Genomic DNA, 115,343 nt, shown 5'->3' on the forward strand with positions numbered 1-115,343 from the left:
AAGCCCGGGCGCGCATGGAGCATGACCAACGTGAATGGGGGGCCAATTCCTATCACTCGGCGATTTTGCGCAGCCCGGAAAACCAGCGCTGGGTGACGGCGATGGACATTGCCATTGGCCAGGCGCATTGCCTTGATGATCCGCGGATGCGTGAGGTGTTGGTGGCGATTGCGGATTGGAAGATGGGTGAAAAACGATTCGACCAAGTCGGACGACTGCCAGGATGGACACGACTTAGTACTGAGGCTCAGTTGTTAGTGAGGGCCAGTTATCTGTATTACGAAAAAGGTACTTTTCCGCCCTCCGACCTGGTCTCGCTGACATCGCCCTCCCTGCTTTCCGGCAGAGCTGAAAAAGGAGGTGCCTTGTGAGCGACTCTCAACACCGAACCCGGACTTTTCCGAAACTCAAACCCTACCTCTGGATTGCCGGCGTACTGCTGATCGTTTGGCTCGGCTTCGTCTGGATCGTCCAAATCAAGGCACAGGAGCTCAGCATGGAACTTCGTGACATGAACCAAGTAATGCGCTGGGGTATCGCCGCTATTGTGGGCCCGATGTTGCTCATCTTCAGCGTTCACTGGTGGGGCAAAGCCGTGGCCAGTGAAAAGGCGGGGCTTGCTGCTTACAAAGCCAACGTCATGGCAAAAATCGCCGAACAGCAGGCCATGCAAGCGCGGACCTACGCGTTGGAAATCCGGGGCGTGGGGCTTGGGATTCATCACGACCATCAATCTGAAATCTGGCAGGTCATCAAAAAGAAAAACGACAACTTTGCTTCAATTTACTCTCGTGACCCCAAGGATTACACGGACTCGCTGGACTTCAGAATGATCAGTAGAGATATCAAAATCCGCGTTGCCTTCAAACATTCGGCAGGCGAGTCAGTGGCGTACTGGCCAATCCCGGTGTTTTCCATCGCGCCGCCCAAGCAACCCTCAGATACTGGGGCTGCGAGCAATATCCTCAGCGGTCGCAATGCCGCGACACTGGGAGTCACGCTGTTTTTGTGGCAAGACGCAGAAAACACAACCCATGCCCAGGGCATGATCGAGCGATTGTTCCAGTTCTTCGATGACAACCCCGAAGTGCCCCAGGCCTTGATCGTGAGCGAGGATGGCGACGTCACGCGAGACGGATTGCGGGTTATAGGAACCCCAGGATTGCAGAACGGCCACGTCGTCCCCACCGTCTACGAAAGCATGGCCGGGCTGCTGGTTACCCGCTCGGATCGGGTGGATCGGTACATTCGTCGCTATGCCACCCATGAGGCTGAGGACAATCAGAACAAAAACACAGATTTGGGCAACCTCTGGGCTTTCTATTGGGACCGTGATCGAGCATTTACCGATTGGTACGAAACCGCAGCACGTGCCAATGCATTAGAGGCGCCCTATGCGCCTACCACCATGTCCACCGCCTACTGGCAATCCCAACTCCCCACCCTCTGGCAAACCATCAGCAGCCGCGGCCCCGGAGAGTTCGAACCTTCCCCATGGTTACCCATCCGCTGGGCCCAGCATCAGGTCAAAGAATTCGACGCCGCGCCGGTGCTGGGTTACCTGCACCGCCCGATCAAGGTCGCGATGCAGGACGAAAACGGCAAACGGCTCAAACCGGCATTGCAGGCCAAGGCGCTGCAAGCCGGCTGGTTGCAGGCGCTGGATACCCTGCCCGAAGGGCATAAGCCGGTGCGCGTGTTCTACGACACCACCGACAATCAAGAAGCTGAAATCGCCCTGACCCTTGCCTTGCACGGCTTGAATACCGACGGCCATGGCATCGAATTGGGAAGTGTCGACGAGGGATACAACATCGGACGGCGCCTGGGCAACACAGGGGTGAGTAGCGCGCTGGTGGAGATCAACCTGGCGACCATCGCCAGTTATCTGGACGGCGGAGCCAGTGCGGTGGTTTACGCCGGTGCAGATGGCAGCCTGACGGTACAAATGATCCGCCCTCCGAGCGAGGCCCGCAAAGAGAAAAACCGCCAGAACCGAGGTGCCGACCCTTTCAAATTCGGGTCGCCTAGCGGTGGAGTACCCAAACCATGAAGCACCCCATCTGCCTGAGTGACGCTACGAGTAGCGGCGGCGAAGTAGTCTCCTGCCAGCTCAAAGGCACGCATACCCTCAATGGAAAAACCCCGGCGGTGTTGGGCGACAAGGCTTACTGCCCGCTGCATCTGGGCGAGTTTGCCTTCGTCGAAGGGCATCCGCGCCGGCGTATGAATGGCATCCCGGTTGTATTGGAGGGCCATCTCCTGGCCTGTGGTTGTCATGGCGTGGCGAGCACTGCTCAAAATGTGCGGGCAGGGTAAAAATCAAACAAAAAAAAGCCCGCGGGAGGGCGGGCAAACCGTAGTTTCTTGAATGAGCGAGGCAAATGTACAGGGTGTGGCTTCGAGGTGGGGTGAAGAAAAGTTCATGTGGATGAACGCCCGGGCCAGAAACCTTGGCGCGCTCAAGGCAAATGATCCGCCGCAAAGTCAGCCTCCGAACGCGCACGCAAACCGGCGTATCCGGATGACTTGGGCGAAACGCATCCGTATTGGATAAAAATACGGTCGGACGCAATCAGGCTGTTGTCGTCCTTCGCAGGGTGCCAGCCAGGTTGTCGCTGGAAAGGCGTTTTAATTTCATCTTGGCGCTCTAGAGTGGCTACGCTGGGTTGCGTTCCGGTGAGCCGCTGGATCCTGTCCATGAGTCATTGAGGTGGGGCGACGCCAGGATGTACTTTAATGATCAAAATGGATCCATTTTAGGCGTCAATAAAGTGGCGAACTTTCACTACTACGTGCCGTATGGCGGCAAAGTAGACAACCTATTGACAGTATCGGTTTGTTCTCCCATTATCGGCCGCGTTTTGATGGCTTTGCGCCATAAAAATGTCGGTGGTGACTGGGCAGTTTCCCAAGGTTCGCAACCGCAATACGATGACAAATGCCCACACCGTCAGCGGCCTCTTTAACGAGTATCCGCTTGAATATTCAGGAAGAAATTTCATGTTCGTTGAGCGCGTACTGGTCACTGGCGGAGCCGGATTCATTGGATCGCACCTTGTGGAAGCGTTGCTGGCCAAGGGGTATAAAGTCCGCGTGCTGGATAACTTGTCCACCGGCAAAGTCAGTAATTTGCCCATGGACAACGCCAATCTGAACCTGGTTATCGGCGATGTCGCAGACAGTGCCGCCGTGGCCCAGGCCATGCGCGATTGCAACGCCGTCGTACATTTGGCGGCAGTGGCTTCGGTACAGGCATCGGTGGACGATCCGGTCGGTACGCATCAAGCCAATTTCGTCGGTACCCTCAACGTTTGCGAAAACATGCTGAAGGCCGGGATCAAGCGCGTCGTGTTCGCGTCCAGTGCGGCCATCTACGGCAATAATGGCGAAGGTTCGGCCATCGACGAAGACACGCCAAAATCGCCACTCACGCCCTATGCCAGCGACAAGTTGTCCAGTGAGCACTACCTGGATTTCTATCGTCGTGAACACGCCCTGGAGCCAGTCATCCTGCGCTTCTTCAACATCTTTGGCCCACGCCAGGATCCGTCCTCGCCGTACTCCGGGGTGATCAGCATTTTCACCGAGCGAGCGCTGAAGCAGCAGCCGGTGTCGATTTTCGGTGATGGCGAGCAGACCCGCGACTTCGTTTACGTCCTGGACCTGGTGAGCATTCTGCTGCAAGCCGTGGAAACCACCGAGCCGCGTCCCGGGGCGGTGAACGTCGGTCTGAGCCGTTCCACCAGCCTCAATGATTTGATCGCTGAACTGGGGGCCGCCACCGGCCATCCTCTGACGGTGAACAATCAGGCGCCACGTCAAGGCGACATACGCCATTCGCGCGCCAATAATGCCCGCCTGCTTGAGCGCTTCAAGCTTCCGGAACCGACGTCCATCGGCAACGGTCTAGCGCAACTCATCCGCAGTTTGTAACTCGGCCTGCTTTACTGTCCGACGCACAAGCAGTACTGATCAAGTCATTTCAAGAGTGAGTTATGGAAATCGTTTTTCGCAGGACGCGTGTCCGCTCGGTCGCCAAGCGACTGTTAGCCGCTCTGGCGCTGTGTGTGAGTGGCCCCACCGTGCAAGCCGCGGTATTGACGCCTCCCTCCAGCGTGGCTTTTTGGTATGCCGATGAGCCGCCGATCTCTGAACTGGCCCAGTTCGACTGGGCAGTTGTCGAGCCGGGGCACATGACGGCGAGCGATGTCAAAACGCTGCGCAAGCTGGGCAGTGAACCGTTTGCTTATGTGTCTGTGGGAGAGTTCGACGGCTCAAAGGCTGACATCGCCAAGGCCGGCCTGGACAAGGCTGTCTCTCCGGTGCGAAACGATTCGTGGAACAGCCAGGTCATGGACCTCACGGCACCGGCCTGGCGCGAACATTTGCTCGGGCGTGCCAAGCAGCTGCAAGCCCAGGGTTATGGTGGACTTTTTCTCGATACCCTCGACAGTTTCACTCTACTGCCAGAAGCATCCCGTGAAGCACAGCGTGCCGGCCTTGCGAGTTTTCTGCGGGAGCTGCACAAGCAGCAGCCAAAACTGAAGTTGTTTTTCAATCGTGGCTTTGAAGTGCTGCCGGAGCTCGACGGCGTGGCGGCAGCGGTAGCTTTCGAGTCGCTGTATGCCGGTTGGGATGCAGCGGCCAAGCGATATCGACCCGTGCCGGAGGCGGACCGCCAATGGCTGCTGGGCCAGCTGCAACCGTTGCGTGCCAAGGGCATTCCACTGGTGGCGATCGACTATTTGCCACCGGAACAACGTGAGGAGGCCCGCAAGCTGGCCAAGCGTTTGCGCGATGAAGGTTTCATTCCTTTTATCAGCACCCCGGACCTGAATTCGATGGGTATCAGCAACATCGAAGTGCAGCCGCGACGTGTAGCGTTGGTTTACGACCCACGCGAAGGTGACCTGGCTGATAATGCCGGTCATACCTATCTCGGGGGACTGCTCGAATACTTGGGGTATCGGGTCGACTACCTGCCTGCCAACAGCTCCATGCCGGAATATCGCTTCAGTGGCTTGTATGCCGGGGTGATTACGTGGATGACCAGCGGTTCGCCGCAAGATGCTGCGGCGTTCAACCGCTTCATTAGCGCGCGTCTGGACGAGCACGTGCCGGTGGTTTTTTTCTCCGGTCTGCCGATTGAAGACCGGGTTCTGCTCAAGCGCATGGGCCTGACCCGCGAAGCTCCGCCGGGTACCCAAACCCTGACCGTTACTCATCAAGACAAGGCGCTGATCGGCGCTTTTGAAGCACCGGTGCAGCCCCGATCCCGTGATCTGACGGCGGTTTCGGTATTGCCCAAGGGGCCGACACCGGCACTCTCGCTGAGCAATGCAGCAGGCGAAACGTTCAATCCGGTCGTCATTGGCGATTGGGGCGGTCTGGCGCTGGCGCCTTACCTTCTTGAGGTGAACAACGAGCGCAGTCGCTGGATTCTCGATCCCTTCGCCTTCCTCAAGGCAAGCCTGCGTCTGCCTGAGCAACCACGCCCGGACACCACCACGGAAAACGGCCGTCGAATCGCCACCGTACACATCGATGGCGACGGTTTTCCATCCCGCGCCGAAGTGCGTGGCACTCCGTACGCCGGTCGTCACACGCTGGACGACTACATCAAGCCCAACCCGTTCCTGACGTCGGTGTCGATCGTCGAGGGTGAGATTTCGCCGCGTGGCATGTTCCCGCACCTGGCGCGTGAACTGGAGCCCATCGCCCGCGAGATCTTCGCCAACCCGAAAGTCGAAGTGGCCACTCACACCTTCAGCCATCCGTTTTTCATGCAGCCGGACAAGGCCAGGAAGCGTGAGAATTTCAAACCGGAATATGGTTTGAACATGGCGATTCCGGGCTACGACAAAATTGATTTCCAGCGCGAGGTTGTCGGTTCGCGCGACTACATCAACCAGCAGCTCACCACCCCGGAAAAGCCGGTAAAAATGGTGTTCTGGCCAGGTGACGCCCTGCCTTCGGCATCGACGCTGAAGATTGCCTACGATGCCGGTCTGAAAAACGTCAACGGCGCCGAAACGATGATGACCAAGGCCGATCCGTCGCTGACCGGGTTGAACCCGTTACTGCGCCCTACCGAGGGCGGTTTGCAGTACTACGCGCCGATCATCAACGAGAACCTCTACACCAACCTGTGGCACGGCCCCTACTACGGCTTCCGCGAATTGATCGAGACCTTTGAACTGACTGACAGCCCAAAGCGTCTGCGGGGCCTGCACCTCTACTACCACTTCTATTCAAGCACCAAGCAAGCCTCGATCAAGGCCATGCACGAGATCTACGGCTACATGCGTGAGCAGAATCCGATGTCGCTGTGGATGAGCGACTACATCGATCGATTGCATGGCTTGTACCAGGCCAGCCTGGCGCGGACCGCCGATGGTAATTGGCAGATTCGCGGCATGGATGCATTGCGCACCGTGCGCCTGGACCCGCAAATGGGCTGGCCGGATTTGCTGCGATCGCAAGGCATTGCCGGTGTTCGAGATATACCGCAAGGCCGCTATGTGGCCCTGAGCAGCGACCGGGCACTGTTGGTCCTGCGTCCTGACCGGGACGGCCGCCCGGCGCTGGAGGATGCGAATTTGCCTCTGCTGAGCTGGCAGTACCTGGATGATAAACGCGTGAGTTTTTCGTTTGCCGGGCAGTTTGATCTGACCTTCTCGGTACGCTCGGCGAGTGCCTGCCGGGTCGAAGTGGATGGACAGCGTTTTGCAGGCAAGGGGTCTGCGGGCCTTTGGACTTTTCAATTACCAATGAAGCAGGTGAGTAATGGTCAGCTCCTCTGCAACTAAAAAAAGCCGCCTGCTCAACCCATGGGCATTGGCGGTGGTGGCGGTTGCCGTGGGAGGTCTGCTGTGGGCGACTTTCCAGCGTGAAGAAGTATTCCAGCCCGATGGCCGTGAACCGGATGCGGTCTCGGCCAACTATGCAGAGTTGCTGCTGGCGGCCCACCCGGACGACGATCATCTGCGTATGCAACTGATCGATCTGCTGATTCGTCTGGGGGAGTACGACAAGGCGCGGCGGCACCTGGAGGCCTGGCCGCATCCGAAGGCGGAGGTTCAGGCTTTTTATCGTTTGCAGCTTGACGCATTGGTGGCCGAGAGCAGCAACGATCTGATTGCTCAGCAAGCATTGGTTGAGCGGATGAAAACCTTCGATCACCGCAAGTTGCCGACGCCGCAGTTGCAAACCCTGGCCAAGCTGGCGCTGGAGTTGCAGGCCCCGGCGTTCGCCGCTGGCGTCTTCGAAGAAATTGCCAACCGTGAACCGAAGTTGCGTACCGAATCGTTGAGATCTGCCGCCCAGTGGTATATGGCAGGTGAGCAGCCTGGGCGTGCGGCTGATATCTATCAGCAGCTCAAAAGAGAAGCCCAGGTAGGCGCCGAGCGTCGCGAATTTGCAAAGCTGGCTTTTGACAGCCTGCTGTTGGCCGGTCGTGGTGATCAGGCCGCACAGGTGCTTGCCGATGAGCTACCGCAGCTGACCAATCCGCAAACCGATATTGCCTGGCTGGAACAGGGGGTTGATGTCGCGGTAGCGAACAAGCGTTTTGAGCTGGCACAGCAAGTGCTCAAGCAGTGGCAGATTTTGCAGCCGGATAACCCGCAAATCCCGTTGAAGGCTTTCCATGTGCGACTGGCCATCGGCGACCTGGCGGGTGCCTGGGAAACCGGTCAGCAATTGGTGATCGACCATCCGCAGGATCAGGCGTTGCTTGAGCAAATGGCGCTGCTGGGTGAATGGCGTGGAGAGAACGAGGCCGCGTTGACCTACTGGATCAGTCTGCTGAGGTTGCGCGAAGACCCGAAGCTGCGCGAGCACGCGTGGCGTCTGGGGAGTCAGCAGTTTGATTTCGATCGTTCGATCCCGTTGCTCGAAGAGATCATGGATCAGCGTGCGCTGACTGACATCGAACTCGATGCACTGAACTACGGTCATGAATCGCGGGGCACGCCGAAGGAGGCCGAAGCCTGGTTCCGCAAGTACTTGCGCAAGTACCCGTCGCATCGCCTGGCGTGGACGCGTTTGTTGCAGAACCTGGAAAACACCGGGCAGTTCGAGAGCAAGACCAAGGTTTATGAGCGCTATGCCAAACGCTTCAAGCTCAATACCACCGAGCAGGTCGACTGGGCCAACACTTACCTGAAATTGTTCGATAACAAATCCGCATGGAAGGTGGTTCAGGACGATGACCAGAGCATCGACGACGAGAATTACTGGCACGCCCGTGCGTCCCTGGCCTGGGAGCTGGAGCGCGATGAGGATTTACGGGTTTCGCTGGAAAAACTGCTTGCGATCAATGGCAAGTTGACCAGTGGCGACGAGAGCCAGCTGATCACCATGTATCGCACTCGCGATCCTCAACGCGCCTTGACGTTGACGATTGGCAGCTGGGAGCGCACCCGGGATCCGCAACGTCTGGTCGAGGCCTTGCAGCAAGCCCAGGAGTTGGACGACTGGTCGCGGGTGGCATCGCTGCTTAAGGATGCCGAGCAGTTTCCGGATGCCTTTGATCAAGCCCAGGTGCTGGCGATGCGGGGTGCACTGGCGGCCACGCAGGGGAATGCCGATGAGGCCGAGCGCCTGTATCAACTGGGCTTGTCGCGTTACCCCACTGACAACTTGTTCCGTGAGCGACTGGTGTGGTTCTACGTTGACCAGGCGAACACCGCGAAACTCAAGCCGCTGATGACCCAGTGGCGCGATCATGCACGCCAGGACCGACTGCTGTGGCTGCCGTTCGCCAGTGCCAGCCAGTTGCTGGGCCGGGACGCAGAAGCACTCGCCTGGTATCGCATGTACCTCAAAAGCAGTCCGCAGGACTGGCTGGTGCGGGCGGCCTATGCCGACGCATTGGAAAGCGCCGGTTATGAGGATGCAGCCCAGCGATTGCGCCTGAAGCTGCTGCGCAGCCCGGAAGGTGAGGACATAAGGCCCTCGTCTCAGCGTTACGCTGTATGGCTGCGCCTGATGACCAGCAGTTATTCGCCGAAAAAGGCGCAGCACGAGTTGTTGAGGTGGAAGGACGGTTCGCCGGCGATGTTGCAAATGTGGTTAGAACGTTTGCTGGCGCGCCTCGATACCACCAATTCGGAATCGCAAAAGGATGAATGACTGGCGTGGGCACGTAGCCACGGCTTGAAGGTCGAGCGCTACGAGCAGATTCAGGAAGCCCTGCGTAGCCGTAACAAGTCGCAAGTCGAAACCCTGCTGGCCCGTAGTGACTTGAACCCTGCGCAACGGGCTCAGGCGCTCAATCGCCTGGGTCGTCTGAACGAAGCCCTCGACACCAGCCTTTCGGCACTGGGTGACGAGCAGCCATTGGCCGTACGCGAACAGCTGCGTCGCCAGGCCGTGGAAATCCATGAGCGCACGCCGCAAGGCGCGCAGTTGTCGTGGCAAGAGCAGGATTTCGGCGGAATCGAGTTCAACGCGCCGCGTCTGCAAATCGCGCACAACCTGGGCGATAAGTGGTACGCCGATCTTGAGCTGGAACAGGGCGACTACAGCGGTGACGAAATCGAATCATCGAAAATCGGCGAAGAGCGTAACGCGGCCCTGACCCTGCAACATGCCGTGGATAACGGCAGCTACAAACTGTTTGCCGACACCAGCCAGCGCGACGATGACGACCGCAACGGCCTGGGCCTGTCCCGGACCTGGCAGTTGGGCGTGAGCGATGAACTGGAAACCGGTGTTGATTGGCATCGCAAGAACGAAGACAGCGGTTTGATGCGCGCCTTTGGTCAACAGGACCGCGTGTATCTGGGTGGGCGTCACAGCCTGACGGCCCGCGATCAGTTCAGCTGGGAAGTCGCACAGCGGTCGTTTTCCACCCGTGCCGGTGACGATCTGGGCGATGGTCACGCGCTGAAAATGGAGTACAACCACACGCTGGAATTCGCCGGTCCCAACTGGACCGTGCGCAGCGGTGTCGACTACCAGAAAAACCGGGTCAAGGACAAAAATCTGGATTATCTGTCCAGCAACTTTGGCGGGCCGGTCATCAGGGCCGCGCCTGAGCAGACGTTCGACCCGGATACCGGTGAGCCCGATCCGATCAATCCATTGGACATCGAGACCGTTACCGCTGACGACTTGCTGCAAAGCCGCTATGGCCAATTGTATTTCGGCAGTTCCTGGCGTCGCGGCTTGCCCGGCGCACTGGTGCGGACCAAGCCGCAGTACACCTGGCTGGTGGACCTGACGGCAGGTTGGCAATGGACCGATCAAACCTTTAACTACGGCATCAATACCGGGATCGGCGTTGAAGTGCTGGGTGATGACGAACTGGCCCTGACCTTCGGCTACCAATCCGCGCCACAAGGCGGGGACGGCAAGGCCGGCGGAACACTGGGCGTGAGCTACGGCGTGCGTTTCGGACGCTGATCATGGAATTTTCTACGGGAGAAAAACGTATGCAAGCAATTCGTAATCTGAGCCTGGCGCTGGCGGTCCTGTTCGTCGCCGGTTGTGCCAGCTTCACCGACGAAAGCAGCCCGAACCTGCCGCGCACTGCGCAGTGGGGCATCGTGCCGATGGTCAACTATTCGCAGACGCCGCAGGCCGGTGAACGCAGCGAGCAAATCCTGCTCAGCGTCCTCAGCAGCCACGGCCTGCAACCGCGGGTTTACCCGGCCAGCACCCAGGGTGAGCAAGCGTTGATGGACGACAGCGAGCGTCTGGCCGGTGCGCTCGATTGGGCGCGCGAGCAGAAACTCGATTACGTGGTCGCCGGCAGCGTTGAAGAGTGGCAGTACAAGAACGGCCTGGACGGCGAGCCGGCAGTGGGCATCAGCCTGCGCGTACTGGATGCAAGCAGCGGCCAGGTGCTCTGGAGCAAAAGTGGCGCGCGTGCCGGTTGGTCTCGTGAAAGCCTGGCGGGTACCGCGCAAAAGGTGCTCGACAATCTTGTTGGCGCCCTTAGCTTCGAGTGATTGCAATGAATTCTCCACACATGGATTACAGCCTGGCGCCTCGCGCCAGCGGCCTGGTGTCTTGGCTGGAAACGTTCCTGGTAACCGGCCTGACCATCGGCCTCGGTCTGTGGCTGACCCCACACGACCCGATGCAAATGCACGGCGGGTTCCCCTGGCCGATTCTGGCGCCGCTGCTGTTGGGTGTGCGTTACGGTTTTGTGCGCGGCCTGCTCAGCGCCGGTTTGTTGGTGCTGGCAGTCTTTGCCCTGCGCTACAGTGGCCACGCCGGTTATGAACAGCTTGAACCGTCGTGGATTGTCGGCGTGCTGGTCTGCGGGATGCTGGTGGGCGAGGTTCGCGATCTGTGGGAAAGACGCCTGGAGCGTCTGCAGATGGCCAACGATTATCGCCAGTATCGTCTCGATGAATTCACCCGCGCGCATCAGATTCTGCGGGTCTCCCACGACCGTCTGGAACAGCGTGTGGCGGGCAGCGACCAAAGCTTGCGCAGCTCCCTGCTGGGCCTGCGCGAAAGACTGCGAGTCATGCCGGAGCAGGGTGATGCACTGTTGGCCTTGGCTGACCCGATCGTCGCCGTGCTTGGACAATACGGCTCGCTGCGGGTGGCCGGGCTCTATCGGGTCGACGATCGCGGTGAGCGGGTGTTGCCTGCTCCGTTGGCAACCATCGGCGTCATGGGCTCGCTGGACACCGAAGACGGTCTGGTCAAGTTGTGCCTGGAGCGCGGTGAGCTGGTGAGCGTGCGTCAGGAGTTGATCGATGCCGGTGGCTCGGCGCAATTCTCGTCGTTGCAAGCGTGCATACCATTGATCGATGCCGAAGGGCGTCTGTTGGCGGTGCTGGCGGTGCGGCAGATGCCGTTCTTCGCCTTTCAGGATCGGACACTGAGCCTGCTGGCGCTGTTGGCCGGGCACATCGCCGACCTGCTGCTGCGTGACGTGCAAGTGCTGCAACTGGCGGATGCCGACGCGCAGCACTTCACGCTGCAACTCAAGCGCTCGCTGGTCGACGTTGAGCAGCATCAGTTGTCGGCCGGTTTGTTCGCCTTCGAGATGACCCGCTCCAACGAAGAGCTGACGCGCCTGCTGGAGCGCAGTCAGCGCGGTCTGGACTTGCACCTGCCGCTGCGCAACAACCGCGATCACCAGCTGCTGCTGGTGCTGCTGCCGTTGACCAGCCCGCAAGGCACCGAGGGCTATCTGTCGCGTATCAACCTGCTGGTGCATGAACACTTCGGCATTGAAAGTGACTTGGACAGCCTCGGAGTGCGGGTCATGCCTTACAACCTGGAGCCCGATGAACACAACGGGCTGCGTAACTTCCTGTTCAACGAGTGTGGCCTGAATGATCAGCAAGTGGCTGTTTAGCGGAGCCTTGTTGTTAGAGGCGGGCAGTTGGGCCAGCTTGTGGGCCGACGCCCCCGAGGTGCACCAATTGCTGGTGTTCAGCCTCACTCATGGCCTGGCTTGTGTGATGTTGTGTGGCGCAGTCTGGCTGCTGTTGCCGGCGCGCTACCGCTCGCCGTTGCCGTGGAGCCCGCTGTTTATTTTCAGCCTGGCATTTTTTGTGCCGGTGCTCGGTGCGGTGGGTGTGGTCGCGGCGATCTTCCCGGCGCTGTACCTGCCACGCAAACGCGACAAGCAAGCCTGGCAAGCGGTAGGCATTCCGAGCCTGCCGTATCGTGCGCAGACAAATCTGCATTCGCCGATCTTTGCCGACGGCGGTTTGCAGGATGTCTTGCGTCACGCACCGGACCCGGATCAGCGCCTGTCCGCTTTGCTGGCCACCAAGCGTATGCCCGGCAAGGAAGCGGTGCCGATTCTCAAGCTGGCGTTGGGTGACCCGAGCGACGATGTGCGGCTGCTGGCGTATTCGATGCTCGACAAGCAGGAAAGCGACATCAACCTGCGCATCCAGATTGCCCTCGGCCAACTGCACGGCGCCACGACCAAAGCCGCCGGCGTGCTGCACGGCACTCTGGCGCGCTGGTATTGGGAGCTGGCGTACCTGGGGCTGGCGCAAGGCAGCGTACTCGAGCACGTCCTCAATCAAGCCAGCGAGCATGCCGAACAAGGTCTGCAAGCGGGTGAGGGCGGTGAGCTGTTTCTGTTGGCCGGGCGTATCGCCCTGGAACGCGGCGACATCGAGCGCGCCGAAGTGCTGCTGACCCAAGCCCAGGAAAACGGCATGGGCGCGGCGCAGATCCTGCCGTTTCACGCCGAGCTGGCGTTCGAAGCCGGTCGTTACCATGAAATTCCAGGGTTGCTCGCAAGCCTTCCCGAGAAAACCCGCCAGCGACCACCCTTCGCTGATCTGGTGAGGAGCTGGACATGAGTCACAAGGAAGAGGCGCCGATCGCCGACATCTGCCTGCTGCTCGAAGGCACCTGGCCTTATGTGCGTGGCGGCGTGTCGAGCTGGATTCACCAGATGATCCTCGGCCTGCCGGAGCTGACGTTCTCGGTGATGTTCATCGGCGGGCAGCGTTCGGCCTATGCCGAGCGACGCTATCAAGTGCCGTCGAACGTGCTGCACATCGAAGAAGTGTTCCTCGAAGACGCAACCCACACGACCAACACCCGAGGCACACCGCGCGAGGCCGACCTGCAACAGCTGGACGACCTCTATCGCTTCCTGCATCACCCGGACGCGCCTGAACCGGCACTGGGTGAAAACCTGCTCGACAGCATCGCGCAAGGCCGCCTGACCCTCGACGACGTGCTGCGCAGCCGCGCCAGTTGGGAGGCGTTGAGCGAAGGCTATCGCCTGCATTGCGCCGACCCGTCGTTCATCAACTATTTCTGGACCCTGCGCTCAATGCAGTCGCCGTTGCTGATGCTCGCCGAGTCGTCGCGCCGGATGCCGCGGGCGCGGATGCTGCATTCGATTTCCACCGGTTACGCCGGGCTGTTGGGCTGTATTCTCAAGCAACGCTGGAACTGCAAGTACCTGCTCAGCGAGCACGGGATCTACACCAAGGAGCGCAAGATCGACCTGGCCCAGGCCAGCTGGATCGCCGAGAGTTCCGGTCAGGCGCTCAACCGCAGCCTCGATGCCGGCTCGGGTTACATCCGGACCTTGTGGGTGCGGTTTTTCGAGCGCATCGGCCAACTGACCTACAACAGCGCCGACAACATCATTTCGCTGTACGACGGCAACCGTCAGCGGCAAATCAAGGACGGTGCCGACCCGGTTCGCACCCAGGTCATTCCCAACGGTATCGACCTGCCGCAGTGGACCGCCGCCCTCGAATCCCGTGCCCCAGGCATCGCGCCGGTGGTGGGGTTGATCGGCCGCGTGGTGCCGATCAAGGACGTGAAGACCTTCCTGCGGGCCATGCGCGGCGTGATCAGCGCCATGCCCGAGGCTGAAGGCTGGATCGTCGGCCCGGAGGAGGAAGACCCGGAATACGTCAGTGAATGCCGCAGCCTGATGGCCAGCCTGGGGCTGGAGGGCAAGGTGCACTTCCTTGGCTTCCAGCGCATCCAGGACATCCTGCCCAAACTCGGGCTCATGGTCCTGACTTCGATCAGTGAGGCGCAACCGCTGGTGATCCTCGAAGCCTGGGCCGCCGGTACGCCGGTGGTCAGCAGTGACGTGGGCTCGTGCCGGGAAATGATCGAAGGCGGCAGCCCTGAAGACCGCGACCTCGGTCTGGCCGGTAAAGTCGTGGCCATTGCCGACCCGCAGGCCACCAGCGTGGCAATCCTCGAACTGCTGCGCAGTCCGCAACGCTGGCAAGCGGCTCAGGCCAGCGGCTTGTTGCGGGTCAACCGTTACTACACCGAAGCCTTGATGCTGCAGCGTTATCGCGACTTGTATCAAGCCGCCATGGAGAACAGTTAAATGGCCGGGATTGGCTTCGAACTCCGCAAGATCCTGTCGCGCGATTCCTACACCGCGACCTTGCATGCCTACGTCTACGCCGGGCTGATCAGCTCCGGGCCCTGGGTGCTGTCGATCATCAGCGTGATGCTGGTGGGTATCATCAGCCTGAGCCGTGTCGTGCCCAATACGCTGGTGGGGCAGTTCCTGGTGACGGTCACCTATCTGATGGCCAGCTCGCTCATCCTTACCGGCGGTTTGCAGCTGTTTTTCACGCGGTTCGTTTCCGACCGGTTGTTTGAAAACAAGCACGACCAGATCCTGCCCAACCTGGTGGGTGTGCTGTTGATAGTCACCATCGGTGCCGGCGTACTGGGTATCGTTGTGCTGAGCGTGTTGTTCGACCAGCCGCTGATGTACCGGCTGCTGGTGCTGTCGAACTTCGTGGTGCTGTGCAACCTGTGGATGGTGATCATCTTCCTCTCGGGGATGAAAGCTTATAACCGCATCCTGCTGGTGATGCTGGTGGGCTACTCGCTGATGGTCATCAGTGCTTATCTGCTGAGCTTCCTGGCAATAGCGGGCCTGCTGTTGGCGTTGTTGATCGGGCACAGTGCGCTGCTGTTCCTGTTTCTCTACGACATCCTGCGCGAATACCGTGCCGAGAAATTGGTGGCCTTCGATTTTCTTGACCGGCGCCACGTGTTTGTCAGTCTTTTGGTGACCGGGTTTTTCTATAACTTTGGCATCTGGATCGACAAGTTCCTGTTCTGGTTCAACCCCGGCACTTCGAACACCGTCATCGGCCCGCTGCGGGCCTCGATCCTGTACGACCTGCCGATCTTCCTCGCGTACCTGGCGATCATCCCCGGGATGGCGGTGTTCCTGGTGCGCATCGAGACCGATTTTGCCGAGTGGTATGACCGACTGTTCCGGGCCATTCGCGAAGGCGAGACCTTGCAGCACATCAGTTCGCTGAAGACCGAGATGACCTTGTCGATCCGTCAGGGCCTGCTGGAAATCTGCAAGGTACAGGGGCTGACCGTGGTCCTGTTGTTCCTGTTCGCCCCGCGCTTGCTGGACTGGCTGGGCATCTCCAGTTATTACCTGCCGCTGTTCTACATCGACCTGATCGGCGTGAGCATCCAGGTGGTGTTCATGGCGTTGCTCAACGTGTTCTTCTACCTCGACAAGCGTGCCGTGGTGCTGGAACTGTGCGTGATCTTCGCGGTGCTGAACGCCGGGTTGACGCTACTGAGCATGCACCTTGGGCCGAGCTTTTTTGGCTACGGTTTCACCCTGTCGTTGCTGGTGTGCGTGTTGCTCGGCCTGCATCGGCTGTCCACTGCACTGGAAGACCTTGAGTACGACACTTTCATGTTGTCGCGCTGAAGCGTTCTGGTTGTCAAAAAAGGCACTGTCGATGATCGGCAGTGCCTTTTTTGTGGGCCAGGATTCTGCCGTCGGCTACAGCAACGAAATGGACACCAAGGCCTATTCTTTAATCAATGCCAACCTTCAAGGAGCCAGCCATGAGCGATCTACTGAACAAAGTGCTAGACGCCCATGGCGGTCTGGAGCGCTGGAAACGCTTCAACACGGTCAAGGCCACCATCGTTTCGGGCGGTGAATTGTGGGGGATAAAGGGCGTGGTGCAGGACGCGATGCCCCGCGAGATGACTGTCAGTCTTCAGCAGCAACGCGCTTCGGTAACGCCGTTCGGCAACCCGGATTGGCGCACGGCATTCAGGGCTGACTACATCGCTATCGAAACCACGCAAGGCGAGATCGTGCGCGAAAGGCTGAACCCTCGCGAAGCCTTCGTCGGGCATGACCTGGACACACCCTGGGACCCATTGCACCGCGCTTACTTCAGCGGATACGCGATGTGGACCTATCTCACTACACCGTTTTTCATGGTCATGTCGGGTTTCAAAGTCACTGAAATTGCGCCTTGGCAAGAAGGCTCCGAAGCCTGGCGCGGTTTGCGCGTCGAGTTTGCGGATGACATTGCCAGCCACTGTCGCTTGCAGGATCTCTACTTCGGGGACAACGGTCTATTGCGCCGACATGACTACCACGTCGATATCGCCGGCGGGTTTGCCGCGGCGCAGTACGTGAGTGATTACGTCGAGGCCCAGGGCCTTCGTTTTCCGACGCGGCGCAGAGCTTATCTGCGGGATGAAAAACTACAGCCGCTGCGGGAGCGGCTCATGGTGTCGATCGATTTGAGCGACTTTCGCTTGAGTTGAATCTTTTCGGGTAAAGCTCAGGTTAGTCGGCGTCGTGACGGTCTTTCGTCGAGCGGATGAGGTTGTCGCGCAGTTTTACAATGGCCTGCTGCATTTGCACGAATTCGTCCGGATCAAGACCGGTTTGCGGGAAACCCTCTTCGGTCAATTCTTCGCGAAGCTTTCGTCCTTCTTTCGTCAGGCTGATCCGTACCTGGCGTTCATCTTCCGGGTCGCGTTGGCGCCGCAGATACCCCATCGCTTCCAGCTTCTTCAGGATCGGCGTGAGGGTGTTGGATTCAAGGAAGAGCTTTTCGCCGAGGCTGCCGACGGTCTGGTTGTCCTGCTCCCACAGCACGACGAGGGTGATGTACTGCGTATAAGTCAGGCCGAGCCTTTCGAGCATTGGCTTGTAAGCCTTGCCGAAGGCGAGGTTGGAGGAATAGACCGCAAAACACAGGAAGTCGGCAAGCTTCAGGTCGAGGGCGGATGTCTTGTCACTGGCTTTCATGCGCATTCTCTCTGGGCAAGGACGGATGAATTGCAAGTCCGGACTATACATCGCATACGATGGTGTCGGAAGGGCTCAGACCTCTGCGTCTCATTGTCCACCTGTGCTCGGCCGGTTCATCAGGTAGCCCCTGGCGAACCGACCATGGACTGCGTTACGCGGTCTGGATGTTGATGGCGACATCAATGTTGCCGCGTGTTGCCTTGGAGTACGGGCAGATGGCATCGGCGTTGTGTGCCAGTTCGGTGGCGATTGTGTGTGACAGGCCGGGCACGCGCAGGGTCAGTCGGGCCTGGAGGAAGTAGGCCGCGCCGGTCTGTCCCAGATCAACTTCGATGTCGACAGCGGTATCGGCCGGCAGCGTCACCTTCAACTGTTGTGCGGCCAGACCCACGGCGGCGATGTAGCAGGCTGACCACGCTCCGGCGAACAGTTGCTCGGCTTTCGGGTGCGGCTGCACGCCGGTGAAAAGGTGTGCCGGGGTGGCACTGCCGGGGGACGACAGCTCAATATCGAGGTTGCCGTTATGGCCGCGCGAGGTGGTACCGGCGCTGCTCAGGGTGGTGTGGGTTTTGCCGCTGGCCAATACTTTTTCGATCTTGCTCATGATGATTTCCTCAGGATTACTGATTGTGTGATTTGTGTGCGTTTTAATCGTATGCGACTTTAGTGCTGCGCCCAGGCATCAGGCCGTAATTACGTTCAGGGCTACGTCGATATTGCCGCGTGTCGCTTTGGAGTACGGGCAGATGGAATCGGCGATATGCGCCAGTTCGGTCGCGACGTCGTGTGCCAACCCCGGAACGCGCAGGGTCACGCGGGCCTGAAGGAAGTAGGCCGGCCCCGTCTGACCCAGGTCTACTTCGATGTCGACGGCCAGGTCTGCCGGCAGTGCGATGTTGCGCTCGGCGGCAACCAGGCCAACCGCTGCGGTGTAGCAGGCCGACCATGCCCCGGCGAACAATTGCTCGGCTTTCGGATGCGGTTGGGTGGCAGCAAACACGTGGGCCGGCTGGGCAGAACCGGGAGACGACAGCTCGATGTCGAGGGTGCCGTTATGGCCGCGCGAGGTGGTGCCGGCGTTGCTCAGGGTGGTGTGGGTTTTGCCGGTGGCCAGTACTTTTTCGATTTTGCTCATGGGATGATTCCTCAAGGTTGTTAGTTTGTGCGATCTAATCGTATGCGATATATGTGCCGTGAAAATGGGTTTAGCAATCGGTTGCTGCAGTGATCCAGTTGTTGCCGTTGTGACCTTGGGCAGCGCGAGCGGTGGTGGTGAACATGGTGTGGGTGCTTGCGGTGTTCATGGTTGAATCTCCAAACGGCAATGGGGTTTGTGTTTATAATCGCTTTCGATTAAATCGTATGCGATGTGTTTATATTCTGCGAAAGCCCCAACGATGTCAAAGATTATTTTTCGCCAGGACGATGAGCGGTAGGAATGGGCATCGCGTGCGTCATCCGAAAAGTTCAAGGGTACTGGTGACCCGTGCTCGCCAACTGCGCGGAGCAGAGACTGTTGAGGCGGAGGCGAAAGCTGGAGGGGGTTACTGAATCGCAGGCACAAAAAAAGACGTCCGTGGACGTCTTTAGATGATGAAGTGGTGGAGCCGGGGGGATTTGAACCCCCGTCCGCCAGTACTCCGCTGTCGGTACTACATGCGTAGCCGTGTCTATTGAGTTAACCCTCAGCGACCCGACGGGCAGGGTGCTTTGGGCGAGTTGTGTAAGTTTTAGCCGCTTCGTCCACAACGTACTGCACGGCGATTCTGTTCTATATGACAATCACTTCGGGTTTACAGACATCCCCTGGTGATTGCTGGGCCCGAAGGCACCAGAAGTGTTTTAGGCAGCCAGAGCTGCGTTATCAACACCGTAGTCTTTGTCATTGGCAACTATAAGAAGTTGCAACAGTGGATTTACGAGTTCTGTTACCAACTCGGCATGCACCTAAAGTTTCGCAACCGGCGTCGAATCCTAAACGGCCCCGAACTCATTGCTCGTGAATCACGATGAGCAACAAGCCTGCACAGTCTACGTCAAAGTGGCCCGGAAGGCCAACCTGAAGGTTGGCCTTGTCTGGGATCAGTTCCGGGTCGGGTTTCGAATCTGCATTTTGGTGATGATGCCCGAGGTGACTTCGACGCAATCCTTATCGTTCCCGGCTGCCTGAGAGGCTTTCGCTTTGGTCAGTGCAGCTTTTACGGTGTCCATTGTGCCTTCAGGAAGGGAGGGCGCACTGTCCACGAAATCGCTTATTTGTTGAATATTCCCGGCACACAGGTCTTTATCCGCCGCAAAAGCCGGCGACGCCAACAGTGCAGCAGAAATGAACAATCCAGCCATTGCAGAGTGCTTCATGGGTATCTCCTTGCGCTTGTGGGCTCGGTGCTGCCGGTGAAGGGGGCCGCTTGCCGAGGTGGTTATAAGCCCCTTTCATAGGGCCTAGTCAAATGACTATAGCCGCGCGCAGGAATTCGGTTTTTTTTACGAGGGGCGGCACCTAGGGGTATCGGCGAGCTTGCGTCACCCGGTCAACCAGATACACCAGCCCGTGATAATCGATCCCGCCGTGCTGACTCAGGCCTATCTCACAGGTGCGACTGGTGGAGATGCCTTCCTCGCAGTACTGCACGGCATCTTTCAAGGTGCGCAGGGAATGGGCGTTCAACTCAGGGGTGGTAAAGCCCTTGTCTCCGGCAAACCCGCAGCAGTGAATGCCTTCGGGAATCACCACGTTGTTGCTGCACTTGCGCGCCAGATCGATCAGCGCCTGGCTCTCGCCCAGGTGTTGCGTGCTGCAGGTGACATGCACGGCGATCGGCGCTTCCTGCGGCGTGAAGTCCAGTCGATCCATCAAATGTGTGCGGATGAAACGCACCGGGTCGTACAGGTCCAGACGCACATCGCCCAAGTCCTGAGTCAGGCGCAAGGTGCAGGGGCTGGTGTCGCAGTAAATCGGGTCGAGGCCGCCACGGCTGGCGTGGAGCAGGGCGCCGATCAGTTCCTGGCGTTTGTGTTCGGCCTGTTCGGCATAACCCTTGGAAGCAAACGGCTGGCCGCAGCAGAGGTTGTCCAGATGGTCCGGGAAGATCACTTGATACCCGGCTTTTTCCAGCAGGCCTCGGGTTTTGTCGTACAGCGACATTTGCTCCTTGTCGCCGGCTGCCGGCCCCATGGCCCGAGAAACACAAGCCGCCAGATACACCACGCGCGGGCGTTCATCGGTCACCGACGGGCTGAAGCGAATGGCTTTTTCCGGTTGCGGCATGGCGTTGGTCCACTGCGGGACCTGGCCTTTGGACAAGCGCGTCAGCGTTGCCGACCACTTCGTCAGTCGTGGGGCACCGAGCAACATCCGCGCACCGTTGGCCACGTGCAGGGTGAAACGTGCGCCTTGCAGTGCCGTGGCGAAATTGCCTTCAAGCCAGTTAGCGGTTTTCGTATGGGTAGCGTGCTGGCCGCGAAGTTTTTTCACCAGCTCGCCGGTGTTAATTCCTACAGGGCAACGTTGTGCACAGAGCCCGGTCGCGGCGCAGGTATCGATGCCCTGATATTCGTAAGCGGCCTCGAGTTCGCGGGTGTCGACCCCGGCGCGTTTCTTCGCCTGGATATCACGCCAGATCACGATGCGCTGGCGCGGGCTCAGGGTCAGGCCTTTTGACGGGCAAACCGGCTCGCAGAATCCGCATTCGATGCACTTATCCACAATCTCGTCGGCGGCCGGCAAGGGTTTCAAGTGCTTGAGGTGGATCTGCGGATCTTCGCTGAGCACCACGTCCGGGTTGAGAATGCCGCTGGGATCGAGCAGTCGCTTGAGCTGCCACATCAACTGATAGGCGTCGCTGCCCCATTCCAGCTCAACGAACGGCGCCATGTTGCGCCCGGTGCCGTGTTCAGCCTTCAGCGAACCGCCGAATTCCACTGCGACCAATTGCGCCACGTCATCCATGAACGCCTGGTAGCGTGCGACTTCTTCCGGGCTGTTGAAGCCCTGGGTGAAGACGAAGTGCAGATTACCTTCCAGCGCGTGTCCGAAAAGGATCGCCTCGTCGTAGTGATGTTTGTCGAACAACTCGATCAGGCGATTCACGCCGATGGCCAGCTGTTCCACCGGGAAGGTCACGTCTTCGATGATCACCGTGGTCCCGGTTTTGCGCACCGCACCGACGGCGGGGAAAGTGTCCTTGCGGATCGCCCAGAGACGGGCGTTTTCCAGCGGATCTTCGGTGAAGTCAACTTGCTTCTCCACCGGGTACGATGCCAGTGACGCCATGATCTGCGCCAGTTGTTCGTGCAGCAATGTGGACGACGCTGCGCGGGATTCGATCAGCAGGGCGCAGGCATTATTCGACAGATGCTGTACGAAAGCGGGCATGCCGGGTTTGCTCTGCACCGAGCGCAAACTGCGTCGGTCCAGCAGTTCGACTGCCGACACTGGCTGGCTTTTCAGCACGGTGACGGCGTTGCAGCAGGTTTCCACATCCGGGAACACGATCAGCGCCGAGGCCTTGTTCGGGTGATCGATCACTGTGTCGTAGGTCACCGCGCTGATGAATCCGAGCGTGCCTTCGGAACCCACCAACAAGTGGCTCAAGATATCCACAGGCTCGTCGTAATCCACCAGGGCGTTGAGTGACAGGCCGGTGGTATTTTTCAGACGGTATTTGTGGCGAATCCTGGCAGCCAGTTCGGCATTGGCGCGGGTCTCGCGACCCAACGTCGCCAAGCGTTCAAGCAACTCTGCATGGCTTTGCCGAAACGCCGCGACACTGGCGGCATCTTCCGTGTCGAGGCGGCTGCCATCGGCCAGCACCAGTCGAATGCCAGCCAGGGTGTGATAGGTATTTTGCGCCGTGCCGCAGCACATGCCGCTGGCATTGTTGGCGACGATGCCGCCGATTTTGCAGGCATTGATCGATGCCGGGTCCGGGCCGATCTTGCGCCCGAACGGCGCCAGCCAGGCATTGGCCTGGGCGCCGATCACGCCGGGTTGCAGGCGAATTTGCGTGCCTTGGCCACGGATTTCGCGACCGTTCCAGTTATCCCCAAGCACGATCAGCACAGAATCGCTGATCGCCTGGCCGGAGAGGCTGGTGCCGGCGGCGCGGAAGGTCACCGGCACTTGATCGCGCTGGGCCAGTTTCAGCAACGCCACCACTTCATCTTCGGATTCGACGCGGATTACCAGTTGCGGAATCAGCCGGTAGAAACTGGCGTCAGTGCCGAAGGCCAACGTCGACAGCGGATCGTCGAAACGCCGCTGCGGTGGAATCAGTTGCTGCGTATCACGCAGGAAAGCGGCCGGTAGACTCATTGGTCCTCCAGGATCAGTACCACCAGGTCTTTCGGACCGTGGGCGCCGTAGGCCAGCACTTGTTCAATGTCAGCGGTTTTCGACGGGCCGGACACCAGCAAGGCGTTGGTCGGCATGCCTTGCGCCCATTCGAACTCCTGCTGCACCTGATAAAAGTTGTCGCGAATTTCACTGGCCTTGAGCAGGGCGAAATGCACCGGTGGCGCGAGGCTCATCATGCGCGGCTCTTCCCGCGTCGGCCAGATGATCAGGCTACCGGTTGCGGCGATTGCGCCGAGAGTCGTGGTCAGGCTCGCCGGGGTGTCGTTGAACAACTCGGCTTTCCATTCCTCGATCGGACGATCATAGGCCTTGAGCGTCGGCAGGTCGGGATTGTTCTCCCAATGCTGTGCGACACGCTGCCCGTGAGGTGTGGTCGGTGCGATCAACAGGCTCGGTAACCGGCGATCCGTTACCAACTGGCCGAGCAGTTCAGGCCAGCCGTCACCCGAGGTCAGATGGATTTCCGTGTGCACCGCTTCCATCAGTTTGCGCAGTTGCGGGATGCGTTGTTCCGGAGTGTAGGTGTAAGGCTGCGTCACCAGATCGACATCGAAGTTGTCAGCCACCGGCGTGGTGCCTGTCAGACTTTTACGCAGTTTGGCGAGGATGTTTTGCTTGGCGCTCATCAACGATCTCCCTGTTTGGCCAGATGCTCGCGAGCCATGTCATGCAATGAACGGGCAGCGGGTTTCGGGGCGCTGTGGTTTTGTGTCCACGGGCCAACCTTGCTCGGCGTGAGCGCGCGCAGGCGTGTCGCGGCCAGACCGAACAGTCGATACAGCGCCGGTGAGCTATTGAGTTTTGCCCAGGCATTCCAGATGAAGCGTTCCTTGCGCGAGTACTTGCTGCCTTGGCCGCGCATTACTTGATGGCTGCTGTCCGGCGCTTTGACGTTCTCTTCGCGCAAGCGGCGCAACAACGCGGGAATAGGAATTTTCACCGGGCACACTTCACCGCAGGCACCGCACAACGAAGAGGCGCTCGGATGATCCGGGACTTTCGCCAGGCCAACCATGTGCGGGGTGATGATTTTTCCGATAGGGCCGGGGTAGACCTCCCCATAGGCGTGGCCGCCAATTCGCGTGTAGACCGGGCAATGATTCATACAGGCGCCACAGCGAATGCAGTTCAGGGTCTGGCGCAGTTCGCTATCGGCGAAGGCCTGGCTGCGACCGTTGTCGAGCAGTACCAGATGCACTTCCTGCGGGCCGTCGAGTTCGTGTTCCTTGCGCGGGCCGGAAATCATGTTGACGTAGGTCGTGATCGGGATACCCAAGGCGGAACGGGTCAGCAGTGACAGCAGCGGCACCACGTCGCGCAGGTTTTCCACGACTTTTTCGATGCCGGTGACGGCGATGTGCACCGGTGGCACGGTGGTGGTCATGCGGCCGTTGCCTTCGTTTTCCACCAGCAGCAGGGTGCCGGTTTCGGCCACGGCGAAGTTGACACCGGAAACGCCGATGTCCGCTTCAAAGAATTTCTGCCGCAGGACTCTGCGACCGATCTGAATGAGTTGGTCAACGTCCTTGGTGTATTCCACTCCAAGTTTGTCGTGGAACAAGGACGCGACCTGACCGGCGTTCTTGTGGATCGCCGGCATAATTATGTGAGAAGGCTTCTCGTGGTCGAGCTGGACGATGTACTCGCCCATGTCCGATTCCAGGCATTCAATGCCTTGTTCAGCGAGGACATGATTCATCTCCATCTCTTCGCTGACCATCGATTTACCCTTGATCACTTGCCGCCCCTCGTGAGCGCGGATGATCGAGAGGACGATGCCATTGGCCTCGTCCACCGTTTCCGCCCAGTGCACTGTCACACCGTTGCGGGTCAGGTTCTGTTCAAGTTGCTCGAGCAATTCGGGCAACTTCGATAACGCTCGGGCGCGAACAGCGTTGCCCAGCGCGCGTAAATGTTCTCTTTCGTGGGCATCGCTGAAAGCCGCTGCCCGCTTGGTCATCAATGAATCCATCGCCTTGCGGAAGTTGCCGCGCAATTGCGCATCACCCAAGGCCTCGTGCGCCCGGGTGCGGAAATCTTCTTCCACGGCGACCGTAGGAATAATCTCGGCGGCGCTCATTGGGCACCTCCGGTTCGCTGCCAGAGGAAACTGGCCAGATGCTGACCGCGTAACGCTTCCTTCTGTTTTTCCAGCGAGCCGTTGATGTTCATCAGGCAACCGCAGTCGGCACTGAGCACCTTGTGCGCACCGGAGTCCTTCAACGATCGGGTCTTGTCAGCCACCATCGCGCCGGAAATGTCTGGCATACGGACGCTGAAAGTCCCACCGAAGCCACAGCATTCACTTTCATGGCTATGGTCGACTCGCTCCACATTGCTCAGCTGCGATAACAGCTCACGGCCGTGCAGGTGGGTGTTCATTTCACGGCGTGCCGAACATGACGTGTGCAACGCTACCTTTACCGGTTCGCCGCTGTCCTTGAGCTGCACCTTGCAGACAAACAACAGGAACTCGGTGAGTTCATAGGTTCTGGCAGCCAGTGCCTCAACCTGTTGCAACGTGTCCGGCTCGTCCTTGAACAAGTCGGCATAGTGCTCGCGCAACATGCCGGCGCAGGAACCTGACGGCACCACCACCGGATAATCCCCGGTGAATAACGCCAGTTGCGAGCGCGCCACGGTCCGGGCTTGCTCGGTATAACCCGAGGTGTACGCCGGTTGTCCGCAGCAGCTTTGCCCTTGCGGATACTCGACACGGATACCTTCGCGCTCCAGCAAATGGATCGCGTCCATTCCGGCTTCCGGGTAGAACAAGTCGACTACGCAGGTCCCGAACAGGTACACCCGTTGCGGTTTCTCGCTGGGGTATTGCCGAGGTTCAGGCAGTGGCGGGGCGACACGGGTCGCATTCGGCACAGCGTTGTAAAAAAGCTCGCTCATCAGGCGTGTCTCCGGGTGGGCCCGGTTATCCGTCCGCTGAGGCCGCTGAATATAGAGTGAGATTCTTTCAGCAGCCTTACAGACCGGGTTGTGAATAGCTGACGCCGGAATCGTGGTCCGGCGTCGGTTTTTTCCGTATCGGTTGTGGCGCTTAGTGCACCAGCATGCCGGTGAGCCAATAGGCCTGAGCCAATGTGATCAAGCCGACAATGGTTGCGAAGAACAGACTGTGCTTGAGCGTGAAGCGGAACAGGTCCGATTCCTTGCCCACCAGCCCCGTCGCGGCGCAGGCCACGGCGATCGACTGTGGCGAGATCATCTTGCCGGTCACGCCACCACTGGTGTTCGCCGCCACCAGCAAGGTGTCGTTGACGCCGATCTGGTGTGCGGTGGTTGCTTGCAGAGAACCGAACAGTGCGTTGGACGAGGTATCAGAGCCGGTCAGGAACACGCCCAGCCAACCGAGGAACGGCGAGAAGAACGGGAAAGCTGCACCGGTGCCGGCCAGCACCAGGGCCATGGTCGACGACATGCCCGAGTAGTTGGTGACGAATGCGAAAGCCAGCACCATGCCGATGGACAGGATCGGCCAGCGCAGTTCGTAGAAGGTCTCTTTCAAAGTGGTCAGACCAGTTTTGAGATTGATCTTCAGGACCAGCATCGAGATCAGCGCGGAGAAGAAAATCGCCGTGCCGGTCGCGGAAATCGGGTCGAGCTTGAACACGGCTGGAATGGCCGTCGGGTTCGCCACGATCGGCGCAACCTTGATCACCATCTGATCAAGATGCGGAATGGCGAAGTTGAACACGAAGTTGTACATCGAACCGCCGGCGGCAAACATCGCCTTGAACGGTTTCAGGGTCCAGATGGTGACCAGCACGGTCAGGATCAGGAACGGCGACCAGGCCTTGAAGATTTCTCCGAGGCTGTAAGGCGATGCCACGGTGATGCGCTTCTGACCGAAACCACCGGCATTGGCGGTGACCACGGATGCCGAGACGGCGCCGACGATATGCTGGCCGGCGGCGCGTCTTGGTTGCCAGACTTTCAGGAACAGGGTCAGAGAGACCAGGCTGGCCAGGGCCGAAGTGATGTCCGGCAGTTCCGGGCCGATGAAGTTCGAGGTGAAGTATTGGGTCACGGCGAAGCTCAACCCGGCAACCAGTGCAGCAGGCCAGGTTTCGCGGACGCCGCGCAGACCATCCATCATGAACACCAGCCAGAACGGCACGAACAGCGACAGCAGTGGCAGTTGGCGACCGGTCATGGCGCCGATCTTGAACGCGTCGATGCCGGTTACTTGCCCGGCGACGATGATCGGAATCCCCAGGGCGCCGAAGGCCACTGGCGCAGTGTTCGCGATCAGGCACAGGCCTGCGGCGTACAGCGGGTTGAACCCCAGACCGACCAGCAGGGCGGCGGTAATCGCCACCGGCGCGCCGAAACCGGCCGCACCTTCGAGGAAGGCACCGAAGCAGAAGCCGATCAGCAGCACTTGCAGGCGTTGGTCATCGGTAATCGACAGCACCGAGCTGCGGATCACTTCGAACTGGCCACTCTTGACCGTCAGTTTGTAAAGGAAAACAGCCGCCACGATGATCCACGCAATCGGCCACAGACCGTAGGCGAAACCGTAGCCCGCAGCGGCGAAAGCCATGTCGACCGGCATCTGGAAGGCAAAAATTGCCACCAGGATCGACAAGGCCAGCGTGATGCTACCGGCGACGTGTCCCTTGAGACGGAACACGGCCAGAGCCAGAAAGAAAAACACGATCGGAATAACGGCCGCGAGCGCGGATAAACCGAGGCTTCCGAGCGGGCTGTAGAGCTGTTGCCAGGTTTGCATATGGGGTGGCCCCTAATTGTTGTTGGTCAGGCACTGATCAGCGTTCTTGGATAATTGGTAATACCAATTTACAATCGCTGTTGGCTAGGGTAAAAGCCTTGAAGGTGGCGTGTCAATTTGCCGCCCTAAAACTTTTGTCGAATACGTGGCCCTCAAGAATTGGCCTTGTGTTTGATCAAGTGCTGTATGGCAGGTGCCGACGCGGCAGCAATGGGCCAGAATAGAGCGCCGGCGCGCCGTCGGATCGTGGAGAAAATGAGTTATGGGGTTTGATCAGATTCGTCAGCGCCGTTTGTCTGACGATATTGTCGAGCAGCTTGAGGGCATGATCCTCGAGGGCACGTTGAAGGCCGGAGAGCGCTTACCGGCCGAGCGTGCGCTGGCCGAGCAGTTCGGCGTCTCGCGCCCTTCGCTGCGTGAGGCCATTCAAAAACTGACGGCCAAGGGCTTGCTGGTCAGTCGCCAGGGCGGCGGCAATTACGTGGTGGAGTCGTTGGGCACGACGTTCAGTGATCCGCTGCTGCAATTGCTGGAGAGTAATCCCGAGGCTCAGCGCGATCTGCTGGAGTTCCGCCACACCCTGGAAGCGTCCTGTGCCTATTACGCGGCATTGCGCGCCACGGATGTCGACCGCGAGCGGCTGACTGCGGCGTTCAATGAGTTGCAGGATTGTTATTCGCGTCACGATGAAGTGAGTCGCGCCGAAGAGGGCGCGGCCGATGCGAAATTCCATCTGGCGATCGCCGAGGCCAGTCATAACGCAGTGTTGCTGCACACCATTCGCGGGCTGTTCGATTTGCTCAAGCGCAACGTGGTGACCAACATCGGCGGCATGTACAAGCAGCGCACCGAAACCCGAGACATGCTGATCACGCAGCATCGGGAGTTGTATCAGGCGATTATCGAGGGGCGGGCGGAACAGGCGCGAGAAGTCTCCAGTCGACACATTCTGTATGTGCAGGAGGTGCTGGAGGAGGTGCGCCAGGAAGTGCAGCGCGTGGCGCGGGCGGAGCGGCGCAAGGGAATGTAGTCGGGGGGCTGAGCGTTGGCAGTCCAATAGCAATCGCCAGCAAGCCGGCTCCTAAAGGTATCGTGGTCCGCCGATAATTTTATGGCGGGCTGGATTCTGTAGGAGCCGGCTTGCTGGCGATCTTGCTCTCAAGGAATGAAATTAATCTTCCTTGCCCTTGTTGCGCACCGCACGCTGCAGCTCGCGACCGGCATCGCGCTCGCGCTCGGTATCGCGCTTGTCGTATTCCTTCTTGCCCTTGCCCAGTGCGATCTCGCACTTGACCATGTGCTTGCTCCAATACCAGGACAGGCACACGCAGGCGTAACCCTTCTGCTGCACAGCGGCGGCGAGCTTTTCGAGCTCGCGTCGGTTGAGCAGCAATTTACGGGTGCGCACCGGATCAGCGATGACGTGAGTGCTGGCTGTCATCAGGGGCGTAATGTGACTGCCGAGCAGCCAGGCTTCGCCATCCTTGAGCAGCACATAACTGTCAACCAGCTGCAGCTTGCTTGCCCGCAGACTTTTTACTTCCCAGCCGGCCAGGACCAGACCAGCCTCGAACTTATGCTCGATGAAGTAATCGTGTCGCGCCTTTTTATTCTGCGCGATGGTCCCTGTTGGGTGTTTCTTCTGTTTAGCCATAGGGGCGGCATTATAGGGAGTTGCAAGCGAGTCGGCTACGGTGTTGCTACGTGCTTGAGCAGGTTGATTGAATCCCGGACAATGCGCGCTCTTTTTCGAACGCTTGGGCGTGATAACGATGTCGACAGACAAGGTTTCTGTCCACGGCAGTTGGGCTAGCCGCTGGGTCTTCATACTCGCCGCGACCGGTTCGGCCGTGGGCTTGGGTAGTATCTGGAAATTCCCCTACATGGTTGGCGTCTACGGCGGCGGCGCGTTTGTGCTGATGTTCCTGGCCTGTATCGCGCTGATCGGTGTACCGGTGATGCTCGCGGAAACCCTGATCGGTCGGCGCGCCCGGCAGAGCCCGGCCAATGCCTTGAAGGTGCTGGCGCTGGAGGCGGGGCATTCGGCCAAGTGGTCGTGGGGCGCATTCGCCGGGATGATCACGGCGTTGCTGATCCTCTCTTTCTATAGCGTTGTTGGCGGCTGGTCGCTGGATTACATCATCGACATGGGGCGTGGCGACTTCCAGGGCGCGACGCCCGATCAGGTGGGCGCTTACTTTGGTGCCGTGATCGCCGATCCATGGCGGCTGACGCTTTGGCACACCGTTTTCATGCTGCTGTCGGCCGTGGTGATTGCCAAGGGTGTGGTGGCCGGGCTTGAACGCAGCTTGCGGATCATGATGCCGCTATTGTTTGTGATGATCCTTGTGTTGCTGGGCTACAGCATGACCACCGGGCACTTCATGGAAGGCGTGCATTTCATGTTCGACTTCCACCCGGAAAAGGTCATGGACGGCTTGCTGCCAGCGATGGGGCATGCCTTCTTTTCCCTGAGTGTCGGCGTTGGTTCGATCATGATCTACGGCGCCTACATGCCGAAGAACTCGTCCATATCCGGCACTGTTGTTGGCGTGGCGCTGCTTGATACCTTCGTTTCACTGGTCGCCGGTCTGGCGCTCTTTCCGATTGTATTTGCCGGGGGGTTGAACCCGAGCGAAGGCCCTGGCCTGATGTTTGTCAGCCTGCCTTTTGCCTTCGGCAACGTAGCGTTTGGCCAGTTGATGGGCGTAGTGTTCTTCGTGTTGGTTGCGATTGCGGCCTGGAGTTCGGCCATCTCGCTGCTCGAACCCATGGTGGCTTACTTGGTCGAGCGCTCGAAAATCAGTCGGGCCTGGGTCACTTTCTGGCTGGCTTTCATCTGCTGGTTTGTCGGTCTGGGCACGGTGTTTTCCTTCAATATCTGGAAGGAAGCCAAGTTTTTCGTGAACGAAGGCGGGTTGTTCCACCTCTACCAATGGGGAGCGGCAGGCGGTCTCGACTTCTTCGGCGTGATCGATTTCTTCACCTCGCGGATCATGCTGCCACTCGGGGGACTGTGTTTCGTGGTGTTTGCAGGCTGGGTGATGGGTCGTGACGCGGTGCGTGAGGAGTTGTCGATCCGCAACCCGGCATTGTTCGCACTGTCCCTGTTCTTGATGCGCTATGTGGCGCCCATCGGCATTCTCGTAGTGTTTGCCGCCCAGCTCTGGAAGTAACGCTGACATGACGACACACATTTCACGTTCAGCCCTGCTGCCGTATCCGGCGCAAGCGCTTTATGACCTGGTCAACGACGTGGCGCGGTATCCGGAATTCCTGCCGTGGTGCTCAACGGCTGAAGTCCTGGAAAGTTCTCCCGAACACATGCGCGCCAGCGTCGGTGTGGCCAAGGGCGGCCTCAGTCAGCATTTCGTGACGCGCAATACCCTGGTGCCGGGTCAATCGATCGAGATGAACCTTGAAGAAGGGCCGTTCACTCAGCTGCACGGCGTCTGGGTCTTCAAGCCGTTGGGCGAGAAAGCCTGCAAGATCAGCCTGGACCTGTCGTTTGACTACGCAGGGCCGATTATTCGCGCCACCTTGGGGCCGTTGTTCAATCAGGCCGCCAATACGCTGGTGGATGCGTTCTGCCAGCGTGCCAAGCAAATGTATGGTTAAGGCGATGATCGAGGCTGAGGTGGTGTATGCCGCTGAAGATCGTCAAGTGCTCACGCCGGTCACGGTGCCGGCGGGGACGACGGTTCGTGCTGCATTGTTGAAGTCCGGGATCGGTGATGTGTTTGCCGAGCTGGATTTGGCTGAATGCCCGGTGGGCATCTTCGGCAAGGTGATTGGCGATCCCGACACCCGAGCGGTTCAGTCGGGAGATCGAATCGAGATTTACCGGCCGCTGCTGGCTGATCCCAAAGAAGTCCGGCGACTTCGGGCTGCCAAGGCGGCGGAGGCTAAAGCCCGGAATCAATGAGTGACAAAACAGCAGGCAACAAAAAACCCGGACATGCCGGGTTTTTTATTGCGTCGCAAATTATTGCGGCGAGGTGTCCAGTGGTTCTGGAGTCGGGACAGGAACGGTTTCTACGCCGTCGACGTCCTTTTGAATCTGATCCAGCAACGAACCTGGCTTGACCGGTTTTTCCGGTTTCGGCTTCTCGACGTTTTCTGCCGGTGCAGTGACGGTGGTGTCACTGTCCTTGCCGAGAATCGCTTCGTCGCGGCTCACGCCTGGCATGAAATCGCCAGAGAGGCTGACAAGCTGGTCATTTGGGTTGAAGATAACGCTAATGCGTTCCTGTTGGCGTTCACCGCCCCCTGGTTGCAGGCTGTACAGGTAATCCCAGCGATCGGCATGGAACGTGTCGGTCAGCAGAGGGTTACCCATGATAAACCGTACTTGCTTTCGGGTCATTCCCGGGCGTAACTGGTCTATCATGTCCTGCGTGACGACATTGCCCTGCTGGATGTCGATTTTGTAAACCCCGGGGAATGAACAACCGGCGAGTGCGAGCAGTCCCACAAAGGTGAAACTGGTTAGCAAGAGCTTGGTGTTTTGCATCGGTGGGCGACTTCCACTATCTTGGCTGGGACAACGTAAACGCCGATCATACCCGCATTAAGAGAAGCTGCGAAGCAGCATCGCGAGAAAGCTGACCATGGTTGAAAATAGCGAACTACGCAAAGCCGGCCTCAAAGTGACCCTGCCACGGGTCAAAATTCTGCAAATGCTCGATTCCGCCGAGCAACGCCACATGAGTGCTGAAGATGTTTATAAGGCGCTGATGGAGGCTGGCGAGGACGTCGGTCTGGCCACGGTTTACCGTGTACTGACTCAGTTCGAGGCAGCTGGCCTTGTGGTGCGGCACAACTTCGACGGAGGCCACGCGGTCTTCGAACTGGACGACGGTAAGCATCACGACCATATGGTCAACGTCGAAACCAGCGAAGTGATCGAATTCTTCGACGAAGAAATCGAGCGCCTGCAGAAAGCCATCGTCGACAAGTACGGTTTCGAGATGGTTGATCACAATCTGGTGCTGTACGTACGCAAGAAAAAGTAAGCATGTCGCGCGAACCGCGTTCGCGAAACGAACGAAGGCGACCTCAGGGTCGCCTTCGTGCTTTCTGTCTGCCTTAAATTTTTGCTGCTACCACCATTTTTTTCGCGTGAGCCAGGGACTCCTTGGTGAGATCGATGCCGCCCAGCATTCGGGCGACCTCTTCCACGCGATCGTTCTTGCTCAATTTGGAGACGGCCGTGCGAGTGGCGTCTTTGCCTCGTACCTTGTGGACAAAAAGATGCTGGTGCCCCTGTGCCGCGACTTGCGGCAAGTGGGTCACGGTCAGCACCTGTCCGCGCTCGCCGAGTCGACGCAGCAACTGGCCGACAATTTCGGCCGTCGGGCCACCAATGCCCACGTCCACTTCGTCGAACACCAGGGTCGGCACGCGAGAGGTCTGTGCGGTGATGACCTGAATCGCCAGGCTGATCCGCGACAGCTCGCCGCCGGATGCCACTTTCGCCAGGGCCTTCAATGGCTGGCCCGGGTTTGCGCTGACCAGCAGTTCGACCTGTTCGAGGCCGTTCGGCAGCAGTTCATCGCTGCTATTAGGGCGAAGCTCAATGGTGAAGCGACCGCCGGGCATGCCCAGGCGCTGGATTTCCTGCTCCACGGCGCTGGCCAGGCTGCTTGATGCCTGGTGGCGCAAGTCACTCAGCTCCCGGGCCTTCTCCTGATAATGACGGGCATAGGACGCCAGCTCTTCGCTCAGTCGCTCGATGGATTCGTCGTTGGCATTCAGGGTTTCGATTTCATCCAGCAGGCGTTGCTGCATCTCCGCGACTTCGGTCGGCTGGATGCGATGTTTGCGCGCCATGGTGTAAATCGCGTCGAGACGCTCTTCCAGATACTGGAGGCGCGCGGGGTCGGCATCGAAATTGTCGAGAAAGCGGTTTAGCTCGCCCACGGCCTCCTCAACCTGGATCTGGGCACTGGTCAGCAGGCTGCTGGCTTCGCCGAGTGCGCCAATGGAGCTGTTCGCGCTCGACAGGCGGTTGAGGCTGGCGGTAAGAGCATTCAATACGTTGCCGGAGTCGCTTTCGCTGCATTGCTCGACCACTTGCCGGCAAATCCCCAACAAGGTTTCGGCATTGGTCAGGTTTTTGTGTTCCTGTTCCAGCTCTTCCAGTTCGTTGTCGCCCAGGCCGAGGTTTTCCAGCTCTTCCAGTTGATAGCTGAGCAGTTGATGGCGGGCGCGTTGTTCATCGCCGGAATTGGAAAGGCGTTCGAGCTCCTGGCGTGTCTGGCGCCAGCGCTGGGCGGCGAGCTGCACCTGGCGGGCGAGATCGGTTGCGCCGGCGTACTCGTCGAGCAGGCGGCGGTGGGTATCGGTCTTGAGCAGGGATTGGTGCTCGTGCTGGCTGTGGATATCGATCAGCAACTCGCCCAGCGCCTTGAGGTCGCCGAGCGGGCAGGGCGTGCCATTGATATAGCCGCGTGAACGTCCTTCGGCGGTGATCACCCGGCGCAGGATGCACGGGCCGTCGTTCTCGAGGTCGCGTTCGGCCAGCCAGGTGCTGGCTTCCGGAATGTCAGCCAGGTCGAAGGTTGCCAGGATGTCGGCCTTGTCTGCGCCGGGACGGACCACGCCACTGTCGGCGCGATCGCCCAGCGTCAGGCCCAGCGCGTCGAGCATGATCGACTTGCCGGCGCCGGTTTCACCCGTGATCACGCTCATTCCGCGATCGAGTTCGAGATCGAGATGTTCAACGATGGCGTAGTTATGTACGGACAGGTGCACCAGCATAAAGGCCGCTCCCAGGCTTTAGGTCTGGTTATTTATACAGTGTTTTGTTTCTGGCTGACAATGCCCTCGCTTGGCTCGTTTCGCTTGATCCGACGAAATCGTTAGCGCAGCAAGCAAAACCAATGCAGAGCTTTTTGTAGGGTTAATCACATTGCCCCCCTTGAAGCCCGATTTTGCGGCCCCATATAGCTGGCAGAAGCGCGAGTCGAGCTCGCGGACGATATTGAAAGGAGAATTCTATGGCTGACGAACAGACAGTGGATACGCAAAATCAAGACGCCGATCAGGCTCCTCAAGCTTCGGGTGATGACCTGGCGGCCCGTGTACAAGTGCTCGAAGAGCAGCTGGCAGGCGCGCAGGATCAAGCTTTGCGTGTAGCCGCCGATCTGCAGAACGTCCGCCGTCGCGCCGAGCAGGATGTAGAAAAGGCTCACAAATTCGCGTTGGAAAAATTCGCCGGCGACCTGCTGCCGATCATCGACAGTCTCGAGCGTGGCCTTGAGTTGTCGAGCCCGGATGACGAAAGCATCCGTCCAATGCGCGAAGGCATCGAGCTGACCCTGAAAATGTTTCAGGACACCCTGAAGCGTTATCAGCTGGAAGCGATCGATCCGCATGGCGAACCGTTCAACGCCGTTCTTCATCAGGCGATGGCCATGCAGGAAAGTGCTGATCTCGAGCCGAACAGCGTGCTCAAGGTGTTCCAGAAGGGCTACCAGCTCAACGGTCGCCTGCTGCGCCCGGCGATGGTCGTGGTCAGCAAGGCCCCTGCGCCGGTTTCGCCTTCGATTGACGAACAGGCTTGAAATTAGCCGCAAGGCCCCCATTTAGAAGTCAAGCGTTTAAGTGCTACCGCAGTTAGCCACCACTGCTGCGGCAACCAAATCCAAAGTTTCGGGAGAGTGAACATGGGCAAAATTATCGGTATCGACCTGGGGACTACCAACTCCTGCGTCTCCGTACTTGAAAACGGCGTAGCCAAAGTTATTGAAAACGCCGAAGGCGCGCGTACCACGCCGTCGATCATCGCTTACGCCAACGATGGCGAAATCCTGGTCGGCCAGTCCGCCAAGCGTCAGGCTGTGACCAATCCGCATAACACCCTGTACGCGGTGAAGCGTCTGATCGGTCGTCGCTTCGAAGAAGAAGTTGTACAGAAAGACATCCAGATGGTGCCTTACAAGATCTCCAAGGCAGACAACGGCGACGCTTGGGTTGAAGTGAATGGCCAGAAAATGGCTCCACCACAAATCTCGGCTGAAATTCTGAAGAAAATGAAGAAGACCGCCGAAGACTACCTCGGCGAGCCAGTGACCGAAGCGGTGATCACCGTTCCGGCCTACTTCAACGACAGCCAGCGTCAAGCTACCAAAGACGCCGGCCGCATCGCGGGCCTGGACGTAAAACGTATCATCAACGAGCCAACCGCAGCCGCTCTGGCTTACGGTATGGACAAGGCCAAGGGCGATCACACCGTGATCGTTTATGACCTGGGTGGCGGTACTTTCGACGTTTCCGTGATCGAGATCGCTGAAGTCGATGGCGAGCACCAGTTTGAAGTGTTGGCTACCAACGGCGACACCTTCCTGGGTGGTGAAGACCTTGACATTCGTCTGATCGACTACCTCGTCGACGAATTCAAGAAAGAAAGCGGCATGAACCTCAAGGGTGATCCGCTGGCCATGCAGCGCCTGAAAGAAGCCGCTGAAAAAGCCAAGATCGAGCTGTCTTCCGCTCAGTCGACCGACGTCAACCTGCCGTACATCACTGCAGACGCCACCGGTCCTAAGCACCTGAACGTGAAGATCTCCCGTGCCAAGCTCGAAGCGCTGGTTGAAGACCTGGTTCAACGTACCATCGAGCCTTGCCGCATTGCGCTGAAAGACTCCGGTATCGACGTTGGCGCGATCAACGACGTGATCCTGGTCGGCGGTCAGACCCGTATGCCACTGGTTCAGAAGCTGGTCACCGAGTTCTTCGGTAAAGAAGCTCGTAAAGACGTGAACCCGGACGAAGCTGTTGCCATGGGTGCCGCGATTCAGGGCGCTGTTCTGGCTGGTGACGTTAAAGACGTTCTGCTGCTCGACGTCAGTCCGCTGACCCTGGGTATCGAAACCATGGGCGGCGTGATGACTGCGCTGATCGAGAAAAACACCACGATTCCTACCAAGAAATCGCAAGTGTTCTCGACTGCCGACGACAACCAGGGCGCCGTGACCATTCACGTGCTGCAAGGTGAGCGTAAGCAGGCTGCGCAGAACAAGTCCCTGGGCAAGTTCGACCTGGCCGAGATTCCACCAGCACCACGTGGCGTGCCACAAATCGAAGTGACCTTCGACATCGATGCCAACGGCATTCTGCACGTAGGCGCCAAGGACAAGGCCACTGGCAAGACTCAGTCGATCGTGATCAAGGCCAACTCCGGTCTGTCCGACGAAGAGATCGAGCGCATGGTGCGTGATGCCGAGGCTAACGCCGACGAAGATCGCAAGTTCGAAGAGCTGGCTGCTGCCCGTAACCAGGGTGATGCACTGGTTCACTCGACGCGCAAAATGGTCGCTGATGCAGGCGACAAAGTGAGCGCCGAAGAGAAGACTGCAATCGAAGCCGCTGTAGTAGCCCTGGAAGCCGCTGTTAAAGGCGACGACAAGGCTGCTATCGAAGCCAAGGTTGAAGAGCTGTCGAAGGTCTCCGCGCCAGTGGCTCAGAAAATGTACGCCGAGCAGGCTCAGCCAGCTGAAGGCGCGGCACCGCAAGGTGAGTCGGCCGAGAAGGCTGACGATGTCGTCGACGCCGAGTTCGAAGAAGTAAAAGACCACAAGTAAGTTGTTGGTCGCCCGGTTGACTGCCTTCAGGCGGTGACTGGTAGGATGTCGCCGCGCGGGAGCTTGCTCCCGCGTTGGCGTGTCTGGAACACGCGAATTTTTACAGCATGCGACCGCGTTCGCGTGCTGCTGGCATGGCCGGGAATGCTCCTGCTTTCCGAGCCTGAAGTGCCACATCGAAACAAAGACCAGGATCGTTGAATTGACGTGAGTTGGGTCCGGGCCTGTATTGGGGCTCAACGAGTTCGGCAGGGTTCAGGAGAGGTTTGCCGAACGTCCTCAAGGGTGCAAATGACTTATGGCAAAGCGTGACTATTACGAAGTATTGGGTGTTGAGCGAGGCTCAAGCGAAGCGGACCTGAAAAAGGCCTATCGTCGCCTGGCGATGAAGCACCACCCGGATCGTAATCCCGATGACAAAGCGTCGGAAGAGATGTTCAAGGAGGCCAACGAGGCCTACGAAGTGCTATCCGATTCCAGCAAGCGTGCGGCGTACGACCAGTACGGCCATGCCGGTGTCGACCCGAGCATGGGTGGTGGGGGCGCGGGTTTCGGTGGTCAGAACTTCTCCGACATTTTTGGCGATGTCTTCAGTGACTTTTTCGGTGGCGGTCGCGGCGGTTCCCGTGGCGGTGCTCAGCGCGGCAGCGATTTGCGCTACACCCTGGAGCTGGATCTGGAAGAAGCGGTGCGCGGCACGACCGTGAATATCCGCGTTCCGACGCTGGTCAACTGCAAGCCGTGCGATGGCTCGGGCGCGAAGAAAGGTTCTTCGCCGGTGACGTGCCCTACCTGTGGCGGTATTGGCCAGGTGCGTATGCAGCAAGGCTTCTTTTCGGTGCAGCAGACCTGCCCGCGCTGCCATGGCCAGGGCAAGATCATTTCCGATCCGTGCGATTCCTGCCACGGCGAAGGTCGTGTCGAAGAGTACAAGACTCTGTCCGTGAAAGTGCCGGCCGGTGTCGACACTGGTGACCGCATTCGCCTGTCCGGCGAAGGCGAGGCGGGCGCACAAGGTGGCCCTACTGGCGACCTGTACGTGGTGATCAATGTGCGCGAGCACTCGATCTTCCAGCGCGATGGCAAGCACCTGTTCTGCGAAGTGCCGATCAGCTTTGTCGATGCGGCGCTGGGCGGCGAGCTGGAGATTCCGACCCTTGATGGTCGGGTCAAACTGAAAATCCCTGAAGGGACTCAGACCGGCAAGCAGTTCCGTGTTCGTGGCAAAGGCGTGGCGCCAGTGCGTGGCGGCGGTGCCGGTGACTTGATGTGCCGTGTGGCGGTCGAGACGCCGGTCAACTTGAGTCGTCGTCAGCGCGAAATGCTCGAGGAATTCCGCAGTTCCCTGGCGGACGACAATAGCCATTCGCCGAAAACCACAGGCTGGTTCGAAGGCGTGAAGCGCTTCTTCGGCGATTTGTAAGGAGGCAGGCATGCGACGTATAGCAGTGATGGGCGCCGCCGGGCGCATGGGCAAGACCCTGATTGAAGCTGTTCAGCAAACGCTGGGTGCCGGTTTGACGGCGGCGGTGGATCGTCCTGACAGCACGCTGGTCGGCGCTGACGCCGGTGAGTTGGCTGCGATCGGTCGCATCGGCGTGCCGCTGTCGGGCGATCTGGATCGAGTGGTCGATGAGTTCGACGTCCTGATCGACTTCACGCACCCAACAGTGACCCTGAAGAACCTCGCCTTCTGCCGCAAGCACAGCAAGGCGATGATCATTGGCACCACCGGCTTCAGCGTTGAAGAGAAGCAATTGCTGGCAGAGGCGGGCAAGGATATCCCGATCGTCTTCGCCGCCAACTTCAGCGTGGGTGTGAATCTGTGCCTGAAGCTGCTCGACACGGCTGCTCGGGTGTTGGGCGATGATGTCGATATCGAGATCACCGAAGCCCACCACCGGCATAAAGTCGATGCGCCGTCCGGCACGGCCGTACGCATGGGTGAAGTGATCGCTGATGCCTTGGGTCGTGACCTGAAGAAGGTTGCGGTTTACGGTCGTGAAGGTCAGACCGGTGCGCGTGATCGCGAGACCATCGGTTTCGCCACGGTGCGTGCTGGCGATATCGTCGGTGATCACACCGTGCTGTTCGCCGCTGATGGTGAGCGTGTCGAGATCACGCACAAGGCATCCAGTCGTATGACCTTCGCCAAGGGTGCGGTACGCGCTGCATTGTGGCTGGATGGGCGTGAGCCTGGTCTTTACGACATGCAAGACGTGCTCGACCTGCGTTAAGATGCACCCGAAACCGGGCTCGCGCACAGCGCTTGAGCCCGGTTTTGTTCCGCCAAGCGACGTCCTGTCGCATTCTCCAGCCTTTAAGGCTCATTGGCGGTAGACCAAAAAGGCCTTTTTCTGTAAGCTACAGCTTTAGTGTGTCCACTAAAAGCGCGCAGAATAATTCAGTGAAGAAGCGGGGTGACGTGTCCATACGTCACTCCGCTTTTTTACAACCTGCGATCGCCCTTTCAGGCTTTATTTACGGGAGGTCTTCTTGACTAAGCCAGCCATACTCGCCCTTGCTGATGGCAGCATTTTTCGCGGCGAAGCCATTGGAGCCGACGGTCAAACCGTTGGTGAGGTGGTGTTCAACACCGCAATGACCGGCTATCAGGAAATCCTTACCGATCCTTCCTACGCCCAACAGATCGTTACCCTGACTTACCCGCACATTGGCAACACCGGTACCACGCCGGAAGATGCCGAGTCCAACCGTGTCTGGTCGGCTGGCCTGGTCATTCGTGACCTGCCACTGGTTGCGAGCAACTGGCGTAACACGATGTCCCTGTCCGATTACCTGAAGGCCAACAACGTTGTGGCCATCGCCGGTATCGACACCCGCCGCCTGACGCGCATCCTGCGTGAAAAAGGCGCGCAGAACGGCTGCATCATGGCCGGTGACAACATTTCCGAAGAAGCCGCCATTGCCGCAGCCCAGGGTTTCCCGGGCCTGAAAGGCATGGACCTGGCGAAAGTCGTCAGCACCAAGGACGCCTACGAATGGCGCTCGACTGTCTGGGATCTGAAAACTGACAGCCACGCGACCATCGAAGCTTCCGAGCTGCCGTACCACGTGGTTGCTTACGACTACGGCGTCAAAGTGAACATCCTGCGCATGCTGGTCGAGCGCGGCTGCCGCGTGACCGTGGTGCCTGCTCAGACCCCTGCTGCCGACGTGCTGGCCCTGAAGCCGGACGGCGTGTTCCTGTCCAACGGGCCAGGCGATCCTGAGCCTTGTGACTACGCGATCCAGGCCATCAAGGAAGTGCTAGAAACCGAGATCCCGGTCTTCGGTATCTGCCTCGGTCACCAACTGCTGGCCCTGGCCTCTGGCGCCAAGACCCTGAAAATGGGTCACGGCCACCACGGTGCCAACCACCCGGTCCAGGACCTGGATACCGGTGTGGTGATGATCACCAGCCAGAACCACGGTTTTGCGGTAGACGAAGCGACCCTGCCAGCCAACGTCCGCGCGATCCACAAATCGCTGTTCGACGGCACCCTGCAAGGGATCGAGCGTACCGACAAGAGCGCCTTCAGCTTCCAGGGCCACCCGGAAGCCAGCCCTGGCCCGAACGACGTAGCGCCATTGTTCGATCGCTTCATCAACGAGATGGCCAAGCGACGCTGATCGCTCGCCCTGATGCAGCAAAGCTTGAGGGTGGTCCCGGAACCGGCGGCCCCCTCAAGGCTTCACAGATTGAACAAGACGGCTTGCCGACTGACCTGCGGATTTGAGTGACAAACCCATGCCAAAACGTACAGACATTAAAAGCATCCTGATTCTCGGCGCTGGCCCGATCGTAATCGGCCAGGCCTGCGAATTCGACTACTCCGGCGCCCAGGCCTGTAAAGCCCTGCGCGAAGAGGGTTACCGCGTCATCCTGGTGAACTCCAACCCGGCCACCATCATGACCGACCCGGCCATGGCCGACGCCACCTACATCGAGCCGATCAAGTGGCAGACCGTTGCCAAGATCATCGAGAAAGAGCGTCCGGACGCACTGCTGCCGACCATGGGTGGCCAGACCGCTCTGAACTGTGCCCTGGACCTGGAGCGCGAAGGCGTTCTGGAGAAGTTCGGCGTAGAGATGATCGGTGCCAACGCCGACACCATCGACAAGGCTGAAGACCGTTCGCGTTTCGACAAGGCGATGAAATCCATCGGCCTGGCGTGCCCGCGTTCTGGTATCGCCCACAGCATGGAAGAGGCCAACGCGGTCCTCGAGAAGCTCGGCTTCCCATGCATCATCCGTCCGTCCTTTACCATGGGCGGCACCGGTGGCGGTATCGCTTACAACCGTGAAGAGTTCGAAGAAATCTGTGCCCGTGGTCTGGACCTGTCGCCGACCAAGGAACTGCTGATCGACGAATCGCTGATCGGCTGGAAAGAGTACGAGATGGAGGTTGTCCGCGATAAGAAGGACAACTGCATCATCGTCTGCTCCATCGAAAACTTTGACCCGATGGGCGTGCACACTGGTGACTCGATCACCGTGGCTCCAGCGCAAACCCTGACCGACAAGGAATACCAGATCCTGCGTAACGCCTCCCTGGCGGTACTGCGCGAGATCGGCGTGGAAACCGGCGGTTCCAACGTTCAGTTCGGTATCTGCCCGAACACTGGCCGTATGGTCGTGATCGAGATGAACCCGCGTGTATCCCGTTCCTCGGCACTGGCTTCGAAGGCCACCGGTTTCCCGATCGCCAAGGTCGCGGCCAAACTGGCTGTGGGCTACACCCTCGACGAGTTGTCGAACGACATCACCGGCGGCAAGACCCCGGCGTCCTTCGAGCCGTCCATCGACTACGTCGTCACCAAGCTGCCACGTTTCGCCTTCGAGAAGTTTGCCAAGGCTGACGCCCGCCTGACCACTCAGATGAAGTCGGTGGGTGAAGTCATGGCCATCGGCCGTACCTTCCAGGAATCCCTGCAGAAAGCTCTGCGCGGTCTGGAAGTGGGCGTTTGCGGTCTGGACGAGAAAGTCGACCTGGCCAACCCGGAAAGCATGAGCGTCCTCAAGCGCGAACTGACCGTGCCGGGCGCCGAGCGTATCTGGTACGTGGCGGACGCGATGCGCGCCGGCATGAGTGTTGAAGACATCTTCGGCATGACCATGATCGATCCTTGGTTCCTGGTGCAGATGGAAGATCTGATCAAGGACGAAGAGAAGGTCAAGACCCTGGGTCTGACCAGCATCGACCGCGACCTGATGTTCCGCCTCAAGCGCAAAGGCTTCTCCGATATGCGCCTGGCCAAGCTGCTGGGTGTAACCGAGAAGAGCCTGCGTGCTCATCGCCACAAGCTGGAAGTGTTCCCGGTCTACAAGCGCGTCGATACCTGCGCCGCCGAGTTCGCCACCGATACTGCTTACCTCTACTCGACGTACGAGGAAGAGTGCGAAGCCGCGCCATCGGGCCGCGACAAGATCATGATCCTGGGTGGCGGTCCTAACCGTATCGGCCAAGGCATCGAGTTCGACTACTGCTGCGTACACGCGGCACTCGCCCTGCGCGACGACGGGTACGAGACCATCATGGTCAACTGCAACCCGGAAACCGTTTCCACCGACTATGACACTTCCGATCGCCTGTACTTCGAACCGGTAACCCTGGAAGACGTGCTGGAAATCGTCCGCGTCGAGAAGCCAAAAGGCGTGATCGTCCAGTACGGCGGCCAGACTCCGCTGAAACTGGCGCGTGCCCTGGAAGCGGCCGGTGTGCCGATCATCGGTACCAGCCCTGACGCCATCGACCGTGCCGAAGACCGTGAGCGCTTCCAGCAGATGGTCCAGCGCCTGAACCTGCGTCAGCCGCCAAACGCTACCGTGCGCAGCGAAGACGAAGCGATTCGTGCCGCCAGCAAGATCGGTTACCCGCTGGTAGTGCGCCCGTCCTATGTACTGGGCGGCCGTGCGATGGAAATCGTCTACGAAGAAGAAGAACTCAAGCGCTACCTGCGTGAAGCGGTTCAAGTGTCCAACGACAGCCCGGTGCTGTTGGACCACTTCCTCAACTGCGCCATTGAAATGGACGTGGATGCGGTCTGCGACGGCAAAGACGTTGTCATCGGCGCGATCATGCAGCACATCGAGCAGGCCGGCGTTCACTCCGGTGACTCCGCGTGCTCGCTGCCGCCGTACTCGCTGCCTGCCCACATCCAGGACGAGATGCGCGAACAGGTCAAGAAAATGGCCCTGGAGCTGGGCGTGGTCGGCCTGATGAACGTTCAGTTGGCGCTGCAAGGCGACGACATCTACGTCATCGAAGTCAACCCGCGTGCCTCGCGTACCGTGCCGTTTGTGTCCAAGTGCATCGGCGTTTCCCTGGCAATGATCGCGGCTCGCGTCATGGCCGGTAAAACCCTGAAGGAAATCGGTTTCACCAAGGAAATCATTCCTAACTTCTACAGTGTGAAGGAGGCGGTGTTCCCATTCGCCAAGTTCCCTGGCGTAGACCCGATCCTCGGCCCAGAGATGAAGTCGACCGGCGAAGTCATGGGTGTGGGCGATACCTTCGGTGAGGCGTTCGCCAAAGCCCAGATGGGTGCCAGCGAAGTGTTGCCGACTGGCGGTACTGCGTTTATCAGCGTGCGTGACGATGACAAGCCGCTGGTTGCAGGCGTGGCCCGTGATCTGATCAACTTGGGCTTCGAAGTGGTCGCCACTGCCGGCACTGCCAAGCTGATTGAAGCCGCAGGCCTGAAAGTGCGTCGCGTGAACAAGGTGACCGAGGGGCGTCCACACGTGGTCGACATGATCAAGAATGACGAAGTCACCCTGATCATCAACACCACCGAAGGCCGTCAGTCGATCGCTGACTCCTATTCCATTCGTCGCAATGCCCTGCAGCACAAGATCTACTGCACCACGACCATTGCTGCTGGCGAAGCGATCTGCGAAGCGCTGAAATTCGGTCCCGAGAAGACCGTGCGTCGCTTGCAGGATCTACACGCAGGATTGAAGGCATGAGCATAACCAAGTACCCAATGACCGTTCAGGGCGCTCGCGCCCTGGAAGAAGAACATGCACACCTGACCAAAGTCGTTCGTCCGAAGCTCAGCCAGGACATCGGTACGGCTCGTGAGTTGGGTGACTTGAAAGAAAACGCCGAATACCACGCTGCTCGCGAGCAGCAGGGTATGGTCGAGGCGCGGATTCGTGATATCGAAGGCCGGATTCAGAATCAGGTCATCATCGATGTCACGACCATTCCTCACACCGGCAAAGTGATTTTCGGCACTACCGTTGAAATCGCCAACGTCGAGACGGATGAGCGCGTCACCTACCACATCGTGGGTGAGGACGAGGCAGACTTCAAACTCGGCAAGATTTCGGTGGGTTCGCCATTGGCCCGCGCCTTGATTGCCAAGGAAGAGGGTGATGTCGTTGCCGTAAAAACGCCGGGTGGCGTTATCGAGTACGAGATTGTCGAAGTTCGCCACATCTAAGGGCAGGCGCCCGCTACGTGCGTGCGCGATGCTTTGGCAGCTGACCCAGATGTTGTGGGTTGGCGGCTTGTGGTTGCTGCACATCGGTCTGCTGCCGGTGCTGGGGCATATAGGCCTGGCACCGCTGCTGATTGACGAAATAGCAGGCATGTTGAATGCGCTGATGATCGGCTTTGCCGCAACGTGTGTGATTTTTCAGGTTTTGGTGCTGATTCAGGCCGAAGGCCTTGCCAGTCTATGGCTCGATATTCGCGGGCAACTGCTGTTGATAGCGCTTTACGCGTGCGCGATGTACATCGCTGTACGTATTGGCTGGCCGGATGCGGTGCGTTGGCAGGTGTTCAGCTATTTTGTGTTGGGCTTTTCCGGGCTGGTTCTGGTGTTGCAGCCGGTGCCGGGATGGAGTGGCAGGGTGCGCGAAGCACACCCGTGACCCTTGTCATCACTTGAAGCGATGAACGTTCGACAGCTGCTTGTTGACGCTGAAGTTCTTGCGGTAAATCAGTGCCATCTTGCCGATGACCTGAACCAGATCCGCTTTGCCGACCTTGCACAGTTCTGCAATGGACGCCAGGCGCGATTCGCGATCGAGGATGTTGAGCTTGATCTTGATCAGCTCGTGATCCGCCAAAGCGCGTTCAAGTTCGGCGAGGACACCTTCAGTCAAACCGTTGTCTGCCACAATCAGAACTGGTTTCAGGTGGTGGCCAATGGATTTGTACTGTTTCTTCTGCTCTTGAGTGAGCGGCATAATCTGACCCTTTCGTCTGGATTCTGTAAAATGGCGGCCATTTTACCCGAGGGTTCGTGGATCCGCCCAATTAATCACGACCCTTATCAAAGAGGTGCCCAATGGCGCGTTCCAAGACAAGCCTTGGTTGGCTGAAAAGACATGTCAATGATCCCTATGTGAAGCAGGCGCAGAAGGATGGCTACCGCTCGCGTGCAAGTTACAAGCTTCTGGAGGTCCAGGAGAAATACAAGCTGATCCGTCCGGGCATGAGCGTTGTCGACCTGGGTGCGGCGCCCGGTGGCTGGTCGCAGGTCACTAGCCGGCTGATCGGCGGCCAGGGGCGCCTGATCGCATCGGACATTCTGGAAATGGACAGCATTCCGGACGTGACTTTCATCCAGGGTGACTTCACTCAGGACGAAGTGCTGGCTCAAATCCTTGAGGCCGTGGGTAATTCGCAGGTGGACCTTGTGATTTCCGATATGGCCCCCAATATGAGTGGTACACCTGAAGTGGACATGCCCAAAGCCATGTTTCTGTGCGAGCTGGCGCTTGATTTGGCGGAACGGATACTCAAGCCGGGTGGCAATTTCGTGATCAAGATTTTTCAGGGCGAAGGTTTCGATGTTTACCTGAAGGATGCGCGTAAGAAATTCGACAAGATCCAGATGATCAAGCCGGATTCTTCGCGTGGCAGCTCCCGCGAGCAATACATGCTGGCTTGGGGCTATCGCGGTCGCAGTGAATAAAACGAGGTTTTTTGGCGGGGTGATAGGTTTTTCGTATTTCGCCTCGCGTGCATAAGCGAATATTGTGTAGAAAGTGTTTCACAAAGGGTTACAGACGGCGCCTGCCAGTGTTGTAGGTAATGTAGTAAGTTAGGCCGGTGAATATCATGCGGAGCGCGCGCCACCAGCGGCGCTTGCTTCAGAGGGTAGTTAATTGAACGATATGGCAAAGAATCTGATCCTGTGGTTGATCATCGCGGCAGTCCTGGTGACGGTGATGAACAACTTCTCCAGCCCTAACGAGCCGCAGACCCTCAACTATTCCGACTTCATCCAGCAGGTCAAGGATGGCAAGGTCGAGCGTGTAGCTGTTGATGGCTACGTCATTACCGGCAAACGCACCGATGGCGACAGCTTCAAGACCATTCGTCCGGCAATCCAGGACAACGGTCTGATCGGCGACCTGGTGGATAACCATGTCGTGGTCGAAGGCAAGCAGCCAGAACAGCAAAGCATCTGGACCCAGCTCCTGGTCGCCAGCTTCCCGATCCTCGTGATCATCGCCGTGTTCATGTTCTTCATGCGGCAGATGCAGGGTGGTGCCGGTGGCAAAGGCGGTCCGATGAGCTTCGGCAAGAGCAAGGCGCGCCTGCTCTCCGAAGATCAGGTGAAAACCACTCTGGCTGACGTTGCCGGTTGCGACGAAGCCAAGGAAGAAGTTGGCGAACTGGTCGAGTTCCTGCGTGATCCAGGCAAGTTCCAGCGCCTGGGCGGTCGCATTCCTCGCGGCGTGCTGATGGTTGGCCCACCGGGTACCGGTAAAACCTTGCTCGCCAAGGCGATTGCCGGCGAAGCCAAGGTGCCGTTCTTCACCATTTCCGGTTCCGACTTCGTTGAAATGTTCGTGGGTGTAGGTGCCAGCCGTGTTCGCGATATGTTCGAACAGGCGAAGAAGCACGCGCCGTGCATCATCTTCATCGATGAAATCGACGCCGTCGGCCGTCACCGTGGTGCCGGTATGGGCGGCGGTCATGACGAGCGCGAGCAGACGCTCAACCAGTTGCTGGTAGAGATGGACGGCTTCGAAATGAACGACGGGATCATTGTGATTGCCGCGACCAACCGTCCAGACGTACTCGACCCTGCGCTGCTGCGTCCGGGCCGTTTCGACCGTCAGGTTGTGGTGGGTCTGCCGGACATCCGTGGCCGTGAACAGATTCTCAAGGTCCACATGCGCAAAGTGCCAATGGGCGACGACGTCGCTCCGGCAGTGATCGCTCGTGGTACTCCGGGCTTCTCCGGTGCCGACCTGGCCAATCTGGTCAACGAAGCGTCGTTGTTCGCTGCCCGTGCCGGCAAGCGCATCGTCGAGATGAAAGAGTTCGAACTGGCCAAAGACAAGATCATGATGGGCGCCGAGCGCAAATCCATGGTCATGTCCGAGAAAGAAAAGCAGAACACCGCTTATCACGAAGCAGGCCATGCCATTGTTGGTCGCGTCGTACCTGAGCATGACCCGGTGTACAAGGTGTCGATCATTCCGCGCGGTCGTGCGCTGGGTGTGACCATGTTCCTCCCGGAAGAGGACCGCTACAGCCTGTCCAAGCGTGCGTTGATCAGCCAGATCTGCTCGCTGTACGGTGGCCGTATCGCTGAAGAAATGACCCTGGGCTTCGACGGTGTCACCACTGGCGCGTCCAATGACATCATGCGTGCCAGCCAGATTGCGCGGAACATGGTGACCAAGTGGGGCCTGTCCGAGAAACTCGGTCCTTTGATGTACGCCGAAGAAGAGGGTGAAGTGTTCCTCGGTCGCGGTGGCGGTGGTCAGAGTGCCAGCTTCTCGGGTGAGACAGCCAAGCTGATCGACTCCGAGGTGCGCAGCATCATTGACCAGTGCTACGGCACGGCCAAGCAGATCCTGACGGATAACCGTGACAAGCTCGATGCCATGGCAGATGCGCTGATGAAGTATGAAACCATTGATGCCGAGCAGATCGACGACATCATGGCCGGGCGTACACCTCGCGAACCTCGCGACTGGTCTGGTGGTACCGGTACATCCGGAACGCCTCCAGCGGTACAGGATGAGCGTCCGGAAACACCCATCGGCGGCCCGGCTGCTGACGTTTAAGGTTTGAAATGACTTCTGTTCAGTCCTCGACCCGGTTGCCTTGCGGCAACCGGGTTCTTGATTTGGCCCGGACGCATGTCATGGGCATTCTCAATGTAACCCCCGATTCTTTCTCCGATGGCGGCCAGTTCAGCCAGCTCGATGCGGCCATGCGTCATGCCGAAGCCATGGTGGCGGCCGGCGCGACGTTGATCGATGTCGGTGGTGAGTCGACACGGCCGGGTGCCAGGGCGGTTTCACCACTGGAAGAGCTGGAGCGTGTCGCGCCGATCGTCGAGCGGATAAACCGCGAACTTGATGTGATTATCTCGGTAGACACTTCCACCCCTGCCGTCATGCGCGAAACCGCACGGCTGGGCGCCGGTTTGATCAACGATGTTCGATCGTTGCGTCGCGACGGTGCGCTGGATGCGGCCGCTGCCACCGGGCTGCCGGTCTGCCTGATGCATATGCTGGGTGAGCCTGGCGATATGCAGGACAACCCGCACTACCTGGATGTCACGAAAGAAGTGGGCGAGTTTCTTGCCGAGCGGATGGCTCAATGTGCTTCGGTGGGCATTGCGGCGGAAAAGATCATTCTCGATCCGGGTTTTGGCTTCGCAAAAGCCTTGCAGCACAATCTAAGCTTATTCAAACATATGGAAGCCTTGCATGCCCTGGGGCGCCCCCTGTTGGTCGGGGTTTCGCGAAAAAGCATGATAGGGCAGGCGTTGAATCGCCCGGTGGGTGAGCGCTTGTATGGCAGTCTCGCACTCGCGGCGCTGGCTTCGCACAAGGGTGCGCGTATATTGCGCGTCCATGATGTAGCCGAAACAGTCGATGTGGTGAGGATGATCGCCGCAGTGGAATCAGCCGAATAAGAATGATGGAGCGCTTATGACTAGGAAATACTTTGGTACTGACGGCATTCGAGGCCGGGTCGGCGAATACCCGATTACTCCTGACTTCATGCTCAAGCTCGGCTGGGCAGCTGGCATGGCGTTTCGCAAGATGGGCGCCTGCAAGGTGCTGGTCGGCAAGGACACCCGGATTTCCGGGTACATGTTTGAGTCCGCACTTGAGGCCGGTCTTACTTCGGCCGGCGCTGATGTAATGCTCCTGGGGCCGATGCCAACTCCTGCCATCGCCTACCTGACGCGTACGTTCCATGCTGAAGCCGGTATCGTGATCAGTGCGTCGCACAACCCTCACGACGACAACGGCATCAAATTTTTCTCCGGCAAGGGCACCAAATTGCCGGATGAAGTCGAGCAGATGATCGAAGAACTGCTGGACACGCCGATGACCGTGGTTGAGTCGAGCAAGATCGGCAAGGTCACTCGCATCAACGATGCGTCGGGTCGTTACATCGAATTCTGCAAGAGCAGTGTGCCTACGGGCACCAGTTTTGCCGGGCTTAAAATCGTCATCGATTGTGCTCATGGCGCGACTTACAAAGTGGCGCCTAGCGTGTTTCGTGAGCTGGGCGCTGATGTCGTCGTCCTGTCCGCGCAACCCAATGGCTTGAACATCAATGAAAATTGCGGTTCGACTCACATGGGGCAGTTGCAGGCAGCCGTATTGGCCGAGCACGCCGACCTGGGTATTGCATTCGACGGTGACGGTGACCGCGTTTTGATGGTCGATCACACCGGCGCTATCGTCGATGGCGACGAGCTGCTGTACATCATTGCCCGCGACCTGCATGAGCGCGACAAGCTGCAGGGTGGGGTGGTCGGCACTCTGATGAGTAACCTGGGGCTGGAGCTGGCCCTGGCGGACCTGGCGATTCCATTTGTTCGTGCCAACGTCGGTGACCGTTATGTGATCGCTGATCTGCTGGAGCGCAATTGGCTGGTCGGCGGCGAGAACTCGGGGCATATCGTTTGCTTCAATCACACCACCACGGGTGATGCGATTATCGCCGCCCTGCAGGTGCTGATGGCGCTCAAATCGCGCTCCGAAAGTCTTGCTCAGTCTCGTCAGACGCTGCGCAAGTGCCCCCAGGTGCTGATCAATGTGCGGTTTGCCGGTGGTGCGAGTCCGCTCGATCATCCATCGGTAAAGGAAGCCAGCGAGCGTGTCACCCACGCAATGGCGGGGCGCGGCCGTGTCCTGTTGCGCAAGTCGGGGACAGAGCCGTTGGTGCGTGTCATGGTCGAGGGTGAAGACGAAACGCAGGTTCGTGGTTACGCCGAAGAGCTGGCAAAACTGGTAACTGAAGTTTCTGCCTGAATTCGGCTTGCCAGCCTTGATTGTGTTGGGTAACATCTGCGCCCACTTTGACCGACGAGGTACAGCATGCGTCGCCCTATGGTAGCTGGTAACTGGAAGATGCACGGTACCCGCGCCAGCGTCGCTGAGCTGATCAACGGCCTTCGTGACTTGGCCTTGCCGAGCGGTGTTGATGTAGCGGTATTCCCGCCTTTGTTGCATATCAGCCAAGTGGTTGATGGCTTGAAAGGAAAGTCGATTTCGATCGGCGCGCAGAACTCTGCAGTGGAAGCCGGACAAGGTGCACTGACCGGTGAGGTCTCGCCAAGTCAGTTAGTGGATGCAGGTTGTTCCCTGGTGCTTGTCGGGCACTCTGAGCGCCGCCAGATTATGGGCGAGCAGGACGCAACGCTGATTCGCAAGTTTGCAGCGGCACAGGCAAGCGGCCTGATTCCGGTGTTGTGTGTAGGGGAAACCCTCGAGCAGCGCGAAGCGGGGAAGACTGTTGAAGTCGTCTCGCGTCAGCTGAGCAGCATCATTGACGAGCTGGGTGTTGGTGTCTTTGCAAGTGCAGTAATTGCTTACGAGCCGGTCTGGGCCATTGGCACCGGGCTGACTGCTTCGCCGCAACAGGCGCAGGATGTGCACGCAGCCATCCGTGCTCAGTTGGCGGCAGAAAATTCTGAAGTCGCACAAGGTGTGCGGCTTCTATACGGCGGCAGCGTGAAGGCGGCCAATGCGGTCGAACTGTTCGGCATGCCGGATATCGATGGGGGTCTCATTGGTGGGGCTTCCCTGAATGCAGATGAGTTCGGTGCGATTTGTCGCGCCGCGGGAAACTGAAAAAATGCTGGAAACAGTCGTAGTCGTTTTTCATCTGCTGGGTGCATTGGGCGTAGTTGCTCTCGTATTGCTGCAGCAGGGTAAAGGTGCGGATGCTGGTGCGTCTTTCGGAGCAGGTGCTTCAAATACTGTGTTCGGAAGCCAAGGTTCCTCTACCTTTCTTAGTAAGTTTACTGCTATACTTGCCGCAGGTTTTTTCATAACCAGCTTGGGGTTAGGTTACTTTGCTAAAGAGAAGGCTCACCAGCTGACTCAAGTAGGTCTCCCAAATCCAGCGGTACTGGAAGTTCCAAAGCAACAACCGGCTTCTGATGATGTCCCGGTGCTTCAAGAGCAAAAGTCGGCTACTCCAGCGACTGACGTGCCTCCAGCTCAAGAGCAGAAGTAAGAAGGTTTCAAACGTAGTATTGCCGAGGTGGTGGAATTGGTAGACACGCAACCTTGAGGTGGTTGTGCCCATAGGGTGTAGGGGTTCGAGTCCCCTTCTCGGTACCAATTAGTCAAGAGAGCCCGCTGTTGCGGGCTTTCTTGCAGGTGGAAGGTTACATTGACCCTGTAGGGGATCGGTCGTATACTTCCGCCCCAGCTTTGTCGCGGGGTGGAGCAGTCTGGTAGCTCGTCGGGCTCATAACCCGAAGGTCGTCGGTTCAAATCCGGCCCCCGCAACCAGTTTAAGGAGCCCCTTTTAAGGGGCTTTTTGTTAGCTGGACACTTTCAACGCCGCTGTTCGACGGCGTTTCAAGGATGGGCGTTTCGCCCATTTTTTTATTTTGCATAGCATGCACATACATGCACTAGGGGGTTCAGGTGTCGAGCAAGCTAGAAGAGTTGCAGGCCTTGCTGGCCCCGGTGGTCGTGGCCCTAGGCTATGAATGCTGGGGTATCGAGTTCTCGGCTCAGGGTCGTCACTCGATGTTGCGCGTTTATATCGATAAAGAGGGTGGCGTGCTGGTGGACGATTGCGCCATTGTCAGCCGTCAGATCAGCGGTGTGCTGGATGTTGAAGATCCAATCTCCGTTGAATACACCCTTGAAGTTTCCTCGCCAGGCATGGAACGCCCACTGTTCACTCTTGAGCAGTTTGCAAAATTTGCCGGTGAACAAGTGAAGATCAAGCTGCGCTCGCCTTTTGAAGGTCGACGCAACTTTCAGGGCCTTCTGCGCGGTGTAGAAGAACAGGATGTCGTGGTGCAGGTAGAAGACCATGAGTTCCTGTTGCCGATCGATATGATCGACAAGGCCAACATTATTCCCAGTTTTGACTGAGACGCGGATCCCGCGGATCCAATGGCTTGCGAAAGGCGAGGCGTACGATGAGCAAAGAAGTACTGCTGGTTGTTGAGTCGGTATCCAACGAAAAGGGTGTACCGGCAAACGTAATTTTTGAAGCGCTGGAGCTGGCTCTGGCCACTGCTACCAAGAAGCGTTTCGAGGACGAAGTTGATCTGCGTGTGGAAATCAATCGCCACACCGGTGCTTATGAGACTTTCCGTCGCTGGACGGTCGTCGAAGAAGCAGACCTGGACGATCCGGCCATTGAAACCTGGCCGAGCAAGGTTGCAGAAACGCATCCTGGTGCCAAGGTCGGCGACGTCGTCGAAGAAAAAATCGAGTCCATCGAATTCGGTCGTATCGCTGCACAGACTGCCAAGCAGGTCATCGTGCAGAAGGTTCGCGAAGCCGAGCGCGCTCAGGTTGTTGACGCTTACCGCGAACGCCTGGGCGAAATCATCTCCGGCACCGTGAAAAAAGTGACCCGCGACAACGTGATCGTCGATCTGGGCAACAACGCTGAAGCGTTGCTGGCCCGTGAAGACATCATTTCTCGCGAAACCTTCCGGGTTGGCGTGCGCCTGCGTGCGCTGCTCAAGGAAATCCGCACCGAGAACCGCGGCCCGCAGTTGATCCTGTCACGCACCGCGCCGGAAATGCTGATCGAGCTGTTCCGTATCGAAGTGCCGGAAATTGCTGAAGGCCTGATCGAAGTAATGGCTGCGTCCCGTGATCCGGGTTCGCGCGCCAAGATCGCCGTCCGCTCCAAGGACAAACGCATCGACCCGCAGGGCGCTTGCATCGGTATGCGCGGTTCGCGCGTCCAGGCAGTGTCGGGCGAGTTGGGCGGTGAGCGCGTGGACATCGTCCTGTGGGACGACAACCCGGCTCAGTTCGTAATCAACGCCATGTCCCCGGCTGAGGTTGCGGCAATTATCGTTGACGAAGATGCCCACGCAATGGACATCGCCGTTGGCGCAGACAATCTGGCTCAGGCCATCGGTCGCGGTGGTCAGAACGTGCGTCTGGCTAGCCAGTTGACTGGCTGGACCCTGAACGTGATGACCGAATCGGACATCCAGGCTAAGCAGCAAGCAGAAACCGGCGACATCCTGCGCAACTTCATCGACGAGCTGGAAGTCGACGAAGATTTGGCTCAGGTGCTGGTAGATGAAGGCTTCACCAGCCTGGAAGAGATTGCCTACGTACCGTTGGAAGAAATGCTCAACATCGACGGCTTTGACGAAGACACCGTCAACGAGCTTCGCGCTCGTGCCAAGGATCGTTTGTTGACCAAAGCCATCGCTACTGAGGAAAAGCTGGCAGACGCCCATCCGGCCGAAGACCTGCTCTCGCTTGAGGGTATGGACAAGGATTTGGCGATGGAACTGGCGGTGCGCGGCGTAATTACCCGCGAAGACCTGGCCGAGCAGTCTATTGACGACCTGCTCGACATCGACGGCATTGACGATGATCGTGCCGGCAAGTTGATCATGGCCGCCCGAGCCCACTGGTTCGAGTAATTAGGCGCGGCCTGAGGAGAGAAGTGCATGACGCAAGTCACGGTGAAACAACTGGCCGATGAGGTCAAAACACCGGTAGAGCGCCTGTTGCAGCAGATGCGTGAGGCAGGTCTGCCGCACACCGCCGCCGAAGAAAGTGTGACTGACAGTGAGAAGCAATCTTTGCTGACTCACTTGAAAAGCAGCCACAAGGCGAAAGTGGAAGAACCACGCAAGATTACGCTGCAGCGTAAAACCACCAGCACCCTGCGTGTTGCTGGCAGCAAAAGCATCAGCGTTGAAGTACGCAAGAAGAAAGTCTTCGTACAACGCAGCCCGGAAGAAATCGAAGCCGAGCGCAAGCGTGAACTGGATGAACGTCGCGCAGTTGAAAATGCTGCACGTCAGAAGGCTGAAGAAGAAGCCAAGCGTCGCGCCGAAGAAGAAGCGCGTCGCCAGCCTGCTGCTGCGCCGACCGCTCCAGCTGAACCTGTTGCCGCACCTGTTGCAGCCGCCGAACCTGTGCGTGAAAGCGCGCCGGTTGTAGCAGCTGCACCGGCTGCCGACGCGCGTAAGCGTGACGAACCGCGCCGTCCGGACAAACCACGTGCCGACGATAACAATCGTCGCGGTGGTGGCGATGGCGAGCGCAAAAACGCTCCGCATCGTGCTTCGGTTAAAGAAAAGGCGCCTGCGCCACGCGTTGCCCCACGTACTACTGACGAAGAAAGCGATGGCTTCCGTCGCGGTGGTCGCGGCAAGGCCAAGCTGAAGAAACGCAACGCTCACGGTTTCCAGAGCCCTACCGGCCCTGTCGTGCGTGAAGTGAAGATCGGCGAGACCATCACTGTTGGCGATCTCGCTCAGCAGATGTCGGTCAAGGCTGCTGAAATCATCAAGTTCATGTTCAAACTGGGTACTCCAGCGACCATCAACCAGGTACTGGATCAGGAAACTGCTCAACTGGTTGCTGAAGAGCTGGGCCACAAAGTGACCCTGGTCAGCGACACCGCCCTGGAAGATTCCCTGGCAGAGTCACTGAAGTTTGAAGGTGAGGCGGTTTCCCGTGCGCCAGTTGTGACCGTAATGGGCCACGTTGACCACGGTAAGACTTCCCTGCTCGACTACATCCGTCGTGCCAAGGTTGCTGCTGGCGAAGCCGGTGGCATTACCCAGCACATCGGTGCATATCACGTTGAAACCGACCGCGGCATGGTGACGTTCCTCGACACCCCTGGTCACGCTGCGTTTACCGCAATGCGTGCCCGTGGTGCCAAGGCGACCGACATCGTGATCCTGGTGGTTGCAGCGGACGACGGCGTGATGCCGCAGACCATCGAAGCTGTTCAGCATGCTCAGGCTGCGGGCGTTCCGCTGGTTGTGGCAGTGAACAAGATCGACAAGCCGGGCGCCGATCTCGATCGCATCCGTAGCGAACTGTCGGTTCACGGCGTGACGTCGGAAGAGTGGGGTGGTGACACTCCATTCGTACCGGTCTCGGCGAAGATGGGTACTGGCGTCGACGAATTGCTCGAAGCGGTATTGCTGCAAGCCGAAGTTCTGGAATTGACTGCAACGCCGTCGGCTCCTGGCCGTGGTGTCGTGGTTGAATCGCGCCTGGACAAGGGCCGTGGCCCGGTGGCTACCGTTCTGGTTCAAGACGGTACCCTGCGTCAAGGCGACATGGTCCTGGTCGGTTCCAACTACGGTCGCGTTCGGGCCATGCTCGACGAGAACGGCAAGCCAATCAAGGAAGCCGGTCCAGCCATCCCTGTCGAGATTCTCGGCCTGGACGGTACCCCGGACGCTGGCGACGAGATGAGCGTTGTGGCTGACGAGAAGAAAGCCCGTGAAGTGGCTCTGTTCCGTCAAGGCAAGTTCCGCGAAGTCAAACTGGCTCGTGCTCACGCCGGCAAGCTGGAAAACATCTTCGAAAACATGGGTCAGGAAGAGAAGAAGACGCTCAACATCGTCCTCAAATCCGACGTCCGTGGTTCGCTGGAAGCGTTGAACGGTGCCTTGAACGGCCTGGGTAACGACGAAGTGCAAGTACGCGTGGTCGGTGGCGGTGTCGGTGGTATCACCGAGTCCGACGCCAACCTGGCACTGGCTTCCAACGCTGTACTGTTCGGCTTCAACGTGCGTGCCGATGCCGGCGCTCGCAAGATCGTCGAGCAGGAAGGTCTGGATATGCGTTACTACAACGTGATCTACGACATCATCGAAGACGTCAAGAAAGCCCTGACCGGTATGCTCGGCAGCGATGTTCGCGAGAACATCCTGGGTATCGCCGAAGTGCGTGACGTGTTCCGTTCGCCGAAGTTTGGCGCGATCGCCGGTTGCATGGTGGTTGAAGGTGTTGTTCACCGTAACCGTCCAATCCGTGTACTGCGTGAAGACATCGTTATCTTCGAAGGCGAGCTGGAATCCCTGCGCCGCTTCAAGGATGACGCTTCCGAAGTGCGTGCCGGCATGGAATGCGGTATCGGCGTGAAGAGCTACAACGACGTCAAAGTCGGTGACAAGATCGAAGTCTTCGAGAAGGTTCAGGTTGCTCGCAGCCTCTAACTCGCGTACTTCAGGAGCCGTGATGGCCGGTCGCACTCAATCGTGCGACGCATCACCCGGACTCTAAACGCAACGCCCGGTCTGGCTTTTGTCAGGCCGGGCGTTTGCCGCTTTCAGACCTTGCGGGTTTCACCGTGGGGCAGTTACAGGTAACAAGACATGGCAAAAGAATATAGCCGTACCCAACGTATCGGCGATCAGATGCAGCGCGAGCTGGCACAGCTTATCCGTCGCGAAGTCAAAGACCCGCGCGTCGGCCTGGTCACCATTACCGCTGTGGAAGTCAGCCGTGACGTCGGTCATGCCAAGATTTTCATCACCGTGATGGGACAGGACAGCGCCGAAGACATCGCTCAAAGCATCAAGGTGCTGAATTCCGCCGCCGGTTTTCTGCGTATGCAACTGGCTCGCGAAATGAAGCTGCGCAGCGTTCCACAGTTGCACTTCCACTACGACGAAAGCGTCGTACGCGGTGCGCACCTGTCGGCATTGATCGAGCGCGCCGTGGCTGAAGACAATCAGCATCCGGTTGCGGCAGAAGCCGAAGACACCAAGGAGTAATCGGTGGCTCAGGTCAAACGTATCCGTCGTAACGTCAGCGGTATCATCCTGCTCGACAAGCCACTGGGGTTCACCTCCAACGCGGCTTTGCAGAAGGTCCGCTGGTTGCTCAACGCCGAGAAAGCCGGTCACACCGGCAGCCTCGACCCGCTGGCCACCGGCGTGCTGCCGCTGTGCTTCGGTGAAGCCACCAAGTTTTCGCAATACCTGCTCGATTCCGACAAGGGTTACGAGACACTGGCACAACTGGGCAAAACCACCACCACGGCGGACGCCGAGGGTGAAGTTTTGCAGGAACGCCCGGTGACCGTTGGTCGCACCGATATCGAAGCTGTCCTGCCGGATTTTCGTGGGCAAATCAGTCAGATACCGCCGATGTACTCGGCCCTCAAGCGTGATGGCCAGCCGTTGTACAAGCTGGCTCGTGCAGGCGAAGTAGTGGAGCGCGAACCGCGTTCTGTTACTATTGCGCGCTTGGAATTGCTGGCCTTCGAAGGTGATACTGCGCGACTGGCAGTGGATTGCAGCAAAGGCACCTATATTCGTACCCTCGTGGAGGATATCGGTGAAAAACTCGGTTGTGGCGCTTACGTTGCAGAACTGCGACGTACCCAGGCCGGGCCTTTCACACTCGCCCAGACAGTCACCCTGGAAGAGCTGGAAGCGGTACATGCCGAAGGCGGCAATGAAGCAGTCGATCGCTTCCTGATGCCATCGGACAGCGGCCTGCTCGATTGGCCACTGTTGCAGTTCTCGGAGCACAGCTCGTTCTACTGGCTCAATGGCCAGCCGGTTCGCGCCCCGGATGCACCGAAGTTCGGCATGGTACGGGTACAGGATCACAATGGTCGCTTCATCGGTATCGGTGAAGTGAGCGAAGACGGGCGCATTGCGCCACGTCGTTTGATTCGGTCAGAGTGACCGAAACCAGTCTGTGTAACAGCAGGCTGGAGAGGGTGGCTGTCAACAGGCACGGTCACTGCTCATTTATAGATACAGGGATTTGTCCCTGGCCTGTTGAAACTGTTTTTCTGAAACAGTTTCCTGATAAAAGGATTGCCTCATGGCTCTCGACGTTCAAGAAAAAGCTCAAATCGTTGCTGACTACCAGCAAGCTGTTGGTGACACTGGTTCGCCAGAAGTGCAAGTTGCACTGCTGACCGCCAACATCAACAAACTGCAAGGTCACTTCAAGGCCAACGGTAAAGATCACCACTCCCGTCGTGGTCTGATCCGCATGGTTAACCAGCGTCGCAAGCTGCTGGACTACCTGAAAGGCAAGGACGTGAGCCGTTACAGCGCTCTGATCGCTCGCCTGGGTCTGCGTCGCTAATCAGCGATTGCGCTAGAGGTTGGTTGTCTGTCGTGCACCAGCGGGTTTCCCGCCGGCGCATGGCAGGCTCCCAGCCTCAAGTTTTATCTGGATATACGTTTTACCCTGGACAGCCGCCGGGCCGATTCCCGACTTTGCCCAAGAATTTCGCAAGAAACCAGTTTCCCCAAGAGCCACAAAAGAAGGTAGGACACCGTGAACCCGGTAATCAAAAAATTCCAGTTCGGTCAGTCGACCGTTACCCTCGAGACTGGCCGTATCGCCCGTCAGGCCTCCGGCGCAGTATTGGTCACCGTTGACGACGACGTCAGCGTATTGGTGACCGTAGTCGGTGCCAAGCAAGCCGATCCAGGCAAGGGCTTCTTCCCTCTGTCTGTTCACTACCAGGAAAAAACTTACGCTGCCGGTAAGATCCCTGGCGGTTTCTTCAAGCGTGAAGGCCGTCCTTCCGAGAAAGAAACCCTGACTTCCCGACTGATCGACCGTCCGATCCGTCCACTGTTCCCTGAAGGCTTCATGAACGAAGTGCAGGTTGTCTGCACCGTCGTTTCCACCAGCAAGAAGACCGATCCGGACATCGCTGCGATGATCGGTACCTCGGCTGCCCTGGCCATCTCCGGCATTCCTTTCGATGGCCCGATCGGCGCAGCCCGCGTTGCGTTCCACGAAAGCACCGGCTACCTGCTGAACCCGACCTACGAGCAACAGGCTGCCTCGAGCCTGGACATGGTCGTTGCCGGTACTTCGGACGCTGTGCTGATGGTTGAATCGGAAGCCAAAGAGCTGACCGAAGACCAGATGCTGGGCGCGGTACTGTTCGCTCACGACGAGTTCCAGGTTGTGATCAACGCTGTCAAAGAACTGGCTGCCGAAGCTGCCAAGCCAACCTGGACCTGGGCGCCTGCGCCAGAAGCCACCGAACTGCTGGGCGCTATCCGTGCCGAGTTCGGCGAAGCGATCTCCCAGGCCTACACCATCACCGTCAAGGCCGACCGTTACGCTCGCCTGGGTGAGTTGAAAGACCAGGTTGTTGCCAAGCTGTCCGGTGAAGAAGGCCAGCCTTCTTCCAGCGAAGTCAAAGCCGCTTTCGGTGAAATCGAATACCGCACCGTTCGCGAAAACATCGTTAACGGCAAGCCACGTATCGACGGTCGCGACACCAAGACCGTACGTCCGTTGAACATCGAAGTCGGTGTTCTGCCTAAGACCCACGGTTCGGCTCTGTTCACCCGTGGCGAAACCCAGGCTCTGGTTGTTGCAACTCTGGGCACCGCCCGTGACGCACAGCTGCTGGACACCCTGGAAGGCGAGAAAAAAGACCCGTTCATGCTGCACTACAACTTCCCTCCGTTCTCGGTGGGCGAGTGTGGTCGCATGGGTGGCGCCGGTCGTCGTGAAATCGGTCACGGCCGTCTGGCCCGTCGTTCGGTTTCGGCCATGCTGCCTGCCGCTGACGTGTTCCCGTACACCATCCGTGTGGTATCGGAAATCACCGAATCCAACGGTTCGAGCTCGATGGCTTCCGTTTGCGGCGCTTCCCTGGCCCTGATGGACGCTGGTGTGCCGATGAAGGCGCCGGTTGCCGGTATCGCCATGGGTCTGGTTAAAGAAGGCGAGAAATTCGCTGTTCTGACCGACATCCTGGGTGACGAAGACCACCTGGGCGACATGGACTTCAAGGTAGCCGGTACCGCCAAAGGTGTTACCGCGCTGCAGATGGACATCAAGATCAAGGGCATCACCGAAGAAATCATGGAAATCGCTCTGGGCCAAGCCCTGGAAGCGCGCCTGAACATCCTCGGCCAGATGAACCAGATCATTGGCCAGTCGCGTACCGAACTGTCGGCCAACGCTCCGACCATGATCGCGATGAAAATCGACACCGACAAAATCCGTGATGTCATCGGTAAAGGCGGCGCGACCATTCGTGCGATCTGTGAAGAGACCAAGGCTTCGATCGATATCGAAGACGACGGCTCGATCAAGATCTTCGGCGAAACCAAGGAAGCTGCAGAAGCTGCCCGTCAGCGCGTTCTGGGTATCACCGCTGAGGCTGAAATCGGCAAGATCTACGTTGGTAAGGTTGAGCGCATCGTCGACTTCGGCGCATTCGTCAACATCCTGCCTGGCAAGGACGGTCTGGTTCACATCTCCATGCTGAGCGACGCTCGCGTCGAGAAAGTGACCGACATCCTGAAAGAAGGTCAGGAAGTGGAAGTACTGGTATTGGACGTGGACAACCGCGGCCGTATCAAGCTGTCCATCAAGGACGTAGCAGCCGCCAAGGCTTCGGGCGTTTAATTACCCCCAGGCTTTAGCGCAATAAAAATGCCCCACCGTGAAAACGGTGGGGCATTTTTTTTGGGCGCCTGCAGAGGTACGAGACCCTTTCGCGCCGAGGGCTCGAGCCACGTTTGGACGATCTTCTCATTTAACGGTGTTCGAAGTTGCCTGACTCTATGGTCAGTGCTAGGTTTAGCCCACCGCCCGTGTAGCTCAGCCGGTAGAGCAGCGCACTCGTAACGCGAAGGTCGCAGGTTCGATTCCTGTCTCGGGCACCAGCGATACGTTGTTTTCAAATGATCCCGAATGGTTCTGAAGGCCAGACAACCGCGCTTCATACGGTTTTTGCGTCAGAGAGATCCTTGATGATCCAGATCCATCTTCCATTCCCCAGATCAAAGAGAACGCCATGACCGTTAAAGAGATGTCCCAGGAAGCAAGGCACGAAGAAGCGCTCAAGAAGTATTTGCTGGATTCGCCCCAGCTTGCCGATGAGATCAAGGACTTGCCCGCCGACGATCAGAAAGACCAGATCCAGTGGGCGTTCGAGGATGAAGCGGAAGCTCAGGGCTTGCAGCCGTGGGAGTTGAGTCTCAAGTACACCTCGACCCCGGAGGAATTCGAGGCCGCTCGCCTGGCGCTGCACAAAGAGGCAGCCGAAGTCTTGGGCGTTGAGTGGGAAGAGTACTGCGAGATGAACAATCTGGTGGTCTGACAAAAACGCCAGCCTTCTTAAGGCTGGCGTTTTTCATTCTACGGCGTGCGATCAGAGACTCAAACGCATCGACAGATCCACTGCCTTCACGTCCTTGGTCATCGCACCAATCGAGATGTAATCCACACCGGTTTCGGCGATCGGCAGCAACGTACTTTCGTTGATCCCGCCGCTGGCTTCCAGTTTTGCCTTGCCGCCGTTCAGGCGTACGGCTTCGCGCATGTCATCCAGGCTCAACTCGTCGAGCATGATGATATCGGCGCCGGCCGCCAGGGCTTCTTTGAGCTCATCCAGGCTTTCCACTTCGATCTCTACCGGTTTGCCCGGCGCGATCTTGTGTGCGGCGGCGATGGCTTGCGGGATGCCGCCGCAGGCAGCGATATGGTTTTCCTTGATCAGGAAGGCGTCGTACAGACCGATGCGGTGGTTGTGGCAGCCACCGCAGGTTACGGCGTACTTCTGCGCCAGGCGTAGCCCCGGCAGGGTTTTGCGGGTATCGAGCAGCTTGACCTGGGTTTCGGAAACGAAGTCCGCCAGGAACTGCGCGCGTGTGGCCACCCCGGACAGCAGCTGCAGGAAGTTCAGCGCGCTACGTTCGCCCGTCAGCAGCGAGCGTGCCGGGCCTTCGAGATGAAACAGCGTCTGATTGGGTTTGACCCGTTCGCCATCGGCGACTTGCCAGTGCACCGCAACCCGTGGGTCCAGTTGCCGGAAAACCGCATCGACCCAAGCGGTGCCAGCAATGACAGCCGCGTCGCGGGTAATGATGGTGGCTTTGGCCAGGCGTTCGGCCGGGATCAGCTGCGCGGTGATGTCGCCGCTGCCGATGTCTTCACGCAACGCACGGCGTACGTTGGCTTCGATTTCGGCGGTCAGATCGGCGAGACGTAGATTCGGCATAACGGACTCCACAAACAAAGTGGCCCGATTATAGGGCCATGGCGCGAAGCAACCCAAGGCATCCGAAGGATTGCCGGCGCTTTGAAACGTGCAATTGGTCGATTCGCGCAAGCAAATGCCGTCGAAGCAGGTCTGTATTGGATGCCGGTGTACGGGGCGCTGGCACAAGGGTTGTCTTTTGCAAGATAATCGCGCCTTGCAATTGACGTCATGACTTTGACGAATCGAAGAGTGACTGCTTCAGGGGGCCGGATGCACAACGACGGGAATGTAGTGCCTTTGCACAAGGCGACTACCGATCAGGCGATTCATTCGCCGCTCACCCGCCTGCCTGTGATTCTGCTTCAGGTGCGCGACAAGGCGGTGTTGCAGCTTCGACAAGGCTTGCAGGAACTCTTCGATAACGCCGACGACATCCTGTTCGAAATGACCGACCGAGCCAGTGATAGCGCCGAACAGAACATTTACTTTCAGGCGATGCGCGACTTGCGCCTGAAGCGCAAAAGCATCGAGCGGCTTTTTTTCGAACAGATCTTCGAGGCCTTTGCCCGACTTTCCCGGTACGACATTACGCATGCGAGCGCCACTTTGGCGCCTGCATGGGGGGCGCGGTCCGATGACGTGCTGGAACGCACAGTTGCGGTGGAGGCCATGGTCAACAAAGTGCTGAACCGTGACGGTATGGCGCTCGACCAACTCACCGCTCGCCTCAGCATGCTGCTTGGCAAAGCGCTGATTGAGCAGCATAACCCCCTGGGGCCGACGCTGTTGTGCGAGTTTTTCCTGCAGGCCGGGCGCAATCTCGGCGTGGCGATCAAGGTCAAGTTGATCATCCTCAAGTTGTTCGAACGCTATGTGCTCAGCGACGCCGATCGGCTCTACGGCGAAGCCAACCAGCTGCTGATGGCCATGGGTGTGCTGCCCGATCTCAAGCCGGCGCCGGCGCGGCCGCTTGTGGCCCGTGCCGACACCCCTGCGGCTGCCGAAGCACAACCGCCACCTCCCGACGAAAGCCTGCCACCTGTGTTCCTGGCACTGCAGGAACTGTTGTTCCACGTGCGCGGCAGTCTCGCGCCGATCCTCGAAGCCAGTGCGCCGGCACAACCGATTTCCAGTCGGGACTTGTTGCGTCTGCTTTCGTACTTGCAGCAACACGTGCCCAAGCCCGCAGACCAGGACGATTTCGATCTGCGCAATCAGCTCGAACAGTTGCTGACACGCGTCAGTGTCAAAAGTGGCAAGTCGCGCGTGGTGGCGGTGGCGGACGAGGATGTGATCAACCTGATCGCCATGCTGTTCGAGAGCATTCTCGCCGACCGCAACCTGCCGGGCCGCCTCAAGGCATTGGTTGGCCAGCTGCAGATCCCGATGGTCAAGGTAGCGGTACTCGACAAGAGTTTTTTCAGTCGCAGCAATCACCCCGCCAGGCGCCTGCTCAATGAAATAGCGAGTGCCGCGCTGGGGTGGAGCGGCAGCGACGATGTTCAGCGCGATAGCCTGTACTTGCGCATCGAACAGGTGGTGAAGCGCCTGTTGAACGATTTTGTCGATGACCCGGCGATTTTTTCCGATCTGCTGGCTGACTTCCTGGCGTTCACCAGTGATGAGCGGCGCCGCAGTGAGTTGCTGGAGCAGCGCACCCGCGACGCGGAAGAGGGGCGCGCCAAAACCGTGTTGGCCCGTCAGCATGTCGAACAGGCGTTGAATCAGGCGCTGTTGGGTAAAAACTTGCCGCGCGGCGTGGTGATGTTTGTTCAGGATGCCTGGAGCAAGGTGTTGCTGCTGACCTGCCTCAAGCACGGTGACCAGTCGACGCAGTGGCACGCGGCTGTGCAGACCATGGCGCAGTTGATCTGGAGCGTTCAGCGCCATGACGAACCTGACGCGCGTTCGCGCTTGCTGGCACTGGTTCCGGGCTTGCTCAAGGCGTTGCGTGAGGGCTTGAGTGGTTCGGCGTTTGATCCGTTCGCCACCAGTGAGTTTTTCAGCGAACTGGAAGGCTTGCATGTTCAGCTGTTCGAGCCTGAACCGCAATCGCCAGCAGACGCGTCGGAGCTGGTCGAAGTGCTCGAAGCCATTGTCTTGCAGTCAGCCGACGAAGGACCGGTTCAAGCCGCCCCGGTGCCGTTGCCGGCGGAGGATATCGGCATGCGGCAGGTGGATCAGTTGCGCCTGGGTGGCTGGGTCGAGTTCCATGAGGATCAGGACAATACGCTGCGCTGCAAGCTGACGGCGATCCTCGACGCGACGGGCCACTACATTTTCGTCAACCGCACCGGCATGAAGGTACTGGAGCGCAGCCGCACCGGCCTGGCCCTGGCGTTTCGTCGCGGTGCGGTGCGTACACTCGATGACACCTTGCTGTTTGATCGGGCGCTGGAGTCGGTGATCGGCAACTTGCGACGCCTCGAACGCGGCAAGTGATCGCGTCCCGGGGGGCTATCGCGGCATACTGGGGGCCAACACACTTGTCGTTGAAGGAATCGGTATGCTGTTGGACCACGCGAGCGGTTGGTGTCAGGACGTGCGTTTGTGCCCCTCGCCCAACTTCAATGCGCGCCCCGAGGGCGAAATTTCCCTGCTGGTGATCCACAACATCAGCCTGCCGCCGGCACAATTCGCCACGGGCAAGGTGCAGGCGTTTTTCCAGAATCGTCTGGATGTCACGGAGCACCCCTACTTTGAGGGGATTGCCGACCTGCGGGTGTCCGCACATTTTTTGATAGAACGTGACGGTGCCATCACCCAGTTTGTCTCTTGTCTTGAGCGCGCCTGGCACGCTGGTGTTTCGAACTTCGAGGGACGGGAAACCTGTAACGATTTTTCCGTGGGCATCGAACTGGAGGGCACGGATGATCTGCCGTTCACCGATGCTCAATATGATGCGTTGACCGGCCTGACCCGGCAGCTGCAGGCGGCGTTTCCGGCGATCACTGCACAACGGATCTGTGGACATAGCGACATCGCCCCCGGACGCAAGACGGATCCGGGACCGGGGTTCGACTGGGCACGCTATCGCGCGGCCCTGGCAAATGAGGATGGACAATGAGTTTTCTGGTGTTGCTGTTGGCGGTCTGGATCGAGAAGTTTTCGGCCCTGCGCCATCGGGTTCAACGTGACTCGGGCTGGGTTCGCGAGCTGCACAAGCTTGAGAACAGCCCGCGTCTGGTAAAGCGTCCGTGGCTGGTTTTGGCGATCCTGGTGCTGTTTCCTGTTGCGCTGCTGGGCCTGCTGCTGCTGGTGATTGAACCGGTGGCTTACGGTCTGCTGGCCTTGCCGGTACACCTGTTGGTGGTGATTTACAGCCTGGGGCGCGGTGATCTGTTGGCCGGTCTCGGGCCGTTTCGCGATGCCTGGCGCCGGGAAGACCTGCAAGCCGCCGCTCATGTCGCCAAACGCGACCTGGACATCTGCGCCGACAGCGGCGAACAGCTGCTGGAGCGGGTTGAAGGGCATTTGCTGTGGGAGGCTTACCAAAGCTTTTTCGCGGTGATTTTCTGGTACTTCCTGTTGGGACCGGTCGCGGCCTTGAGCTACCGCCTGCTGGCTTTGGCTCAAGAGCACGGGAAAAACCCGACCGTGGTCGAGCGCGCGGGGCAATTGCGCCACGCCTTTGATTGGGTGCCGGTGCGCTTGCTGGCGGCAAGTTTTGCCTTGGTCGGCAATTTTGTCGCCGTCAGCCGCGTGATGTTGCATGAGCTGCTGAACTGGAACATCAGTGCCGCCCAGTTGATCGAGAAGGCCGGGCGGGTGGCCGCTGAAATTCCTGCGCCGGTGGCCGGACCTGACGGCATCAATAATCTGGACCGGCTCTGGGAGTTACTGCTGCGGGCGGCGGTGCTTTGGTATGCCGGTTTCGCCTTGTGGACTGTCCTGCCCTGAGTCCTCTGATGCCTGTGGCAGGCTGCGTCTGCTGCCACAGGCCCGCGTTTGACTCCCGTTAACCTTAAGTTACAAAACCCCCTGCCGATTTAAGCTATACAGAGATAGCGCCGAATAGTGGCTATCTGCTGTCTCGCTGCGCCTGCCAATAACAATAAGAAATCCAAGGGAGACTTCCAGTGAAGAGCTTGCTCTATCCCGCCGTCGCGCTAATGAATCGCCTGAGCTTCGGCATGAAGTTCAGCCTGATCAGCGTTCTGTTCCTGGTGCCAATGCTGGTGACCAACTTCTATCTGGTGCGTGATTCCTATCGCGAATTCCAGGGCACCCGGATTGAACTGCAAAGCCTCGACCTGTTGGGCAGCAGCCTGACGCTGCGACGCGATCTGGAAACCCTGAACAATCTGGTGCAGATCAACGTTGCCCTCGGCCAGTCCGGTAAGGCCGCGAATATCGAGTCGCAGATCAACAGCCTGGAACAAAGCGTGCTGACGCGTCTGCAAGGGCTGACGGCGATGAGCAGCGAACCGGAGCAAATCGCGGTGTTCGATGGCAAGCGCGATGAAATGATCGCCGCGTTCAAGGCACAGCAAACGGAAAAATCCCTGCAAAGCAAAAGTGCGCTGACGGGCAAGCTGGTGGGTAATGCCCAGCTTTTCAGTCAGCTCATTGCCAGTCAGGCTGGCCTGAGCCTCGACAACCAAAGTGACATGCGCCAGCTCAGTGAATTGGTGACCAGCGTCACGCCGCGCATCACTCAGGTTCTGGGTGAAGGCCGGGCGATGGGCGCGTCCTCGCTGGGGCAAGGTTTTCTCAACTCGGCGTCGAGCAACCGATTCGATGAGCTGTTGGGGCAGATCGAAAAACTCCAGGCCGAGTACGGTCTGAAATTGCAAGACGCGACGAATTCCAGCAATGCAGCGGCGCAAACCCTGGCTGCTCAGGCTGACAGCAGCAGAGCGTCGTTGAAAAAGGCCAGTGAGCTGTTCGAAGAACAGGTGGTGATGGCCGACACGCTCGATGCGCCGTGGCAGGCCTTCTATGATCAGGTCACCGTCTTGATGGACCAGACCTACCAACTCAACGAAGACACCCTGAAGTTTCTCGGCACCCAGTTGCAGCAGCGCCTGGACCAGAACCGCACCCACATGATCCTGCAGGCCGTGGCGTTGTCGGTGGTGTTTATCCTGATCTTCTATCTTTACGGCGGTTTCTACGCGTCCACCCGCACCACCCTCAAACGTCTGGGTGGGGTCATGGACAAAGTGGCGGCCGGCGACATGACGGTAACTTTCAGTGCCAATAGCCGCGACGAGTTGGGCGAGTTGGGCGAGGTGTTCAACGGCACGGTGAAGAAAATCCATGACCTGATCGAACGCGTCGGGCAGACCGTCAGTGAGGTCGAGCGCCAGGCCGGGCAAGTGGAGAGCGTTTCGGCGCAAAGTAACCAGGCTGTGGCCGGACAACGCACGCAGATCGAACAGGTGGCGACGGCGATGAACCAGATGTCGGCGACGTCCCTGGAAGTCGCGCGCAGTGCCGCCGCGGCGGTCAGCAGCGCCCACAGCGTCAACGATGAAACCATCAGCGGGCGAGGGCTGGTGCAGTCCCAACAAGGCAGCATCGCGGCGCTGGCCAGTGAGATCGATCAGTCGGTGTTGGTGATCAATCAGCTGGCCAGTGACAGCCAGTCCATCAGCCGCGTGCTGGAAGTGATCAAGAGCATCGCCGAGCAGACCAACCTGCTGGCGCTGAACGCTGCGATCGAGGCGGCACGGGCCGGTGAGCAAGGGCGCGGGTTTGCCGTGGTGGCGGACGAGGTCCGGACCCTGGCCAAGCGCACCCAGCAATCGACCGAGGAGATCGAGCAGATGATTGCCAAATTGCACGGCGGTGTCGGTGCGGCGGTCAAGGCGATGGGCGTCAGCCATGAGATGGCAAATGGCACCGTGGGACAGTCGGAAAAGGTCCAGCTTGCGCTGGAAAACATCCTTGGTGCAGTCGGCATGATCGTCGACCAGAACCAGCAGATCGCCGCCGCCGTGGAGCAACAAACCGCCGTGGCGCATGACATCGATCAGAACATCGTCGAGATAAACCGCGCCGGCGAGCGCACCGCTGAGGGCGCGCACCAGACCGAGGACGCCAGCCGCGCGTTGTCGGCGCAGGTGGTGGAGCTGAAACAGTTGATCAGCGCGTTCCGCGTTTGACCAACATCCGGTGACCCTGTTGTTTTGGGCTGTCTGGAATTACCAGCCGAACAACTCACGGGCATTGGCCGTGCTGGCGGCGGCCAGGTGTTCGGGGCTGATGGTCATGATCCCGGCCAGTGCGGCACAGATCGCCGGCAAGTGCGCCGGGCTGTTGCGTTGGCCGGGGAACATGGCGGGCGCCATGTCCGGTGAGTCGGTTTCCAGCACTACCGAGTCGAGCGGCAGCTCGGCGAGTACTCGGTGCATGCGCAGTGCCTGGGGCCAGGTCGCGGCGCCGCCAAGACCCAGTTTGAAACCCAGCTTGATGTATTCGCGCGCCTCTTCCTTGCTGCCGGCGAAGGCGTGGATGATCCCGGTACGTTTCAACTTGAAGCGTTTTAGCGTGGCGATCACCGCCGCGTGGCTGCGTCGCACATGAATCAGTGCCGGCAGATTGAAGTCCACCGCCAGTTGCAGTTGTGCGTCGAACAACGCTTGCTGGCGCTCGCGGTCGAGGGTTTCGATGAAGTAGTCGAGGCCGATTTCGCCCACCGCACACAACTGTCGGTGACCGGCCAGACGGCTTAGCCAGTCACCGAGTTCGCGCAAGTCTTGCGGGCGATGATCGTCCAGATACACCGGATGTAACCCGAACGCCGCATGCAGGTCGGGATCGTTCTGCACCAGTTCCCAGACCCGTTGCCAATTACCCTGATAAACCCCCAGCACCACCATTTGCCGAACCCCAAGGGCGCGGCATTCGGTCATCAGCGCCTGACGATCCGCGTCGAAGTCGGGAAAGTCCAGGTGCGTGTGGGTGTCGATCAGGTCCATGGCTCAGTCCTGACGGATACGTTGTTTGAACGTCCGTGGAATGGCTTGCACGCCGGGTTGGTAATCGGACTGCTCGATGGCCGCCAGGGCCAGCGCCAGGGCTTTGTCGGCAATCAATTGGTGTTGCTGCGCCATGGCATTGACCGGCAGCGGCAGGAAGTCCAGCAATTGGGTATCGCCGAAAGTGCCGAGGCGCAGCGGACGGTTTTTCAGCGGGAAGTCGTGCAGCGCGTCGAACACGCCTTGAAGCAGGACGTAGGACGTAGTCACCAGCGCTTCGGGAAGATGCCCTACACGCTGAAGTAATTCTTCCATCAACTGTTTGCCGCACTCACGGCTGAATGACTCGCCGTGTTCGATCAACACTTCGCCGTTGTAGCCGGTCAGTGCCTCCTTGAAACCAGCGGCGCGTTCCTGGCTGATGCTCAGCTCGGGACGCGCGCCGATCAGGGCTATCTGTTTGGGCAGCGGGTCGAGCAGGCTTTGGGTCAGGTGCAGACTGGCTTCGCGGTCGTCACTGATCACCGAACAGAAATGTTCGGGCTCCATGACCCGGTCGATGGCGATGATCGGCAGGCCCTTGGCCTGCAATTGCCGGTAGCTGTCATCGCCGGGTGGCAGGCAACTGGCAACGATCAACGCATCACAGCGCCGGGCGCGGAACAGTTGCAGCAATTGCCGTTCGCTGTCCGGCGCATCGTCGGAACTGGCGATCAGCAGCTGATATCCGCGAGCCCGCGCACCTTGTTCCAGCAGCTTGGCGATTCGCGCGTAACTGGGGTTTTCCAGATCCGGCAAAATAAAGCCCAACGTCCGGGTATGCCGGCTACGCAGGCCGGCGGCCTGGGGATTGGGTGTGAAGCCGTGCAGTTCGACCACCGCGCGAACACGCTCGACGGTGGCGCTGCTGATGCGTTGCTGTTCGGCCTTGCCATTGATGACGTAGCTGGCGGTGGTAACGGACACACCGGCCAACTGGGCTATATCACTGAGTTTCAACCCGCAATTCCTTGTTTTCTCGAGCTTGCCTCGACATTTTCGTCAATCCTAACCGATTCGGGCAGTCGACCATGGTCACAACGCATCCGACAAGTTGGGCTTCAACGATGGAACATAATCGAGTAACGTGCCAATCATTCTAGATTAAACGTTTCAGCAAGCGTATTTTCTGGGTTAAATAGGCTTTGGCAGGTTCTGCCGCAAAACCGCCAAAGATTGTTTTCAGACAAAAGCCTAAGCTGAATCATTCAAAACAATACCTGGCACCCCAAGGTGCCAAAAAGGAGAAAGCATGCTCGAGCTCACCATAGAGCAGATTTCCATGGGCCAGTCGGCTGTGGATAAGTCCGCAGCGCTGCAATTACTGGCCGGGCATCTGGTCGCTGACGGCCTGGTGGCCGACGGTTATCTCGCCGGCCTGCAGGCCCGTGAAGCCCAGGGCTCGACCTTTCTCGGTCAAGGTATTGCCATTCCCCACGGTACGCCACAAACCCGCGATCAGGTATTTACCACCGGTGTGCGGCTGATGCAGTTCCCCGAAGGCGTCGATTGGGGCGACGGGCAGACCGTTTACCTGGCCATTGGTATCGCCGCCAAATCCGACGAACACCTGCGCCTGTTGCAACTGCTGACCCGCGCCCTCGGCGAGACCGATCTGGGGCAGGCCCTGCGACGCGCCAGTTCCGCCGAAGCCTTGCTCAAACTGTTGCAAGGCGCGCCGCAGGAGTTGGCGCTGGATGCGCAGATGATTGGCCTGGGCGTTGCCGCTGAAGATTTCGAAGAGCTGGTCTGGCGCGGTGCGCGATTGCTGCGCCAGGCCGACTGCGTGAGCAACGGTTTTTCGGCGGTGTTGCAACAGGTCGAAGCACTGCCGCTGGGCGACGGCCTGTGGTGGCTGCACAGCGAGCAAACGGTGAAGCGTCCGGGACTGGCCTTTGTCACCCCGGACAGACCGCTGCGCTATCTCGGCCAACCCCTGCACGGGTTGTTCTGCCTGGCGAGTCTGGGCGAGGCCCATCAGGCGTTGCTCGAACGTCTGTGCGCCTTGCTGATTGAAGGTCGCGGCCATGAATTGGGTCGTGCCACCAGTTGCCGGGCGGTGCTGGAAGTGCTCGGCGGTGAAGTGCCGGCGGATTGGCCAAGTACGCGCATCGCGCTGGCCAACGCCCATGGATTGCATGCGCGTCCGGCGAAGATGCTTGCGCAACTGGCCAAAAGCTTTGACGGCGAGATTCGCGTCCGCATCGTCGATAGTCAGGACAGCGCAGTGTCGGTGAAGAGTTTGAGCAAGTTGCTCAGCCTCGGCGCCCGTCGCGGCCAAGTGCTGGAAATCATCGCCGAGCCAACTATTGCCGCCGATGCATTGCCAGCGCTGTTGGCTGCGATCGAAGAAGGCCTGGGTGAAGAAGTCGAACCGTTGCCACCGGTGACCCAGCCCCGGGAAGAGATTATCGAGGTGGCCGAAGTGCTGCTGGCGCCGGCCTCCGGCAGCCTGGTGCAGGCCATCGCCGCCGCGCCGGGGATCGCCATCGGCCCGGCGCATATTCAAGTCCTGCAAACCATCGAGTACCCGCTGCGCGGTGAGTCGGCCGCGGTCGAGCGCGAGCGTCTCAAGCAAGCGCTGGCGACGGTGCGCCATGACATTCAGGGCTTGATCGAACGCAGCAAGGCCAAGGCTATTCGCGAGATTTTCATCACCCATCAGGAAATGCTCGACGATCCGGAACTGACCGATGAAGTCGACAGCCGTCTCAAGCAGGGTGAAAGCGCCGAAGCGGCGTGGATGTCCGTGATCGAAGCCGCGGCCAAACAGCAGGAAGCCTTGCAGGATGCCTTGCTCGCCGAACGCGCTGCCGATTTGCGCGACATTGGCCGGCGTGTGCTGGCGCAACTGTGCGGCATCGTAACCCCGAGCGAGCCGGATCAACCGTACATTCTGGTGATGGATGAAGTCGGCCCGTCCGATGTAGCGCGTCTCGATCCTACCCGCGTGGCCGGCATTCTCACCGCCCGTGGCGGCGCCACGGCCCACAGCGCGATTGTTGCGCGAGCGTTGGGGATTCCGGCACTGGTCGGTGCCGGGCCGGCGGTGCTGTTGCTGGCGCCGGGTACGCCGTTGTTGATCGACGGACAGCGCGGTCGCCTGCACGTGGATGCCGATGCCGCGACCTTGCAACGCGCCACCGAAGAACGCGATACCCGCGAACAGCGTTTGAAGGCCGCCGCCGAACAACGCCATCAACCCGCGTTGACCACCGACGGTCATGCGGTCGAAGTGTTTGCCAACATTGGTGAGAGCGCCGGCGTGACCGGCGCGGTCGAGCAGGGCGCCGAAGGCATTGGCCTGCTGCGCACCGAACTGATTTTCATGGCCCACCCGCAAGCGCCGGACGAGGCGACCCAGGAAGCCGAATACCGCCGCGTCCTTGACGGCCTCGCCGGAAGGCCGCTGGTGGTGCGTACCCTCGATGTCGGCGGCGACAAACCGCTGCCCTATTGGCCGATTGCCAAGGAAGAAAACCCGTTCCTCGGCGTGCGCGGCATTCGCCTGACCCTGCAACGTCCGCAGATCATGGAAGCGCAATTGCGCGCCTTGCTGCGCGCCGCCGACAACCGTCCGTTGCGCATCATGTTTCCCATGGTCGGCAGCGTCGATGAGTGGCGCCAGGCGCGAGACATGACTGAACGCTTGCGCCTGGAAATCCCGGTCGCGGACCTGCAGCTGGGGATCATGATCGAAGTGCCGTCGGCGGCATTGCTGGCGCCGGTGCTGGCCAAGGAAGTCGATTTCTTCAGCGTCGGCACCAACGACCTGACGCAGTACACCCTGGCCATCGACCGTGGTCATCCGACGCTTTCCGCCCAGGCCGATGGCTTGCACCCGGCGGTGCTGCAACTGATCGACATCACCGTGCGCGCGGCCCATGCCCACGGTAAATGGGTCGGCGTGTGCGGCGAATTGGCGGCGGATCCCCTGGCCGTGCCGGTGCTGGTTGGCCTCGGTGTGGATGAACTCAGTGTCGGTGGTCGCAGCATCGCCGAGGTCAAGGCGCGGATTCGCGAACTCAGCCTCGCCCAGACTCAAATGCTTGCCCGAGAGGCGCTCGCCGTGGGCAGCGCCAATGACGTGCGCGCCTTAGTGGAGGCCCTGTAATGGCCCGGATTCTTACCCTGACCCTCAACCCGGCGCTCGACCTCACTGTCGAGTTGTCGCGACTGGAGCCCGGTCAGGTCAACCGCAGCGACACCATGCACACCCACGCTGCCGGCAAAGGGGTGAACGTGGCGCAGGTGCTGGCGGACCTCGGGCATCAGCTGACGGTCAGTGGTTTTCTCGGTGAGGACAATCTGCAAGCGTTCGAAACCCTGTTCGCCAGGCGTGGTTTTGTCGATGCGTTCATCCGCGTTCCCGGCGAAACCCGCAGCAATATCAAACTGGCGGAAAGCGACGGTCGCATCACCGACCTCAATGGTCCGGGACCGATGGTCGGCGCGGCGGCGCAGCAGGCGCTGCTCGAACGCCTCGATCAGATTGCGCCGGGGCATGACGCCGTCGTCGTGGCCGGCAGTCTGCCGCAAGGTGTCAGCCCGCAGTGGTTGCAGGCGCTGATCATGCGCCTGAAAAACCTTGGTTTGAAAGTCGCCCTCGACACCAGCGGCGAAGCATTGCGCGCCGCGCTCAATGCCGGCCCATGGCTGATCAAGCCCAACAGCGAAGAGCTGGCCGAAGTGCTGGGCAGCGAAGCGGTTTCGGTCCTGGCCCAGGCGCAAGCCGCCAGCCGTTTGCACGCTCAGGGCATCGAGCATGTGGTGATCTCCCACGGTGCCGAGGGCGTCAACTGGTTCAGTGTCGGCTCGGCGCTGCATGCCACGCCGCCCAAGGTCAGCGTCGCCAGCACGGTGGGCGCGGGCGATTCGTTGCTGGCCGGCATCCTTCACGGATTGGTCAGCGCCGACACGCCCGAGCAAACCTTGCGCACGGCCACGGCGATTGCCGCAATGGCGGTTACCCAGATCGGTTTCGGAATCAGCGATGCGGCGCACCTGGCGCAGCTCGAACAGGGTGTGCGCGTGCGTCCCCTGACAGAACAATAAGAGGGTTGGTCATGAAGTTAGCCATTGTTACTGCCTGCCCGAACGGCATGGTCACCAGTGTGCTGTGCGCTCGCTTGCTGGATGCCGCAGCCCAGCGCCAGGGTTGGAGCACCAGTGTCGAAATCAGCGATGCTGCACATCCCGAACGGCAAATGTCGGCAGCCACGATTGAAGCCGCCGAGTGGGTCTTGTTGGTCACCAGTGCCCCGGTGGACATGTCGCGATTCGTCGGCAAACGCGTCTACCAGAGCACCCCGGCCCTGGCCCTGCAAGATGTGGAGTCAGTGCTGCGTCGCGGGGCCGAAGAGGCGCAGGTTTACCTCGCCGCTGAAGCCATCGCTGAACCGGTAGAGACCGCAAAAAATGCGCCGCGCCTGGTCGCGATCACCGCGTGTCCGACCGGTGTCGCCCACACCTTCATGGCCGCCGAAGCGTTGCAGCAAGCGGCCAAGCGTTTGGGCTATGACCTGCAGGTGGAAACCCAGGGGTCGGTCGGCGCGCGCAATCCGTTGAGCGCGCAGGCCATCGCCGATGCCGATGTGGTGCTGCTGGCGGCGGACATCGAAGTCGCCACCGAGCGTTTCGCCGGCAAGAAGATTTACCGTTGCGGCACCGGCATCGCCCTCAAGCAAGCCGAAGCGACCCTGAACAAAGCCCTCGCCGAAGGCACCCAGGAAAGCGCAGCCAGCGGCGCCAAAGGCCCGGCCAGACAAGAGAAAACCGGCGTCTATAAACACCTGCTGACCGGCGTGTCGTTCATGTTGCCGATGGTGGTGGCGGGCGGTTTGATGATCGCCTTGTCATTCGTGTTCGGTATCACCGCGTTCAAGGAAGAGGGCACACTCGCGGCGGCGCTGATGCAAATCGGCGGTGACACGGCGTTCAAACTGATGGTGCCGCTGCTGGCGGGTTACATCGCCTACTCGATTGCCGACCGGCCGGGCCTGGCGCCGGGGATGATCGGCGGACTGTTGGCGAGTACCCTGGGCGCGGGTTTTATTGGCGGGATCATCGCCGGTTTCATCGCCGGTTACGCGGCGCAGGCGATCAATCGTTATGCGCGGTTGCCGCAAAGCCTCGAGGCGTTGAAACCGATTTTGATCATCCCGCTGCTGGCCAGTTTGTTCACCGGTCTGGTGATGATTTACGTCGTCGGTAAACCAGTGGCCGGCATGCTTGCCGGGCTCACGCAATTCCTCGACAGCATGGGCACCACCAACGCGATTCTGCTCGGTGTGCTGCTGGGCGGAATGATGTGCGTCGACCTCGGTGGGCCGATCAACAAGGCCGCCTATGCGTTCTCGGTGGGGCTGTTGGCTTCGCAGAGTTATGCGCCGATGGCCGCGACCATGGCCGCCGGCATGGTGCCGCCGATTGGTCTGGGCATCGCCACGTTGATCGCCCGGCGCAAGTTCGCCCAGACCGAGCGCGAGGCGGGTAAAGCGGCGCTGGTGTTGGGTTTGTGCTTCATCTCCGAAGGGGCGATTCCGTTTGCTGCGAAAGATCCGCTGCGAGTGATCCCGGCGAGCATTGCCGGTGGTGCGCTAACCGGCGCGTTGTCGATGTATTTCGGCTGCAAGTTGATGGCGCCCCACGGTGGTTTGTTCGTGCTGCTGATCCCGAATGCGATCAATCATGCGTTGCTGTATCTGCTGGCGATTGTCGCCGGGAGTCTGTTGACGGCGGTGGTGTATGCGCTGGTGAAGCGACCAGAAGTGGTGGAATTGGCGGTAGAACCCGTCAGCGCGTAATCCTTTGTAGGAGCCGGCTTGCTGGCGATAGCGGTTTTCATATCGCCATCGCCAGCAAGCCGGCTCCTGCACGGTCGATGTCACATCCAGGTCATGCCTGCGTGTTTTAGTTTTTCCTTTTCCAGGGAGAACACCATGAGCGATTTCAACCTTGGCCGCCGGCGTGTGATGCAAGCCGTTGGCGCCGGGCTGCTGTTGCCGGGGTTGGCGCCTGCGGTCATCGCCTCGGTCAAGGATCGACCGCAACTCACCGATGGCGTGCAGTCGGGCGACCTGCTCGGTGACCGTGCAATCATCTGGAGTCGCAGTGACCGACCGGCGCGGATGGTGGTGGAGTGGGACACTCGCAGTCTGTTTCCCAACCCACGGCGATTCGTCTCGGCGCTGGCCGATGCCCGCACCGACTTCACCGCCCGTGTCGAGCTGACCGGGTTGCCCGCCGATCAGGCCATTTTCTACCGCGTACGATTTGAAGACGCCCAAAGCGGTGTCGCCAGCGAACCGTGGTTCGGCCACTTGCGCAGCGTGCCGCAAACCCGCCGCGATATTCGCTTCGTCTGGAGTGGCGACACCGTCGGCCAGGGCTATGGCATCAATCCCGACATCGGTGGCATGCGCATCTACGAAGCCATGCGCTTGCGCCTGCCGGACTTTTTTATCCACAGCGGCGACACCATCTACGCCGACGGCCCCGTGCCGGCCCAACTCACCACCGAAAGCGGTCGCGTGTGGCGCAACATCACCACCGAAGCCAAGAGCAAAGTCGCCGAAACCCTGGACGATTATCGCGGCAATTACCGCTACAACCTGATGGACGAAAACATCCGTCGCTTCAACGCCGAAGTACCGCAGATCTGGCAGTGGGACGACCACGAAGTGGTGAACAACTGGTCGCCGGGCAAGCAACTGGATGAGCGTTACAAGAGCAAAGATATCCACAGCCTGGTGGGCCGTGCGCGTCAGGCCTGGCTCGAATATGCACCGATGCGTTTGCAGAGCGCCGATGGCGGCGGGCGGATTTATCGCCAGCTCAGTTACGGGCCGTTGCTCGATGTGTTCGTGCTCGACATGCGCAGCTATCGCGAGGCCAATGATGACAACCTCGGTGACGCCAAACCTTTCCTCGGGCGAGAGCAACTGGACTGGCTGAAGGCGTCGCTCAAAGCCTCCAGGGCCCAATGGAAAATCATCGCCGCCGACATGCCCATCGGACTCGGCGTGCCCGATGGCGAGGTCAGCCCCGGTGTTGCACGCTGGGAGGCGGTGGCCAATGGCGATCCGGGACCGGCCCAGGGGCGCGAGCTGGAAATCGCCGAGCTGCTGGGCTTTCTGCGGGCGCAGCAGGTGCGCAACTTCGTCTGGCTGACGGCGGATGTGCACTATTGCGCGGTCCACCATTACCATCCGGAGCGTGCCGCGATTCAGGACTTCGAACCGTTTTGGGAATTCGTCGCAGGTCCCCTGAACGCCGGGAGCTACGGGCCCAATCCGCTGGATAAAACGTTCGGCCCGCAAGTGGTGTTCCAGAAGGCACCGCCCGCGCAGAACACGTCACCGTTTGCCGGGTTTCAGTTTTTTGGTGAGGTGAATATCGAGGGGCAGAGCGGGGAGTTGAGCGTGGTGTTGCGGGATCTGGATGGGGTGGCGGTGTTTGAGCAAAAACTGCAGCCGGTTTGACCCGACGACACAGCCCTTTGTGGGAGCGAGCTTGCTCGCTCCCACAAGTTTTTTTTGCTGGATCAGTAAACGTCGCGGCGGTAGCGGCCTTGTTCGATCAGGCGCTGCACTTGGGCAGCACCCAGCACATCGTTGAGCACTTGATCCACTCCGGACGCCATGCCCTGCAAGCTGCCGCAGATGTAGATCACAGCGCCATCCGCGAGCCATTTCTTCAGCTCACTGGCTGACTCGCGCAGGCGATCCTGCACGTAGATCTTCTCGGCCTGATCCCGCGAGAACGCCAGATCCAGACGCTGCAGATCACCGGAAATCAGCCACTCTTCCAGCTCGTCGCGACACAGGTAATCGTGTTCGCGATTGCGCTCGCCGAACAGCAGCCATTGACGTGTTTGGCCATCGGCAATCCGCGCCTTGAGCAAGCTGCGCAACCCGGCCAGACCGGTGCCGTTGCCGAGCAGAATCATTGGCACCGGTTCGTTCGGCAGATGGAAGCCGCTGTTGCGACGGACCCGCAGGCTGATGCTGCCGCCAACCGGCGCGTGTTCGGTGAGCCAGCCGGAACCGACGCCGAGGCTGCCATCGGCATGCAGTTCCTGGCGCACGATCAATTCCAGAATGCCGTCGGCGGCAATCGAAGCAATCGAGTATTCGCGCATGGCCAGCGGCACGAGGGCATCGACCAAGGCTTGTGCGTGCAGGCCCACCAGGTGGCTGCGGTTTTCCGGCAGTTGACGGCTGGCGAGGGCTTGCTCCAGAGGTTGCGAGAGACCCTCGTGTTCAATCGTGGCGCGACCGTCGATCCCCAGGCCATCGAGGAAGTGCTCGATCGCCCAAGGGCAGTTGCGCGGCAACACTTCCACCAGGTCACCGGCCAGCCAACTGCTAGTGGTGGGCGCGGTCAGGCCGAGCAAATAGACGGGCGAACCGCTGCTGCCCGGGTTGAGCTGCTCGCGGCGGGTCAGGGTCCAGTTGTCGTAGCTCGGTGCTTGCCAGGCGTCCACCGGCGCCTGACCGGTCAACAGGCCAAGTTGCTGCTGCCAGTGACGCAAAGCGTAAGGGTCGCCGCTGTCGACCTCCACAGGGGCGAACAGGGTCTTGCCGCCGTGTTCGCCGAGCCAGTTGTGCAGGCGTCGGGCGAAACCACAGAAGTGTTGATACTGGCGGTCACCGAGACCGAGGACGGCGTAGTTCAGGCTTTCCAGGCTCAAGCTGCGGCCCAGCAGCTTGCGTTCAAAACCACGGGCGCTGTCTGGCGCTTCGCCGTCGCCGAAGGTGCTGACCACGAACAGCGCGTTGCTCGAGTCACGCAGGTCCTGCTCGCTGACATCCGCCAGCGGCTGGACCTTGACCGGCAGGCCGGCAGCCTGCAATTGGCCGGCGGTTTGCCACGCCAGTTGCTCGGCAAAGCCGCTCTGGCTGGCGAAACCGATCAGCCATGCCGACGCGTCGCTGCCCGGTTGCGCGAGGCCTTTGCGGGCGTCCTTGATCTGGCGTTTCTTGCGTCGACGATCGAGGTACAACATCCAGCCCGTGATGAAGAACAGCGGCATGGTCAGCGCGGTGATCGTCAGGATGATTCGCCCACCGATGCCGAAATAACTGCCGACGTGCAGCGCGTAGATGCTGGTCAGCAACTGCGCCTTGAAGCTCTTGTCGCTGTAGCGGTCGTGACGCTTGATCACACCGGTGACCGGATCGAGGGTGATCTGGTTCAGCGCACGGTCGTGGGGCGAGTCTTTGAGCAGGTAAAAAACGGTCGCCGGTTGTCCGGCCACCGGCGGCATGCGGGTGTTATAGAAACTCAGGCCGGGACCGGCCGCGCTGTAGATGCTGCTCCACATCGCCGAATAGTCCGCCGTCGGTGCCGGACCTTTCGGGGCCGGGCCGCGACCACCGCGCACGCGTTCGTTCTGCGGTGAGTCGGAGAGCAATTGGTTCAGGCCCTTGTTGTACCACTCGTAGGACCAGGACAACCCGGTCAGCGCCGACAAGAGATAAAACACCAGGCACCAGGTGCCGGCGACCGAATGCAGGTCCCAGTTGAAGCTGCGACCTTTTTTCTTCCAGTCGAGGGTCAGCCAGGCGCGCCAGCTTTTCCATTGGCGCGGCCAGCGCAGATAGAGGCCGGACAGGCAGAAGAACACCAGGATCAGGGTGCAGGCGCCGGTGATTTGCCGACCGGTATCGCCCATGGCGAGGAAACGGTGCAGTTGCAGCATCAGGCCGAAGAATTGCTGGCCGCTAGCGTTACCCAGCAGTTCGCCGGTGTACGGGTCGAAGAAACGCATGGGGCCGCGACGCTCACCCGGTGCCGGGGTGAAGAAGGCTTTTGCGGCGATGTCGCTGTCGATGTCGACCGAGAGCATCGCAACTTTCAGGCTCGTGGCCGCTTCGATTTTTGCTACCAGTTCAGCAGGCGGCAGCACCCCGGCGACCTGTTTCTGCACCTGCAACACAGACGGGTTCAACGCATACAGGATCTCATCCTGAAACGACACCGTCGCCCCGGTGATCCCCATCAGGGCCAGGACCAGTCCGGCGCTGATGCCAAAAAACCAGTGCAACTGGAACAGGGTTTTCTTCAACACGTTGCTCGCCTTGTTCGTTCAAAAATGATCATCACGGCGCGCATTATGATGCCGTGGGTTTTCGAGAAACATTCTTTTTTACACGCAAAAGCCCCGCTCACCTGGATGAGCGGGGCCTTGCCCAATGTAGGAGCTGGCGAAGCCTCCGGCAGCTCCTACGATCAGAAGTGGAAATTGGTGCTCAGCAAAGCAGTACGGCCCGCCGCCTGGTTGGCGAAGTGAGTCGAGAAGGCCTTGTCGTAATAGGTTTCGTCGGTCAGGTTCTGCACGTTCAATTGCAGGTCGATGTTTTTGGTCAGCTTGTAGGCGGCCATTGCATCGTAGCGAACGTAGGAATCAACCATGGTGGTGTTGGCAGCGCTACCGAAGACGTCGTCGACATAGAACGCGCCGCCGCCGATGGTCAGCTTTGGTGTGACTTGGTAGGTCGTCCACAGGCTGGCGCTGTTCTTCGGGGTGTTCGGCAGTTCGTTGCCATTGTTGGCTCGGTTGGCCGGCAAGTCGCCGCCATCCACTTGCTCGCTGTCCATGTAGGCGTAACCGGCGAACACCTGCCACTGGTCGGTCAGTTTGCCGGTGGCCGACAGTTCGAAACCTTGAACGCGGGTTTTACCGACGTTCTCGTAAGTGGTGGTGTTGGTTTGCACACGAGCGTTGTCTTTCTCGGTGCGGAAGATGTCTGCCGTCAGCGACAGACGATCATTCAACAGATCCCACTTGGTGCCGATTTCGTAGTTCTTGGTGGTTTCCGGTTCCATGTCGCTGCTCAGCAGGTTGCCGTTGCGATCCGGGGTGCCGCCCAGCGGGTTGCCGTCCTGGCCTTCGCCGAGGGTCGCGCCCGGTGGCGTTGCCGATGTTGCGTAGGAGGCGTAGATGCTGCCGTTTTCCGCTGGCTTGTAGACCACGCCGAACTGACCGGTCACGAACTCGCTGACGTCATCGCCCTTGGAAGTGGTGGTGCCGGCCGCGTTGTAGGTTTTGTAGTCGGTGTCGAAATGGTCGTAGCGCAGGCCCATGTTCACCAGCCACTGCTCGGACAGCGTCAGGGTGTCGAACACGTAGAGCGCGTAGGTTTTACCCGTGGTATCGGTGCCGGCGTAGTTGCGCGAGATGGCGCCGTTCCAGGGATCGCCCGGGTTCGGGTTCGACAGTGAGGTGCAGTTGTAACCGCTTGGTGCGCCGATGATTGCCGGGTTGCAAGTGGTGGTCACTGCGGGTGTCCCCGGCGTGGTGTCGGTGTTGACGGTGTACGAGGATTTCTGGCTTTCCTCGCGGCTCAACTCGATACCGGTGGCGAAGCTGTTCTTGAAGCCGGCGATGTACACGTCACCAAACAGGTCGGTCTGGTTGGTGGTGGTCTCGGTGTTGCTGACGCGGGTGTTGGCCCGGCGCCAGACGCTGCCATTGTTGACGTTGCCCTTGCTGTCGTCCGGCTGGGTCAGGATGTAGTCCTGCATGCTGGAGCCGTGACGCAGGGTGTTCTTCACGGTCAACGCGTCGTTCAGGTCGTGCTCGATGGAGATGGTCGCAGTGTCGGTGCGGCCCTTGCGGAAGTCGCGGCCGTCGAGTCCATAGAAGTTGCTGCTGTCGCCACCGTCTTCCGGTTTGTCCGGGTTGGACTTGGTGCGACCCGCTGCGAGATTGGTCGGAATCGAATAAGGAATGCCCGAGTCCGGCGTGTCGTTGCTTTCGAGATGGTAGTAGTCGAGGTTGACCCGGGTGTCGGTGCCCAGGCCGAAGGCCAGCGACGGTGCCACGCCCCAGCGGTCGTAATCGACGCTGTCACGGCCGGCGACGTTGCTTTCGTGGCTCATCAGGTTCAGACGGCCGGCGACGGTGTCGGAAAACTGATAGTTGCCGTCCATGGTGTAACGCTGGGTCTGGTCGGAACCCCAGGTGAAACCACCGTCGAACGAGTTGCCCAGGTGCGCTTTCTTGCTCACCAGGTTGATGCTGCCGCCCGCCGCGCCACGGCCGCCGATGGCCGAGTTCGGGCCTTTGCTGACTTCGATCGATTCTACGGCGAAGATCTCGCGGCTCTGCGAACCGGTGTCGCGCACGCCGTCGAGGTAGGTGTCGCCCTGGGCATCGAAACCGCGAATGAACGGACGGTCGCCCTGCGGGTTGCCGCCTTCACCGGCACCGAAGGTGATGCCTGGAACGGTGCGCAGCGCATCTTGCATGTTCAGGGCGCCGGTGTCCTTGAGGACTTGTTGCGGGATGACCGTAACCGAGCGTGGGGTGTCGACCAGCGGTGCGGTGTACTTGGGAGAGGACGCTTTTTCGACGTTGTAGGTCGTCTCGTCCTGGGCTTCACCGGTAATGGCGGTGGCACCGAGGGAGATCGTGTTGCCCGGCGCTTTCTCGTCGGTCTTTTCAGCCGCGAAAACCATGTGGCCAGCGGAGCCGGCAGTGATCGCCACGCCAATTGCAGAAGCGAGTAAACGCGGTGAACTGACGGGTAATTGTGCTTGTTGACGTGACATTTTTATTCCCCTCCCCAAGGATTTGAGGCGGCGGAATATAGGGTAAACACGTATTCGTATCAATTGCGAAACATTACTATTCGCACTGAATTTACATTCTTTACAATTTAGCCTTACGGTTTTTACTGTTTCGTTCGTCTGGCGGGTTTTACATGGGCAATAAGAATCAATATCATTGCCATCCTTTTGCCCCAGGTGTCTTCACCATGTTGCTGCACATTCCCGGCCTGTTCGAAAAAGAAGAAGTGCAGCGCATTCGCGAGGCTCTGGAACAGGCTGATTGGGCCGACGGCAAGATCACCGCCGGTTATCAATCGGCCAAGGCCAAGCACAATTTGCAGTTGCCGGAAGGCCATCCGCTGGCCAAGGAGATTGGCGCGGCCATGCTCGAACGGCTGTGGAAGAATCCGCTGTTCATGTCAGCGGCATTGCCGCACAAGGTGTTTCCTCCGTTGCTGAACTGTTACACGGCCGGTGGCAGTTTCGATTTCCACATCGACAACGCCGTGCGCCAGCCCAAGGGCAGCATTGAACGGGTGCGCACTGATCTGTCGGCCACGCTGTTCTTCAGCGAGCCCGAGGATTACGACGGCGGCGAGCTGGAAATCCAGGACACCTACGGCACCCAGCGTGTGAAGTTGCCCGCCGGCGACATGGTCTTGTACCCAGGCACCAGCCTGCACAAGGTCAACGCGGTCACTCGCGGCACGCGCTATGCCTCGTTCTTCTGGACGCAGAGCCTGGTGCGTGAAGACAGTCAGCGGGCGCTGCTGTTCGAGATGGACGGGGCGATCCGGCAACTGACCCAGGATGTGCCCGATCATCCATCGCTGATCCGCCTGACGGGCACTTATCACAACCTGTTGCGCCGCTGGGTCGAGGTATGAGTTTTCAATTGCGTCGTGAGGAAGTCCTCGACGGCGATGCGCTTAAATCCATGCTCGAAGAAAGCCCGGCCCGTGCCGCCCAGGCCATTCTGATGGCCGCCCGTGAAGACGTCCTCGATGCCCAGGCGCTGCTCGGGCAGATTCTGCTGGACGGGCAGGGCATCGCTCAGGATCAGCCGCTGGCCGTGCGCTGGTTCGACATCGCCGCACGGCGCGGGCATTTGATGGCGCGCAACATGCTCGGCCGTTGTCATGAGCATGGTTGGGGATGCGAGGCTGATGCTGCGCTGGCCGCTCGGCATTATCAGATGGCCGCCGAAGTCGGGCTGGATTGGGCGATGTACAACTACGCCAACCTGTTGGCGACCGGGCGCGGGGTGGTTGAGGATCAGTTGCAAGCGCTCGATCTCTATCGCCGCGCGGCTGAACTGGGCCATGCGAAATCGATGAACCTGCTGGGGCGATATCTGGAAGAGGGACAGGTCTGCCCGAAGGATTTGAAAGCCGCGCATGACTGGTATCGACGCTCGGCCGAGGGCGGGGATTTTCGCGGACAGTTCAGCTTTGCAGCAGTATTGGCTGATCAAGGGAATATCGACGAGGCATTGCAATGGCTGCGCAGGGCGCTGACCGGCGGCAATCTGAATTTCCTGCGGGTCGCGAGTAAAGCGTTGTTAAACGCAACCGATCCGCAAATTCGCGCGTTGGCACCGGCGTACGCCCAGCGCCTCGCCGAACTCGAACAAGTATTCACACCTCTGTAGGAGCCGGCTTGCTGGCGATCCAGGCACCGCGGTTAATCAGACGTTAATCGCCAGCAAGCCGGCTCCTGCAGAACACCCTCAAAAAAGCCCATGACGCGTCATGGGCTTTTTGATTTCTGCGTGACGTAATTACACGTAGAACGACTTCAGCGGCGGGAAGCCATTGAACTCGACGGCGCTGTAGCTGGTGGTGTATGCACCGGTCGACAGCCAGTACAGGCGATCACCGATGGCCAGGTTCAGCGGCAGGCCGTACTTGTAGTTTTCGTACATGATGTCGGCGCTGTCGCAGGTCGGGCCGGCGATCACGACTTCTTCCATCTCGCCTTTCTTCTCGGTCCAGATCGGGAACTTGATGGCTTCGTCCATGGTTTCGATCAAACCGGAGAATTTGCCCACATCCGTGTACACCCAACGCTCGACGGCGGTACGGGATTTACGCGCGACCAGCACCACTTCGCTGACCAGGATGCCGGCGTTGGCGATCAGCGAACGGCCCGGCTCGAGGATGATTTCCGGCAGATCGTCACCGAAGTCTTCCTTGAGGAAGCGGATGATTTCTTCAGCGTAGGTTTCCAGGCTGTTGGTGCGGGTGATGTAGTTGGCCGGGAAGCCACCGCCCATGTTGATCAGCTTCAGGTGGATGCCGTCTTCTTCTTTCAGACGTTCGAAAATCACTTTGACCTTGGCAATCGCCGCGTCCCAGACGCTGATGTCGCGCTGCTGCGAACCCACGTGGAACGAGATGCCGTAAGGCACCAGGCCCAGGTCACGGGCGAGGATCAGCAGGTCCATGGCCATGTCGGTCTGGCAACCGAATTTACGCGACAACGGCCAATCGGCAGTGGTCGAGCCTTCGGTCAGGATGCGGACGTAGACTTTCGAACCCGGTGCAGCCTTGGCAATGTTGCGCAGGTCGGCTTCGGAGTCGGTGGCGAACAGGCGCACGCCCTTGTCGTAGAAGTAGCGGATGTCCCTGGATTTCTTGATGGTGTTGCCGTAGCTGATCTGGTCGGCGCTGACGCCGCGGCTCAGCACTTTGTCCAGCTCGTAGATCGAGGCGATGTCGAAGCTCGAGCCTTTCTCTTTGAGCAGGTCGATGATTTCCACGGCCGGGTTGGCCTTGACCGCGTAGTAGACCTTGGCGAATTCGAAACCGGCGCGCAGGTCGTCGTAGGCCTGGCTGATCATCGCGGTGTCGATCACCACGAACGGGGTTTCTTGCTTGTCGGCGAACGCCTTCATTTTCTGAAAGGTTTCGCGCGCGAAATAGTCTTCGACCTGGATCGACATACTTGGGAGCTCCTAATGGCAAACGGGTAAAAACAATGGGTGCAAATGAACGTCCTCCGTATCCCCACTTTGGTTCGCCTACTTCCCAAGGCATGTCGCCGAAAGCAAAAAGGCCATGGGAAGCGCTGCTTTCCCTTGGCCTTGCTGTCTCGTCGTCAGTACTTGAGCCGGATGGATCGTTTCCAGCATGGACGTTCGGCGCGAACTTTAGGGCGTGAGGGGCTTGAGATCAACAAAAAATGTCGCGTTTTTGCACGCTTCCGTCGTGCGGTCCCTGACAGCTACTGATGTAACCGACCTGCATGACAGTGTGATGTTCCCGTTGCAGGGAGAATTGAGGTGTTTCAGCGGGGATTTGTGTTGCCCCCATCGCGGGCAAGCACGCTCCCACAGGTTTTTTGCTGCACACACTATTTGTGTACGACAGAAACCACTGTGGGAGCGGGCTTGCCCGCGATTGCGTCGGATCAGGCGACAGCGATTTCGGCTGGCGAAACGATGCTGGTCTTGCCGCCTCGAGACTTGCCCGAGCTCAAATACTCGGCAATCGATTCCTGGGTCACTTCCCCGAGGAACACCCGCTCGGCATCCATCACCGGCAACCACGCACGATTGAACTCGTACATGCGCGACAACAGAATGCGCAAATGCTCGTCATAGGCGGCCGTGGCATTGAACTCGCGCAGGTATTGCCCGCAAGTGCCGGTCTGACGGTGCAGGTCGCGGCGGCGAACGTAGCCCAGCGCCTTGTTCTCGGTGCAGGTCACCACCACGTAGCGGCGGTCGTACTCGTCCATCAACTCCAGCGCATCGGCCACCGGTGTTTCCGGGCTGACGGATGGCGCGTTGTCCGCCGCGTCTTCGGCTTTGACCAGCAACAAGCGCTTGAGCGTGCTGTCCTGGCCGACGAAGTTGCTGACAAACTCATCCGCAGGATGGGCGAGCAGTGTGTCCGGGTGATCGATCTGCAACAGCTTGCCGGCGCGGAAGATCGCGATCTTGTCGCCCAGCTTGATGGCTTCGTCGATGTCGTGGCTGACCATGATCACGGTCTTGTTCAACGCCCGCTGCATTTCGAAGAACTCGTTCTGGATCATCTCGCGGTTGATCGGGTCGACCGCACCGAAGGGTTCGTCCATCAACAGCAGCGGCGCATCGGCCGCCAGCGCGCGGATCACGCCGATCCGTTGTTGCTGGCCGCCGGACAATTCCCGTGGATAACGATGCAGGTATTGCTTGGGTTCGAGCTTGATCATGCTCATCAACTCGCGGGCGCGGTCGTGGCATTTCTGTTTGTCCCAACCGAGCAGTTTCGGCACGACCACGATGTTCTCTTCGATGGTCATGTTCGGGAACAGACCGATCTGCTGGATCACGTAGCCAATGTTGCGACGCAGGGTCACTTCGTCGAGACCGGTGGTGTCTTCACCGTTGATCAGGATCTTGCCCGAGGTCGGCTGGATCAGGCGGTTGATCATTTTCAGCGTGGTGCTTTTGCCGCAACCCGATGGCCCGAGGAACACGCAGATTTCGCCTTCATTGACGGTCAGGCTCACCGAGTCCACGGCTTTGACGTCTTTGCCGTTGCTTTGGAAGGTCTTGCTGAGGTTTTGAAGTTCGATCATTTGAGTAATCCTTTTGGAGTCAGCGAACGTTGCAGCCATTGCAGAAGCAGGTCGGCGAAGATGGCCAGCAAGCTGACCAGCACGGCACCGACAATCAGCATCGACATGTCGCTGCGGCTGATGGAAGCGAGGATGAGTACGCCCAGGCCACCGGCGCCGATGGTGGCGGCGATGGTCATGACGCCGATGTTCATCACCACGGCGGTGCGCACACCCGCAAGGATCACCGGCACCGCGATGGGCAGTTCCACCATGCGCAGGCGCTGGCCGAAGGTCATGCCAATTCCACGCGCGGCTTCACGAATACCCGGTTCGACGCCGGTCAGCGCCAGGTAGGTGTTGCGCATGATCGGCAGCAGCGAATACAGAAACACGGCGGTGATCGCCGGCATCGGCCCAAGGCCCTGGCCGAACTTGGAGTAGAACGGCAGCAGCAGGCCGAACAGAGCAATCGACGGCACGGTCAGCAACACCGTGGCACTGGCCTGCAGGGGACCGGCGAGACTCGGGAAGCGTGTCATCAGGATGCCCAGCGGCACGCCGACCAGAATCGCCAGGCTCACGGCGATCCCGACGAGCGTAATGTGCTGCCAGGTCAGGTTAATCACCTGTTGCCAGTCGAGATGGGAAAAGGCGTTGATAAATTCCATGACTTTTCCTATTCAGTTCAGTGGGTGTTGGCGCAGGAAATCGGCGGCAACGGCTGAAGGACTTTGATGCTCGACGTCGACCCGCGCGTTGAGCTCGCGCATGGTGTTGTCGTCGAACAGTTCAGCCAGTGGCTTGAGCTGTGCGGCCAGTTGCGGATGCGCATCAAGGTAGGCCTGACGCACCACCGGAGCGGCGGTGTAGTCGGGGAAGTAGTGCTTGTCGTCTTCCAGCAACTTGAGCTTGAAGGCGTTGAGGCGCCCGTCTGTGGTGTAGACCAGACCGGCAAACACCTGGCCGTTACGCAGCGCGGTGTAGACCAGGCCGGCGTCCATCTGGCGGATGTTCTTGCGGGTCAGGTTCATGTCGTAGAGCTTGACCATGCCGTCAAGACCGTCCGAACGGTTGGCGAACTCGGTGTCCAGCGCCACCAGATTGTTGGTCCTGGCTTCCTTGCGCAGCACCGTGTTCAGATCGCTGATGCTGTTGATCTGCGGGTATTCGTCCGCAACGTTTTTCGGCAGCGCGAGTGCGTAAGTGTTGCTGAATTTCGACGGTGTCAGCCAGGCCAGGCCTTTTTTCGCGTCGAGTTCTTTCACCCGTGCGTAGGACTGTTTGCTGTCGAGCTTTTCGTCGATATGGTTGTAGGCCACCAGCGACACGCCGGTGTATTCCCAGAGCATGTCCAACTGACCGCTTTCCTGGGCACTGCGGGCAAGGTTGCTGCCCAGACCGCCGGTCACTTGTACCTCGTAACCTTTGGTGCGCAGGTATTGCGAGGTGATCTCGGCCAGCAGGGTTTGCTCGGTGAACACTCGGGCGCCGATGCGGATCAGCGGTTTTTCGGCGGCTTGGGCCAATCCTGCGAACAGCAGGACGCAGCCCAGTAAAAAGCTTGTTGTTTTCATGTCGATTCCTTTGCCGAGGCTTAAGACGGGCGCAAGCCGCGTTCGAGCCAGAGACGGCTGGCGAGTGTCACCAGACCATCGAGCAACAAGGCCAGCAGCGCGGTGCACGCGGCGCCGAGCAGCAATTGCGGCTGATTGTTCAGGGCGATGCCGGGGAAGATCAGGCTGCCGAGACTGTTGGCGCCAATCAGGAATGCCAGCGGCGCGGTCCCGACATTGATTGCCAGCGCCACACGCACACCACCGATGATGATCGGCACGGCGTTGGGCAGTTCGACACGCCACAGCACTTGAGCGGGGGTCATGCCAATCCCGACAGCGGCTTCCTTGAGCGAGCCCTGAACGTTTTTCAGGCCTTCGTAGGTGTTGCGCACGATAGGCAGCAAGGAGGCGAGGAAGAGCGCGAAGATGGCCGGGCCACTGCCGATGCCGAGGATGCCGAGGGCGATGGCGAGCACCGCGAGAGGGGGAACGGTGTTACCGATATTGAAGAACTGCATGAAGCGCTCGGCGCGGCCGATCATGCTCGGGCGGCTGAGGAGGATGCCGGCAGGGATGCCCACGATAAGGGCGGCCAGCATGGACGCGAGGACGAGAATCAAATGAGCTTGCAGGTAAAACAATAAATCGTCGCGGTAGTGTTCGATCGTGTTGATACCGATCCAGTGGATCAGCAGGGCCAGAAGGGCGATTACCAGCGCGCCTCCTATCAGCCCTTTGCCATAGTGGATAGCCACAGGCGGACTCCTTTTTTCAGTCGGCGAACGCAGTCCCGTGTGGCATGCCATGCCTGGCTGCCGGGATCAGATGTTCGCGAGAAGCAGCTCGAACACGCCGGTAAAACGGCCTGCAATCGAGCCATGAGCACAGCCTCGTCAGGCCGAATAGCGGGTGTTTCAGGCCCCCGACGAGTGGTCGTTACGGGGGAGTGGACGTCTCCGTGCTTTAAAAGGTTCCCATCTGCGGCAGCATTTGGCCACCCCGAATGTGCTCAACGGTTCGGTTCTTGGATCAACTTGGGCTATAATCTGCGCCCTTTTTTGAATCACCTGCCAGGCGATTTCCCATGACCAAACAGGCCGCCGAAGTCGCGAAACGCCGCACTTTCGCCATTATTTCCCACCCCGATGCCGGTAAAACCACCATCACCGAAAAGCTCTTGCTGATGGGCAAGGCGATTGCGGTGGCCGGCACGGTGAAATCTCGTAAATCCGACCGCCATGCCACCTCCGACTGGATGGAAATGGAAAAACAGCGTGGTATTTCCATTACCACGTCGGTCATGCAGTTCCCGTATCGCGAGCACATGATCAACCTGCTCGACACCCCGGGCCACGAAGACTTCTCCGAAGATACCTATCGCACCCTGACGGCGGTGGACTCGGCGTTGATGGTGCTCGACGGCGGTAAAGGTGTAGAGCCCCGGACCATCGCGCTGATGGACGTCTGCCGCCTGCGTGACACGCCGATCGTCAGCTTCATCAACAAACTCGACCGTGACATCCGCGACCCGATCGAACTGCTCGACGAAATCGAAGCGGTCCTGAAGATCAAAGCCGCGCCGATCACCTGGCCGATCGGCTGCTACCGCGACTTCAAGGGCGTGTACCACCTCGCCGACGACTACATCATCGTCTACACCGCCGGTCATGGTCATGAGCGCACCGAAACCAAGATCATCGAGAAGCTTGACTCTGACGAAGCGCGAGCGCACCTGGGCGACGAGTACGAGCGCTTCATCGAACAGCTGGAACTGGTGCAGGGTGCCTGCCACGAGTTCAACCAGCAGGAGTTCCTCGACGGTCAGCTGACCCCGGTGTTCTTCGGTACGGCCTTGGGTAACTTCGGTGTCGACCACGTGCTTGACGCTGTGGTCGATTGGGCGCCACGCCCGCTGGCCCGTGTCGCCAACGAGCGCACCGTAGAGCCGGTGGAAGAGAAGTTCTCGGGCTTCATCTTCAAGATCCAGGCGAACATGGACCCGAAACACCGCGACCGCATCGCCTTCATGCGTATCTGCTCCGGCAAGTACGAAAAGGGCATGAAGATGCGCCACGTGCGCACCGGCAAGGACGTGCGCATCGGCGACGCCCTGACGTTCTTCTCCTCCGAGCGTGAGCAACTGGAAGAAGCGTACGCTGGCGACATCATCGGCCTGCACAACCACGGCACCATCCAGATCGGCGACACCTTCAGCGAAGGCGAAGTCCTGGGCTTCACCGGTATCCCGCACTTCGCTCCGGAACTGTTCCGCCGCGTACGCCTGAAAGACCCGCTGAAATCCAAGCAACTGCGCCAGGGCCTGCAACAACTGGCCGAAGAGGGCGCGACCCAGGTGTTCTTCCCGGAGCGCAGCAACGACATCATCCTCGGCGCCGTCGGTGTGCTGCAGTTCGATGTGGTCGCCAGCCGTTTGAAAGAGGAATACAAGGTCGAGTGCTCCTACGAGCCGATCACCGTGTACTCGGCACGCTGGATCGAATGCAGCGACAAGAAGAAGCTTGAAGAATTCTCCAACAAGGCCGTGGAAAACCTCGCGCTGGACGGCGGCGGTCACCTGACCTACCTCGCGCCTACGCGGGTTAACCTGGCACTGATGGAAGAGCGCTGGCCGGACGTGAAATTCCGTGCGACGCGTGAGCATCATTAAGCATTAGGTGTTCAGCAGGGAAAAAGCGAAGCTTTCGGGCTTCGCTTTTTTTTTGTTCTTTTCGGCATAACGCTTATTCAAAACCAGTCTCTACATCCATTGCATTTCCCTCCCATCATTAATGTCCTATCTGGAGAACCCTGCTGACCGGAACTCGATTTCAATCAGCGCCAGACAGGCACTCTTCGACAGGATGGATTCGCTCATGAACAGATTGCTACGTATTTTATTGATGATGAAGGTATTGGTGATGTTGACCCTCGGCAGCTCGGCGGTCTGGGCTGAGTGCGAAGAACACGAGACCCAGGCCTCGAGTGGGCAGGGGGCTTACGGTGAGCTGATGATCGCCAAGTCTGAGTCGGAGCCGGGCGACAAGGGGCAGGGTGGTAGCGAGGGTGACGATGACTCGATGACCGATGATCCGGACTCCGATGACGCTGACGAAGGCGACAGCCAGACCTAAATCGCAGACAAAATAAAACCCCTTCCACTTGAAGTGGAAGGGGTTCGATCAACACAACCCCTGTAGGAGCTAGCCTGCTAGCGATTGCGGTGTGCCGGTAAACAGAAATGTTGACCGGTATACCGCTATCGCCAGCAGGCTGGCTCCCACAGTTTTTACGCCGCGCCGTGCACGAACTGCTCGGCGTAGTGGCAAGCCACTTGGCGGCTGTCGAGCAGGCGCAGGGCCGGCTCTTCAGTACTGCAACGCTCGGTCGCATACGGGCAGCGCTTGTGGAAAGCGCAGCCAGGCGGCGGGTTCAGCGGGTTGGGCAGTTCGCCGACGATCTTGATTTTCGGCTTGTCCGGATCCGGGTGGATGGTCGGCGTCGCCGACAACAGCGCCTGGGTGTAAGGGTGCAGAGGACGGGTGTAGATGTCCTCCTTCGGACCCATTTCCACCGGACGGCCGAGGTACATCACCATCACATGGTCAGCCACATGCCGCACTACCGCCAGGTTGTGGGAGATGAACACGTAGGCGGTGTTGAACTCCTGCTGCAAATCCATGAACAGGTTCAGCACCTGCGCCTGGATCGACACGTCCAGCGCCGAGGTTGGTTCGTCCGCGACCAGCACTTTCGGTTGCAGCATCATGGCGCGTGCCAGGGCGATACGCTGGCGCTGACCGCCGGAGAACATGTGCGGATAACGCTGGTAGTGCTCAGGACGCAAGCCCACCTGCTTCATCATCGCCTGGACTTTCTCGCGACGTTCGGTGGCCGACAGGTTGGTGTTGATCAGCAGCGGCTCGGCCAGTTGATCACCGATTTTCTGCCGCGGGTTCAACGACGCGTACGGGCTCTGGAACACCATCTGCACGTCTTTGCGCAGTTGCTTGCGCTGGGCCTTGTCGGCGCCGGCGACTTCCTGGCCGGCGATTTTCAAGGAGCCCGAAGACGGTTCTTCGATCAGGGTCAGGGCGCGGGCCAGGGTGGATTTGCCGCAACCCGACTCGCCTACGACGGCGAGGGTCTTGCCAGCTTCCAGCTCGAACGACACACCGTTGAGGGCGCGAACGGTGGCGTGACCCTTGAACATGCCGCGGGACACTTCGTAGTGACGGGTCAGGTCGCGGGCGGTAAGTACGACGGCCATTACGCCACCTCCTGGTTCAGCGGGTAGAAGCAGCGGGCGAGGCTGTTGCTTTTCGGGTCAAGGGCCGGACGCTGGGTGCGGCAGTTGTCCTGCACGTACGGGCAGCGCGGCGACAGCAGGCAACCCTGCGGACGGTCATAGCGACCGGGGACGATGCCCGGCAGGGTCGACAGGCGCGAGGCCCCCAGGCTGTGTTCAGGAATAGCCTTGAGCAGCGCTTCGCTGTACGGGTGCGCCGGGATGTCGAACAGTTGCGGCACCTGGCCGACTTCTACGGCTTGGCCGGCGTACATCACACACACACGCTGGGCGGTTTCAGCCACGACCGCGAGGTCGTGGGTGATCAGCACCAGGCCCATGTTCTGCTCTTTCTGCAACGCCAGCAGCAGGTCCATGATCTGCGCCTGGATCGTTACGTCCAGGGCCGTGGTCGGTTCGTCGGCGATCAGCAGTTTCGGCTCGCCGGCAATCGCCATGGCGATGGCCACACGCTGACTCATGCCGCCGGACAGTTGATGCGGGTAGGCATCCATACGGCTGGCGGCACCCGGGATCTCAACTTTTTCCAGCAGTTCGATGGCGCGTTTGCGCGCGGCCTTGCCGGACATTTTCAGGTGCAGGCGCAGCACTTCTTCGATCTGGAAACCCACGGTGTAGCTCGGGTTCAGCGCGGTCATCGGGTCCTGGAACACCATCGACAGGTCTTTGCCGACGATTTGCCGACGCTGACGGTTGCTCAGCTTGAGCATGTCCTTGCCGTCAAAGCTGAGCGAGTCGGCGGTGACGATGCCGGGATGCTCGATCAGGCCCATCAGCGCCATCATGGTCACGGATTTACCCGAGCCCGATTCGCCAACGATGGCCAGCACTTCGCCTTTGTCCACTTTCAGGTCGAGTCCATCGACCACGGGCGTTGCGTTCTTGTCGCCGAAGCGAACGTTGAGATTCTTGATTTCTAGCAGTGACATTGGAATCTCCTCAGGCGGCGTTCTTGAGTTTCGGGTCCAGCGCATCGCGCAGGCCGTCACCCATCAAGTTGATTGCCAGCACGCTGAGCAAAATGGTCAAACCAGGCAGACTGACGACCCACCAGGCGCGTTCGATGTAGTCGCGGGCCGAGGCCAGCATGGTGCCCCACTCAGGGGTTGGCGGTTGTACGCCAAGGCCAAGGAAGCCCAGTGCGGCGGCATCGAGAATCGCCGAAGAGAAGCTCAGGGTCGCCTGAACGATCAGGGGTGCCATGCAGTTCGGCAGAACGGTCACGAACATCAGGCGTGGCAGGCCGGCACCGGCCAGGCGCGCGGCGGTCACGTAGTCGCGGTTCAGTTCGCCCATCACCGCGGCGCGGGTCAGACGAACGTAGGACGGCAGGGAGACCACGGCAATGGCGATCACGGTGTTGATCAGGCCAGGGCCGAGGATGGCGACGATCGCCACGGCCAGCAGCAGGGACGGCAGGGCCAGCATGATGTCCATCAGACGCATGATGGTCGGGCCGACCGCTTTCGGGAAGAAACCGGCGAGCAGACCCAGCAGAATCCCCGGAATCAACGACATGACCACCGACGACAAACCGATCAGCAGCGACAGGCGCGAACCCTGGATCAGGCGCGACAGCAGGTCGCGCCCCAGTTCATCGGTACCGAGCAGGAACTGGATCTGCCCGCCTTCCAGCCAGACTGGCGGGGTCAGCAGGAAATCACGGTATTGCTCGCTCGGGTCGTGGGGGGCAACCCACGGGGCGAAGATGGCGCAGAAAATCACCAGCAGCATGAACATCAGGCCGGCGACGGCGCCCTTGTTCCTGGAGAACGCTTGCCAGAATTCTTTGTACGGCGACGGATACAGCAGGCTTTGATCCACGGCGGACGCGGCGTTGGCTACTGAGGATGTTGGAGTGCTCATGGGTATTGACCTCAGCGCTGATGACGGATGCGTGGGTTGGCAAAGCCGTAGAGGATGTCCACTACGAAGTTGACCAGAATCACCAGGCAGGCGATTAACAGGATGCCGTTTTGCACAACCGGGTAGTCCCGGGCGCCAATGGCTTCGATCAGCCATTTGCCGATGCCCGGCCAGGAGAAGATGGTTTCGGTCAGGACCGCGCCGGCCAGCAGGGTGCCGACTTGCAGGCCGACCACGGTCAGTACCGGGATCAGCGCGTTACGCAGGCCGTGGACGAATACCACACGCGATGGCGACAGGCCTTTGGCGCGGGCGGTACGGATGTAGTCTTCGCGCAGCACTTCGAGCATCGACGAACGGGTCATCCGCGCGATCACCGCCAGCGGAATGGTGCCGAGTACGATGGCCGGCAGGATCAGGTGATGCAGCGCATCGAAGAACGCGCCGACGTCATCGGCCAGCAACGTATCGATCAGCATGAAGCCGGTACGCGGCTCGATGTCGTAGAGCAGGTCGATCCGCCCGGACACCGGGGTCCAGCCCAGGGACACCGAGAAGAACATGATCAGGATCAGGCCCCACCAGAAGATCGGCATCGAGTACCCCGCGAGGGAGATGCCCATCACCCCGTGGTCGAACAGCGATCCTCGCTTGAGTGCCGCAATCACCCCGGCCAGGAGGCCCAGGATGCCGGCGAACAACAGCGCGGCCATGGACAGTTCCAGGGTCGCGGGGAAGAGGGAGGTGAACTCGGTCCAGACACTCTCACGGGTACGCAGGGATTCCCCGAGATCGCCTTGGGCGAGTTTGCCGATGTAATCCAGGTACTGGGCATACAGGGGTTTGTTCAGACCTAGGCGTTCCATTGCCTGAGCGTGCATTTCGGGGTCGACCCTACGTTCTCCCATCATGACTTCCACGGGGTCGCCAGGGATCATGCGTATCAACGCGAAAGTCAGCAAGGTGATGCCGAAGAACGTGGGGATCAGTAACCCCAGTCGGCGGGCAATAAAACTAAACATCGTGTGGTGTACCTCATCAGCCGGTTAGGCGTGCCCGGCAGGCCTGGATCAGGCTGCCGGGAGTTTTCTTATTTACTTCACCTGGGTGGTGGCGAAGTTATTCGTGGTGAGGGGGCTAATGTGATAACCCTCTACGTTGTTGCGCATTGCGGTGAACATTCTAGTGTGTGCCATGCTGATCCATGGCTGGTCCTGGTTAAAAATAACCTGAGCCTGTTCGTACAGTGCAGTACGTTCGGCCGGATCGGTCTTTTCGCGAGCCTGGTCGATCAGTGCCTGGAACTTGTCATTGCACCAGCGTGCGTAGTTTTCGCCGTTCTTGGCCGCTTCGCAACTGAGCATAGGCGTCAGGAAGTTATCCGGGTCGCCGTTATCGCCCGCCCATCCTGCGGAAACCATGTCGTGCTCACCGTTTTTCGCGCGTTTGAGCATTTCGCCCCATTCCATCACGCGGATGTCGATCTTGATCCCGACCTTGGCTAGGTCAGCCTGCATCATCTGCGCGCCGAGCATCGGGTTCGGGTTGGTCGGACCGCCACCGTTACGGGTGAACAGGGTGAAGGTGGTGCCTTCCGGAACACCGGCTTCCTTGAGCAGGGCGCGGGCCTTGTCCAGATCACGAACCGGGTTTTTCAGGCTGTGGTTGTAGCCCAGCAGGGTGTCCGGGTACGGGTTGACCGCCACGGTGGCGTTGCCTTTGCCGAACAGGGCGTTGACGTAGGCTTCCTTGTCGAAGGCGATGTCGATGGCTTTGCGTACCCGCACGTCGCTCAAGTACTTGTGGGTGGTGTTCATGGCGACGTACGAAACGGTCATCGCGTTCAGTTCGTCGACCTTCAGGTTCGGGTCTTTCTTGATGCTCGGGATGTCGTCCGGTTTCGGATACAGCGCGACCTGGCACTCGTTGGCCTTGAGTTTCTGCAGGCGCACGTTGTTGTCGGTGGCGATGGCCAGGATCAGTGCATCGGCCGGTGGCTTGCCACGGAAGTAGTCCGGGTTGGCCTTGAAGCGAACCTGGGCGTCCTTGTTGTAGCGCTGGAAGATGAACGGGCCGGTGCCGACCGGTTTGTTGTTCAGGTCGCCGGCCTTGTTCGCCTTGAGTAGCTGATCGGCGTATTCGGCGGAGTAGATCGACGAGAACGCCATCGCGATGTCGGCCAGGAACGGTGCTTCGCGGCGGGTCAGGGTGAACCTGACCGTGTTGTCGTCGACTTTCTCGACGCTCTTGAGCAGTTCTTTGAAGCCCATGCTTTCAAAGTACGGGAAGCCCACGCTCGACAGTTTGTGCCATGGGTGGTTTGGGTCCAGCTGGCGCTGGAAACTCCAGACCACGTCGTCGGCATTCATGTCGCGGGTGGGTTTGAAGTATTCGGTGGTGTGGAATTTGACGCCTTTGCGCAGATGGAACGTGTAGCTCAATCCGTCTTCGCTGATGTCCCACGATTCGGCCAGTGCCGGAATCACATCGGTGGTACCGGGCTTGAAATCCGCCAGTCGATTGAAGATGGTTTCAGCGACCGCATCGGCGGTGACTGCAGTCGTGTACTGGACCATGTCGAAGCCTTCGGGGCTGGCTTCGGTGCAAACCACCAGCGGCTTGGCCGATACGCCCACCGCGACACTCAGCAAGGCGGCCGCAATGGCCGCACGTAGGGGAAGCATTTTCATCAAGAACCCTCTGCAATCGGTTAAAGGACAAAAGCCGAACGGCGATTCATCACTGAACACGCCGTTCGGCCGGTGCATTACAGAATGTTGAACGGGATGGTGGTCACGAGGCGGAACTCGTTGATGCTGCCGTCAGACTGGTTATCGCTGGCGCGGTGAGCGGTGTAGGTCGCGCGGATAGTCGTGGCCTTGAGCGGGCCGCTCTGTACGGCGTACGTAGAGCCGATGCCGTATTCGTAGTGGTGCTCGCCGTCCATGTTCTTAACGTCGTAGGCGGTGCCGGTGTAGTGAGTACCGTCGATGCCCCAGCCGCGAGCCTGGTAGATGTTGAACTTCAGGCCTGGTACGCCGTATTCGGCCATGTTCAGACCGTAGGCGACCTGGAAGGATTTCTCGTTCGGGCCGTTGAAGTCCGACAGCAGGGAGTTGGCCAGGTAAATGCCGTTGGTTTCGTGCAGGTAGTCGAAGTACTCGTTACCGTTCACTTCTTGGTACGAGAAGGTCACGGTGTGCGCCTGGTGAGTCAGGCCGAACGACAGGGAGTAGGTATCGTTGTCGATCTCACCCATCAACTTTTTGCCTTCGTCGACGGTTTTGTAGTAGTTCAGACCGGTGGTCAGGCTCAGTACCGAACTGTCGCCCAGTTGGTGAGTGGCACCGAAGTAGTACTGGTTCCAGAAGTCTTCAGCCTGGGTCGCGTACAGGCTGGTTTGCAGGCTTTTCAGAGGCGCGTAGTTCAGACCCGCTGTATTTACGTGGTCGGTTTCAGCGTTGATGTTGGAGTATTCGGTGCGGAATTTCGACAGGCTCTGCTCGGAACGTGGTGACACACGGTCGAAGGTGGCCAGGTCGAACGACAGATTGTCGAATTCTTCGCTGTGGATCGCCACACCTTCAAAGCTCGAAGGCAGCGGGCGGTTGCCGATAACGTCGACGATAGGGCTACTGAAGTTCATGCGGCCGGCGGTCAGGGTGGTGTTGGAGATGCGTGCCTTGACGTTGGCCAGACCCAGTTTGCTCCACTGATCCACGGCATCGCCGTTGGAGTGGGCGAGGGTACGGTTGGAGCCGCCCTTGATGTCTTCGCGGCTGCGATTCAGAGCAATCGCGTTGTACGCGGCGACTTCAGTGCTGAAGCCGACAGTACCTTGGGTGAATCCCGAGGTGTAGTTCAGAATGGTGCCTTGAACCCAGTTGATTCGACGCGAGCCGGTCAGCTCTTCGCCATGACGCTCGTACTTGTAAACACCGCCTCGTTGCTTATCTTCGTTGGCGTACCAGTTACGGGTAGTGCCCGACAGGGTCTGGCCATCGATAAAACCTTTTGCTTCCGATTGGGCGTTGGAACTTGCCAGTTGTGTCGGAACGAAATCTTGGCTGACGCTTTCAGCATGGGCCCCGGTGGTGATGCTGCTGATGGCTAACGCCAGTATCGCGGTGCTGCTCAGTTTCATGGGTAAAGCTCCTTACTTTCTTTTTTTTATGCCGATCTTTTTTGGTGGTCCGGCTTTTGGTTTAGAACTCTTACGCGCATCGCAAACGTTTGCTTCAGGCCCTGTGGGCGAATTTCGGCAATACGCTTGCGTGAGGGCGCAATGCGCCCCCAGCGTTCTAGCTACACGGTTTTATTTTTCGATGCTGACACCCGAGAACACGTTACGACCGAAGGGGCTGACCTTGAACCCTTCGATTTTGGCGCTCAACGGCTGGTTGACCGTCGAGTGGGCGACCGGCGTGATCGGTACCTGCTGCTTGAGGTACTGCTGCGCCTGTTTGTAGAGTACGGTGCGCTGGTCGCGGTCGGTCACGACCTTGGCTTGCTTGATCAGCTTGTCGTAAGCCGGATCACACCACATGGAGTAGTTGTTGCCGCCGATGGCGTCACAGCTGTACAGCGTGCCGAGCCAGTTGTCCGGGTCACCATTGTCACCGGTCCAGCCGATCAGGCTGACGTCGTGCTCGCCATTCTTGGTGCGCTTGATGTACTCGCCCCATTCGTAGCTGACGATCTTGACCTTGAGACCGATTTTCGCCCAGTCAGCCTGAAGCATTTCAGCCATCAACTTGGCGTTGGGGTTGTACGGACGCTGGACGGGCATGGCCCACAAGGTGATCTCGGTGCCTTCCTTGACGCCGGCAGCCTTGAGCAATTCCTTGGCTTTTTCCGGGTTATAGGCGGCGTCCTTGACGGTGTCGTCGTAGGACCACTGAGTCGGTGGCATGGCGTTGACCGCCAGTTGTCCCGCGCCCTGGTAAACAGCGTTGAGAATGCCTTGCTTGTTCACCGCCATGTCCAGCGCCTGCCGCACTTCGAGCTGGTCGAACGGCTTGTGGCGCACGTTGTAGGCGATGTAGCCGAGGTTGAAGCCGGGCTTCTCGATCAGTTGCAGTTTCGGGTCGTTCTTCAGCGCGGTGACATCGGCAGGGCGCGGATGCAGGGTAATCTGGCACTCGTCGGCCTTGAGTTTCTGCACCCGCACCGAGGCGTCGGTGTTGATGGCGAAAATCAGATTGTCGAGTTTGACCCGTTCAGGCGCCCAGTATTGCTTGTTGCCGGTGTAACGGATGTTCGAGTCTTTCTGGTAGCTCTTGAACACGAACGGCCCGGTGCCGATCGGCTTCTGGTTGATGTCGCTCGGCTTGCCTTCGGCCAGCAACTTGTCGGCGTACTCGGCCGAGAGAATGGCGGCGAAGCTCATGGCGATGTTCTGGATGAACGCGGCGTCGACGCTGTTGAGCGTCATGACCACGGTCAGCGGCCCGGTCTTTTCGACCTTGGCGATGTTCTTGTTCAGGCTCATCCCGTTGAAGTACGGAAACTCGGTCGGGTAAGCCTTGCGGAATGGCTGTTGTGGATCGAGCATGCGATTGAACGTGAACAGCACGTCGTCGGCATTGAAATCACGGGTTGGGGTGAAGTACTTGGTCGTGTGAAATTTCACCCCTGGGCGCAGGTGAAAAGTGTACTTGAGGCCGTCCTCGGAAATATCCCAACTCGTGGCCAGACCCGGTACGACATTGGTCGAGCCTTTTTCAAACTCTGCCAGTCGGTTGTACAGCGGCTCGGCGGCGTCGTTGTCAGTCGCAGTCGTGTACTGCGCCGTATCGAAGCCGGCGGGGCTGCCTTCGGAGCAGAACACCAGGCTGTTGTTGGCAGCGTGGCTCATGGACGTGGCGGCCAACAGGCCGGTGCCCAGCAATGCAGATAAAACCAAGGTATGGCGCATGACGCTCCCTCTTGTTCAGTGTTGTGGCAATTAGCCTGTCCCGTGCGTAGACGTGGAGGCTCCACTGGATTCAAACCATGACGTGCAGCAAACAAACCGATGACCCACGCGTGAGCTGGTCGAATCCCGACGGTAGGGCCCGTGGGTTCGGCAGTAAACGCGTAAATGCCTGAAAGACTGGTAGGAAAAATCGACGCGTCCTGGCGCTAAGCTGTAGTCAGCTGGCGAATTGGGTGTAGGCGAATTCCTGCATTCTCGGTCGATAAAGTAACGGCGACGTCTGAAACGTCGCCGTTACCCGATCTTATTTGCTGACGCTGACGCCGTAGAAGGAGTTCAAGCCAAACGGGCTGATCTTGAAGTCCTGCACATTGGCGCGCATGGGTTGGAACACCGTCGAGTGAGCGATAGGTGTCATTGGCACCGCGTCTTTGAGGACGTGTTGCGCTTGTTTGTACAGCTCGGTGCGCTTGCCTTGGTCCGAAGTACGCTTGGCTTGTTTGACGATGTCGTCAAACTTCTTGTCGCACCACTTGGAGAAGTTGTTGCCTTCCAGCGAATCACAGCCGAACAGCACGTTCAGCCAGTTGTCCGGATCACCATTGTCACCGCTCCAGCCAATCAGCATTGCCTGGTTCTCGCCACCTTTGGAGCGCTTGATGTACTCGCCCCACTCGTAGCTCTGGATCTTGACCTTGAGGCCGACCTTCGCCCAGTCAGACTGCAGCATTTCTGCCATCAGCTTGGCGTTCGGGTTGTATGGACGCTGTACCGGCATCGCCCACAGAACGATCTCGGTGCCTTCTTTAACGCCCGCTTCCTTGAGCAGCTCTTTGGCTTTCTCAGGGTTGTACGGAGCATCTTTGATGGTGGTGTCGTAGGACCATTGGGTAGGTGGCATGGCGTTGACGGCCAGTTGGCCAGCGCCCTGGTAAACGGAGTCGATGATCTGCTGCTTGTTGACCGCCATGTCCAGTGCCTGACGCACTTTCAGTTGGGCCAGCGGGTTTGGCTCGTTGCTGCCCTTGACCTTGTCCATCACGTTGTAGGCGATGTAACCCAGGTTGAAACCAGCCTGGTCAGGCAGCTTCAGGGTTTTGTCTTCGCGCAGCGCCTTCAGGTCGGCCGGACGAGGGAACAGGGTGACCTGGCACTCGTTCTTTTTCAGCTTCTGGATGCGCACCGACGGGTCGGTAGTGATAGCGAAGATCAGGTTGTCGATCTTCACGTCATCCGGCTTCCAGTAGTCCTTGTTGCCGGTGTAACGGATGTTGGAGTCTTTCTGGTAGCTCTTGAACACGAACGGACCAGTGCCGACCGGCTTCTGGTTGATGTCGGCGGCTTTACCTTCCTTGAGCAGCTGGGCAGCGTACTCGGCGGACTGGATCGAGGCGAAGCTCATGGCCATGTTCTGGATGAACGCGGCGTCTACATCTTTAAGGGTGAACTTGACGGTCTTGTCGTCGACTTTATCGATCTTGGTGATGTTGGTGTCCATCCCCATGTCGGTGAAGTACGGGAATTCGGTCGGGTACGCTTTGCGGAACGGGTCATCCTTGTTAATCATGCGATTAAAGGTGAACAGCACGTCGTCGGCGTTGAACTCACGAGTCGGCTTGAAGTAAGGCGTGGTGTGGAACTTGACGCCTTCGCGCAGGTGGAAGGTATACGTCAGGCCGTCATCGGAGACGTCCCAGCTGGTCGCCAGACCAGGAATGACAGCGGTGCCGCCGCGCTCGAACTGAGTCAAACGGTTGAACATGGTTTCTGCAGAGGCGTCGAAGTCGGTTCCGGTGGTGTATTGACCTGGATCGAAACCGGCCGGGCTCCCTTCGGAGCAGAACACCAGATTGGTCGCAGCTTGGGCGAACGGTGCACTAGCTAGCAAGCTGGCACCTAATAAAAACGGAATGACCGCTTGTTTAAGCATGGTGGCCTCATGATTTGTTGTCATTTTTTAATTTTGAGGACGACCTCGTGAGTCGTGCCTGCGGATACTTATGCAGGGGGCATACCCAATGCAAGATGTTGAGCGGCTACAGGTCTTAAACGGTGGCACGAACGTACCTTAATGTCGCATATGTATAAAAGTTGACGCATTTGACCGTTTGCGCGGCATTTTTGCGGTGCATTCGGTGCGCTTTTTTGGTGCGTGAAAAGTAAGGGGTGCCCGTGGGTGGGGCGAGGTGTTACCTATTTATACCCCGTCCTCAAGGGGTTCGCGGGGGTTAATGGGAGTGGTTATCGTTGCCCTGGTAATGGTCGAGTTGTACCAAGTGCAACTACCCTTGTACGAGCTGCCGCAAGCTTGCGATCTTTTGCCGGGCAGTGAAGGGTTCTGAGAGCATAGATCAAGACCAACAGATCGTCCGGCCCCGGCCCGAGCCATCGGCAGCTCCTGCGGGTGAAAAAAAACGGCGATCATTTTGGTGATCGCCGTTTTTTGTTCAGAGGTTATCGATTCAAGGCATCAGCACTTCGATCGAACCATCGGCCGTCATGCTGACCTGGCTGGTGCCGGCTTCCACTTCAGGCGTCACTGGAGCAGCGTCCATGCCGGCGGCTTTCATCATCATCGGCCCACGCATGTATGGTTGCGGGTAGCCGTTGCTGTTGAGGTTCAGGTTGACGATCTTGTAGCCCTTGCCACCCAGCGCATCGGTCGCCAATTGCGCCCGCGCCTTGAAGGCGGTGACCGCTTCCTTGAGCAGGGTGTCTTCACTGGCCTTGCGCGTTGGCGTGGCGATGGCGAAGTCCATGCCGCCCATCTTCAGGTCGGTGAGCAGCTCGCCCGTCAGCTTTGACAGTGCGGCGAAATCGGTGCTTTCCAGACGCAGCTCGGCGCGTTCACGCCAGCCGGTGATCTTCTGGCCTTTGGTGTCGTAGATCGGGTAGCTGTTGCGGCTGCCCTGGCGCAGGGTGATGTCCTTGACCTGCCTGGCCTGGGCCAGCGCCTTGTTCATGGTGGTGCTGACGTCGGCGGCGAGCTTGGCCGGGTCGGTGTTTTGTTCTTCGGTGTAGAGGGTCACGATCATCAGGTCGCGAGCCACTTCCTGGCTGACTTCGGCGCGCAGGGAAATCTGATTGTAATGAAGCTCGTCGGCCGCCAGGGTCGGGAGGCTGGCGAGAGTGCCAACGCTCAGGGCAAGGAGGGCGGCGCTGCGGCGGAATGTGTGCATGAAAGCTCCTGGGATGATGCGCAGGGAATCGTTCGGGCCTGCGTGAAACCATCAGACTCTATCCTCAATGATCCGGTTCGCACAGTTACAACTTCTATACAGATGTATGCGAGGCGTTGTTCTGTAGGAGCTGGCTTGCTAGCGATGAACGATAACGAGGTCTGACAGACGAGCCGCTTAACGGCCATCGCTAGCAAGCCAGCTCCTACAAAAAAGGCGATTTGGACTGTGGCTGTTTGCCGCACTTTTGCCTGCCAGCCTCCGCGCTTGGTTATACTCCCAGCGATCCGCCTGGAGCGCTCATCAGGAGAGCTCATGCTCGCCCCCGTTCAAATCACTTCCGCCACTCGCCAGAATCTCTGGCGACTGACTTTCATCCGGACTTTGGTGCTGGCCGCCCAAGCCGGGTCCGTGGGCCTGGCTTACTGGCTCGAATTGCTGCCGTTGCCCTGGTTTCAACTGGCCGCGACCCTCGGTTGCTCGATGCTGCTGTGTGCGTTTACCGCGATTCGCCTGCGCACTTCATGGCCGGTGACCGAGCTTGAATACGCGGTACAACTGGCCTGCGACCTGTTTATCCACAGCGCTTTGCTGTATTTCTCCGGCGGCTCGACCAACCCCTTTGTTTCTTATTACCTGGTGCCCTTGACCATTGCCGCGGTGACGTTGCCGTGGCGCTATTCGGTGATCCTGTCGGGCATTGCGCTGACGATGTACACCTTGCTGCTGGCGCGTTTCTATCCGCTGCAAACATTCCCCATCGCCCGGGAAAACCTGCAGGTCTACGGGATGTGGCTGAGTTTCGCCCTGGCGGCGGCAGTGATCACCTTCTTCGCCGCACGCATGGCCGAAGAGTTGCGCCGGCAGGAAGAGTTGCGCGCCATCCGTCGTGAAGAAGGTCTGCGCGACCAGCAGTTGTTAGCCGTCGCCACCCAGGCTGCGGGCGCCGCCCATGAGTTGGGTACGCCGTTGGCGACCATGAGCGTGCTGCTCAAGGAAATGCGTCAGGACCATCACGACCCGATGTTGCAGGACGACCTGAGCGTGCTGCAGGATCAGGTCAAGCTGTGCAAAGAGACTTTGCAGCAACTGGTGCGCGCCGCCGAGGCCAATCGCCGCTTGGCCGTGGAGATGCAGGACGTCACCGATTGGCTCGATGAAGCGCTCAATCGCTGGCACCTGATGCGCCCGGAAGCCAGTTACCGCTTCCAGCGCCTCGGCCAGGGTACGGTGCCGCGCATGGCGCCGCCGCCGGACCTGACCCAGGCGTTGCTGAATTTGCTGAACAATGCCGCCGATGCCTGCCCTGAAGGCTTGCAGGTGACGCTGGACTGGGACACAGAAAATCTGACCATCAGCATCCGCGATCACGGCGCAGGCGTACCATTGGCTATCGCCGAACAGATCGGCAAACCGTTTTTTACCACCAAGGGCAAAGGCTTCGGCCTGGGCCTTTTTTTGAGCAAGGCCAGCGTGACACGCGCCGGTGGCTCAGTGAAACTCTACAGTCATGAGGAAGGTGGCACGCTTACCGAGCTGCGCCTGCCCCGTGTCGCCCGAGGAGACCAACATGAGTGACGAACCCCAAGTCGAAGGCGAAGAACTGCCGCATTTGCTGCTGGTCGATGACGACGCTACCTTCACCCGCGTCATGGCCCGCGCCATGGCTCGCCGTGGTTTTCGCGTCAGTACGGCAGGTTCTGCCGAGGAAGGCCTGGAGCTGGCCAAGGCCGATCTGCCGGACTACGCCGCCCTGGACCTGAAAATGGACGGCGATTCGGGCCTGGTGTTACTGCCCAAGTTGCTGGAAATGGACCCGGAAATGCGCGTGGTGATCCTCACCGGTTATTCGAGCATTGCCACCGCCGTCGAAGCGATCAAGCGCGGCGCCTGCAACTACCTGTGCAAACCGGCCGATGCCGATGACGTGCTGGCCGCGCTGCTGTCCGAACACGCCGACCTCGACAGCCTGGTGCCGGAAAACCCGATGTCCGTGGACCGCTTGCAGTGGGAACACATTCAGCGCGTGTTGACCGAGCACGAAGGCAACATTTCCGCCACCGCCCGTGCCCTGGGCATGCATCGCCGCACGCTGCAGCGCAAACTGCAGAAGCGCCCCGTTCGCCGCTGAACCTGTGCTGAACGAATGCCGGCCGCGCCTCGCGACAAACCGAACCGATCATCTATGATCGGTTCGTGCGTGTACTTTTCTCTATTGAGCCTTATCCATGAATCAGAACGCTGAGTATTCCGCGGTCAACGATGCTGTGCGCGGGCAGTTTTTTCGCAAAGTGTGGGCGATGATCACGCCTTATTGGCAGAGTGAAGAGAAGGGCAAGGCCTGGACGCTGTTGATCGCGGTGATTGCGCTGTCGCTGATCAGCGTGGGCATCTCGGTGTGGTTTAACACCTGGTACAAGGATTTCTACAACGCGCTGCAACAGAAAGACGAAGCCGCCTTCTGGCGCTTGATTCTGTATTTCTGCGCGATTGCAGCGGTGGCGATTGTCGGCGCGGTGTACCGCCTCTACCTGACCCAGATGTTGACGATTCGCTGGCGGGCCTGGCTCACCGAAAAGCATTTCGCGCGTTGGCTCAACGACAAGAATTACTACAAGCTGGAGCAGGGCGGTTACACCGATAACCCGGACCAGCGGATTTCCGAAGACCTCAACAACTTCACCTCCAACACTCTTGAACTGGGTATCGGGCTGCTGCGCAATATCGTCAGCCTGGTGTCGTTTTCGATCATTCTGTGGGGCGTGTCGGGCAGTATCGAAGTGTTCGGTATAACCATTCCCGGCTACATGTTCTGGTGTGTATTGGTTTATGCGGTGGTCGGCAGCTGGTTGACGCATTTGATCGGTCGTCGCTTGATCGGCCTGAACAACCAGCAGCAGCGTTTTGAAGCCGACCTGCGTTTCTCCATGGTGCGGATTCGCGAGAATGCCGAAAGTATTGCGTTGTACAACGGCGAACCGAACGAAAATCGTCGGTTGAGCAGCCGCTTCGGGATGGTCTGGCATAATTTCTGGGACATCATGAAGGTGTCCAAGCGCCTGACTTTTTTTACTGCCGGTTACAGCCAGGCTGCCATTATTTTCCCGTTCATCGTTGCTTCGCCGCGTTACCTCTCGGGCAAGATAGAGCTCGGCGAACTGATGCAAATCAGTTCGGCGTTCGGCAACGTGCAGGAAAGCTTCAGCTGGTTTATCAGTGCCTACCAAAGCCTCGCTTCATGGCGTGCCACTTGCGATCGTCTGCTCAGCTTCCGTCAGGCCATGACGGACAATGAGGGGCGCGCACCTGCCATTGACGTGCTGCAAACGGGCTCGGTCCTGAAGATGCACAACCTTGGTCTGGATCTCGCTGACGGTCGACACTTGCTGGCGAACGCCGACATGACCGTGGAGGAGGGCGAGCGGGTGATGCTCAGCGGTCGTTCCGGCAGTGGCAAGTCGACCTTGCTGCGGGCGATGGGGCACCTGTGGCCGGCGGGGCATGGCAGCATTCGTCTGCCGGCGGCGCGGTACCTGTTCCTGCCCCAAAAGCCGTATTTGCCAATCGGCACGCTGCGTGAGGCATTGAGTTATCCACAGGCCGGCGAAACCTATCCCAACGAGCGTTACGTGCACGTCCTGGAAACTTGTCGCTTACCGCACCTGGTGGCGCGTCTCGACGAAGCCAATCACTGGCAGCGCATGCTGTCGCCGGGTGAGCAGCAGCGCCTCGCGTTTGCCCGTGCGCTGCTTTATGCGCCGCAATGGCTGTATATGGATGAAGCGACTTCGGCGATGGATGAAGAGGATGAGGCGTCGTTGTATCAGGCGCTGATCGATGAGTTGCCGGGGCTGAGCATCGTCAGCGTCGGCCATCGCAGCAGTCTCAAACGCTTCCATCCACGGCATGTGCGGATCGAGAATGGCCATTTGGTGGACCAGGCCGTGACCGCGTAAGCAATGAAAAAAACTGTGGGAGCGAGCTTGCTCGCGATGGCTGACTGACATTCAACGACGATGTTGCCTGACAGATTGTCATCGCGAGCAAGCTCGCTCCCACAGGGGATAGTGGTCACTGGTGATCGTACAACCGCGTTGCGCTATGATGCGGTTTCAGTAGCCGAATTTTTCGAGACATATGTCGACCATGGAAAACCCGAACGACGCACCACGCCTACCTCGCAAGCGCCGCAGCCTCGCTCAGGAACTGGTGACGGTGCTGTCCGAGCAGATCCGCGACGGCCACCTCAAGCGTGGCGACAAGTTGCCCACCGAGTCGGCGATCATGGATGCCCATGGCGTCAGCCGTACGGTGGTGCGCGAAGCGATCTCCCGTTTGCAGGCGGCGGGGCAGGTGGAAACCCGCCACGGCATCGGCACCTTCGTGCTCGACACCCCGAGCCCGAGCGGTTTCCGCATCGATCCGGCAACCGTGGTCACCTTGCGTGACGTGCTGGCCATTCTGGAGTTGCGCATCAGCCTCGAAGTGGAGTCCGCCGGTTTGGCGGCGCAACGTCGCAGCCCCGAGCAGTTGGCGTTGATGCGTGTGGCGCTGGATGCGCTGAACGAAAGCGTTTCCCATGCCAGTGATGCCGTGGCTTCCGACTTTCAGTTCCACTTGCAGATTGCACTGTCGACCGGCAACCGCTACTTCACCGACATCATGACTCACCTGGGCACCAGCATCATTCCGCGTACCCGTCTCAATTCTGCGCGGCTGGCCCATGACGACCAGCAGCACTACATGAATCGCCTGAGCCGTGAGCACGAAGAAATCTACGACGCCATTGCTCGCCAGGATTCCGATGCAGCCCGCGCAGCCATGCGCCTGCACCTGACCAACAGCCGCGAGCGGTTGCGCCATGCCCATGAAGAGGCTGAGGCGCAGCGCGGATAATTTTTGTCTTCGAGCGAATTTTTCTCATAGACCGCTATCGCAAGCGGGCTCGCTCCCACATTTGAATTCGGCTGTTCATCAGATTTGTATCCACAGCCGATCCAATGTAGGAGCGAGCCTGTTCGCGAAAGGGCCACTCACTCTTTCACAGACCCTCCAGCCCGCCTCTTCGTTGCTCAATCCTCCGACAACGTAACTCTGGCAATGACCTTGGCCGTCACCCTTGCGCCTCATTTTCTGATCGCAATCAGCCCCTGAAACCTGGGCTGACGCACCATCTTGTCGAACAATTTTCACACCCAGCGATGAAATGCAGTTGACGGTTATTTTTTAAGTTGTACGATGACCTACAACTTCGGCGAAGGCTGAACGGTTTTCTCATCACACAAATGTCGCAACCCAGGGTGTTCGAATAATGAATCCACAAGAACTGAAGTCCATCCTCTCTTCCGGTCTGCTGTCTTTCCCGGTTACCGATTTCAATGCACAGGGCGATTTCAATCGCGCTGGCTACATCAAACGTCTGGAATGGCTGGCCCCATACGGCGCCTCGGCACTGTTCGCCGCAGGCGGTACCGGTGAGTTTTTCTCTCTGGCGGCCAGCGAATATTCGGAAATCATCAAGACTGCCGTCGACACTTGCGCCACCAGCGTGCCAATCCTGGCCGGCGTGGGCGGTTCGACCCGTCAAGCCATCGAGTATGCTCAAGAAGCCGAACGTCTGGGCGCCAAAGGCCTGTTGCTGCTGCCGCACTACCTGACCGAAGCCAGCCAGGACGGCGTTGCCGCCCACGTTGAAGCCGTGTGCAAATCGGTCAACATCGGCGTCGTGGTCTACAACCGTAACGTCTGCCGCCTGAACGCGCCGCTGCTGGAACGTCTGGCCGAGCGCTGCCCGAACCTGATCGGCTACAAGGATGGCCTGGGCGATATCGAGTTGATGGTGTCGATCCGTCGCCGCCTCGGTGATCGTTTCAGCTACCTGGGTGGTTTGCCGACCGCTGAAGTCTACGCCGCGGCTTACAAGGCGCTGGGCGTGCCGGTCTACTCCTCGGCGGTGTTCAACTTCATTCCGAAAACCGCGATGGACTTCTACCACGCGATCGCCCGTGAAGATCACGCCACCGTTGGCAAGATCATCGACGACTTCTTCCTGCCGTACCTGGACATCCGCAACCGCAAGGCTGGCTACGCGGTGAGCATCGTCAAGGCCGGGGCAAAAATTGCCGGCTATGACGCCGGTCCCGTGCGTGCGCCACTGACCGATCTGACTGGCGAAGAGTACGAAATGCTCGCCGCGCTGATCGACAAGCAGGGTGCGCAGTAACACATCCGATTAAGTAAGGCCGCTGAGCGATCAGCGGCCTTTTGCGTGAGGAGATCTTAAAGTGGCAGATGCAAAGCGTTTCGATAATTACATCAATGGCGAATGGGTTGCCGGTGGCGATTATTCGGCCAACATCAACCCTTCCGAACTGACCGATAACATCGGCGACTATGCCAAGGCCGATCTGGCTCAGGTCAACGCCGCCATCGATGCTGCCCGTGCCGCATTCCCGGCCTGGTCCACTTCCGGCATTCAAGCGCGTCACGATTCCCTGGATAAAGTCGGCACCGAAATCCTCGCCCGTCGCGAAGAGCTCGGCACCTTGCTGGCACGGGAAGAGGGCAAGACCCTGCCCGAAGCCATCGGCGAAGTGACCCGCGCCGGTAACATCTTCAAGTTCTTTGCCGGTGAATGCCTGCGCCTGTCCGGCGACTATCTGCCGTCGGTGCGTCCGGGCGTCAACGTCGAAGTCACCCGCGAAGCCTTGGGCGTGGTCGGATTGATCACTCCGTGGAACTTCCCGATTGCCATTCCGTCGTGGAAAATCGCCCCGGCCCTGGCCTATGGCAACTGCGTCGTGCTCAAGCCTGCGGACCTGGTACCGGGTTGCGCCTGGGCCCTGGCCGAAATCATCTCCCGCGCCGGTTTCCCGGCCGGTGTGTTCAACCTGGTGATGGGCAGCGGTCGCGTGGTTGGCGATGCGCTGGTTCATAGCCCGAAAGTCGACGGCATCAGCTTCACCGGTTCCGTGGGCGTTGGTCGCCAGATCGCCGTCAGCTGCGTGTCGCGTCAGGCCAAGGTCCAGTTGGAAATGGGCGGCAAGAACCCGCAGATCATTCTTGACGACGCCGACCTCAAGCAAGCGGTCGAGCTGTCGGTACAGAGCGCGTTCTACTCCACCGGCCAGCGTTGCACCGCATCGAGCCGCTTCATCGTCACCGCCGGCATCCACGACAAGTTCGTTGAAGCCATGGCTGAGCGCATGAAGTCGATCAAGGTCGGTCACGCGCTGAAATCCGGTACTGACATCGGTCCAGTGGTGTCCCAGGCTCAACTTGAACAGGACATGAAGTACATCGACATCGGCCAGTCCGAAGGTGCACGTCTGGTCAGCGGCGGTGGTCTGGTGACCTGCGACACCGAAGGCTACTTCCTCGCGCCAACACTGTTTGCCGACAGCGAAGCGTCGATGCGCATCAGCCGCGAAGAGATCTTCGGCCCGGTGGCCAACATCGTCCGCGTTGCCGATTACGACGCTGCGCTGGCCATGGCCAACGACACCGAATTCGGTCTGTCGGCGGGCATCGCCACCACTTCGTTGAAGTACGCCAATCACTTCAAGCGCCACTCCCAGGCCGGGATGGTGATGGTCAATCTGCCGACCGCTGGCGTCGATTACCACGTTCCGTTCGGTGGCCGTAAAGGTTCATCCTATGGTTCACGTGAGCAAGGCCGCTATGCGCAAGAGTTCTACACGGTCGTGAAGACCAGCTACATCGGTTCCTGACCCACGCAATACCCTGTAGGAGCCGGCTTGCTGGCGATTGCATCACCGCGGTTTTTCAGTGACACCGCAGTGCTGCCATCGCTGGCAGGCCAGCTCCCACAAAAGACAGACCAAAGAAGATTCACCCGCGCATAAAAATAATCAGTGGGAGTACATCCACATGCAATCGACCCAAAAGCCGACTCACGTCCGCTATTTGATCCTGCTCATGCTTTTCCTGGTGACCACGATCAACTACGCCGACCGGGCTACCATCGCTATTGCGGGCTCCAGCCTGCAAAAAGACCTCGGCATTGACGCGGTTACCCTCGGCTATATCTTCTCCGCATTCGGTTGGGCCTACGTGGCCGGGCAAATTCCCGGTGGCTGGTTGCTCGACCGTTTCGGCTCGAAAAAAATCTACGCACTGAGCATCTTTACCTGGTCGCTGTTCACCGTCCTGCAGGGGTATGTCGGCGAGTTCGGCATGTCCACGGCGGTGGTTGCGCTGTTCATGCTGCGCTTCCTGGTGGGCCTGGCCGAAGCGCCATCCTTCCCCGGCAACGCACGCATCGTGGCGGCCTGGTTCCCCACCGCTGAACGCGGCACCGCGTCGGCGATTTTCAACTCCGCGCAGTATTTCGCCACGGTGTTGTTCGCACCGCTCATGGGCTGGATCGTCTACAGCTTCGGCTGGGAGCATGTGTTCATTGTCATGGGCGTTATCGGTATCGTCTTCTCTGGCATTTGGCTGAAAGTGATCTACAGCCCGCGCCAGCACCCGATGATCAACGACGCCGAGTTCAAGCACATCGCCGACAACGGCGGCATGGTCGACATGGACCAGGACAAGGGCAAAGACAAGAAGGCTGACGGTCCGAAGTGGGACTACATCCGCCAACTGCTGACCAACCGCATGATGCTAGGCGTGTATCTGGGCCAATACTGCATCAACGGCATCACCTACTTCTTCCTGACCTGGTTCCCGGTGTACCTGGTTCAAGAGCGCGGCATGACCATCCTCAAAGCTGGTTTCATCGCCTCGTTGCCAGCGATCTGCGGTTTTATCGGCGGCGTCCTCGGCGGGGTGATCTCCGATTACCTGCTGCGCAAAGGCCACTCCCTGACGTTCGCCCGCAAGGCGCCGATCATTGCCGGCCTGCTGGTTTCCAGCAGCATCGTGGCCTGCAACTATGTCGATGTTGAGTGGATGGTCGTCGGCTTCATGGCGTTGGCGTTCTTCGGCAAAGGCGTGGGCGCACTCGGCTGGGCCGTGGTATCCGACACCTCGCCCAAACAGATTGCCGGTTTGAGTGGTGGCCTGTTCAACACCTTCGGTAACCTGGCGTCAATCACCACCCCGATCGTGATCGGCTACATCATCAGCACCACCGGTTCGTTCAAATGGGCATTGGTATTCGTCGGTTGCAACGCACTGGTCGCGGTGTTCAGCTATCTGGTCATCGTCGGTCCGATCAAGCGTGTGGTGCTCAAAGAGCCACCAGTCAGCGGTCCTGAAACCAACAACAAATTGTCTCAAGCGCATTCCTGAGGAGCGGCGTCATGCAGTTGATTGAACATTCCGACTCGCCGCGCTATATCCGCCTGCACGAGCGGGACAACGTGGTGATCGTGGTCAACGATCAGGGCGTCCCGGCCGGTACCGAATTTGCGGACGGCCTGGTCACCGTGGACTTCGTGCCACAGAGCCACAAGGTCACCCTGGAAGACATTCCCGAGGGTGGCCAGGTGATTCGCTACGGCCAGACCATTGGCTACGCCTTGCAGCCGATTCCACGCGGCAGTTGGGTCAAGGAAGATCAACTGCGCATGCCGACCGCGCCACCGCTGGACAGCCTGCCGCTGTCCACCGAAGTGCCGGCCGCGCAAGCACCGCTGGAAGGCTTCACTTTCGAGGGTTATCGCAACGCCGACGGCACCGTCGGCACGCGCAACATCCTTGGTATCACCACCACCGTGCAATGCGTGACTGGCGTGCTGGATCACGCGGTCAAGCGCATCAAGGACGAGTTGCTGCCCAAGTACCCGCACGTCGATGACGTGGTGGCGCTGACCCACAGCTACGGCTGTGGCGTGGCGATTACGGCCACTGACGCCTACATCCCGATTCGTACCGTGCGCAATCTGGCGCGCAACCCGAACCTGGGCGGCGAAGCCTTGGTGATCAGCCTGGGCTGCGAGAAATTGCAGGCCGGGCAGGTGATGCACGAGAACGACAGCTCGGTGGACTTGAGCGAACCGTGGCTTTATCGCTTGCAGGACTCCAGTCACGGTTTTACCGAGATGATCGAACAGATCATGGAGCTGGCGGAAATCCGGCTGAAGAAGCTTGATCAACGCCGTCGGGAAACCGTGCCGGCGTCCGAGCTGATCCTCGGCATGCAGTGCGGTGGCAGTGATGCGTTTTCCGGCATTACCGCCAATCCGGCCTTGGGTTATGCCTCGGACCTGTTGCTGCGCGCCGGTGCGACGGTGATGTTTTCCGAAGTGACCGAAGTGCGCGACGCGATCTATTTGCTGACTTCCCGGGCACAGACCAAGGAAGTCGCCCAGGAACTGGTTCGGGAAATGGACTGGTACGACCGTTACCTGGCCAAGGGTGAAGCGGATCGCAGCGCCAACACTACGCCGGGCAACAAGAAGGGCGGGTTGTCGAACATTGTCGAGAAGTCCCTGGGCTCGATCGTCAAGTCTGGCAGCAGCGCCATCACCGGCGTGCTCGGCCCTGGCGAGCGGTTCAAGGACAAAGGCCTGATCTTCTGCGCAACCCCGGCCAGTGATTTTGTCTGCGGGACGTTGCAACTGGCGGCGGGGATGAACCTGCATGTGTTCACCACCGGGCGTGGCACGCCTTACGGTTTGGCCATGGCGCCCGTGGTGAAGGTGTCGACCCGGACCGAACTGGCGCAACGCTGGCCGGATCTGATCGACATCGACGCCGGGCGTATCGCCACCGGGCGCGCATCGATCGAGGAGCTGGGCTGGGAGTTGTTCCACTACTATCTGGATGTGGCCAGCGGCAAGCAACAGACGTGGGCTGAAAAGCACAAACTGCATAACGACATCACCTTGTTCAACCCGGCGCCGATTACGTAAGACCGCGTCGTCTGCATCGCTAGCAAGCCAGCTCCTACAGGATTTCGTCGAACACAAAGTGCGTGTACGCCGCAAAACTGTAGGAGCCGGCTTGCTGGCGATAGCGGTCTTCCAGACGCCGGCGTCTCCAGTGGCTTATCATTAGCCCCCTAACGACGCCCACCCCAAGGTCTTCCCGGCATGCTGGCAATTTTC

Annotated in this window: 91 protein-coding genes, 3 tRNA genes, 1 other RNA gene and 1 pseudogene (1 of these 96 running past the window's edge); 63 read left to right on the plus strand and 33 right to left on the minus strand. The window is 59.3% G+C overall.

Annotated features, from left to right (window positions below):
- The 12 genes and pseudogenes from M5G20_RS14880 to M5G20_RS14935 form a co-directional block, all read left to right on the plus strand.
- Positions 1–371: effector protein Tle3 domain-containing protein (locus M5G20_RS14880; RefSeq protein WP_273919696.1), on the plus strand; the 371-nt coding region annotated here is incomplete at its 5' end.
- Positions 368–2,053 (plus strand): type VI lipase adapter Tla3 domain-containing protein, encoded by a 1,686-nt coding sequence (locus M5G20_RS14885; protein WP_337994295.1) that lies wholly within the window; start codon positions 368–370, stop codon positions 2,051–2,053. The genes M5G20_RS14880 and M5G20_RS14885, both read left to right, overlap by 4 nt.
- Positions 2,050–2,319: a PAAR domain-containing protein gene (locus tag M5G20_RS14890; RefSeq protein ID WP_273919697.1), complete on the plus strand. Its 270-nt coding sequence runs from the start codon at positions 2,050–2,052 to the stop codon at positions 2,317–2,319. Before M5G20_RS14885 ends, M5G20_RS14890 begins: the two co-directional genes overlap by 4 nt.
- A 684-nt stretch (positions 2,320–3,003) precedes the next feature.
- Complete coding sequence (locus tag M5G20_RS14895; RefSeq protein ID WP_273919698.1) at positions 3,004–3,936, plus strand: NAD-dependent epimerase/dehydratase family protein; 933 nt, start codon at positions 3,004–3,006, stop codon at positions 3,934–3,936.
- Positions 3,937–3,998: 62 nt separating this feature from the next.
- Positions 3,999–6,812, plus strand: coding sequence for a bifunctional glycoside hydrolase 114/ polysaccharide deacetylase family protein (locus M5G20_RS14900; RefSeq protein WP_273919699.1), 2,814 nt, complete (start codon positions 3,999–4,001; stop codon positions 6,810–6,812).
- A pseudogene (locus M5G20_RS14905) lies at positions 6,790–10,413 on the plus strand (tetratricopeptide repeat protein). The gene M5G20_RS14900 and the pseudogene M5G20_RS14905 overlap by 23 nt, the downstream one beginning before the upstream one ends.
- 29 nt (positions 10,414–10,442) lie before the next feature.
- A complete protein-coding gene (locus tag M5G20_RS14910; protein WP_273919700.1) occupies positions 10,443–10,961 on the plus strand; it encodes a penicillin-binding protein activator LpoB in 519 nt (172 codons plus the stop codon).
- 5 nt (positions 10,962–10,966) lie between these two features.
- On the plus strand, positions 10,967–12,331 hold the full coding sequence (locus M5G20_RS14915; protein ID WP_273919701.1) for a PelD GGDEF domain-containing protein: 1,365 nt from the start codon (positions 10,967–10,969) through the stop codon (positions 12,329–12,331).
- Positions 12,309–13,298, plus strand: a complete 990-nt coding sequence (locus M5G20_RS14920) for a HEAT repeat domain-containing protein (protein WP_273919703.1) — start codon at positions 12,309–12,311, stop codon at positions 13,296–13,298. Before M5G20_RS14915 ends, M5G20_RS14920 begins: the two co-directional genes overlap by 23 nt.
- The gene (gene pelF, locus M5G20_RS14925) at positions 13,295–14,809 is read left to right on the plus strand and encodes a GT4 family glycosyltransferase PelF (protein ID WP_273919704.1); all 1,515 of its coding nucleotides are present in this window, start codon (positions 13,295–13,297) and stop codon (positions 14,807–14,809) included. Before M5G20_RS14920 ends, pelF begins: the two co-directional genes overlap by 4 nt.
- Positions 14,810–16,180: an exopolysaccharide Pel transporter PelG gene (pelG, locus tag M5G20_RS14930; protein ID WP_273919706.1), complete on the plus strand. Its 1,371-nt coding sequence runs from the start codon at positions 14,810–14,812 to the stop codon at positions 16,178–16,180.
- A gap of 140 nt (positions 16,181–16,320) precedes the next feature.
- Positions 16,321–17,040: a hypothetical protein gene (locus tag M5G20_RS14935; RefSeq protein WP_273919707.1), complete on the plus strand. Its 720-nt coding sequence runs from the start codon at positions 16,321–16,323 to the stop codon at positions 17,038–17,040.
- 22 nt (positions 17,041–17,062) lie between these two features.
- Here M5G20_RS14935 and M5G20_RS14940 read toward each other — a convergent pair whose 3' ends face one another.
- The 10 genes from M5G20_RS14940 to M5G20_RS14985 all read right to left on the minus strand — a co-directional run bounded on the left by M5G20_RS14940 (position 17,063) and on the right by M5G20_RS14985 (position 27,636).
- Positions 17,063–17,530, minus strand: a complete 468-nt coding sequence (locus M5G20_RS14940) for a MarR family winged helix-turn-helix transcriptional regulator (protein ID WP_273919708.1) — start codon at positions 17,528–17,530, stop codon at positions 17,063–17,065.
- Between the two features lie 154 nt (positions 17,531–17,684).
- Complete coding sequence (locus tag M5G20_RS14945) at positions 17,685–18,137, minus strand: Ohr family peroxiredoxin (protein ID WP_273919709.1); 453 nt, start codon at positions 18,135–18,137, stop codon at positions 17,685–17,687.
- A 78-nt stretch (positions 18,138–18,215) separates the two neighbouring features.
- Positions 18,216–18,668 carry an Ohr family peroxiredoxin gene (locus M5G20_RS14950; protein ID WP_273919710.1) on the minus strand — a complete coding sequence of 151 codons (453 nt, stop codon included), beginning with the start codon at positions 18,666–18,668 and terminating at the stop codon, positions 18,216–18,218.
- 464 nt (positions 18,669–19,132) lie between these two features.
- Positions 19,133–19,519, minus strand: a transfer-messenger RNA (tmRNA) gene (ssrA, locus tag M5G20_RS14955).
- Between the two features lie 96 nt (positions 19,520–19,615).
- Positions 19,616–19,891, minus strand: a complete 276-nt coding sequence (locus M5G20_RS14960) for a hypothetical protein (protein WP_273919711.1) — start codon at positions 19,889–19,891, stop codon at positions 19,616–19,618.
- A 142-nt stretch (positions 19,892–20,033) separates the two neighbouring features.
- On the minus strand, positions 20,034–22,847 hold the full coding sequence (locus M5G20_RS14965) for an FAD-binding and (Fe-S)-binding domain-containing protein (protein ID WP_273919712.1): 2,814 nt from the start codon (positions 22,845–22,847) through the stop codon (positions 20,034–20,036).
- Positions 22,844–23,515, minus strand: coding sequence for a LutC/YkgG family protein (locus M5G20_RS14970; RefSeq protein WP_273919713.1), 672 nt, complete (start codon positions 23,513–23,515; stop codon positions 22,844–22,846). The genes M5G20_RS14965 and M5G20_RS14970 overlap by 4 nt, the downstream gene beginning before the upstream one ends.
- Positions 23,515–24,969, minus strand: coding sequence for a LutB/LldF family L-lactate oxidation iron-sulfur protein (locus tag M5G20_RS14975; protein ID WP_273919714.1), 1,455 nt, complete (start codon positions 24,967–24,969; stop codon positions 23,515–23,517). Before M5G20_RS14975 ends, M5G20_RS14970 begins: the two co-directional genes overlap by 1 nt.
- Positions 24,966–25,790 carry a (Fe-S)-binding protein gene (locus M5G20_RS14980; protein ID WP_273919715.1) on the minus strand — a complete coding sequence of 275 codons (825 nt, stop codon included), beginning with the start codon at positions 25,788–25,790 and terminating at the stop codon, positions 24,966–24,968. The genes M5G20_RS14975 and M5G20_RS14980 overlap by 4 nt, the downstream gene beginning before the upstream one ends.
- Before the next feature lie 151 nt (positions 25,791–25,941).
- Entirely contained in the window at positions 25,942–27,636 is a 1,695-nt protein-coding gene (locus M5G20_RS14985; protein WP_273919717.1) for a lactate permease LctP family transporter, read from the minus strand.
- Positions 27,637–27,898: 262 nt separating this feature from the next.
- Between M5G20_RS14985 and M5G20_RS14990 the strand changes: the two genes are divergently transcribed.
- Positions 27,899–28,666: an FCD domain-containing protein gene (locus M5G20_RS14990; RefSeq protein ID WP_150731769.1), complete on the plus strand. Its 768-nt coding sequence runs from the start codon at positions 27,899–27,901 to the stop codon at positions 28,664–28,666.
- Positions 28,667–28,807: 141 nt separating this feature from the next.
- Here M5G20_RS14990 and smpB read toward each other — a convergent pair whose 3' ends face one another.
- Complete coding sequence (gene smpB / locus M5G20_RS14995; protein WP_007915208.1) at positions 28,808–29,290, minus strand: SsrA-binding protein SmpB; 483 nt, start codon at positions 29,288–29,290, stop codon at positions 28,808–28,810.
- 118 nt (positions 29,291–29,408) lie between these two features.
- Between smpB and M5G20_RS15000 the strand changes: the two genes are divergently transcribed.
- The 3 genes from M5G20_RS15000 to M5G20_RS15010 are packed head-to-tail and all read left to right on the plus strand — an operon-like array spanning position 29,409 to position 31,561.
- A complete protein-coding gene (locus M5G20_RS15000) occupies positions 29,409–30,812 on the plus strand; it encodes a sodium-dependent transporter (protein ID WP_150731770.1) in 1,404 nt (467 codons plus the stop codon).
- 7 nt (positions 30,813–30,819) lie between these two features.
- Positions 30,820–31,254: a type II toxin-antitoxin system RatA family toxin gene (locus M5G20_RS15005; protein ID WP_150731771.1), complete on the plus strand. Its 435-nt coding sequence runs from the start codon at positions 30,820–30,822 to the stop codon at positions 31,252–31,254.
- A complete protein-coding gene (locus M5G20_RS15010; RefSeq protein WP_273919719.1) occupies positions 31,247–31,561 on the plus strand; it encodes an RnfH family protein in 315 nt (104 codons plus the stop codon). Before M5G20_RS15005 ends, M5G20_RS15010 begins: the two co-directional genes overlap by 8 nt.
- A 60-nt stretch (positions 31,562–31,621) precedes the next feature.
- Here the strand turns inward: M5G20_RS15010 and M5G20_RS15015 are convergent, their stop codons facing one another.
- The gene (locus M5G20_RS15015; RefSeq protein WP_273919720.1) at positions 31,622–32,149 is read right to left on the minus strand and encodes an outer membrane protein assembly factor BamE; all 528 of its coding nucleotides are present in this window, start codon (positions 32,147–32,149) and stop codon (positions 31,622–31,624) included.
- A 97-nt stretch (positions 32,150–32,246) separates the two neighbouring features.
- Here M5G20_RS15015 and fur point away from each other — a divergent pair, with 97 nt between their 5' ends.
- Complete coding sequence (gene fur, locus M5G20_RS15020; protein WP_003197684.1) at positions 32,247–32,651, plus strand: ferric iron uptake transcriptional regulator; 405 nt, start codon at positions 32,247–32,249, stop codon at positions 32,649–32,651.
- Positions 32,652–32,724: 73 nt separating this feature from the next.
- On the opposite strand, the gene recN is transcribed toward fur, so the two are convergent.
- Entirely contained in the window at positions 32,725–34,398 is a 1,674-nt protein-coding gene (gene recN / locus M5G20_RS15025; RefSeq protein ID WP_273919725.1) for a DNA repair protein RecN, read from the minus strand.
- A 239-nt stretch (positions 34,399–34,637) separates the two neighbouring features.
- Between recN and grpE the strand changes: the two genes are divergently transcribed.
- From grpE to M5G20_RS15065, 8 genes are all read left to right on the plus strand, one after another.
- On the plus strand, positions 34,638–35,204 hold the full coding sequence (gene grpE, locus M5G20_RS15030) for a nucleotide exchange factor GrpE (RefSeq protein ID WP_075947688.1): 567 nt from the start codon (positions 34,638–34,640) through the stop codon (positions 35,202–35,204).
- 102 nt (positions 35,205–35,306) lie between these two features.
- Positions 35,307–37,223, plus strand: coding sequence for a molecular chaperone DnaK (gene dnaK / locus M5G20_RS15035; RefSeq protein WP_273919728.1), 1,917 nt, complete (start codon positions 35,307–35,309; stop codon positions 37,221–37,223).
- 298 nt (positions 37,224–37,521) lie between these two features.
- Positions 37,522–38,646, plus strand: coding sequence for a molecular chaperone DnaJ (dnaJ, locus tag M5G20_RS15040; RefSeq protein WP_007973132.1), 1,125 nt, complete (start codon positions 37,522–37,524; stop codon positions 38,644–38,646).
- Between the two features lie 10 nt (positions 38,647–38,656).
- Positions 38,657–39,460 (plus strand): 4-hydroxy-tetrahydrodipicolinate reductase, encoded by an 804-nt coding sequence (dapB, locus tag M5G20_RS15045; RefSeq protein ID WP_273919730.1) that lies wholly within the window; start codon positions 38,657–38,659, stop codon positions 39,458–39,460.
- A gap of 259 nt (positions 39,461–39,719) precedes the next feature.
- A complete protein-coding gene (gene carA, locus M5G20_RS15050) occupies positions 39,720–40,856 on the plus strand; it encodes a glutamine-hydrolyzing carbamoyl-phosphate synthase small subunit (RefSeq protein ID WP_075947686.1) in 1,137 nt (378 codons plus the stop codon).
- A 118-nt stretch (positions 40,857–40,974) separates the two neighbouring features.
- On the plus strand, positions 40,975–44,196 hold the full coding sequence (gene carB, locus M5G20_RS15055; RefSeq protein WP_150731778.1) for a carbamoyl-phosphate synthase large subunit: 3,222 nt from the start codon (positions 40,975–40,977) through the stop codon (positions 44,194–44,196).
- A 2-nt stretch (positions 44,197–44,198) separates the two neighbouring features.
- Positions 44,199–44,675 (plus strand): transcription elongation factor GreA, encoded by a 477-nt coding sequence (gene greA, locus M5G20_RS15060; RefSeq protein ID WP_075947728.1) that lies wholly within the window; start codon positions 44,199–44,201, stop codon positions 44,673–44,675.
- 28 nt (positions 44,676–44,703) lie between these two features.
- Positions 44,704–45,108 carry an MFS transporter gene (locus M5G20_RS15065; protein WP_273919731.1) on the plus strand — a complete coding sequence of 135 codons (405 nt, stop codon included), beginning with the start codon at positions 44,704–44,706 and terminating at the stop codon, positions 45,106–45,108.
- A 9-nt stretch (positions 45,109–45,117) separates the two neighbouring features.
- Here M5G20_RS15065 and M5G20_RS15070 read toward each other — a convergent pair whose 3' ends face one another.
- Positions 45,118–45,426, minus strand: coding sequence for a YhbY family RNA-binding protein (locus M5G20_RS15070; protein WP_007942889.1), 309 nt, complete (start codon positions 45,424–45,426; stop codon positions 45,118–45,120).
- Positions 45,427–45,527: 101 nt separating this feature from the next.
- On the opposite strand from M5G20_RS15070, the gene rlmE reads away from it, so the two are divergent.
- The 17 genes from rlmE to M5G20_RS15155 all read left to right on the plus strand — a co-directional run bounded on the left by rlmE (position 45,528) and on the right by M5G20_RS15155 (position 61,540).
- Complete coding sequence (gene rlmE / locus M5G20_RS15075) at positions 45,528–46,157, plus strand: 23S rRNA (uridine(2552)-2'-O)-methyltransferase RlmE (RefSeq protein ID WP_034148339.1); 630 nt, start codon at positions 45,528–45,530, stop codon at positions 46,155–46,157.
- Between the two features lie 202 nt (positions 46,158–46,359).
- Positions 46,360–48,270: an ATP-dependent zinc metalloprotease FtsH gene (gene ftsH / locus M5G20_RS15080; protein ID WP_150731780.1), complete on the plus strand. Its 1,911-nt coding sequence runs from the start codon at positions 46,360–46,362 to the stop codon at positions 48,268–48,270.
- A gap of 8 nt (positions 48,271–48,278) precedes the next feature.
- A complete protein-coding gene (gene folP, locus M5G20_RS15085; protein WP_273919732.1) occupies positions 48,279–49,130 on the plus strand; it encodes a dihydropteroate synthase in 852 nt (283 codons plus the stop codon).
- Between the two features lie 16 nt (positions 49,131–49,146).
- Positions 49,147–50,484 carry a phosphoglucosamine mutase gene (gene glmM / locus M5G20_RS15090; RefSeq protein ID WP_273919733.1) on the plus strand — a complete coding sequence of 446 codons (1,338 nt, stop codon included), beginning with the start codon at positions 49,147–49,149 and terminating at the stop codon, positions 50,482–50,484.
- A 66-nt stretch (positions 50,485–50,550) separates the two neighbouring features.
- Complete coding sequence (gene tpiA, locus M5G20_RS15095; RefSeq protein ID WP_273919734.1) at positions 50,551–51,306, plus strand: triose-phosphate isomerase; 756 nt, start codon at positions 50,551–50,553, stop codon at positions 51,304–51,306.
- 4 nt (positions 51,307–51,310) lie between these two features.
- Positions 51,311–51,694, plus strand: coding sequence for a preprotein translocase subunit SecG (gene secG / locus M5G20_RS15100; protein WP_017336473.1), 384 nt, complete (start codon positions 51,311–51,313; stop codon positions 51,692–51,694).
- 21 nt (positions 51,695–51,715) lie between these two features.
- Positions 51,716–51,801, plus strand: a tRNA-Leu gene (locus M5G20_RS15105).
- 97 nt (positions 51,802–51,898) lie between these two features.
- Positions 51,899–51,975, plus strand: a tRNA-Met gene (locus tag M5G20_RS15110).
- Between the two features lie 138 nt (positions 51,976–52,113).
- Positions 52,114–52,572, plus strand: a complete 459-nt coding sequence (rimP, locus tag M5G20_RS15115) for a ribosome maturation factor RimP (RefSeq protein WP_007973115.1) — start codon at positions 52,114–52,116, stop codon at positions 52,570–52,572.
- A gap of 47 nt (positions 52,573–52,619) precedes the next feature.
- A complete protein-coding gene (gene nusA / locus M5G20_RS15120; protein WP_008057419.1) occupies positions 52,620–54,101 on the plus strand; it encodes a transcription termination factor NusA in 1,482 nt (493 codons plus the stop codon).
- A gap of 27 nt (positions 54,102–54,128) precedes the next feature.
- A complete protein-coding gene (infB, locus tag M5G20_RS15125; RefSeq protein WP_273919735.1) occupies positions 54,129–56,648 on the plus strand; it encodes a translation initiation factor IF-2 in 2,520 nt (839 codons plus the stop codon).
- 159 nt (positions 56,649–56,807) lie between these two features.
- A complete protein-coding gene (gene rbfA, locus M5G20_RS15130) occupies positions 56,808–57,209 on the plus strand; it encodes a 30S ribosome-binding factor RbfA (RefSeq protein ID WP_034148332.1) in 402 nt (133 codons plus the stop codon).
- Positions 57,210–57,212: 3 nt separating this feature from the next.
- Positions 57,213–58,130 (plus strand): tRNA pseudouridine(55) synthase TruB, encoded by a 918-nt coding sequence (truB, locus tag M5G20_RS15135; protein ID WP_075947676.1) that lies wholly within the window; start codon positions 57,213–57,215, stop codon positions 58,128–58,130.
- Between the two features lie 142 nt (positions 58,131–58,272).
- On the plus strand, positions 58,273–58,542 hold the full coding sequence (gene rpsO / locus M5G20_RS15140; RefSeq protein ID WP_011332409.1) for a 30S ribosomal protein S15: 270 nt from the start codon (positions 58,273–58,275) through the stop codon (positions 58,540–58,542).
- Positions 58,543–58,737: 195 nt separating this feature from the next.
- Entirely contained in the window at positions 58,738–60,843 is a 2,106-nt protein-coding gene (gene pnp / locus M5G20_RS15145) for a polyribonucleotide nucleotidyltransferase (protein ID WP_007915263.1), read from the plus strand.
- 184 nt (positions 60,844–61,027) lie between these two features.
- A tRNA-Thr gene (locus tag M5G20_RS15150) sits at positions 61,028–61,103 on the plus strand.
- 131 nt (positions 61,104–61,234) lie between these two features.
- A complete protein-coding gene (locus M5G20_RS15155) occupies positions 61,235–61,540 on the plus strand; it encodes a DUF6388 family protein (RefSeq protein ID WP_273919738.1) in 306 nt (101 codons plus the stop codon).
- 51 nt (positions 61,541–61,591) lie between these two features.
- On the opposite strand, the gene nadC is transcribed toward M5G20_RS15155, so the two are convergent.
- Positions 61,592–62,440, minus strand: coding sequence for a carboxylating nicotinate-nucleotide diphosphorylase (gene nadC / locus M5G20_RS15160; RefSeq protein ID WP_273919739.1), 849 nt, complete (start codon positions 62,438–62,440; stop codon positions 61,592–61,594).
- Between the two features lie 252 nt (positions 62,441–62,692).
- Here nadC and M5G20_RS15165 point away from each other — a divergent pair, with 252 nt between their 5' ends.
- The 4 genes from M5G20_RS15165 to M5G20_RS15180 all read left to right on the plus strand — a co-directional run bounded on the left by M5G20_RS15165 (position 62,693) and on the right by M5G20_RS15180 (position 68,532).
- Positions 62,693–64,864, plus strand: a complete 2,172-nt coding sequence (locus M5G20_RS15165; protein ID WP_273919740.1) for a DUF1631 domain-containing protein — start codon at positions 62,693–62,695, stop codon at positions 64,862–64,864.
- 64 nt (positions 64,865–64,928) lie between these two features.
- Positions 64,929–65,489 carry a 1,6-anhydro-N-acetylmuramyl-L-alanine amidase AmpD gene (gene ampD, locus M5G20_RS15170; RefSeq protein ID WP_273919741.1) on the plus strand — a complete coding sequence of 187 codons (561 nt, stop codon included), beginning with the start codon at positions 64,929–64,931 and terminating at the stop codon, positions 65,487–65,489.
- Positions 65,486–66,322, plus strand: coding sequence for a regulatory signaling modulator protein AmpE (gene ampE, locus M5G20_RS15175; RefSeq protein WP_273919742.1), 837 nt, complete (start codon positions 65,486–65,488; stop codon positions 66,320–66,322). Before ampD ends, ampE begins: the two co-directional genes overlap by 4 nt.
- 179 nt (positions 66,323–66,501) lie before the next feature.
- The gene (locus M5G20_RS15180; RefSeq protein WP_273919743.1) at positions 66,502–68,532 is read left to right on the plus strand and encodes a methyl-accepting chemotaxis protein; all 2,031 of its coding nucleotides are present in this window, start codon (positions 66,502–66,504) and stop codon (positions 68,530–68,532) included.
- A 39-nt stretch (positions 68,533–68,571) separates the two neighbouring features.
- On the opposite strand, the gene M5G20_RS15185 is transcribed toward M5G20_RS15180, so the two are convergent.
- Both M5G20_RS15185 and cra read right to left on the minus strand, forming a co-directional pair.
- A complete protein-coding gene (locus tag M5G20_RS15185; RefSeq protein WP_273919744.1) occupies positions 68,572–69,348 on the minus strand; it encodes a TatD family hydrolase in 777 nt (258 codons plus the stop codon).
- A gap of 3 nt (positions 69,349–69,351) precedes the next feature.
- Positions 69,352–70,347 (minus strand): catabolite repressor/activator, encoded by a 996-nt coding sequence (cra, locus tag M5G20_RS15190; protein WP_273919746.1) that lies wholly within the window; start codon positions 70,345–70,347, stop codon positions 69,352–69,354.
- A gap of 292 nt (positions 70,348–70,639) precedes the next feature.
- On the opposite strand from cra, the gene ptsP reads away from it, so the two are divergent.
- The 4 genes from ptsP (at position 70,640) to M5G20_RS15210 (ending at position 77,870) form a co-directional block, all read left to right on the plus strand.
- Positions 70,640–73,501 carry a phosphoenolpyruvate--protein phosphotransferase gene (gene ptsP, locus M5G20_RS15195; protein ID WP_273919748.1) on the plus strand — a complete coding sequence of 954 codons (2,862 nt, stop codon included), beginning with the start codon at positions 70,640–70,642 and terminating at the stop codon, positions 73,499–73,501.
- Positions 73,501–74,442 carry a 1-phosphofructokinase gene (gene pfkB, locus M5G20_RS15200; protein ID WP_273919749.1) on the plus strand — a complete coding sequence of 314 codons (942 nt, stop codon included), beginning with the start codon at positions 73,501–73,503 and terminating at the stop codon, positions 74,440–74,442. The genes ptsP and pfkB overlap by 1 nt, the downstream gene beginning before the upstream one ends.
- A gap of 11 nt (positions 74,443–74,453) precedes the next feature.
- Positions 74,454–76,193 (plus strand): PTS fructose-like transporter subunit IIB, encoded by a 1,740-nt coding sequence (locus tag M5G20_RS15205; RefSeq protein ID WP_273919750.1) that lies wholly within the window; start codon positions 74,454–74,456, stop codon positions 76,191–76,193.
- A gap of 135 nt (positions 76,194–76,328) precedes the next feature.
- A complete protein-coding gene (locus M5G20_RS15210) occupies positions 76,329–77,870 on the plus strand; it encodes an alkaline phosphatase D family protein (RefSeq protein WP_273919751.1) in 1,542 nt (513 codons plus the stop codon).
- A gap of 62 nt (positions 77,871–77,932) precedes the next feature.
- On the opposite strand, the gene M5G20_RS15215 is transcribed toward M5G20_RS15210, so the two are convergent.
- Positions 77,933–80,461 carry a sulfite reductase flavoprotein subunit alpha gene (locus M5G20_RS15215; RefSeq protein WP_273919752.1) on the minus strand — a complete coding sequence of 843 codons (2,529 nt, stop codon included), beginning with the start codon at positions 80,459–80,461 and terminating at the stop codon, positions 77,933–77,935.
- 161 nt (positions 80,462–80,622) lie between these two features.
- Entirely contained in the window at positions 80,623–82,947 is a 2,325-nt protein-coding gene (locus tag M5G20_RS15220; protein ID WP_273919754.1) for a TonB-dependent receptor, read from the minus strand.
- 206 nt (positions 82,948–83,153) lie between these two features.
- Here M5G20_RS15220 and M5G20_RS15225 point away from each other — a divergent pair, with 206 nt between their 5' ends.
- Together M5G20_RS15225 and M5G20_RS15230 are read left to right on the plus strand one after the other, a co-directional pair.
- A complete protein-coding gene (locus M5G20_RS15225; RefSeq protein WP_212625807.1) occupies positions 83,154–83,834 on the plus strand; it encodes a Fe2+-dependent dioxygenase in 681 nt (226 codons plus the stop codon).
- The gene (locus tag M5G20_RS15230; protein WP_273919755.1) at positions 83,831–84,598 is read left to right on the plus strand and encodes a tetratricopeptide repeat protein; all 768 of its coding nucleotides are present in this window, start codon (positions 83,831–83,833) and stop codon (positions 84,596–84,598) included. Before M5G20_RS15225 ends, M5G20_RS15230 begins: the two co-directional genes overlap by 4 nt.
- Before the next feature lie 129 nt (positions 84,599–84,727).
- Here M5G20_RS15230 and M5G20_RS15235 read toward each other — a convergent pair whose 3' ends face one another.
- The 5 genes from M5G20_RS15235 to M5G20_RS15255 form a co-directional block, all read right to left on the minus strand.
- The gene (locus tag M5G20_RS15235) at positions 84,728–85,891 is read right to left on the minus strand and encodes a type III PLP-dependent enzyme (protein WP_273919756.1); all 1,164 of its coding nucleotides are present in this window, start codon (positions 85,889–85,891) and stop codon (positions 84,728–84,730) included.
- A 467-nt stretch (positions 85,892–86,358) separates the two neighbouring features.
- A complete protein-coding gene (locus M5G20_RS15240) occupies positions 86,359–87,516 on the minus strand; it encodes an osmoprotectant ABC transporter ATP-binding protein OsmV (protein WP_273919758.1) in 1,158 nt (385 codons plus the stop codon).
- Positions 87,513–88,166: an ABC transporter permease gene (locus tag M5G20_RS15245; RefSeq protein WP_273919759.1), complete on the minus strand. Its 654-nt coding sequence runs from the start codon at positions 88,164–88,166 to the stop codon at positions 87,513–87,515. The genes M5G20_RS15240 and M5G20_RS15245 overlap by 4 nt, the downstream gene beginning before the upstream one ends.
- Before the next feature lie 12 nt (positions 88,167–88,178).
- On the minus strand, positions 88,179–89,072 hold the full coding sequence (locus tag M5G20_RS15250; protein WP_273919760.1) for a glycine betaine ABC transporter substrate-binding protein: 894 nt from the start codon (positions 89,070–89,072) through the stop codon (positions 88,179–88,181).
- A 20-nt stretch (positions 89,073–89,092) separates the two neighbouring features.
- Positions 89,093–89,809 carry an ABC transporter permease gene (locus M5G20_RS15255; protein ID WP_273919761.1) on the minus strand — a complete coding sequence of 239 codons (717 nt, stop codon included), beginning with the start codon at positions 89,807–89,809 and terminating at the stop codon, positions 89,093–89,095.
- 329 nt (positions 89,810–90,138) lie between these two features.
- Between M5G20_RS15255 and M5G20_RS15260 the strand changes: the two genes are divergently transcribed.
- Entirely contained in the window at positions 90,139–91,722 is a 1,584-nt protein-coding gene (locus M5G20_RS15260) for a peptide chain release factor 3 (RefSeq protein WP_150731804.1), read from the plus strand.
- A gap of 205 nt (positions 91,723–91,927) precedes the next feature.
- Complete coding sequence (locus M5G20_RS15265) at positions 91,928–92,185, plus strand: hypothetical protein (protein WP_273919762.1); 258 nt, start codon at positions 91,928–91,930, stop codon at positions 92,183–92,185.
- Between the two features lie 155 nt (positions 92,186–92,340).
- Here M5G20_RS15265 and M5G20_RS15270 read toward each other — a convergent pair whose 3' ends face one another.
- The 9 genes from M5G20_RS15270 to M5G20_RS15310 all read right to left on the minus strand — a co-directional run bounded on the left by M5G20_RS15270 (position 92,341) and on the right by M5G20_RS15310 (position 104,322).
- The gene (locus M5G20_RS15270) at positions 92,341–93,321 is read right to left on the minus strand and encodes a peptide ABC transporter ATP-binding protein (protein ID WP_075947653.1); all 981 of its coding nucleotides are present in this window, start codon (positions 93,319–93,321) and stop codon (positions 92,341–92,343) included.
- Positions 93,321–94,289, minus strand: coding sequence for an ABC transporter ATP-binding protein (locus M5G20_RS15275; protein WP_150731806.1), 969 nt, complete (start codon positions 94,287–94,289; stop codon positions 93,321–93,323). Before M5G20_RS15275 ends, M5G20_RS15270 begins: the two co-directional genes overlap by 1 nt.
- Positions 94,290–94,299: 10 nt before the next feature.
- Positions 94,300–95,226: an ABC transporter permease subunit gene (locus M5G20_RS15280; protein WP_273919764.1), complete on the minus strand. Its 927-nt coding sequence runs from the start codon at positions 95,224–95,226 to the stop codon at positions 94,300–94,302.
- Between the two features lie 11 nt (positions 95,227–95,237).
- Positions 95,238–96,248, minus strand: coding sequence for an ABC transporter permease subunit (locus M5G20_RS15285; protein WP_150749576.1), 1,011 nt, complete (start codon positions 96,246–96,248; stop codon positions 95,238–95,240).
- A gap of 72 nt (positions 96,249–96,320) precedes the next feature.
- Positions 96,321–97,916 carry an ABC transporter substrate-binding protein gene (locus M5G20_RS15290; RefSeq protein ID WP_273919765.1) on the minus strand — a complete coding sequence of 532 codons (1,596 nt, stop codon included), beginning with the start codon at positions 97,914–97,916 and terminating at the stop codon, positions 96,321–96,323.
- 77 nt (positions 97,917–97,993) lie between these two features.
- The gene (locus tag M5G20_RS15295; RefSeq protein WP_273919767.1) at positions 97,994–99,370 is read right to left on the minus strand and encodes an OprD family porin; all 1,377 of its coding nucleotides are present in this window, start codon (positions 99,368–99,370) and stop codon (positions 97,994–97,996) included.
- Positions 99,371–99,541: 171 nt separating this feature from the next.
- On the minus strand, positions 99,542–101,143 hold the full coding sequence (locus M5G20_RS15300; RefSeq protein ID WP_273919768.1) for an ABC transporter substrate-binding protein: 1,602 nt from the start codon (positions 101,141–101,143) through the stop codon (positions 99,542–99,544).
- A 304-nt stretch (positions 101,144–101,447) separates the two neighbouring features.
- Positions 101,448–103,073, minus strand: a complete 1,626-nt coding sequence (locus M5G20_RS15305; protein WP_212625801.1) for an ABC transporter substrate-binding protein — start codon at positions 103,071–103,073, stop codon at positions 101,448–101,450.
- 532 nt (positions 103,074–103,605) lie between these two features.
- Complete coding sequence (locus M5G20_RS15310; RefSeq protein ID WP_273919769.1) at positions 103,606–104,322, minus strand: SIMPL domain-containing protein; 717 nt, start codon at positions 104,320–104,322, stop codon at positions 103,606–103,608.
- A 315-nt stretch (positions 104,323–104,637) separates the two neighbouring features.
- Between M5G20_RS15310 and M5G20_RS15315 the strand changes: the two genes are divergently transcribed.
- From M5G20_RS15315 to M5G20_RS15355, 9 genes are all read left to right on the plus strand, one after another.
- On the plus strand, positions 104,638–105,900 hold the full coding sequence (locus M5G20_RS15315; RefSeq protein WP_273919770.1) for an ATP-binding protein: 1,263 nt from the start codon (positions 104,638–104,640) through the stop codon (positions 105,898–105,900).
- Positions 105,893–106,453: a response regulator transcription factor gene (locus M5G20_RS15320; RefSeq protein ID WP_075947643.1), complete on the plus strand. Its 561-nt coding sequence runs from the start codon at positions 105,893–105,895 to the stop codon at positions 106,451–106,453. The genes M5G20_RS15315 and M5G20_RS15320 overlap by 8 nt, the downstream gene beginning before the upstream one ends.
- Positions 106,454–106,550: 97 nt before the next feature.
- Positions 106,551–108,278 (plus strand): ABC transporter ATP-binding protein/permease, encoded by a 1,728-nt coding sequence (locus M5G20_RS15325; protein WP_273919771.1) that lies wholly within the window; start codon positions 106,551–106,553, stop codon positions 108,276–108,278.
- 190 nt (positions 108,279–108,468) lie between these two features.
- Positions 108,469–109,218, plus strand: a complete 750-nt coding sequence (locus tag M5G20_RS15330) for a FadR/GntR family transcriptional regulator (protein WP_273919983.1) — start codon at positions 108,469–108,471, stop codon at positions 109,216–109,218.
- A gap of 415 nt (positions 109,219–109,633) precedes the next feature.
- The gene (gene kdgD / locus M5G20_RS15335) at positions 109,634–110,545 is read left to right on the plus strand and encodes a 5-dehydro-4-deoxyglucarate dehydratase (protein ID WP_020796617.1); all 912 of its coding nucleotides are present in this window, start codon (positions 109,634–109,636) and stop codon (positions 110,543–110,545) included.
- 61 nt (positions 110,546–110,606) lie between these two features.
- Entirely contained in the window at positions 110,607–112,052 is a 1,446-nt protein-coding gene (locus tag M5G20_RS15340; RefSeq protein WP_075947640.1) for an aldehyde dehydrogenase family protein, read from the plus strand.
- 58 nt (positions 112,053–112,110) lie between these two features.
- Complete coding sequence (locus M5G20_RS15345) at positions 112,111–113,583, plus strand: MFS transporter (protein ID WP_337994296.1); 1,473 nt, start codon at positions 112,111–112,113, stop codon at positions 113,581–113,583.
- An 11-nt stretch (positions 113,584–113,594) separates the two neighbouring features.
- The gene (gene garD, locus M5G20_RS15350) at positions 113,595–115,148 is read left to right on the plus strand and encodes a galactarate dehydratase (RefSeq protein WP_150731814.1); all 1,554 of its coding nucleotides are present in this window, start codon (positions 113,595–113,597) and stop codon (positions 115,146–115,148) included.
- 180 nt (positions 115,149–115,328) lie between these two features.
- Positions 115,329–115,343, plus strand: the 5' end (the start) of a protein-coding gene (locus M5G20_RS15355) for an AEC family transporter (protein WP_273919773.1). 927 nt of this gene lie beyond the right edge of the window; only the first 15 of its 942 coding nucleotides appear in the window; it begins with the start codon at positions 115,329–115,331; the stop codon falls past the right edge of the window.

The sequence above is a fragment of the Pseudomonas sp. TNT2022 ID1044 genome (assembly GCF_028656895.1).
GTDB classification, from domain to species: Bacteria; Pseudomonadota; Gammaproteobacteria; order Pseudomonadales; family Pseudomonadaceae; genus Aquipseudomonas; species Aquipseudomonas reinekei.

Bases quoted from the DNA above. Each gene is read 5' to 3' on its own strand.
- M5G20_RS14935 (WP_273919707.1), top strand. From the start codon at position 16,321: ATGAGCGATCTACTGAACAAAGTGCTAGACGCCCATGGCGGTCTGGAG.
- M5G20_RS15290 (WP_273919765.1), bottom strand. From the start codon at position 97,916: ATGAAAATGCTTCCCCTACGTGCGGCCATTGCGGCCGCCTTGCTGAGT.
- dnaJ (WP_007973132.1), top strand. From the start codon at position 37,522: ATGGCAAAGCGTGACTATTACGAAGTATTGGGTGTTGAGCGAGGCTCA.
- secG (WP_017336473.1), top strand. From the start codon at position 51,311: ATGCTGGAAACAGTCGTAGTCGTTTTTCATCTGCTGGGTGCATTGGGC.
- M5G20_RS15275 (WP_150731806.1), bottom strand. From the start codon at position 94,289: ATGTCACTGCTAGAAATCAAGAATCTCAACGTTCGCTTCGGCGACAAG.
- grpE (WP_075947688.1), top strand. From the start codon at position 34,638: ATGGCTGACGAACAGACAGTGGATACGCAAAATCAAGACGCCGATCAG.
- dapB (WP_273919730.1), top strand. From the start codon at position 38,657: ATGCGACGTATAGCAGTGATGGGCGCCGCCGGGCGCATGGGCAAGACC.
- pfkB (WP_273919749.1), top strand. From the start codon at position 73,501: ATGGCCCGGATTCTTACCCTGACCCTCAACCCGGCGCTCGACCTCACT.
- M5G20_RS14990 (WP_150731769.1), top strand. From the start codon at position 27,899: ATGGGGTTTGATCAGATTCGTCAGCGCCGTTTGTCTGACGATATTGTC.
- M5G20_RS15070 (WP_007942889.1), bottom strand. From the start codon at position 45,426: ATGCCGCTCACTCAAGAGCAGAAGAAACAGTACAAATCCATTGGCCAC.
- M5G20_RS14895 (WP_273919698.1), top strand. From the start codon at position 3,004: ATGTTCGTTGAGCGCGTACTGGTCACTGGCGGAGCCGGATTCATTGGA.
- M5G20_RS15260 (WP_150731804.1), top strand. From the start codon at position 90,139: ATGACCAAACAGGCCGCCGAAGTCGCGAAACGCCGCACTTTCGCCATT.
- M5G20_RS15235 (WP_273919756.1), bottom strand. From the start codon at position 85,891: ATGTCGATCCAGGTCGAAGACTATTTCGCGCGCGAAACCTTTCAGAAA.
- rbfA (WP_034148332.1), top strand. From the start codon at position 56,808: ATGGCAAAAGAATATAGCCGTACCCAACGTATCGGCGATCAGATGCAG.
- M5G20_RS14915 (WP_273919701.1), top strand. From the start codon at position 10,967: ATGAATTCTCCACACATGGATTACAGCCTGGCGCCTCGCGCCAGCGGC.
- tpiA (WP_273919734.1), top strand. From the start codon at position 50,551: ATGCGTCGCCCTATGGTAGCTGGTAACTGGAAGATGCACGGTACCCGC.
- M5G20_RS14980 (WP_273919715.1), bottom strand. From the start codon at position 25,790: ATGAGCGAGCTTTTTTACAACGCTGTGCCGAATGCGACCCGTGTCGCC.
- pelF (WP_273919704.1), top strand. From the start codon at position 13,295: ATGAGTCACAAGGAAGAGGCGCCGATCGCCGACATCTGCCTGCTGCTC.
- nusA (WP_008057419.1), top strand. From the start codon at position 52,620: ATGAGCAAAGAAGTACTGCTGGTTGTTGAGTCGGTATCCAACGAAAAG.
- M5G20_RS15245 (WP_273919759.1), bottom strand. From the start codon at position 88,166: ATGGAATTTATCAACGCCTTTTCCCATCTCGACTGGCAACAGGTGATT.
- M5G20_RS15230 (WP_273919755.1), top strand. From the start codon at position 83,831: ATGAGTTTTCAATTGCGTCGTGAGGAAGTCCTCGACGGCGATGCGCTT.
- M5G20_RS15205 (WP_273919750.1), top strand. From the start codon at position 74,454: ATGAAGTTAGCCATTGTTACTGCCTGCCCGAACGGCATGGTCACCAGT.
- M5G20_RS15185 (WP_273919744.1), bottom strand. From the start codon at position 69,348: ATGGACCTGATCGACACCCACACGCACCTGGACTTTCCCGACTTCGAC.
- M5G20_RS15325 (WP_273919771.1), top strand. From the start codon at position 106,551: ATGAATCAGAACGCTGAGTATTCCGCGGTCAACGATGCTGTGCGCGGG.
- M5G20_RS15155 (WP_273919738.1), top strand. From the start codon at position 61,235: ATGACCGTTAAAGAGATGTCCCAGGAAGCAAGGCACGAAGAAGCGCTC.
- M5G20_RS14950 (WP_273919710.1), bottom strand. From the start codon at position 18,668: ATGAGCAAAATCGAAAAAGTACTGGCCACCGGCAAAACCCACACCACC.
- infB (WP_273919735.1), top strand. From the start codon at position 54,129: ATGACGCAAGTCACGGTGAAACAACTGGCCGATGAGGTCAAAACACCG.
- folP (WP_273919732.1), top strand. From the start codon at position 48,279: ATGACTTCTGTTCAGTCCTCGACCCGGTTGCCTTGCGGCAACCGGGTT.
- smpB (WP_007915208.1), bottom strand. From the start codon at position 29,290: ATGGCTAAACAGAAGAAACACCCAACAGGGACCATCGCGCAGAATAAA.
- M5G20_RS15015 (WP_273919720.1), bottom strand. From the start codon at position 32,149: ATGCAAAACACCAAGCTCTTGCTAACCAGTTTCACCTTTGTGGGACTG.
- ampD (WP_273919741.1), top strand. From the start codon at position 64,929: ATGCTGTTGGACCACGCGAGCGGTTGGTGTCAGGACGTGCGTTTGTGC.
- carB (WP_150731778.1), top strand. From the start codon at position 40,975: ATGCCAAAACGTACAGACATTAAAAGCATCCTGATTCTCGGCGCTGGC.
- M5G20_RS14970 (WP_273919713.1), bottom strand. From the start codon at position 23,515: ATGAGCGCCAAGCAAAACATCCTCGCCAAACTGCGTAAAAGTCTGACA.
- M5G20_RS15330 (WP_273919983.1), top strand. From the start codon at position 108,469: ATGGAAAACCCGAACGACGCACCACGCCTACCTCGCAAGCGCCGCAGC.
- M5G20_RS15225 (WP_212625807.1), top strand. From the start codon at position 83,154: ATGTTGCTGCACATTCCCGGCCTGTTCGAAAAAGAAGAAGTGCAGCGC.
- M5G20_RS15265 (WP_273919762.1), top strand. From the start codon at position 91,928: ATGAACAGATTGCTACGTATTTTATTGATGATGAAGGTATTGGTGATG.
- M5G20_RS15220 (WP_273919754.1), bottom strand. From the start codon at position 82,947: ATGTCACGTCAACAAGCACAATTACCCGTCAGTTCACCGCGTTTACTC.
- M5G20_RS14910 (WP_273919700.1), top strand. From the start codon at position 10,443: ATGCAAGCAATTCGTAATCTGAGCCTGGCGCTGGCGGTCCTGTTCGTC.
- M5G20_RS15305 (WP_212625801.1), bottom strand. From the start codon at position 103,073: ATGCTTAAACAAGCGGTCATTCCGTTTTTATTAGGTGCCAGCTTGCTA.
- M5G20_RS14945 (WP_273919709.1), bottom strand. From the start codon at position 18,137: ATGAGCAAGATCGAAAAAGTATTGGCCAGCGGCAAAACCCACACCACC.
- M5G20_RS15295 (WP_273919767.1), bottom strand. From the start codon at position 99,370: ATGAAACTGAGCAGCACCGCGATACTGGCGTTAGCCATCAGCAGCATC.
- rpsO (WP_011332409.1), top strand. From the start codon at position 58,273: ATGGCTCTCGACGTTCAAGAAAAAGCTCAAATCGTTGCTGACTACCAG.
- M5G20_RS15320 (WP_075947643.1), top strand. From the start codon at position 105,893: ATGAGTGACGAACCCCAAGTCGAAGGCGAAGAACTGCCGCATTTGCTG.
- M5G20_RS15165 (WP_273919740.1), top strand. From the start codon at position 62,693: ATGCACAACGACGGGAATGTAGTGCCTTTGCACAAGGCGACTACCGAT.
- M5G20_RS15005 (WP_150731771.1), top strand. From the start codon at position 30,820: ATGACGACACACATTTCACGTTCAGCCCTGCTGCCGTATCCGGCGCAA.
- M5G20_RS14900 (WP_273919699.1), top strand. From the start codon at position 3,999: ATGGAAATCGTTTTTCGCAGGACGCGTGTCCGCTCGGTCGCCAAGCGA.
- glmM (WP_273919733.1), top strand. From the start codon at position 49,147: ATGACTAGGAAATACTTTGGTACTGACGGCATTCGAGGCCGGGTCGGC.
- M5G20_RS15240 (WP_273919758.1), bottom strand. From the start codon at position 87,516: ATGATCGAACTTCAAAACCTCAGCAAGACCTTCCAAAGCAACGGCAAA.
- M5G20_RS15000 (WP_150731770.1), top strand. From the start codon at position 29,409: ATGTCGACAGACAAGGTTTCTGTCCACGGCAGTTGGGCTAGCCGCTGG.
- M5G20_RS14960 (WP_273919711.1), bottom strand. From the start codon at position 19,891: ATGAAGCACTCTGCAATGGCTGGATTGTTCATTTCTGCTGCACTGTTG.
- M5G20_RS15065 (WP_273919731.1), top strand. From the start codon at position 44,704: ATGCTTTGGCAGCTGACCCAGATGTTGTGGGTTGGCGGCTTGTGGTTG.
- M5G20_RS15280 (WP_273919764.1), bottom strand. From the start codon at position 95,226: ATGAGCACTCCAACATCCTCAGTAGCCAACGCCGCGTCCGCCGTGGAT.
- M5G20_RS14985 (WP_273919717.1), bottom strand. From the start codon at position 27,636: ATGCAAACCTGGCAACAGCTCTACAGCCCGCTCGGAAGCCTCGGTTTA.
- M5G20_RS15310 (WP_273919769.1), bottom strand. From the start codon at position 104,322: ATGCACACATTCCGCCGCAGCGCCGCCCTCCTTGCCCTGAGCGTTGGC.
- M5G20_RS14965 (WP_273919712.1), bottom strand. From the start codon at position 22,847: ATGAGTCTACCGGCCGCTTTCCTGCGTGATACGCAGCAACTGATTCCA.
- recN (WP_273919725.1), bottom strand. From the start codon at position 34,398: ATGCTGGTGCACCTGTCCGTACATAACTACGCCATCGTTGAACATCTC.
- M5G20_RS15250 (WP_273919760.1), bottom strand. From the start codon at position 89,072: ATGAAAACAACAAGCTTTTTACTGGGCTGCGTCCTGCTGTTCGCAGGA.
- M5G20_RS14920 (WP_273919703.1), top strand. From the start codon at position 12,309: ATGATCAGCAAGTGGCTGTTTAGCGGAGCCTTGTTGTTAGAGGCGGGC.
- M5G20_RS15270 (WP_075947653.1), bottom strand. From the start codon at position 93,321: ATGGCCGTCGTACTTACCGCCCGCGACCTGACCCGTCACTACGAAGTG.
- ftsH (WP_150731780.1), top strand. From the start codon at position 46,360: ATGGCAAAGAATCTGATCCTGTGGTTGATCATCGCGGCAGTCCTGGTG.
- ptsP (WP_273919748.1), top strand. From the start codon at position 70,640: ATGCTCGAGCTCACCATAGAGCAGATTTCCATGGGCCAGTCGGCTGTG.
- dnaK (WP_273919728.1), top strand. From the start codon at position 35,307: ATGGGCAAAATTATCGGTATCGACCTGGGGACTACCAACTCCTGCGTC.
- pelG (WP_273919706.1), top strand. From the start codon at position 14,810: ATGGCCGGGATTGGCTTCGAACTCCGCAAGATCCTGTCGCGCGATTCC.
- M5G20_RS15010 (WP_273919719.1), top strand. From the start codon at position 31,247: ATGGTTAAGGCGATGATCGAGGCTGAGGTGGTGTATGCCGCTGAAGAT.
- rlmE (WP_034148339.1), top strand. From the start codon at position 45,528: ATGGCGCGTTCCAAGACAAGCCTTGGTTGGCTGAAAAGACATGTCAAT.
- M5G20_RS15210 (WP_273919751.1), top strand. From the start codon at position 76,329: ATGAGCGATTTCAACCTTGGCCGCCGGCGTGTGATGCAAGCCGTTGGC.
- M5G20_RS14940 (WP_273919708.1), bottom strand. From the start codon at position 17,530: ATGAAAGCCAGTGACAAGACATCCGCCCTCGACCTGAAGCTTGCCGAC.
- M5G20_RS15285 (WP_150749576.1), bottom strand. From the start codon at position 96,248: ATGTTTAGTTTTATTGCCCGCCGACTGGGGTTACTGATCCCCACGTTC.
- M5G20_RS14890 (WP_273919697.1), top strand. From the start codon at position 2,050: ATGAAGCACCCCATCTGCCTGAGTGACGCTACGAGTAGCGGCGGCGAA.
- nadC (WP_273919739.1), bottom strand. From the start codon at position 62,440: ATGCCGAATCTACGTCTCGCCGATCTGACCGCCGAAATCGAAGCCAAC.
- M5G20_RS15300 (WP_273919768.1), bottom strand. From the start codon at position 101,143: ATGCGCCATACCTTGGTTTTATCTGCATTGCTGGGCACCGGCCTGTTG.
- M5G20_RS14975 (WP_273919714.1), bottom strand. From the start codon at position 24,969: ATGAGCGCCGCCGAGATTATTCCTACGGTCGCCGTGGAAGAAGATTTC.
- fur (WP_003197684.1), top strand. From the start codon at position 32,247: ATGGTTGAAAATAGCGAACTACGCAAAGCCGGCCTCAAAGTGACCCTG.
- ampE (WP_273919742.1), top strand. From the start codon at position 65,486: ATGAGTTTTCTGGTGTTGCTGTTGGCGGTCTGGATCGAGAAGTTTTCG.
- kdgD (WP_020796617.1), top strand. From the start codon at position 109,634: ATGAATCCACAAGAACTGAAGTCCATCCTCTCTTCCGGTCTGCTGTCT.
- M5G20_RS15315 (WP_273919770.1), top strand. From the start codon at position 104,638: ATGCTCGCCCCCGTTCAAATCACTTCCGCCACTCGCCAGAATCTCTGG.
- garD (WP_150731814.1), top strand. From the start codon at position 113,595: ATGCAGTTGATTGAACATTCCGACTCGCCGCGCTATATCCGCCTGCAC.